This is a genomic window from Pseudomonas sp. B6002, assembly GCF_013385985.1.
GTDB lineage: Bacteria > Pseudomonadota > Gammaproteobacteria > Pseudomonadales > Pseudomonadaceae > Aquipseudomonas.
This window is the reverse complement of the sequence record NZ_JACAOY010000019.1, coordinates 1-111054: the sequence shown is the minus strand read 5'-3', so window position 1 is coordinate 111054 and position 111054 is coordinate 1. Positions and strand designations below refer to the sequence as shown.

The window sequence follows — 111054 nt, the reverse complement described above, 5'->3', positions numbered from 1 at the left end:
GCAATCGCCCTTGAGCCTGCGCCGAGGCCTGGGACGCATCGCTGCGAGCCTGTTGCTCGAGCTGCACGGCGTACAGCACCAACAGCAACGTGGTGATGAAGGCGACCGCGTTCACGGCCCAGAATTTGTATTTCAGCGAGATATTGCTAAGCCAGGCACCCATGGAAGGTTTTCTCTGATAGCGGAAACAGCATTGGCAAGGTGCCATTATTGTGCCGCTACTCAGTAAACCGGTTTTGACATGGGTCAATGCGCCGCATCAATCCACGTTGGGCAACCCAAAAAAGGCGCGGGCACTGGCGGTGCTGTGCCGGGCCAGGTCTTCCACGCTTTCGTTGCGATGCAACGCTACTTCGCGCAGCACTTCGGGCAAATAAGCCGGTTCATTGCGGCCATTTTTCGGCTTGGGACGCAGGGTGCGCGGCAGCAGGTAAGGGGCATCGCTTTCCAGCATCAGGCGGCCCCGGGGAATTTCCCTGACTAATGGGTGCAGATGCGTCCCACGGCGCTCGTCGCAGATCCAGCCAGTGATGCCGATGTGCAAGTCGAGGTCGAGGTAGCTGAACAGCGCCTGTTGTTCGCCCGTGAAGCAATGCACCACGGCGGCGGTGAGGTGGTCGCGATAGTCCTTGAGGATCTCAAGCAGGCGCTGATTGGCATCGCGCTCATGGAGAAACACCGGCAGCTTCAGCTCGACGGCCAGGGCCAGGTGTTCTTCGAGGACTTTTTCCTGTTGCGGGCGTGGGGAAAAATCACGGTTGAAATCCAGCCCGCATTCGCCCACTGCCCGCACGCGAGGCTCGTTGAGCAAACCGCGCAAACGTTGAGCGCTGTCACCGTTCCAATCGCTGGCGGAATGAGGGTGGATACCGGCGGTACTGAAGAGGCGTTGGCCGCTTTCGTCGAGTTTTACGCACAGTTCCAGGGCCTGTTCGCTGCCGTCGACGCTGGTGCCAGTGAGCACCAATTGTTGCACGCCTGCGGCGTAGGCTCGCTCGAGAACAGCCTGGTGCCTCTCGTCGAAACTGGGGTTGGTCAGGTTGACGCCGATATCAATGAGTTGCATGGTGCTACCTCCGCCTGCGGTCGGAAAGCATATCAGAGCTGTAGATTTATAAGAAAATCGAAGAACTACAACGAGTTATAGCTGTCTTTGAACGTCGCAAGTGACATTGCGGTTGGCCAAGTGCCTTACCCTGTGCCACCGTTGCGCGCCTTGCCAGCGCATAAAGCGCTCTGTTTCTGACACCCAGCGTCTCGTTTTTCGCGAGGGCGTTGGCCAGTATTCTTTCCGGAGAGCGGATGATCCGACCCTCGGCGTTGCTTATGTTGTGCCTGACGTTATCGCTGCCCATGGCAGCGGTCGCGCGTCTGGACGGGCCGCTGGAAGTGACCAAGCCCGGCAAGGTGCGGGACCTGGCGCAAATCCGCTCCAGCCGCACGTTGCGTGTGCTGGTCAACCAGAGCCGCAACAGCTCCGGTGAAATCCAGGGCCAGGCCATTGGTATCGAATACCACCGGCTGCGTGCGTTCGAGCAATACCTGAACGGCCACGCCCGTGATGGCGAAGAAATTTCCCTCAAGATCATTCCCAAGGCCAAGGATCAACTGCTCGGTGCGTTGGCCCGTGGTGAAGGCGACTTGGTAGCCCCCGGTGAATTGCTGGATGTGAAGGCGGCCCACAAGATCAGCACCAGCGACCCGATCGCCAGTGATGTGCCCTTGTGGCTGGTGGGCGTCAAGGGTGAGCGCCGCTTCACCAAGCTCGAGCAACTTTCCGGGCGCACGCTGGCGCTGACCACTGGCAGTGCGGCTGCGGATGCCATCAGCCAGGTCAACCAGAAGCTCGCCCTGCACAAACAACCGCCGGTGAAGGTGGAATGGGTCGACCCAACGCTGGCCGTCGAAGATGTGCTGGAGATGGTGCAAGCCGGGATCTTCCACCTGACTATCGTTGAAAAACCGATTGCCGAGCGCTGGTCGAAGATCCTGCCCAAGCTGCGCTTTGACCGGCAGGTGGCGATCAGCGAGCCGGGCGACGAGTATTGGTTTGTCCGTCAGGACGCTTCGATGCTGCGGGCCAGCATCGACCGCTTCCTCAAGACGTATCGAACGCCGTCCGACCAGGATGTGGCCTTTCAACGCATCTACCGTCGTCTCTATCAGGTCCGCAACCCACTGGCCCGTGCCGACCGCCAGCGTCTGGAAAAACTGCGCCCGGTGCTGCAGAAGCATGCCCGCGAGCAGGGGATGGACTGGCTGAACCTGGCGGCGCTGGCCTTCAAGGAGTCGGCGTTTGACCCGGGGGCGCGCAACAGTGGCGGGCCGACCGGCCTGATGCAGATCACGCCGTCCGCAGCGCAGCGGGTGGGCGTCAATAATATCGAGAGTCTTGACAGCAATGTGCAGGCCGGTGCGCGCTACCTGGCGATGATCCGGCGCAAGTTCTTTGCCAGCCCCAAGTTGAACGAGCGTGAGCGCATGGCGTTTGTGCTCGCTGCCTACAACATGGGGCCGGAGCGCGTGCAGGGCATGCGCGCGGAGGCCCGGCGTCGGGGGCTGAACCCCAATCAGTGGTTCTTCCAGGTCGAGCGTATTGCCATGGAGCAAGTGGGGATGGGCGGCGTCAGCTATGTTAATAGCGTGAACAAGTACTACTTGGCGTTTGATCGGGAGCGGGAGTCCCTGGAGCCGCCAGCGCCGAAAATTGCCTCACGCAAGTGATCGTATTTGTCGATATGAATTAGGCATTTTTTCGGCTTTTATCATTGTTTAATCTGATTAATATAGCGGCCAACCCACCCCTACTTTGAAAAGGATTATCCCCATGAGCCCACTGATCAAAAGCATCCTGTCCACCCGCGCTGGCTATGGCCTGACGATTATGCGCATTTTTGTCGGCATCATCTTCGCCGCCCACGGTTCGCAAAAGCTCTTCGGCTGGTTCGGTGGCTACGGCCTCGCAGGGACTGCGCAGTGGATGGAAAGCATCGGCCTGGCGCCAGGTACCCTGATGGCAGTGTTGTCCGGTGGTACGGAGTTCTTTGCTGGCCTGGCGTTGATCATTGGTCTGCTGGTTCGCCCTGCGGCGTTGGGTCTGACCATCCTGTCGCTGGTGGCGATCTTCTCTGTGCATATTCATAACGGTCTGTTCATGGCCAACAACGGTTACGAATTCGCCCTGGCCTTGCTCGGTGGCTCGCTGGCGGTATTGCTGGAAGGGGCAGGCAAGCTGTCTGCCGACCGGGCCATCGCCGGCTGACACCTGCCAAAAAACCTCAAAAGGCCCGCCATGAGCGGGCCTTTTCGTCTCTCGGGATTCTTGACACTGGCCTATTGGCTTCTCTAGGATGCTGCTCATGCGCCGATTTAAACAGCTAATTGCGGGGCGCCAGCGGGACTCGATGCAGTCCTGACAGAAGCATGCACTCACCCAGAGGCAGGCTTCGAAATACCGCTAAAGCGCTGGTTCGGTGTTGCCTCTCACCTGCCCGCAGACTTTTGAGGCAGAGACACGACACGATGAATGCACTACGCCCCCTGATACGCCTGGCCCCGATCACCGCGGACCTGACTCAACGCAATCCTAAAATTCTCCTGGGTGGCAAGCACCAGCCAACGCTATTGCGTTACCTGGACGGCTGGCCGCGTCGTACTGGGCGCCCCTCAGCCTTCCTGATCCAATTTGTCGAGGACGGCGACTCCCTTGCCCGCTTTGCCAACAACAGCTTTGACCTTGCTGTGATCCAGGCACCCAGCGCACGTGAGGCGGATGAGGTGATTGGCCAGCTGGTTCGCATCGCGCGTCAAGGCTTGATCGCCCGTCGCTGAGTGGTCAATCAAAGGCTTCACGCGGTAAGGTTCGACGACGGTTCTGGTACAAAAACAGTACCCAGGCAATCAGGCACAGCACCAGCGGCACGGCCGCGATCAATGTCAGTTTTATGATGAGCACCAGGCGCTGTACCTGGGCGTAGGCTTCGACTTTCAGGCTGTGCAACTCCATGGGCAGGCGCAGTCGCTCCTTGTTGAGTGCCTGCAGCTGGATACCGGTATCGATCGACTGCGGGTCGAGCAGCATGGCTTGCGGATGCAACAACTGCCATTCTCGCTCCGTCCGCTCAAGGCGCCGTTCCAGCTCGCCAGCCTTATCCTGATAGGCTTTTGCTGCGTCTGCGCGCATGGCTTCGAGCACGTGCAGTGAATGATCCGCCAATCTGCGGGGACGAATGTCGGCAAGTGCCGCAGGTGTGGCTAGGTTGTCCAGGATGTTGAGGACAAATTGCGTGTTGTCGTTAGTGCTTGGGTTATTCAGCGCGTCACTGAGCATGTCGACATCAGCAACGACCACCGCATGAATCTGCGAAGCTTTCTGTAGGCCGGTAGGCTGTCTCTCAACGCCGTCCAAAAACGCCGAGTAAGCGGGCCCCTCGATACGCGCTGCGATCACAGCGCGTTGCACTCGGGCAGGTGCTTCCTCAATAGGCGTATTGCCGCCGACTTTCACCACCGTTGAATACGCTGAACTGTGTAGCAGCGGGGTGAAGAGGGTTCGGCTTTTCTCTGCCCGTGATAAAGCGCCGTTGCTCGACACTGTGAGTGTGTTGATATTCTCACTGCTGATGTCGTTTACGTTTGTCATTTTGCGAGACAAGGTCAGGTGGGTTGGACTAGCCAAGGTTTTATCTGGGACTGTCCCTCCGATCTGCATGTGCACACCCCAGCCGGTCAGCATTGAACTGACTCTCGATGCCATGGCATTGGAAGGTGTGTTGCCCATGGGGTCGGTAAACATCAACAGCTTGCCGCCGCCCAATACAAACTGGTCGATTGCATACAGCGCTTTTTCTGGCAGGTTTTCCGGGTGGGCAACCATCAGTGTCTTGAGGGTTTGGGGCACGCGCTCAAGGCGTGGCGCCAACTCCTTCAGGTCGAAATGCCGCGTTAGTTGCGCGAGCAGGCGTCCGGAGGATCTATCGATGGGGGATCCGGACAATAGGCCGACGGACCTGCGCTCAGGGTTTGACAGCTTATGCAGCAAGTCGCCGATTTCGTATTCAAGCAGCGCTTCGTTATCGCTGTTGAAGGCTTCTATGCGTTGTGCGGCGTGGCCCGCACGGGTGCCGATAAGGCCGAAGAATCCGTGTCGCTCGTCTAAGCCAAATAACGCGGCCTTGTAGGCATCTTCGGAATAAGGGGCGGGGTGAATGATGTGCAGGTTGATCCTGCCTGACGACGCTTTCTCGTATTCCTTGAGCAGGTCTTCCACGCGCAGGCGGTAGCGTTTCTCATCGTTGTTTGTTTTTTCATGGCGTTGAGCGTTGAAATAGTACAAATCCACCGGGTCTTCGAGTGTCGTGACCAAATGGCGTGCAGCAGGCGAAAGGGTGTGGATTTTTTGCTGTGAAAAGTCCCAACGGATGTTGGGAATCTTACCGATCCACACCAGGTTGAATGCCAGGAACAGTAACAGGATGACGATCAGTGTGGCGCCTGAGCGAAGAGTGGAATGCATAGCGTACTTGCCTTGTCAGCTGTTTTTAGCGTTAAGCGTGACAGTCGCCGCGGACAGAAAGGCCAGGATCATACTGATGAAATACAGGCCGTCATGCAGAGTAAGCTTGCCGTTGTCGACAGCACCGAAGCGTATTAACACATCAAGGGTGGTCAGGCTGTCTATCAACCAGATGGGGGTTTGATGCTCAAGTGCATCGAGGACACAAGAAAGTCCTGTGGCGGCAAGTAATAGGCTGATGGTTAATATAGGAGTAAGGGTTCGTCGATGTGTCAGTGTGCAAACGAAACACCCGACGGATAAGTAGCTTCCGGCAAGCAGCCAACTGCTTATATATTGTGAAAAGACAACGCTGCTGTCCACGGAGCCCAATAAGTTGGCAGCGATAATGACAGGGAATGTCAGGATTAAAGCAATACCGCTGAGGGTCCAGCCCGCCAGGAACTTCCCAACGATCTGATCTGCTGCAGTCATCGGCAGCGTTTGTATGAGTTCGGAAAAGCCTCGGTTGTATTCATCAGCCCACAACTGCATCGACAGTGCCGGTATTAGCCATAAGTAGAGCCAGGGGTGGAATTCAAAGAACACTTGCAGGTTACTGCTTTCCTTGTCCAGCCAAAGGTTTGTCAGCAATCCCAGCGCAGCGGAGAGTGCCAGGAAAACCGAGATATGCAGGTAGATGCTTGGCGTGTAGGCGCAACGGGTGAGGTGGTGTTTGAAAATGAGGGTGGTCAGTTTCATAGTGGGCTCCCCTGGCTCAGATGATCAACCACATCACCCACGCGCCCGGGCTCCAGGTTCACGGCTGTTATGTTCCACCCTCTGTTTGCGATAAGGGCATTTATGGGGAGATAGATAGCGTGCCCTGGCAGCGCAAGAACAGTCACGGTTCCGGGGGCGTCATGATTCACTTCGATTCCGGCGACGCCTGGTAAGACGGCCAATGCCAGCAGGTCCAGAGGGATATCGCAGGCCAGCGTGATGGCTTGGGAGTGGCGAGAAGTGCGTTGCAACTGAGTAAACGGAGCATCGGCAACCAGGTGTCCACCTGCAAGGACTAGCGCGCGGGTGCACACGGTGGCCAACTCATCACCTTGGCGGGAGGTGACGATGACGGCCATCTCTTCGGCCAGGGATCGGATAAGCGCGATGAGCTTGTTTTGTTGATCGGGCGCGAGCCCTGCGGTTGGATCGTCAAGCAGTAGCACGTCGGGATCATGAAGGATGGCCTGGGCTATGGCCACCTTGCGTTTCAGTCCCATCGGAAGGGTATCGATGGGGTAATCCAGCACGGGCCAAAGTGCCAGGCGTGAAGCCGCAAGGTCAATGCGACGGCGTTTTTCAGCGCCCCTGAGCCCGTGCAGGGAGGCAATGAAGTTGAGAAAGCTGTTGACTGACATTGTGGGGTGGCAAAGTGCCGTTTCACGTTGATAGCCAATGCGCTTTTTTACTTGAAGTGGATGAAGCCTGGTATTGAATTCCTGAATCTTTATATCGCCCGCTGTCGGTTTCATCACACCAGCTATTAAATTGAGAAGTGTGGTTTTACCCGCACCACTGCCACCCAGCAGACCCACGCATTCCTGATGCTTAACACGAAGTGACAACTCACTGATGATGCGTTTTTTACCCAGGGTTTTTGTCAGGTTGCTTATTTCGATCATTATTTTACCGAACAAGTGTGGTAGAGCATTTGAGTGGTGCCATAAGCGTGCGTGCAGTAGTGCGCGATTTAAAAGAGGGTACGTTCGTTTATTTTGATTGGGAATGCGCGCCTGGATTTATAAGGCAAATCCTACGCTTGGCTTGATTGTTCGCTGAAACAATTGTTTTGTTCTGATGCTTATTACTGGTTGGCTGTTTATCGAATGTTTATGTGATGTTGTTCTTTTTATAGTGAGGCCTGTCTATCATGATGCTTCTACGTACCCTTGTTCTTGAACGTGGCGGTCAGGATGCGCCCGTCAACGGTGCATTGCTCTGTGGGTTCGCTGTTGCTCAAGCCGCGTCCAATTTTCTTGTCTACAGCCTGGATGAGGAAATGGAGCCAGGGAGTTCCAGGGTCTACATTGCTGCGTTGCGCAAAAAACACGATCGGTATTTCTTGAGTGGTGTGGACGCCAAGGAAGACCTGCAGGCGGCCATGCATGTGTTTAAACAAATCCTGATGGTGGCGGCAGGATCAGGTGCTAAAGCGGGAGGTGTGGAGGCATCGGTCCCGTATCACTTCATTGATTTGAAGGGCTGCAAGTTGCCACCTGCCAGGCCTGAAGACCATCACTCGGTGATCATCAAGAAAGCCCTGGTGATGAAAGTGATTACCTTGGGCATGTCTGCCCCTGTGCTGCCGGCTATCGAAAGTGCTTCATTGATCGTGCCGTCCATTCGTTTCTCGTCGCAAATGACCTCGCCCCCCAAAGATGTCGATCCGCCGCAGCCTGTGGAGCAGCCACTTCCAGATCCGCCTGTTGAAGTCATCCCGCAGTGCGCCGTAGTGGCACCGCCCGTGCAGCCGGTCGTTCACGCGCAGATGGACCATGCCTCGTTGGTCGAGGTGGACAGTACGCTGACCAATCTTGCCCGGGTTGCCCAGGAGCTGACACACCAGAAGCTTGCGATAACAGAGCGTGAGTCGATGCTCGAGCAGTGGCACGCGAGGCTGCGACAGGAGCAAGGCACGATGGATGAGCGCAGCCGTGAGCTGGACCAACGTGCTGCCACATTGGATACGCGAGCGTTGGAGGTCAGCCAGAAAACCCAGGAACAGGCGCGGATGACGGCCCACCTGTCGCAGCTGCAATCGAGCCTGCGAGGTGTACTCGCAGAGTTGGATCAGTCCCTGGAAGGTTGAGGGGGGGCGGCGAATGGCTCACTGAACTGGCTACTTTGCGTGGTTCATTTATCATCGACTCAACCAGCCGACGCCAGGGCATGAAGCCTTGGCGGATCGGCACCGTTGGACTTTGCCTGGGGATGCAAGCGTTTGAGTACCAAGCTGATTACCAAAGAAGGTCATGAAGCGCTGAAAAAAGAGCTGGATTACCTGTGGCGGGAAAAGCGCCCGGACACTACCCGCAAGGTGACTTGGGCGGCGTCCCTGGGGGATCGCAGTGAAAACGCCGATTACCAGTACAACAAGAAACTGCTGCGCGAGATTGATCGGCGGGTGCGCTACCTGCGCAAGCGCCTGGAAGACATGCGGGTTGTGGAGTACATGCCCGAGCAGGAGGGCAAGGTGTTCTTCGGTGCGTGGGTCGATATTGAAAACGAGGCGGGCGAGACCAAGCGCTTTCGCATCGTCGGGTATGACGAGATTTACGACCGGATGGATTACATCTCCATCGATTCGCCCATGGCCAGGGCCTTGCTGCGCAAGGAGGTAGACGATGAGGCCATTGTGCAGACCCCAGGCGGGGAAGTGTGCTGGTGGATCACCGGTATCGAGTATGTGAAGTAACCATTGATGGCCCGCGCACCGGACAGTGCGCGGGCCATCGTCGTTTCAGCCTTCGCGCAGCACCGTCAACGGGCTGGCGTTCAGCGCTCGGCGTGTACCGAATACACCGGCTCCGCCGATCAGCACCGCTCCGATCACAGGCAGCAGCAACAGCCATGGGTGAGGTTGCCAGGCCAGGTCAAAGGCGTAGCGGTACAACACCAGTGTTACCAGCTCCGTGCCCAATGCTGCCAGCAAGCCGCTGACCGCCCCCAGCAAGCCGAACTCGATGCGCCGCGCCTTGACCAGCAGCTTGCGTTCGGCACCCAGCGCCCGTAACAGCGCGCCCTGGCGAATCCGTTCGTCCAGGGTGGCTTGCAAGCCCGAGAACAGCACGGCCATCCCGGCGGCCAGCACAAACAGCAGCACATACTCTACTGCCAGGGTCACCTGGGCGAGGATGCTGCGCAGCTGTTCGAGCAATGCCTCGACCTGCAGGATAGTCACCGCCGGGAAGGCCCGGGAGAGGTCGACGATCTGTTGGTCATGGCCTGGCGCCAGGTAGAAGCTGGTGAGGTAAGTGGCCGGCAGGTCCTTCAGGGTACCCGGCTGGAAGATCATGAAGAAGTTGGGCTGGAAGTTGTCCCAGTTGATGGTGCGCAGGCTGGTTACCCGCGCTTCGCGGTTTTCCCCGCCAACGGTAAAGACCAGGTGATCGTCGAGCTTGAGCTTCAGGCTCTCGGCAACCTTGGCTTCTACCGACACGCCTGGTACTCCATCGCCCGGTTGCTGCGACCACCAGGAACCAGCAGTCAGGACGTTGCCTGGCGGCAAGTCCGCAGCCCACGTCAGGCTCAAGTCACGCTGGACGGCGCGGTCGCCGCTGGAGTCCTTGCTGACGATTTCCTGCACCGGCGCGCCGTTGATGCTGATCAACCGGCCCGGCACCACCGGATACAGTGGCGCTGATTGCGCTTGCACTTCCAGCAAGCGGGCACCAAAGGCGTCCTTGTCGGCCGGCAGTATATTCAGGGCGAAATAGTTGGGCGCATCCTTCGGCAACTGGTTCTGCCAGGTGTCGAGCAGTTCGCCGCGCAACAAGGCAATCAAACCCATGGATAACAAGATCAGCCCAAACGCCAGGGATTGACCGGCTGCTGCCAGTGGGTGGCGCAACAACTGGCCAAGGCCCAGGCGCCACGGCAGGGACGCACGCGCCAGCAGCCGCCGCAAGCTTTGCAACAGCAGCAGGAGCAAGCCACCCAGTATCAGCGCAGCGATGACACCGCCGCCCAGAAGCGCGAAGGTCAGCACCAGGTCGAGGCTCAGGCGCCACATGATCAGGCCCAGGGCGAACAATGCCGCACCGTAGACCATCCAGGTGCTGGACGGGATCGGCAGCAGGTCGCGACGCAACACGCGCAACGGTGGCACGCGGCCCAGCGCAGCCAGTGGCGGCAGGGCAAAGCCGGCGAGGGCGACCAGCCCGGTGCCGATGCCCGCGACGGCGGGCAGCAGCCCACCTGGTGGCACATCAGCGGGCAGCAAATCATGCAGGAAGTAGAACAGGCCAAATTGCGCCAGCCAGCCCAGCAGCGCGCCGGCGAGACTCGCCAGCAGGCCCAGTACGGCCAGTTGCAGGCTGAACAGCAGCATAGCTTCGCGTCGTGACAGCCCGAGGCAGCGCAACAAGGCACTGGCATCGAAGCGACGGCTGGCAAAGCGGTTGGCGGACAATGCCACCGCCACACCGGCCAGCAGCACCGCAACCAGGCTGGCCATGTTCAGGTAGCGCTCGGCCTTGCCCAGAGCGCCGCCGATTTGCTGGTTGCCATCGCGCGAATCCTGCAGGCGCTGGTTGGCAGCAAGCCCCGGCTTGACCAGGTCGCGGTAGGTTTGCAGCGCCGTGCTGCCCTGGGGGGCGCGCCACAGTTCGCGGTAGCTCACGCGACTGCCTGGCTGGACCACGCCGGTGGCGTCCAGGTCCGACAGGTTGATCATCACCCGTGGCGTGAGGCTGTAGAAGTTGCCGGCTCGGTCGGGCTCATAGGTGAGGATGCGCGCAAGGCGTAGGGTTTTCATGCCGACATCGATGCTGTCGCCGACCTTCAGGTTCAGCGCAGTCAGCAGCCGTGCTTCCACCCAGGCTTCGCCGGGCTTGGGGCCGCCGCCGGGCGTTTCGGCCCCATAGGGTTCGGCGGCGCTTTTCAGTTCTCCACGCAGCGGGTACTGCTCGTTGACGGCCTTGATGCTCGACAGCTGAATGCCGCTGTCGGCAGCGATCACACTGGAGAACTCGACGATGCGTGCGTGATCCAGGCCCAGCTCGGTCCCGGATTTGATTTGCTCGGGGCGTGCGGGCGAACTGCCCTCCAGCACCAGGTCGGCCCCAAGGAACTCGGTGGCGCGCAACAGCATGGCGCCGTTGAGACGCGCCCCGAAATAACCGATGGCCGTGCTGGCGGCCACAGCCACCAGCAAGGCGAAAAACAGCACGCGCAATTCACCGGCGCGGGCGTCGCGCAGCAATTGGCGCATGGCAAGGCTGAACAGGCGCAACAGCGGCAAACGTGCCATCAAGGCTCCAGGGGTGCGACCATCAGGCCGGCTTCAAGGCGGATCAGGCGTCGGCAACGGTGGGCCAGGCGCTCGTCGTGGGTGACCAGCACCAGGGTCGTGCCGCTCTCTTTATTGAGTTCGAACAGCAGGTCGCTGATGCGCTCGCCGGTGTGGCTGTCGAGGTTGCCGGTGGGTTCATCGGCAAACAGCACGTCCGGTTCGGCGGCAAAGGCACGGGCAATTGCCACCCGTTGTTGTTCGCCACCGGAAAGTTGGCGCGGCGAGTGGGTCAGGCGTTGGCCCAGGCCTACACGCTCAAGCAGGTGTCTGGCGCGCTCGCGGGCGTCTTTGCGACCGTCCAGCTCCAGCGGCAGCATGACGTTTTCCAGGGCGTTGAGGCTGTCGAGCAATTGGAAGGATTGAAAGACGAAGCCGACGTGCTCGGCACGGATGCGTGCGCGCTGGTCTTCATCGAGGGTACTCAAGGCTTGGCCGGCGAGGGTGACTTCACCGCTGCTGGGCAGGTCGAGGCCGGCCAGAAGGCCGAGGAGGGTGGATTTGCCGGAACCGGAACTGCCGACGATGGCCAGGCTGTCGCCCTTGTTCAGTTCCAGGCTCAGTTCGTGCAGGATAGTCAGTTCACCTTCCGCGCTGGGAACCACTTTGCTAAGGTTCCGCGCGGTGAGAATGCTTGCGCCCATGGAGAATCCGATGCGAATGTGGTTTTTGAGTGCTGGCCTGGCCTTGATGTGCATGGCCCAGAACGCAGCGGCGGGTACAGTCCTGATCGTTGGCGATAGTATCAGTGCCGGTTTCGGCCTGGATACCCGCAAAGGGTGGGTCGCACTGCTCGAGCAACGGCTCAAGCAGGAAGGTTTCGACGATAAAGTGGTCAACGCGTCCATCAGCGGTGACACCAGTGCCGGAGGCCTGGCGCGGCTGCCGGCGGCACTTGCAGAGCATAAACCCGAAGTCGTGATCATCGAGTTGGGCGGCAACGATGGCCTGCGGGGTCAGCCACCGGCGCAATTGCAACAAAATCTTGCTTCGATGATCGACCGCTCCAAAGCCATCGGTGCCAAGGTGCTGTTGCTGGGGATGCAGCTGCCACCCAATTATGGCCCGCGCTACACCAACGCCTTTGCCGAAGTCTATGGCACCCTGGCCAAGGAGAAAGACGTGCCGCTGGTGCCGTTTTTCCTGGACGGCATCGGTGGTCATCCGGAGTTGATGCAGGCTGATGGATTGCACCCGGCCGTCGGCGCCCAGGGCAAGTTGCTGGAAAATGTCTGGCCGACGCTAAAACCGCTGCTATGACGCTTTTCTACCGGCAGGCTTTCGGCTAAGGTGGCGCCCCCCCGATCTGGAGCCCCCGATGTCGCGTCCTGCCTGGTCCCTGTTCAACTACCAACTGATCGAGCCTGACGAGCAGTTGGATCTGTTCGCCTGCCAGGAAGTCCGGGTGCATCTGGTCGCGCGTCAATTGGAGCTGGGTGGCTCGATTGACCGCACGCTCTGCGGGACGTTGCTGCCGGCCCAGCCGCGCTGGTCATCGGTGGATCGCTCGATCTTCCAGGACCAACGCCTGTGCCCGCTGTGCAGGGCGATTCTCGAGTCTCAGAAACGCGGTACGCCGCCGATCTGGCCGGAGCTGCGCTTCGAGCTGTAACGCCGCCCGCGTGGTGCTTGAAGTTCGCTTCGCGTATACAATCAATTTTTCCCTACCCGTCGTTCTGCGAAGGATTTTCCGGATGTTGTCGCGCCTTTCCGTCGTTACCTGCTGCCTGTCTCTTGCTGCCCTTTGCGCCGCAGGTTCGGCAGCAGCCTTGCAGTTGCCTTTGCCGCCGCCAGGTGAAGATATCGTCGGTCAGGTCCAGGTGATCAAGGCCAAGTACGAAGACACCTTTGCCGACCTTGGCACCACCTATGACCTGGGCTATTCGGAGATGGTCGCGGCCAACCCCGGCGTGGACGCCTGGTTGCCCGGCGCCGGTACCGAAATTGTATTGCCGACCCGCTTCATCCTGCCGCCCGGCCCGCGTGAAGGCATTGTGATCAACCTGGCGGAGTACCGGCTCTACTACTTCCCGAAAGGGCAGAACGTGGTCTACACCTTCCCGCTGGGTATTGGCCGTGAGGGTTGGGGCTCGCCGATCGCCCACACCAGCATCATCGCCAAGACCCCCAACCCGACCTGGACGCCACCCGCCTCGATCAAGGCCGAGCACGCCGCCAATGGCGACCCGTTGCCCAACGTGGTGCCTGCCGGTCCGGACAACCCGTTGGGGCCGTTCAAGTTCACCCTGGGCACGCCGGGTTACCTGATCCACGGTTCCAACATGAAATTTGGTATCGGCACGCGTACAAGCCACGGCTGCTTCCGCATGTTCAACAACAATGTGCTGGAAATGGCGGGCATGGTGCCGGTCGGTACGTCGGTGCGCATCATCAACGACGCGTACAAGTTCGGCAGCAGTGGTGGCAAGGTGTATCTGGAAGCGCATACGCCGCTGAACGACGATGGCACACCGTCGGTGGTCGACAAGCACACGGCCGTCATCAACGCGCTGCTCAAGCGTGAAGACCTGGCCAATAACCTGCGGGTCAACTGGGACCAGGTGCGTGATGTGGTCGCGGCGGAAGACGGGTTGCCCACGGAAATCGGTGTGCCGGGTGCAGCTTCGGTCGCAGCCAGCGCGCCGATCGACCTGCAGCAGTAACGCTGTTCGATTAACAGCCCGCTACGGCGGGCTTTTTATTGCCCGCGGTTCAGGTACAAAACCTTGGGCAATAAAAAAGCCGATCCATAAATGGATCGGCTTGATAACAACCCCGAGGGATTATTACTTGCGGCTAGCTTTTTCAAGCATGCGCAGAGCGCGCTCGTTAGCTTCGTCAGCAGTCTGTTGTGCTTTTTGAGCAGCAGCCAGAGCTTCATCAGCTTTACGGTAGGCTTCGTCTGCACGAGCCTGGGAGCGAGCTGCTGCGTCTTCAGTTGCAGTCAGACGAGCTTCGGTTTCTTTGGAGACGCTGCTGCAACCGGTAGCCAGAACTGCGGCCAGAGCCAGAGCAGAGAATTTCAGAACGTTGTTCATCGTGTTCCCCTTCAAGGACTTTCTATTAAATGGCTACTTTCTCAGAGTGAGCTGATAGCCGGCGTACATACTACTCATTACTTGTAGTAAGTAAACTGACGTAGCGCAAGAAGCAAAAAAAATTCTTGCGCCGAATCTATTTTGGCTAATCTTTTGGAGGTTTGTATAAAAACCGTCCAATTTTTTTCATTTTTCCGGGAACTGGATCCAGCCTGAAAGGTCCGGCCAGCATGTGTTAGGCCGGCTAAACAGGTGAAGAATTATATATCGGCGTTGACACTTAGCTTCGGCTTGGCTTTACCTCAGCTGGCATCTTTTGCGCATGTAGAGGTGACTTTAAGAGCGGCAGTTCGTCTCAAGCTTCAACTGCCGGCAATGTTCAGGCTATCGGTCATCGGTTGATCGAAGCCCTTTCTGTAACCTCCAGCGGCAGGGGATGACAAGCGCGCCTTGAGCTATTGCAGTAATGGTGCCTACTATTCCCTACGTGCTGGTTGTGAGCGCTATAGGTTTTCTCGTTGTCGGAACCGGCACGGGGTGGCGTAGATGTTCCTTCGCCGGAAAAACATCGGTAAGGTAGGGGTCGCAATACAAGACCCGCGAGGAGTAGTGATGAGCGAGGCGTTGTCCATCCACCATGACCAGGCTGGTCATCAGTTCGAGACCAATGTGGACGGTCATCGTGCCTATCTGACCTATATGGACCTCGGTAAACAGACCCTGGATATCTATCGGACCTTCGTGCCCAACGCACTGCGAGGCCGTGGCATTGCAGCGGCATTGACCGAGGAAGCCCTGAAGTTCGCCGAAGAGGCCGGCTACACGGTGATCCCTTCGTGCTCTTATGTCGAACGCTACATGGAGCGCCACCAGCGCCATGCCGCGAAGCTGTAAGGCTTAAGACAGCACCCTGAAAAACGCCGGGCTTTGCCCGGCGTTTTTGTGTGCGCAGTGTGTACTCAGGTGCGTTTGCGCTTGGGCAAAACGTCCTTGAGCTTGGCGTGCATGCTGCGCAGGGTGTTTTCGGTGGCGGACCAGTCGATGCAGGCATCGGTGATCGACACGCCGTACTGCAAGTCGGCCAGGTCTTTTGGAATCGCCTGGCAACCCCAGTTCAGGTGGCTCTCGACCATCAGGCCGATGATCGACTGGTTGCCTTCCAGAATCTGGTTGGCGACGTTCTCCATCACCAGCGGTTGCAGGGCCGGGTCCTTGTTGGAGTTGGCGTGGCTGCAGTCGACCATGATGTTCGGTTTGATCTTGGCCTTGTTCAACGCCTGCTCGCACAGCGCAACGCTGACTGAGTCATAGTTGGGCTTGCCGTTGCCGCCGCGCAATACCACGTGACCGTAGGCGTTGCCCTTGGTGGTGACGATGGACACGCCACCTTCCTGGTTGATCCCCAGGAAGCGGTGCGGGCTAGAGACCGATTGCAGGGCGTTGATCGCCACGGTCAGGCCGCCGTCGGTGCCATTCTTGAAGCCAACGGCCGACGACAGGCCGGAGGCCATTTCGCGGTGGGTCTGGGATTCGGTGGTGCGCGCACCAATGGCCGACCAGCTGATCAGGTCCTGCAGGTATTGCGGGGAGATCGGGTCAAGCGCTTCGGTGGCGGTCGGCAGGCCCATTTCAGCCAGATCCAGCAACAGCTGGCGACCGATGTGCAAGCCATCCTGGATCTTGAACGAGTCGTCCAGGTACGGGTCGTTGATCAAGCCTTTCCAGCCGACGGTGGTGCGCGGTTTTTCGAAGTAGACGCGCATCACCAGGTACAAGGTATCGGACACTTCAGCCGCCAGTACCTTGAGGCGCTCGGCGTATTCGTGGGCGGCCTTGAGGTCGTGGATCGAGCAAGGCCCGATGACGACGAAGAGGCGGTGGTCGGTGCCGTCGAGAATGTCACGGATGACTTCGCGGCCCTTGGTGACGGTCTGCAGGGCAGCGTCGCTCAGGGGGATTTCGCGCTTGAGCTGATCGGGTGTGATCAGGGTCTCGTTGGATTCGACGTTAAGGTCATTGATCGGTAAATCAGCCATCGTGTTACTCGTCAGGGTCACGGGTGCCGGCCGCCAGCCATCCCCGTGCGGCGGAGCACAGCATGATTTGAATGCAGGGGGGAGGAACCTTAGCGCGTAACACGGGCCCGCGACAATGGGCAAAACCCGCTTTAATCCAGTGCTGGCGCCACAAAGGCCTCATGGGAGAACTCGCCGGCATGGCGCGAGACCCACTCGCGGGCCAGGGCTTCGAGTTGCTCGGGGGTCGGCTCGGCGTCTTCATGCTGGCGGCAATAGCGCTCCATCCGGCATGCTTGCTCACCCATTCGCGCGCCGAACAGGGCATGTTCATCGGTAAACGACACACCGACGCGGTAGCCGTTTTCCACCTTGCGGCACCACGCCACATAGCCCGGATAGCGCGCACTGGCGCCCAATGACGGGATGAGCAGATCAACCGCCGTGCCTTCGCGCCAGGCGCGCGGCCATTGGCAGGCTATACCGCCCAGGCCGATAGTGTGCAGGCGTTGGCGGGGGATGGCAGGTGAGGGACGTTGGATTAACTCGACAGCGACATCATCAGGGTGAGGTAAAAAACGACCCATGTACACGGACTCCGAGCACCGTCCAATTGACGGCGGTGGCAGCAGTATAGTGAAGGAACTGGAATTGACCGACCTGGATATTGACCAGCAATTGCTGGGATTGCCAGGTATTTCGCTCGTGGTGTTCACCAGTGTAGGGTGTTCCAGTTGCCGTTGGGCACGCCAGCAATTGCCTGGCTGGCAGTTGCCGGTGGACCGGGTGTGCTGGGTGGACGCCGGGCACAACGGCGGTGCGGTCGAACGCTACCAGATCTTTCATTTGCCCGCGTTGTTCCTCGTGTGCGAGGGTCAGTTCCTGGGGCAATTACAGACGCGTCTTACACACTCCGACCTTGTTGAGGTCCTGAACCAGGCACTCACCCGTACACCAGAGGATTTGCCATGACCGCAGTTGCACTCAAGTCACCCCGCATTGGCATCATCGGCACCGGCGCCATCGGTGGGTTCTATGGCTTGATGCTGGCGCGTGCCGGGTTCGACGTGCACTTTCTGTTGCGCAGCGAATATGCGGCGGTCAGCGAACACGGTTTGCATCTCAACAGCACCGTGCACGGGGCACTGCATTTGCACCCGGTGCAAGCCTACGCCCGCGCTGCCGACATGCCGCCGTGCGACTGGCTATTGGTAGGCACCAAGTCCACCGGCAATGTCGACCTGGCCCCGACCATCGCCCAGGTCGCGGCACCGGATGCCAAGGTGGTGCTGTTGCAGAACGGCCTGGATGTGGAAGACAGCCTGCGTGAGCACCTGCCGCCCTCGCTGCACCTGCTGGGCGGGCTGTGTTATATCGGCGTGCACCGCTCCGGCCCTGGCGTCGTTGAACATCAGGCACTGGGCCGGGTCAATCTCGGTTATCACAGCGGCACGGCGGCCAACGATGAGTCCCGGCAGAAAGCGATTGTCGAAGAGGGCGCCGCGCTGTTTCACACGGCAGGTATCGAGTCCCAGGCCATGGCCAACGTGCACCAGGCGCGCTGGCACAAGCTGGTGTGGAACGTGCCTTATAACGGTCTCTCTGTCTTACTGGGCACGGGCACGACCGCAATGATGGCGGACGAGTCCAGCCGTGAACTGATCCAGGCGTTGATGGCTGAAGTGGTACGGGGCGCTCACGCCTGCGGCCATGAAATTCCTGCGAGCTACGCTGAGCAGATGTTCGCCATGACCGAGACCATGGATGACTACCTGCCAAGCATGTACCACGACCACGTGCACAAACGTCCCCTGGAGCTGGCCGCCATCTATGCTCGACCATTGGCCGCCGCCAAGGCTGCCGGTTGCGAGCTGCCGCGCATGCAGGCGCTTTACCAGGCCTTGAGTTTTATTGATCGGCATAACCGCTGAGTCGGAGGGAAGCGCGATGGCGAAGGGATTGGGCGACAAGCTGGTGCTGGCGATTTCGTCACGGGCGCTGTTCGACCTCAGTGACAGCCACAAGGTCTACCTCGCGCAAGGCGTCGAGGCTTACCGCAAGTACCAGATCGATCACGAGGAGGAAACCCTCGAACCCGGTGACGCCTTCCCGCTGGTCAAAAAGCTGCTCAGCCTCAACGCCAGCCTGGGCCGTGCGCGGGTCGAAGTGGTGCTGGTGTCGCGCAACAGCGCCGACACCGGGCTGCGCGTGTTCAATTCGATCCAGCATTACGGCCTGGATATTTCCCGCGCTGCGTTCGTTGGCGGCCGTAGTCCCTATCCTTATCTCGCCGCCTTTGGTTGTCACCTGTTTCTATCCACCCACGCTGAAGATGTGCGCAGTGCACTGGACGCCGGTTTCGCTGCGGCGACGATCCTGTCAGGCGGCGCACGCCGGGCATCGAGTGAGGAACTGCGGATTGCGTTCGATGGCGATGCGGTGCTGTTTTCCGACGAGTCTGAGCGTGTCTACCAAGAGGGTGGATTGGCCGCATTCCAGGCAAGCGAGCGAGAATCGGCGCGCCAGCCTTTGCACGGTGGTCCGTTCAAGGGATTCCTGGCAGCGCTCAACCTGTTGCAGCGTGAGTTCCCCGACGAGGCCTGCCCGATCCGCACCGCACTGGTGACGGCACGCTCGGCGCCGTCCCATGAGCGGGTGATTCGCACGTTGCGCGAATGGGACATCCGCCTGGACGAATCTCTGTTTCTTGGAGGGCTGGAAAAATCGGCCTTCCTGGAGGCATTCGCCGCCGACGTGTTTTTCGATGACCAGGCCGGTCATTGCGAGAAAGCCAGGGAGGTGGTCGCCACCGGGCATGTGCCCCATGGCATCAGCAACGAGTTGAAGATCCAGTCGTAGCGCTAAGTCAGTCGAACTCGGCGAGGCGCTGCTAAGCTCATTTCATCTCCGCCGTCCTGGCCTTCCAGGGGGTTCTATGATCCGTTCGATGCTGTACGCGACAGACTTGGGTCTGTATGCGCCTTATGTAATGCAACATGCCCTGGCGCTGGCGCGAACGTTCAAGGCGGATCTGTACGTGATTCATGTGGTCGAGCCGATCGGGCTGTTCGCCGAATCGGTGTTGCAGAGCTACCTTGATGAGAAGGCTTTGAGCGAATGGCAGACTCAGGGGCTGACCACCGTCATGGCGACGATCGAGCAGCGGGTGCTGGACAGTTTTCGCGAGGAGTTGGGGGAGGGGGAGCAAGACTTGAAGCTGATCCGTTCGGTGCGGGTGATTCAGGGGGACCCGTGCGAAGTGATTCTCGACCAACTGCGCAAACTTTCCGTCGACCTGCTGATCGTAGGTAGTCATAGCCACGCGACGGCGGCCGCCACACCGCTGGGGCGCACGGCCGCGCGGGTGCTGCAGTTGTCTACGGTGCCGGTGTACCTGGTGCCTTCGCTGCAGCGCCGGCGCAGCGACGATATATGAATGGTAATAAACGATAAAAAGTTCTAGATTTATCCGTCTAACCTTTAATATAGTTATATACCGTCGCTGATACCCGTGGCGTCTATCTGCTTTGAGGGATACATATGAAGCTTCAACAACTGCGCTACATCTGGGAAGTGGCGCACCACGACCTCAACGTTTCCGCTACCGCTCAAAGCCTCTACACCTCGCAACCCGGTATCAGCAAGCAGATCCGCCTGCTCGAAGACGAGCTGGGTGTTGAAGTGTTCGCGCGCAGCGGCAAGCACTTGACCCGCGTCACCCCGGCCGGTGAGCGCATCATCACCACCGCTGGTGAGATCCTGCGCAAAGTCGAAAGCATCAAGCAGATCGCCCAGGAATTCTCCAACGAGAAGAAAGGCACCCTGTCCATCGCCACTACCCACACCCAGGCGCGTTATGCGTTACCGCCGGTGATCCGTGATTTCATCAAGCAGTACCCGGATGTTGCGCTGCACATGCACCAGGGTTCGCCGATGCAGATCGCCGAGATGGCCGCTGACGGCACCGTGGATTTCGCCATTGCCACCGAAGCGCTGGAGCTGTTCGGCGACTTGGTGATGATGCCGTGCTACCGCTGGAACCGTTGCGTGGTCGTGCCGCAAGGCCACCCATTGGCCAAGCTGCCGAAGCTGACCCTGGAAGCCCTGGCTGAATACCCGATCGTGACCTACGTGTTCGGTTTCACCGGCCGCTCCAAGCTCGACGAAGCCTTCAGCCATCGCGGCCTGACGCCCAAAGTGGTGTTCACCGCTGCCGACGCTGACGTGATCAAGACCTATGTACGCCTGGGGCTGGGCGTGGGTATCGTCGCCAAGATGGCGGTCGACACCAACCTCGACAAAGACCTGGTGGTGCTTGATGCCAGCGAACTGTTCGAATCCAGCGTGACCAAGATCGGTTTCCGCCGTGGCACGTTCTTGCGTGGCTTTATGTGCGATTTCATCGAGAAGTTTGCGCCGCACCTGACCCGTGAAGTCATGGCTAAGGCGATCCAGTGCCACAACAAGCAAGAGCTGGAAGAGCTGTTCGACGGCGTTGAACTGCCTGTCCACTGATAACACCTTGCAGGCGCCGGCTTGCTGGCGATGACGATGGCATGGCTGGCAAATAAATTGCCTGTCACACCGCCATCGCCGGCAAGCCGGCTCCTACAGGGGATCATTATTTGGCCTCGGTAATCGCAAAAAACTGCCGGGCGCCCGCCACCAGAATCTCGACCTCATCCCCTTCGAACTTGCCCAGCAGGCCTTTGCCCAGGGGCGAGCGTGGGGTGATGACGGTCACCGGTTGCCCCACCACGTCCACCTTCAAGCCCGCTGCATCAGGCGCCAGGAACAGCCATTGCTGGCGGCCATTCTCGTCTTCCAGCCCCACGAGTGCGCCCATTTCGATTCCCCGCTGATCATCGTAGGCCCGCAGTTGCAGGTTCTGGCACAGCGTCAGTGCCTGCTTGATCTCCTCGACGCGCTTGGCCTGCCCGGCGGCGAGATAGGAAGCTTCCAACCCCAGCGTGTCGTACTTGTTTTCCGCGATGTTTTCTTCGTGGGTCGCGGTTTCGTAGGCGGTCTGCGCGGCGCGTTGGGCGATATCGAGGTCGACGCTTAGCTGTTCCAGGATCAACTGGAGGACGGCGTGTTTATTCATGGTCATCAATCGCAGAATTGCAGGACATTGGCTCGGGTCTTTTCGTTGGGGGCGTTCTGGTCCTGTTGCAGCCAGAACTGGCATTTGGGGTTGGACAGGTTACGCGCATTGCTGCGGGCCTGGTCCAGGGCTTGCTGTTGTTCCTGCTTTTGCAGGTTCTGCTGATACTGCTCGAACATCCGGTTCGGCGGCTCGGCTGGCGCAACCGCGGGCTTGCCCAATTGCTGCACCGCCTGGGCCACCGGTGCCAGGCTTTGCGGGAACAGGTAGCGAGACGCCAGCCAGGTGCTCAGCACGATGGCGACAAACCCCAGCCAGACGCCAAACGCGATAGCGACACTGAGCTTGAACAGCGACAACGGACGATCAGACATGACGGCCTCCTGGCAGGCATTTGCGGCGTGGCGGCGATTGTCGCACAGCCACCGTGCAGAATAATCGCGATCAAGCCTTCTGCATCGGTGCATTTATGCGGACAATCGAGCCTTTGATCGTTGGAGCCCGGAATGAAAGCCCGCTGGGATATTTTTTGCAGCGTCGTCGACAACTACGGCGACATCGGCGTGACCTGGCGCCTGGCCCGGCAATTGGTGATGGAGCACGGTTGTGACGTGCGCTTGTGGGTTGATGACCTGCGGGCCTTCGAGCGCATGTGTCCGGAAATTGATGTGCAGCGGGATGCACAATGGCAGGAGGGCGTTGAAGTGCGGCACTGGCCGGCCGAATGGCCCGGGACCGCGTCCGCCGATGTGGTCATTGCGGCATTCGCCTGCCAACTGCCTCCGGACTATATGGAAGCCATGGCCGCGCGCGAACGTACGCCGTTGTGGATGAACCTGGATTATCTCAGCGCCGAAGACTGGGTGGTGGGGTGTCATCGCCTGCCATCGGTGAAGTTCAAGGGCGTGCAGAAGTACTTCTTCTTTCCTGGTTTTCGTGTGGGAACCGGCGGCTTGTTGCGTGAGGCGGGCCTGTTGGAGCAGCGTCAGGCGTTTCAGCAAGATAGCGCTGCGCAGCAGCAATTCTTGCAATCCTTGGGCGTGTTTCCTGCGCCTGGCGCGCGTTTGATGTCGCTGTTCGCCTATGAAAATGCAGGGCTAGCCAGTTGGCTGGACGTGTTGGCGACGGACGGGCGCGCCACTCATCTGTTGGTTCCGGAAGGGCGAATTCTGGGTGATGTGCAGCACTGGTTGGGCATTGAGGGACTGGTAGCGGGCGATATCCACGTGCGCGAGGGACTGACGGTGCAGGTGCTGCCGTTCGTGCGCCAGGAACAATATGACCGTCTGCTGTGGAGTTGCGAGTTCAACGCGGTGCGCGGTGAAGACTCGTTCGTGCGCGCCCAGTGGGCCGGGCGTCCGCTGTTGTGGCACATCTATCGGCAGGACGAAGACATCCACCTGGACAAGCTCGATGCATTCCTGGCGCTCTATACCGAGGCGTTATCCCCGGCCGCCAAGGCTGCACTGATCGCGCTCTGGCAAGCCTGGAACACGGATGGCGATATGGCACAGCCGTGGAAAATGCTGCTGGAACACTGGCCGGAGGTGAGCCAGCACGCGCAATCGTGGTGTCTGGAACAAGGCTTGCAGGCTGATCTTGCGACGGCGCTGGTACAGTTTTATGAAAGTTGGATATGATACGCCACCTTGAATTTTGTAAATCCCATCCAAATTTCGGATATATGCAATGAAAACTGGTAAAGAACTGAAACCCGGTACAGTGATCCGTCTCGAAAACGACCCTTGGCTGGTTCAGAAAGCTGAGTTCACCAAGTCTGGTCGTAACAGCGCAATCATGAAGACCAAGCTGAAGAACCTGCTGACCGGTTACAAGACCGAGATCGTTTACAGCGCCGACGACAAACTGGACGACGTGATCCTCGACCGCAAAGAAGCGACCCTGTCCTTCATCAGCGGCGACACCTACACGTTCATGGACACCACTGACTACACCATGTACGAGCTGAACGCTGAAGATATCGAAGCCGTTCTGCCGTTCATCGAAGAAGGCATGGAAGACGTCTGCGAAGCGATTTTCTTCGAAGAGCGCCTGGTTTCCGTAGAGCTGCCGACCACCATCGTGCGTAAAGTGGCCTACACCGAAGGTTCCGCTCGCGGCGACACTTCGGGCAAGGTCATGAAGCCAGCCAAGCTGAGCAACGGTACCGAGCTGCAAGTTGCCGACTTCATCGAAATCGACGACCTGATCGAAATCGACACCCGTGAAGGTGGTTCGTACAAAGGTCGCGCCAAGAAGTAATTCTGGCCCTGCCGATACGAAAAAACCCGACGCTAGCGTCGGGTTTTTTTATGGGCGTCTGTTTTTCAGACAGTGACGTGCAGGCGCACATCCACATTGCCACGGGTGGCGTTGGAGTACGGGCACACCTGGTGGGCAGCATCGACCAGGCTTTGCGCGTCTTCCTGGGCCAGGCCCGGGAGGTTGATGTTCAGGTCGATGTCCAGGCCGAAACCACCGGGGATCTGGCCGATGCCAACGTGGGCGGTGATCGATGCGTCATCGGGGATTTTGCGTTTGGTCTGGCTGGCGACGAACTTCAGCGCGCCGATAAAGCAAGCCGAGTAGCCAGCGGCGAACAGCTGCTCTGGGTTGGTCGCCTGGCCGCCAGCACCGCCCAGTTCCTTGGGAGTGGAGAGTTTGACGTCGAGGATGTTGTCGTTGGAAACAGCACGACCATCACGGCCGCCGGTGGCGGTGGCTACTGCGGTGTAGAGAGTTTGCATGGTGTCGTCCTCTTGGTTTTTAGCGCTAAATGTTTGCGCGCTAAGTAGTTGGTGAAATGAATGTATAGCGCAAATGTTTTGCGCGCAAGATAAATTTACAAATTATTTCGCAATGAGCGATTTTCTGACCCGTCACAAAACAAATGTGGGAGCTGGCTTGCCTGCGATAGCGGAGGGTCAGTCAATACTGCAGTGACTGGTAGGACGCTATCGCAGGCAAGCCAGCTCCCACATTTCAGAGTTTCTGCTTCTGGCCTAACGCGTCAAACGTTGGTTTGCAGATTGGTGCGCAACGCGATCAGGTCAGCTTGCAGCTTTTGCAGTTGTTCGAGTTCCAAACCGCTGGCGCCGAGAATGCACTGCGGAATGCCCATGGCCTTGTCCTGCAAGGCGCGGCCGGCGTCGGTCAACTCCACCACGACAACCCGTTCATCTTCTCGACTGCGGGTACGGCTGAGTACGCCTTCAGCCTCCAGGCGCTTGAGCAGCGGGGTCAGTGAGCCCGGGTCGGTCAGCAGTCGGCTGCTGATTTCGCCGACGGTCAAACCGTCTTCTTCCCACAACACCATCATGGCCAGGTATTGCGGGTAGGTCAGGCCAAGGGCCTGCAGCAGCGGTTTGTAGACCTTGGTCATCAACAGCGACGTGGAGTGAAGGGCAAAGCACAGCTGGTTGTCCAGCATCAGTGATTCGCACGGGTCAGGGTTCTTGCTCATGGCGGTGCCTCGAAAAAGCGTGTCTGGGCTGGAATCTAGCGGCCAAATCTTTAATGCGCCAGATAATTCTGTCTGCCCGGTCAGACCAAGCCGCTTTGCAGGGCCAGATCCCAAGGCGGCACGGGGCTGAAACGTGACTTGAGGTATTCCAGCAGCAAGCGGCTGCGGGCGTTGGCCTGTTGTTCCAGGCGCAACGCGTAGATCCCGGTGGTTTCCGGGCTGGGCAGGCCGTTTTCGCAGAACAGTGGCAGCAATTCACCGCGCACCAGGTATTCACTCGCCAGCCAGGTGGGAAGGTGCGCGATCCCCAACCCCGCCAAAGCGCCCGACAGCAGCGCCTCGGCATTGTTGGCGCTCATGCGGATACGTTTGGGGCGATAGGTGGCGCGGCGCCCATCCAGTTCGAAGCGCCAGGCGAACATCGGCGCCAGCCCATCCCAGTCCAGGCCGTCGTGGTCGCTGAGCTCGCGCGGATGAGTGGGTGTACCGCGGTTTTTCAGGTAGGCCGGGCTGGCGCAAGCGACCCGCACGATACTGGCCAGGGGCGTGGCAATCAGCCGGGTATCGACGATATGCCCCGCGCGCAGCACCAAGTCGACCTTGCCCAAATGCGCGCCCTGCATGTCCACAAAACTGTCGATCAGGTGCAGGTGTACATCCAGCCCCGGGTACACATTCAGGAAGTCGGCAATCACCGGGGCCAAGTGCCGCCGACCGAACGCCGCCGGCGCATCCACACGAATCAGGCCTTCCGGCGCGTGGCTCAAGGACACCGCCTCGGCGCGCGCCAACTGCAGTTCGCTGACGATCCGCCGCGCGCGCTCGGCAAAGGCCAGGCCTGCCGGGGTAGGCACCACCGCATGGGTGCTGCGCTGGAACAGCTGGCTGCCCACCGAACTTTCCAGGCTGTCGATACGCCGTGCTACGGCGGAGGGCGTCAGTGGATGGCGGCGTGCAGCGGCAGAAAAACTGCCGGTTTCCAGCACATCGAGGAACAGACCCAGTTGATCGGTCAGGGCATTAGGGTTCATTGAACATACGCTTATGCGAGATTGGCACAGCCATTGTGCGTTGCTGTGCGTTTCCGCGCCAGAGCCGACTGCGTAGCATGCAAGGCCTGGGCTTCTGGAGTAATGAGCGGTGTTGGATTTGGCGATGTACCTCCTATTGGGCGCAGCCCTTGGCACGGTCGGCGGGTTGTTTGGCATTGGTGGCGGGCTGATTGCAATCCCCGTGCTGGGCGTGTTGTTTGGCCTGGATCAGCAGCTTGCCCAAGGCACGGCACTGGTCATGGTGGTGCCCAACGTGATGCTGGCCCTGTGGCGTTATCACCAGCGCAACCGCATCGAACTGCGCCACGCGCTGCCATTGGGCGTGATGGGCTTCAGCTTTGCCTGGCTCGGTTCGATCTGGGCCGTGGGCCTGGATGCGGGCGCCATGCGTGTTGGCTTTATTGCGTTTCTGCTGACGCTGGCGGCCTACAACCTGCTGCGCATGTTCACGCGCAATGCACCGCCCACGGCGCAGATGCGTTATTCCTGGCCATGGCTCGGCGTGTTGGGCGCCGCCTCCGGTTCGATGGGTGGCCTGTTCGGCGTGGGCGGTGCGGTGGTTGCCACGCCCGTGCTGACCAGCGTGTTTGGTACTACCCAGGTGGTGGCGCAGGGCCTGTCCCTGGCGCTGGCCTTACCCAGTACCGGTGTGACCCTGGTGACTTACGCCTGGCACCAGGAAGTGGACTGGATGATCGGCGTGCCGTTGGCCGTCGGCGGGTTGCTCAGTATCAGCTGGGGCGTGAAGGTTGCCCACGCATTGCCGGAGCGTGTATTGCGCGGCTTGTTCTGCGGCTTCCTGGCGGTGTGTGCGGTGATGCTGACGTTTAAAGTCTGAAGCCTTCGAGAATGTAATCCGCCAGGCAATCGGTGATGGGGGAGTTCAGGGTCGGGTTACGCAGCAGACGCAAACTCATCGACGGCAGTGGCGGGAAACCTTCGTCGCTGCCCAGCACTCGCAGTTCGTCAGTCACCAGGCTTTCCATACTGATCATCACCGCCAGACCGGCATTCACCACCGCTTGAATCGCCGCTACGTTGGAGCTGTGGTAGGCCAGGCGGTAGTCACGTCCGGCCGCATCCAGGGCCGAGCGCGCCCAATCGGTGTACAAGCAGTCGGCACCGGAAATCGCCAGTGGCAACGCAGCGTGCTCGTCCACGCAGAAACATGACGACGCTACCCAAACCATGCGATCCGTGCGCAACAGTTCACCGACCTCACTGCCGGGCTCGCGACTGATCACCGTCAACGCCAAGTCGCGGCGCTGCATCAATACCTGGGACGACTCGCAGTGCATTTCGAGCTGAATCAGCGGATACGCCTTGGAAAACCGCTTGAGGATGCCCGGGAGGAAACGCATCACGTAATCATCCGGCGTGCCGATGCGCACCAGCCCGACCATGTGCGGCTCGCGCAATGTGTTGAACACTTCGCTGTGCAGCTTCAGGATGCGCCGCGCATAACCCAGCAGCACCTGGCCCTCTGGCGTGAGCCTTACCTGGCGACCGTCGCGCTCGAACAGCTTGCGCTGCAACACGTCTTCTTCCAGGCGCTTCATTTGCATGCTTACCGCCGATTGGGTGCGGTTGACCATCTCACCGGCGCGGGTAAAGCCGCCCTGATCGGCGATGGCGACAAAGGTGCGCAGCACTTCGGTGTCGATGCTCGGGTAGGCGCTCAATTGATCAATCTCCGAGATGTATTGCATAAGAAACATTCGTTGGATTGATCATAGGGCAAGGCACACACTTGCGTCATCCCCACTGGAGGGCGAGAAGATGAAAGGTCAAACTGGTTTTGTGTTGATGGCGAAACGTCCGTTCGCCGGGCTGTTTCACACGGTTGCGCGCTGGCAGTCGTTGCACCATGAGCGTCAGATGCTGGCACATTTGAGCGACGAAGCGCTCAAGGACATCGGCCTCAATCGCGCCGATGTAGAGCAAGAGCGTCACCTGCATTTCTGGGAAGACCCGCTGCGAAAATGATCGCGGATGCAGTAGGGTAGGCGGCGAGCCCACACGGAGAACCCCATGCCTGCCGACCTGTCTTTTTCACTCAAGCAAGCTCGACGCATGGCGCTGGCGGCCCAGGGGTTTTCCGGGCGCCAGGCGCCTGCACTGATCAAGGCTGCGCACTTGAACCGGATGATCGATCGGTTGGGGGTGCTGCAGATCGACTCGGTGAACGCCGTTGTGCGTTCCCATTACCTGCCGTTGTTTTCCCGCCTGGGCAGTTACGCCCCCTTGATGCTTGAACAGGCCGCCTGGAGCCAGGGTCGGCGACGTTCGCTGTTCGAATATTGGGGCCATGAGGCCTCATTGCTGCCTATGGCGCTGTACCCGCTGATGCGCTGGCGCATGGAGCGGGCCAAGCAAGGGCAGGGCATCTATTCGCAGATGGCGCGTTTCGGTCGTGAACAACAGGCCACTATCCAGCGCGTGCTGCGCAGCGTTGAGCAACAAGGCGCCTTGGGCGCGGGCAGCCTGTCTACCCGTGAGGAGCGGGCGGGCCCGTGGTGGGACTGGAGCGATGAGAAACATGCGTTGGAATGGCTGTTCGCTGCCGGTTTGGTCACCGTTGCAGGGCGGCGCGGTTTTGAGCGGCTCTATGACTTGCCGGAGCGCGTCATCCCCGGCGACATCCTTCAACACCCCGCGTTGAGCGAAGCCGAGGCCCAGCGCGGCTTGCTGCTGCACAGTGCCACTGCGCTGGGCGTGGGCACCGAAAAAGACTTGCGTGATTATTTCCGCCTGGATCCGGCCGACAGCCGCAGCGCTTTGGCGGAGCTGGTTGAGGATGGCCTATTGGTGACGTGCCAGGTGCAGGGTTGGAAGCAACCCGCGTACTGTCTTCCGGACCCCAGAGTACCCCGCAAAGTGTCGGCCAGCGCGTTGTTGTCGCCCTTCGATTCGCTGATCTGGGAGCGCAGCCGCACCGAGCGCCTGTTTGATTTCCGTTACCGGCTGGAGATCTACACGCCGCAGGACAAGCGGGTGTTCGGCTATTACGTATTGCCGTTTTTGCACAATGAGCGGATTGCCGCACGCGTCGACCTGCGCGCCGAACGGGCCAATGGACGCTTGGCCGTGCATGCGGTGCACGAAGAAGAACAGGGTTTGGACGAAGAGGGCATGCAGGCGCTGGCTGCGAACCTGTTGCAAATGGCCAGCTGGTTGGGGCTGGAGCAGGTGCAGCTCAATTGCCAACGGCCGAGTGCTGATAGGTTGCGGGTGGCAATGATCAATAGGGGCAGTGTTCTTTAGGGCGCCATCGCGGGCAAGCCCGGCTCCCACAGTTGAATGCATTCCACAGTTGAAATGCACTCTTCTGTGGGAGCCGGGCTTGCCCGCGATGGCGTCAGAGCAGTCGACGCAAGGTCAGCGCTTAACTTGCTTTAACGTCTCCGCAATCAAAAACGCCAACTCCAACGACTGATCGGCATTCATCCGTGGGTCGCAATGCGTGTGGTAGCGGTCCGACAAACCATCCTCAGTGATCGGCCGCGCGCCCCCGATGCATTCGGTGACGTTCTGCCCGGTCATTTCGATATGGATGCCGCCGGCATACGTGCCCTCGGCCTGGTGCACCTGGAAGAACGCCTTCACTTCGCTGAGGATCTGCGCAAAGTCACGGGTCTTGTAGCCGCTGCTGGCCTTGATGGTGTTGCCGTGCATCGGGTCGGAGCTCCACAGCACCTGCTTGCCCTCGCGCTGGACGGCGCGGATCAGGTTGGGCAGGTGGTCGCCGACCTTGCCGGCGCCCATGCGCGCGATCAGGTTGAGACGGCCGGGATCGTTGTCCGGGTTGAGGATGTCGATCAGGCGGATCAAGTCGTCGGGGTTCATGCTTGGGCCGACCTTGACCCCGATCGGGTTGTTCACGCCACGCAGGAACTCGACGTGGGCACCGTCCAGCTGGCGAGTGCGATCACCGATCCAGAGCATGTGGGCCGAGCAGTCGTAGTAGTCGTTGGTCAGGCTGTCGCGGCGCACGAACGCTTGTTCGTAGTTGAGCAGCAAGGCTTCGTGGGCGGTGAAAAAGCTGGTTTCGCGCAGTTGCGGCGAATCGTCCATGCCGCAGGCACGCATGAAGGCCAGGGTTTCATCGATGCGGTCGGCCAGCTGGCTGTACTTTTCGGCCAGGGCGGAGTTGGCGATGAAGTCCAGGTTCCACTTGTGCACCTGGTGCAGGTCGGCAAAGCCGCCCTGGGCAAAGGCGCGCAGCAGGTTCAGGGTGGCGGTGGACTGGTGGTACGACTGCAGCAGGCGGTCCGGGTCCGGCACGCGGCTTTTTTCGTCGAAACCGATGCCGTTGACGATGTCGCCACGGTAGGCGGGCAGGGTGATGCCGTCGATGGTTTCATCGTTGGCCGAACGCGGCTTGGCGAACTGGCCGGCCATGCGCCCGACTTTCACCACCGGGCAACCGGCGGCGAAGGTCATCACGATGGCCATCTGCAGCAGCACCTTGAACGTGTCGCGGATCTTGGCTGCGGAGAACTCGGCAAAGCTCTCGGCGCAGTCACCGCCCTGCAACAGGAATGCGCGACCCTGGGTCACCTCGGCAAACTGACGGCGCAACTCGCGGGCTTCCCCGGCAAACACCAGCGGCGGGTAGCTGGCCAGGCTCTGCTCCACGTGCAGCAAATGTGCAGCGTCCGGGTACTGGGGTTGTTGCTGGATCGGCAGGGCGCGCCAGCTGTCGGGGCTCCAGGGTTGGCTCATCATGAACTCGATTGGGTGGTTGACGGTCGGGCGCCAATGTTATCAGCAATTAGTGCGTGACCTGTTGCCGCCGGTTGGCCGACAATCGCGCCTTTGCAGTGCCCAACCCGTTAGGAGTAGTGATGACCGAGGAGCGTGTCGAGCGCCTGCTGGCCGAAGTCCATGATGATTTCGGCATGATCCGTGTGCTCGAAGTGGCCGATTACCGTTTTCTCGAGTTTGGCGATGCCATCGAGCAAAGCTGCGTGTTTACCGCTGATCCGAGCTGGCTGGAATACGACTACACCCGCGCGATGCTGATTGGTGCGCTGTGCCATGAATTGCCGGAGAGTGCGCTGTTCCTGGGGCTCGGCGCCGGGACGCTGACCCAGGCGTGCCTCAAGTTCCTGCCGCTGGAAGATGTCGAGGCCATCGAGCTGCGCCCCGATGTGCCGCGCCTGGCCATCGAGTACCTGGGGCTGGATGACGATCCGCGGTTGTACATTCGCATCGGCGACGCCCTGCAATTGCTGGAGACGGCCGAATCGGCCGACCTGATTTTTGTCGACCTGTACACCGATGTAGGCCCCGGCGTCGGGCACCTGGCCTGGACCTTCCTGGAAAACTGCCAGAAAAAACTCAACCCGGGTGGCTGGCTGGTGATCAACCAGTGGGCCACGGATGATGGCAAACCGTTGGGGGCCGCCTTGCTGCGTGGGTTGTACCACCGGCATTACTGGGAACTGCCAGTGAAGGAGGGCAATGTGATTCTGCTGGTGCCGTCAGACCTGGATCAGCCGTTGGATATGCAGGCGCTGTCGGCCCGCGCTGAAGCCTTGGCGCCGCGGTTGGGGTATTCGTTGCAGTCGTTGATCAGGGCGATCCGACCGGCGACCTAGTTGTCTGTCCCGACGCCTTCGCGAGCAAGCCCGCTCCCACATTCGACCGCGTTTCCCTGTTGAAATGCATTCCCCTGTGGGAGCGGCGGTGCGACGATTCGACTTGCCCGCGAAGAGGCCATCACTGCCGACAACTAAATTCCCTTGAACACCCCCGGCCGCTTCTCAATCATCGCCCGCACACCCTCCTTGGCGTCCTCACTGTTCAGCAGCTTATCCACCATCGGCGGCAACGCCGCAGCCGCCACCGCTTCACCTTCCATGCGCGCCAATCGCGCCGACATCAACGTGGCCTGTACCCCCAGCGGCGCCTGGCGTGCAATGCGGTTGGCCAGCTCAAGGGCGCGTGGCAGCAGGTCTTCGCTGGCCATCACTTCCTGTACCAAGCCCAGGCGTAGCGCTTCATGGGCATCGAATTCGTCACCGGTGAGCAGCCAGCGCATCGCGTTGCCCCAGCCGGCGATCTGATGAAAGCGTAATGTCGCACCGCCAAACGGAAAGATCCCACGCTGTACTTCCATTTGCGCAAAGCGGGTGTTACTGGCGCACAGGTTGATATCGGCCGCCAGCATCAACTCGATACCGATAGTCAGGCAGTAGCCCTGGGCCGCGACAATCACCGGTTTACTCACCCGTGGACCGGCGAACACGCCCCAAGGGTCACATCCGCCCAGCGGCGGCTGCCAGCCTCCGGCCATCACGCCGCTGACATTGGCCAGGTCCAACCCGGCGGTGAAGTGATCGCCGTGGGCAAACACCACGGCCACCCGGGCCTCTTCGTTTCGATCAAATTCGCCATACGCCAAACTCAATTCATTGAGCAGGTCCAGATCGAAGGCATTGCGCTTGGCCACTCGGTCCAGGCCCAACAGCAGGACATGGCCCTGTAACTCACGGCTGACGCGACTGCTGGTGGCTTGATTCATCGGGTGTGCCCTCGGGCGCGGGGAAGGTTTCAGACCAAAGGGTCCAAAAGGTTAGGTGAACCGTTTAAGCGTTGTGACCAACAGGGCCGGGCCTTTGAAAAATAGACCCTGGCGCGCTTATCTGCAAAGACTGTGACACAGCGCGGTTTATCGGTGCTTTCCGATAAAAAAAGCTCCCTTTTTCAGGTATTTCCGGTATAGTGCGCGCCGGCCTTTAACCGGGCCGCGTTTAGGTAGCGCAATTCCCCGAAGTCAGCTTCGGCTGCACGTCCGCACAGCGGACTCTTCCTTGACGAATCTTTTTCATTCATTCGTTTTCGCAAATCCCCGCCGACAAAGCAGCCAGGGCGACTCTTGAGTCTCAACACGGCATGCGCAGCTTTGGAGCATGGGTCTTTGCGGATGCACTTAGAGGCAGACCCATGACCCAGGAAACCGGCGGCTTCGCCGCTTTTAATCTGAACCCGAATATTCTTGCAGCCGTCGCAGCGACTGGCTACGAAGAGCCTTCGGCGATTCAGCAGCAATCGATCCCGATCATCATGGCCGGCAAGGACATGATTGGCCAGGCGCAAACCGGTACCGGCAAAACTGCCGCGTTCGCTTTGCCTATCCTGCAGTGCATCGACCCTGCCAAGCGCGAACCGCAAGCCCTGATCCTGGCGCCAACCCGTGAGTTGGCGCTGCAAGTAGCAACCGCTTTTGAAACCTACGCCAAGCAAATGCCAGGCGTAACCGTTGTGGCCGTTTACGGCGGCGCGCCGATGGGCCCACAACTCAAAGCAATCCGTAATGGCGCACAGATCGTTGTCGCCACCCCGGGCCGTCTGTGCGACCACCTGCGTCGTGACGAGAAAGTGCTGTCGACCGTGAACCACCTGGTTCTGGACGAAGCTGACGAAATGTTGAAGCTGGGCTTCATGGATGACCTGGAAGTCATCTTCAAGGCACTGCCACCGACCCGTCAGACCGTACTGTTCTCGGCCACTCTGCCACAGTCGATCCGTGCCATTGCCGAGCGTCACCTGCGTGACCCAGAGCACGTCAAGATCCAGACCAAGACCCAGACCGTTACCGCGATCGAACAGGCTCACCTGTTGGTTCACGCTGACCAGAAGACCTCGGCTGTATTGAGCCTGCTGGAAGTCGAAGACTTTGACGCCCTGATCATGTTCGTACGCACCAAGCAAGCGACCCTGGACCTGGCCAGTGCCCTGGAAGCCAAAGGCTACAAAGCCGCTGCGCTGAACGGTGACATCGCCCAGAACCAGCGTGAGCGCGTGATCGACTCCCTCAAGGATGGCCGCCTGGACATCGTTGTAGCGACCGACGTTGCTGCTCGTGGTCTCGACGTTCCACGTATCACCCACGTGTTCAACGTTGACATGCCGTACGATCCAGAGTCCTACGTTCACCGTATCGGCCGTACTGGCCGTGCCGGTCGCGAAGGTCGTGCACTGCTGCTGGTGACTCCACGTGAGCGTCGCATGCTGCAAGTGATCGAGCGTGTGACTGGCCAGAAAGTTGCCGAAGTCCGCCTGCCGGACGCCCAGGCTGTCCTGGATGCGCGCATCAAGAAACTGACCAACAGCCTGTCGCCGCTGGTGGCTGATGCTGAATCGACCCACGGCGACCTGCTGGACCGCCTGACTGCCGATATCGGTTGCACCCCGCGTGCCCTGGCTGCAGCCCTGCTGCGCAAAGCAACTAACGGTCAAGCCCTGACCCTGGCTGCCATCGAGAAAGAACGCCCACTGGTTCCGAACAGCGCGCCACGCGGTGATCGTCCAGAGCGTTCCGGCGACCGTCCAGACCGTGGTGATCGTGAGCGTCGTGCTCCGGTTCCATTGGCTGAAGGCCGTGCTCGTTGCCGTACCGCGCTGGGCGCGCGTGATGGTATCGCTGCCAAGAACCTGCTGGGCGCTATCCTCAACGAGGGTGGCCTGGCCCGTGAAGCCATCGGTCGTATCCAGGTCCGTGACAGCTTCTCCCTGGTGGAGCTGCCGGAAGACGGTCTGGAAAAACTGCTGGCCAAGCTGAAAGACACTCGCGTTGCCGGTAAGCAGCTGAAGCTGCGTCGCTACCGCGAAGATTGATCCGCCCTTGGGCTGATTGATCGCACATAAAAAATCCCCGACTGGTTCGGGGATTTTTTTTGCCTGGTATTTTCGGATCAGCACTCGGTCAACTGTGGGAGCTGGTTTATGTGGGAGCTGGCTTGCCTGCGATAGGATCACCCAGGTCAGCCTGACAGACCGAGGTGTTTGCATCGCAGGCAAGCCAGCTCCCACACAAGTCCGTTTCCACCATTGGATCTGCGTTAGCCGAAGCGATAGATGTCCATGCCCAGTGCGCCCAGGGTGAAGCCTTGGTGAGCGACACTGAAATCACCGCCGGCACCCCGCGCAAAGTACAGCGGCAACAGGTGTTCGTCGCTGGGATGGCTGCGCACGGCATGGGGCGCCTGGCGACGGTAGTCGTGCAGCGCGGTTTCATCGTTGGCGGCCAGCTTGTCCACTACCCAGTCACGGAAATCCCGCGCCCAGGGTTCGATGGTTTCCGGCCCGGCACGCCAGTTCAGCTCGCCCAGGTTGTGGGTGATGCTGCCGGAGCCAATCAGCAATACGCCTTGCTCGCGCAGGCTGGCGAGGGCATGCCCCACGCGCGTCTGCAGGGCAGGGCCCATGCGACTTGGCAGCGACACTTGGACCACTGGAATATCGGCTGCCGGGTACATCAGCGACAGCGGTACCCAGGTGCCGTGGTCAAAGGGGCGGCGCTCATCGATGCGTGCATTCAAACCGTCGGCGTGCAGCAATTCCACAATCTCTGCGGCCAACTGCGGATCGCCGGGTGCGGGATATTGCACGGCAAACAATTCGCGGGGGAACCCCCCGAAATCATGCCAGGTTTCCGGGGCCTGGCTGCCGCTGACGAGTAATTCCTGGCTTTCCCAGTGTGCCGATACCACCACGATCGCTTTAGGACGGGGCAATTCGGCGGCCAGGCGCTGCAGGGCCGGGCCACTGGCGCCGGGTTGCAGGGCCAGCATGGGCGAGCCGTGGGAGATAAACAGGCTGGGGAACATAAGTAGGGTCCTGAGCGTTAACATGGGACCATCTTCAATCAGATCATTGATCTAAATCTAATATAAGTTTTAGCGCCTTTTTATCGAATTTTCAGGGTGATTTATGGAGCCTAAGTTTTGGCAAGAGCGCTGGGCGCGCAATCAGATTGGCTTTCACTTGCCTGAGGTTAACCCTTACTTGCAGCGGTACTGGCCGCGGCTTGCGCTGGCTGAAGGTGCCAAGGTGCTGGTGCCGCTGTGTGGCAAAAGCCTGGATTTGATGTGGCTGGCCAGCCACGGGCACCAAGTGATGGGCGTGGAGCTGTCAGAGCAGGCGGTGGAGGCGTTCTTCATAGAGCAAGGGCTCACGCCCCGGATCAGCCGGCAAGGCGCCTTCACGGTGTACCAGGCTGATCAGGTGGAGCTGTGGTGCGGTGATTTCTTTGCGCTGGACGCTGAAGCAGTGGCCGATTGCACTGCGCTCTACGACCGTGCTGCGCTGATTGCCTTGCCGCCACTGATGCGGGCGCGTTACTGCGAGCATCTCAACGACCTGCTAGCGCCTGGGTGCCAAGGCGTTTTGATCACGCTCGATTATGACCAGGCCCAGAAAGCCGGCCCACCGTTTGCGGTCACCGATGACGAAGTGAAGGTGTTGCTCGGGACACACTGGGCGTTGGAGGTGCTGGAAGAGCAAGATATTTTGGGTGAGAGCTGGAAGTTCGTGCAGGACGGTGTTGATCGCCTTGAGGAGCGTGTCTACCAGTTGGCGAAGCGTTGATCGTGCTGCCGCCATCGCTGGCAAGCCAGCTCCTACAGGGGAGTGCATTCCACATGTAGGAGCTGGCTTGCCAGCGATGACGGCAGCAGCCTCGGCACAGAACCCAAGGGCAATAAAAAAGGGGCGATCAAATCGCCCCTTTCTTGTGTGTCACCTACTGCCTGTCAGCCGCGACGACGCAACGCGTCGATACGCTCTTCCAGCGGCGGGTGGCTCATGAACAGGCGAGCCATGCCCTGCTTGATACCGCCGTTGATACCAAACGCCGTCAGGCTGTCCGGCATATGCACCGGCAGGCCCTGTTCGGAGCGCAGGTGTTGCAGCGCTGCGATCATCGCCCCGGTACCGGCCAGGCGGGCACCGGCTTCGTCTGCACGGAATTCCCGTTTGCGCGAGAACCACATAGTGATCGCGCTGGCCAGGAAGCCCAGTACCAACTCAGCGAAGATGGTCGCCACGTAGTAGGCAATACCGCGACCTTCCTCGTTCTTGAAGATCACCTTGTCGACAAAGTTGCCGATGATCCGCGCAAAGAACATCACGAAGGTGTTGACCACACCCTGCACCAGCGCCAGGGTGACCATGTCACCGTTGGCGACGTGGCCGATCTCGTGGGCCAGTACTGCCTTCACTTCATCGTAGGAGAAGCGTTCCAGCATGCCCTGGCTGACGGCAACGAGTGCGTCGTTCTTGTTCCAGCCGGTGGCAAAGGCGTTCGCCTCGTAGGCCGGGAAGATCCCGACTTCGGGCATCTTGATCCCGGCTTCGCGGGACAGTTGCTCGACGGTCTGCAGCAACCATTGCTCATGCCGGGTACGGGGTTGGGTGATCACCTGGGTGCTGGTGCTCATCTTCGCCATCCACTTGGAGATGAACAGCGAGAACAGCGAACCGGCAAAACCAAAGACCGCACAGAAGACCAGCAGCTGATTGAGGTTCAGATCGACCCCGTTGGCCGCCATGAACCCGTTGAAGCCGAAAAGGCTCAGGGTGATGCTGGCAATCAGCACGACCGCCAGGTTAGTGGCCAAGAACAGCAGGATGCGCATCATGGTTGTAGAGTTCTCCTCATGCTTAATATGTCGCGTACTGCGGGGTATATAAGGTGCGGCCTGAGGCTATTCAACCGGGCGACTATTTCAAACTGTGTCCTACAGCCTGAACGTAGAGCCTTGAAGGGTTTTTCCGATCTGGAAAGCAGGCCATGATCACCGTATTCGTGCCTTGTCGTCCCGTAATTATAGGGGGCTGACCGATCCGTGGTGTGCCGCGATAAGGAGGAGGCTAGGCAGGGCAGAGAAGTGTTGCCAGATAATCGCTGTGCGACCGACTGACGATCGCACAGCGCCATAGTCGTTACTGGCGATAGGACTTGAGGAAGTTGCCGATGCGACCAATGGCCATGTCCAGGTCATCCACGCGCGGCAAGGTCACCACACGGAAGTGATCCGGCCACGGCCAGTTGAACGCAGTCCCTTGCACCACCAGCAGTTTTTCCGACAGCAGCAGGTCGAGCACGAACTTCTCGTCGTTGAGGATCGGGCAAACCTTCGGGTCGATACGTGGGAAGGCATACAGCGCGCCCATGGGCTTCACGCAGCTCACGCCCGGGATGGCGTTGAGCAGTTCCCAGGTGCGGTTGCGCTGCTCCAGCAAACGGCCTTGAGGCAATACCAGGTCATTGATGCTCTGGTAGCCGCCGAGGGCGGTCTGGATGGCGTGCTGGCTCGGCACGTTGGCGCACAGGCGCATGTTGGCCAGCATGTCGATGCCTTCGATATAGCTCTGGGCGTTGTGCTTGGGGCCGGAGATGGCGATCCAGCCGGAGCGGAAACCCGCCACGCGGTACGACTTGGACAGGCCGTTGAAGGTCAGGCACAGCAGGTCAGGCGCCAGTGAGGCGGTGCACACGTGCACGGCGTCATCGTAGAGGATCTTGTCGTAGATCTCGTCGGAGAACACCACCAGGTTGTGCTGGCGGGCCAGTTCGAGCATGCCCAGCAACACTTCCTTGGAATACACCGCGCCAGTCGGGTTGTTCGGGTTGATGATCACCAGGGCCTTGGTGTTCGGAGTGATCTTGGCCTTGATGTCGGCCAGGTCCGGGAACCAGTCGGCGCCTTCGTCACACAGGTAGTGCACCGGGTGGCCACCGGCCAGGGTCACGGCAGCGGTCCACAGCGGGTAGTCGGGGGCCGGCACCAGCACTTCGTCGCCATTGTTGAGCAGGGCCTGCATGGACATCACGATCAGCTCGGACACGCCGTTGCCGAGGTAGATGTCCTCGATGCCAACGCCTTCCACCTGCTTTTGCTGGTAGTACTGCATCACCGCCTTGCGCGCGCTGAACAGGCCCTTGGAGTCACTGTAGCCCTGGGCGGTCGGCAGGTTGCGGATCACGTCCTGGAGGATTTCGTCCGGCGCTTCGAAACCAAAAGGCGCCGGGTTGCCAATGTTCAGCTTGAGGATGCGATGGCCTTCCTCTTCCAGGCGTTTGGCGTGCTTGAGCACTGGGCCGCGAATGTCGTAGCAGACGTTGGCGAGCTTGTTCGATTTGCTGACCTGCATGGCGATGTGATCCTGAAAATGAACGATCCAGACGGTGTGGACACGACCGTACTGCGAATCCTGCGAGGCCCGCACCCATAAATACGTTTGAATGCCGGTAGCGCGGGTGCCAGACTGGCGTTTTGAAGAGGCGCAATCATACGTGCCGCCTGATCCATGGAAAAGACACAGATCAGGGTTTTTCAGTTGCCGAGGTGTACCGATGGAAAAGTTGGATAAAACGCTGGAGGAATGGCGGGAAATGCTCGACCCCGCTCAATATCAGGTCTGCCGGCTCAAAGGCACCGAGCGCCCGTTTTCCGGCAAGTACAACGCCACCACCACAGACGGCGTGTACCACTGCATTTGCTGCAACGAGCCGTTGTTCGACTCCAAGACCAAATTCGATGCCGGTTGCGGCTGGCCGAGCTTCTACGAGCCGATTGCCCAGAGTGCGATGATCGAGATCCGTGACGTCAGTCACGGCATGATCCGCACCGAAGTCACCTGCGCCAAGTGCGATGCGCACCTGGGGCATGTGTTCCCGGACGGCCCGCCGCCGACCGGTCTGCGTTACTGCATCAACTCGGTGTGCCTGGACCTGGTCCCGCGCTGATTGATTATCCCCGTAGGAGCCCGGCTTGCCGGCGATGGCGATCTCACGGACGCCATCGCCGGCAAGCCGGGCTCCTACAGGGGATGATGATGGGGTATCAATGCAGTCAATTAAATTGCACACAATTGAATTGCTTGCTATGGTTACCCCACTTCTCTCTATCGAGGCATTGCCATGAGCAACAACCTGCTGAGCATCCCGTGCACCACCATCAAGGGTGAGCAAAAGACCTTGGCCGATTTCGCCGGCAAGGCCATCCTGGTGGTCAACACCGCCAGCAAGTGTGGCTTCACCCCGCAATACAAGGGCCTTGAGCAACTGTGGCAGCAATACAAGGATCAGGGCCTGGTGGTGCTGGGCTTTCCCTGCAACCAGTTCGGCAAGCAGGAGCCGGGTAACGAAGGGGCCATTTCCGAATTCTGCGAGCTGAACTTCGGCGTCAGCTTCCCGCTGTTCAAGAAGATCGACGTGAATGGCAGCGAGGCCCATCCGCTGTTCGTGCAACTCAAGAAGCAGGCGCCGGGGTTGCTGGGTTCCAAGGGCATCAAGTGGAACTTCACCAAGTTCCTGATCGGTCGCGACGGGCAGGTGGTCAAGCGCTTTGCCCCGACCACCAAGCCCCAGGACCTGACCCAAGAGATCGAAGCCCTACTCAAATGACCTCCGCCCCGACTGTGTCCCTCGCCCTGGACGACCAGCTGTGCTTCAAGCTCTATGCCGCTTCACGGGCGGTGACCCGCGCCTACAAGCCGATGCTGGATGAGCTGGGCCTGACCTACCCGCAATACGTGGCAATGCTGGTGTTGTGGGAATGGCATGCCAAAAAGCCCGCGCAGCCTACGGTCAAGGCGCTGGGTGAGCGGCTGATGCTCGACTCCGGCACCCTGACGCCTTTGCTCAAGCGTCTTGAGCAGTTGGGCTGGGTCAAGCGTCAGCGCAGTGCGTTAGATGAGCGCGAAGTGCACTTGGGGTTGAGCGAGGCGGGCGTCAGGTTGCACGACCAAGCCCATAGTCTGAAAACCCGCTTGCTCTGTGACAGTGGCGTCGACCTGAACCAGGCCGATGCCCTGCGCAATGGCCTGGATCAATTGCTGGCGCAGATCAAAGGCTTGTCGTCCTAGGCACCCAAAGGTCCAGCAACGCATTGAGTTCCTCACGGCGAAATGGCTTGGCCAGGTAATCATCCATCCCGGCCGCCCGGCAACGTTCGCGCTCTTCCGACAGCGCGTTGGCGGTCAGGGCGACAATGGGCAGGTCCGGCCAGCGTCCGCTGCGGCGGATCTGCCGGCTCGCCTCGTAGCCGTCCATCACCGGCATGTTGCAGTCCATCAACACCATGTCGAAGCGCTGCTCTTCCAGGCGCTTGAGCGCCTCGCCGCCGTGCGCCGCCACGATCACTTCGCAGCCCAGCTTACCGAGCATGCCCTTGGCCACCAGTTGATTGACCGCGTTGTCCTCCACCAGCAGGATGCGCGCCCGGTGCGCCAATGGCGGGGATTCCATCTGGATGGGGTCGAGGATCAATTGCGTATCGCTGCGCAGGTTGCGCTGCAGGATCTGGTACAGCGCATTGCGGCTCAAGGGGCGCGCCTGCTGCTGTAACGGCGCCAAGGCAGCGACTTCTTCACTCGGCATGAAGTTGCCGTAAGCGGTGACCAGCAGGATCGGGGCACTGCTGGTCGGGCGCAGGCGGAACAGGCACTCGGGGCAATCCGTGATCAGCAGGTCGGGGGGCGGGCCGCTCACATCTTCTTGGCGCGAATAGCAGCGCGGTGTCAGCCCCCAGTGGGGCAGAAGGGTGGTGAGCAGTTCCGTGAGGCCACTGTCGGCGCTGGTAATAGCGATCACCTCACCGGCCAGGGGCGCGTACCGAGCCGCCGGCAGATGGGTGGGCAGCGGCAGGTCTGCACAGAACTGGCTGCCAAAGCCCACTTCCGAGCTGATACTCAGCCGTCCCTTCATCGCCTCACACAGGTTATGCGTCAGCGCCAGGCCCAGGCCCGTACCGCCAAATTGGCGCGTGATGCCCGCACCGGCCTGGGTGAAAGGCTGGAAAATCTTGACCTGCGCTTCCTGGGCAATGCCGATGCCGGTGTCACACACTTCAATTTTCACCTGGCCGTCATGGGCGCTCAGGCGCACGTCGACGCGGCCGAAGCGGGTGAACTTCAAGGCGTTGGAAAGCAGGTTGCTGACGATCTGCCGTACGCGTGTCGGGTCACCGATAACCTGGGCGGGAAATTGCGGGTCGATCAGGCAGGTCAGCTCGACGCTCGGCGCCGCGTTCTGCGACAGCAGGTTGGCGGTGTCTTCCACCAGGGCGCCGAGGTCGAACGGAATGCGCTCGAGCTCCAGCTGGCCGGCGTCGAACTTGGACAGGTCGAGGATATCGTTGAGCAACTCCACCAGCACCTTCCCAGAATCGTGGGCGATGGACAGTTGCTGGCGCTGCTCGGCATTCAGCGGGCTGTCCAGCGACAGCGCGATCATGCCCAGCAAGCCGTTGAGGGGCGTACGGATCTCATGGCTCATGTTGGCCAGGAACGCGGCCCGCGCCTGGGCCATGCCCAAGGCGGTCATCTTGGCCGCTTCCAGCTCGTCGTTGGATTGGCTCAAGCGTTGGTTGCTGGCCTTGAGTTCCAGGGTGCGCGCCGAGACGATGTCTTCCAGTTGCCCCAGGTATTCGGTAAGGCGGTCCTCGGCGTGGCGGCGTTGCTGGATTTCGGTCTCCATGTTTTCGAATTGCTGGTTGGCGACGTTCACCAATACGCCAATCTCATCGTTTTCGTGCCCGGGCGGGCAATCCAGGTGAGCCTGTTTGCTGGTGCTCAGGGCACGGATAATGCGCACCAACGGTTGGGTCAGCATTACATAGAACAGGCCCAGCAGGATCCCGGTCAGCAGCAGGCTACGGGCAAAACCGTTGAGCAGGGTGATTTCCGCACGATGCAGGAAGCGGCTGCCAAAGGCATAGGTGTCCACATCCAGGCGCAATACGCCGAGGGAGTCGTTGGGCATATGGCTGAGGAACAGCCGGTCTTCAAAGTGACGGCTGGCGCCAAACAGGAAGTCGCTGATGGGGCGGTAGGAGCTTTCCTTGCGTGGCCGGTCAACGTCGGCGAGTACCACGCCATTGTTATCGATCAGTTGGGCGTGGGTGATCGCAGGCGAGTGCAGCAAGCCCAAGGTGAGTTCCTGGGCCAGCTCGGCGTCAATGTTGTAGGCAATACGTGAGGCGGGATTGTGGCTGATTTCGATCAGCGAACGAATTTCACGGTTGATGGATGCGTCTTCGCTGGCATAATCGATACCGATTTGGATCAGGCTGAGCAAGGTTCCCAAGACGAAACCGACCAGCACAGTCAATCTGGCTTGTTTATAAGACAAGCGGTGGGCGAACTTGATATCCATCGAGTGTTGAACCACTTCACGTTTCCCTTCGCCCGGCAAGCATAGCTGAACATCCACAGGCTCTGGCTTGGCCGGCATGAATCGTTTTTTTACGCAGCCTCATGCGGTCTGCCGCAGGGTTGCCAATACGCCATCTTTTGCAAGAACTTGCCAGAGGAATAATCGTGGATTCTCGATTGAATGCCTTTCTTGAGCGGGCCGACGCGGTACTTGCTCGCCTGGAACCCTTGTTGCCTGCGCCGCGCCAAGCCATCGACTGGAACCAGTGCCTCGCCGCCCGTTGGCAGCGCGAAGGCCGCACCGGCTTCCTGCTGCCGCTGGAAGTGAGCCTGGACATGCGTCTATCCGACCTGATCGGCGTGGACAAGCAGCGCGAGCAACTGGCCCGCAATACCCAACAATTCATCGACGGCCTGCCCGCCAACCACGCGCTGCTGTGGGGCTCGCGTGGCACCGGCAAATCATCGATGGTGCGCGCCTTGCTGGCCCAGCACGCCAAGGCCGGTCTGCGCCTGATCGAAATCGAACGCGACCACCTGGCCGACCTGCCGCGAGTGGTGGAACAGCTGATCAAGCTGCCGCAGCGTTTTATCCTGTTCTGCGACGACCTGTCATTCGAAGCGGGCGAAGGCGACTACCGCGTGCTCAAGAGCGTGCTGGACGGCTCCCTCGAGCAGGCACCGGAAAACGTATTGCTGTACGCCACCTCCAACCGTCGTCACCTGGTGCCGGAAAACCAGAGCGACAATGACAACTGGAAGCGCGTGGATGGCGAGCTGCACCCAAGCGAAGCGGTGGAAGACAAGATCGCTTTGTCTGACCGTTTTGGCCTGTGGCTGTCGTTCTACCCGTTCACCCAGGAACACTTCCTGGACGTGGTCGAGCACTGGATCGGCGAGCTGGCGAGCAAGGCCGGCCTGCAATGGCAGCGTGACGAGGCACTCGACATCCTTGCTGTGCGCTGGGCCACCGGGCGCGGCAATCGCAACGGCCGGTGTGCCTACCAATTCGCCCGTTACTGGGTGGGCCTCAAATTGCTGGAGCGTCAACCATGATCGATCTACAACGCGCCGGCACGGGCCTGGATGGCTATGCCATGTTGTGCGCGCAGTTGGAATCACTGCTGGCGGATGAGCGGGATTTCATTGCCAACAGCGCACAGTTTTCCGCGTTCCTCTTCAATCAACTGGACGACCTGAACTGGGCCGGCTTTTACCTCAATCGCAATGAAGAGTTGGTGCTCGGGCCGTTCCAGGGCCAGATCGCCTGTGTGCGTATTCCGTTCGGTCGTGGCGTGTGCGGCGCGGCGGCGGCATCGCGGCAAACCCAGCGGGTAGAGGACGTGCATGCGTTCCCTGGGCATATCGCCTGCGACAGCGCCTCTAACAGCGAGCTGGTGGTGCCGTTGGTCAAGGACGGCAAGTTGATTGGCGTCCTTGACCTGGACAGTCCGTCGTTGGCGCGCTTTACCCCTCAGGATCAAGCCGGTATCGAACAGTTGGCGGCCATTTTCCTGAAACTGACCGACTGCTGATCGATGAGGCAGGGGCTGGCCCCTGCCTTTTATTGGCTGTTGAGTTCCTGAAGCTGCAGATAGAGCATGCGTTCCAGTTCCTGCATAAGCGTTTCCAGGGACTTCACCGCGGCATCGATCATTGAACGGTCATCGCCGTTGGCACAGGCTTGCTCCAGCGCTTCGCACTGTGCGGCCAGTGTGGTCGCCTGGACGATGCGCGCGGCGCCCTTGATCTTGTGGGCCTGTTCGATGATGTCCTGTGGTGGCGCCTGTCGGGCCCGCAGGGTCACCAGCTCCTGACGATCCTGGCGACTGCTGGTCAGCAGTTCCTCCAGCAAACGCCTGCTCAAGTGCGGATCACCATCGGTCAGTGCATCCAGGCAGCCAAGGTCCAGCCGCTGGTTGGCGGGTTGCGGAACAATATGTGCCAGTTGCCGCTCCAGCGCCGTGAGGCTGATGGGTTTGAACAGGCAGTCGTTCATGCCCGCCTCAATGCAGCGCAGTTTTTCTTCCGGCTGCGCATTGGCCGTAAACCCCACTATCACGCAGGGCGTCAGCTGTTCGCGTTGCTCGTATTCACGAATCGAGCGGCTGAGTTCGTAGCCGTTCATGATGGGCATGTTGCAGTCGGCGATCACCAGGTCGAAACGGTCCTGACGCCAGGCCTGGAAGCCGGCAGCGCCGTTCTGGGCGGCTGTGAACTGATGGCCCAGGTACCCCAACTGTTGACACATGAGCAAGCGGTTGGCGGGATGGTCGTCCACCACCAACACATTGAGCACCGGGGCTTTTGTGCAGGGTTCGGGCTTGAGCTCATCGACGGCCGGTACCGGCTGCAAGCAGGTCATTTTCAAGCCAACATGCACTTGGGTGCCGACCATTGGCACGCTGTTGAGACTCAACTGCCCCCCCATCATCGAGCACAGGCTGCGGCAGATCACCAACCCCAGGCCGGCGCCGCTTCTTGCCAGATGCCCTGAGTTATCGGCTTGGGCGAAGGGCGCGAACAACCGTTGCTGGTCTTCACGGCTGATGCCTATGCCGGTGTCCTCGACCACCAGCTTCATTTCGATCTGCTGTGGCAGGTCGGTCGCGTGCACCGCGACCTTGACGCTTACCTGGCCACGTTCAGTGAACTTGATGGCGTTGCTGATCAGGTTTGAAAGCACTTGCTTGAAGCGCAAGGGGTCGATCAGCACGGCGATGTCGTCAAGCTGCGGGTTGAACTCCAGCGACAGGCTGAGGGTTTTCTGCCGGGCCAGGCCGTCGAAGACCCGCACTACGGACTCGATCACTTCTCGCAGGTTGACCCGTTCTGGCGTGAGGCTCAGTCGCCCGGATTCGATACGGGCAATGTCGAGGATATCGCCGATCAACTCCAGCAGATCCTTGGCCGAATTGTACGCCACTTCGATGGCAGGACGATCGAGATGACCCTGGTCGGCTCGCTTGAGGGTCAGTTCGAGCATGCCGATCACTGCGTTCATCGGGGTGCGGATTTCGTGGCTCATCGTCGCGAGGAAGGTGCTTTTGGCGCGGTTGGCCTCATCTGCTCGCTCCTTGGCGGCACGCAACTCATCAAACAGTTGACGCCGCTCGCTGATGTCGATCCAGCCACCAATGATACCCTGTACCTCGCCGACGGAGTCGCGATAGGGAAGGATCCAATGATAGATCGTCAGTTTTTTCCCGTGGATGTGCAGCACGCGATCAAGAATCAGCGGGTTGCCTTCGGCCACGACCCGCTGGTAATCAGCATGGTATTGCGCAGCTTCCGTTTCCAGGGCCATGTTCATCTGGATCACGCTTTTGCCGATCACGTCTTCGCGCTTGACCCCGAACACTTGCAGGTAACTGTCATTGCAGGTCTGCAGCAAGCCCTTGCGGTCGCGTACGTAGATCGGGTGCGGCGTTTCATTGACCAGCGCGCGCATGAACTCGAACTGATCGTTGAGGGCCCGCTCGGCCATTTGTCGATGCTTGATCTGGCGGCGCATATACGCGTTCCAGGTCAGGGAGATCAATAGCAGCAGCCCGGTGCCGATGACGATCTGGGCTATCAGGTGATGGTAGTTGCGCCAGTAGCTGTCGGAGGCGGCGGTATAGCCACGCCAACGGCTGTTGATCACCCCCAATTCATCCGGGGCGATGCTCAGCAGCGCCTTGTCCAGGATTGAACTCAATTCGACGGCGTGACGTGAGGTCGCCAGCGCGAAGGTGGCAGGCAGCGTGCCGATGCTGCTACTGATCTGCAGTTTGTCCTGGAACACTTGGGAGGACAGAAAGTAGTTGGCGATCACCAGCGAGTTCACGGCACCGTCGACGTGCCCTTGTGCGAGCAGCTCCGATGCCTTGAAGGTGTCGCTGGCCTCCACCTGTTGTATCTGCGGGAAGTCCCGTTGCAGGGTGTGTTCCAGTGGGTTGCCTGGGGTAATTGCCAGGCGCTTGCCTGCCATCTGCTCCAGGTTCGAGGGGGCGTTGGGCTCTTTGCGCGTCAGCAGCACGTAGGAGTTTTCGAGGTAGGGGCGACTGAAATTCAGTTGAGCCTCTCTTTCAATGCTCGGGACGATTGCGCCGATGATGTCGGCTTTGCCCGTGTTGACCTGATCGATCATCGAGTTGATTTCACGGCCGCGCTTGATCTCGAAACGCAACCCGGTGCGCAGGCGAATCAACTCCAGCAGGTCGGCGGTAATGCCACGGAAGTTGTCGTCGGCGTCGAAGAAGGTCAGTGGCGCAAAGGTCTCGTTCACGATGACGCTGACCACCGGGTGTTCCTTCAGCCAACGCTCTTCGCGGGGTGTCAGCTGCAGTTTCTTGTCGGTCAACAGGATGTCGCTGCCGGCACTCCAGCGTTTGGCGATGGTGTCCCGCTCGTTGACGGGCACGGCAGCCAGCACCGCGTCGACAATGCCCAGAAGGATGTGCTGGTCCTGGCGCATCGCAAAGCTGAAGCCGTAGGCCTCATGTTTGCCGAAGTTGGCCATGCGGATGTTCTTCAGGTAACCCTTGTTGATCATGTAATGAGTGGAAATGGTATCGCCGAGGAAAACATCCGCCTGGTCAAACGCTACTGCATTCAGGGCGTTCTGGTAGGAGGGGTAGGCACGGATGTTGGCCTGCGGGTACAGCTTTTTGACTTCGCTGATAGGCAGGTAGTGATAGACCAGACTCAAGCGAAGCCCGTCCAGCCCGTTGCTCAAGCTGCGTGTTTCCCCTTCCCGGGTCACCAGTACCGGTTGATCCACCGCGTACGGCTGCGACAGGGTGAGGTTCGGATTGGCGGCTTCAAAGCCATTCGAGGAGCCCAGCAAATCGATTTCGCCCGTTTCAAGGGCACGGATCGACGCCTCCCGGTTGGGGTAGCGCAAGACTTTTACGGGCAAGGCCAGGGCCTTGGACAGCAGCCCAGCGTAGTCGGCCGTGAGGCCTTCATAGTCTTGGCCGCTGGAGGTCAGGTCGAAGGGAGGGTAGTCCGGTGCAGCGGTGCCGAGCACCAGCTCGCGTTTGTTCTGTAACCACTGGCGCTGAGTCTTGTCCAGTTGGGTGTCCAGTTGAACGGCACCCGCGCGGCTCAATAGAGTGAAGTGTTCCGGGCCTGATTGATGGCTCGCGGGTACGGCGGTGCTGAAGCACAAGCCGACACTCAATATAATCAGATAGTCCTTTATACGGCTGGGCATCCACTTTCTCACACTAGCGCGTTTCGTTTTGCCATCTCGATAAGTTCTACCAAGGACTTGGCTTTTAGTTTTTGCATGAGTCTCTTTTTGTAAGTGCTGACAGTCTTGTTACTTAAGAACATACCTTTGGCAATTTCCTTGTTGGTTCTGCCTTGTGCAAAGAGTTGCAATACCATGAGTTCTCGGTCGTTCACTGTTTTGAAGAGTTCAAGTTCATAGCCGTCTGTACCCTCCGCACCGTTACCGCTCAATGCTTGGCTGGGGAAGTAGTTGTAACCTGATAACACGGCGCGGATGGCACTCAGCAGTTCGCTCAAGTCACCTTCCTTGCAGACGTAGCCGTCAGCGCCAGAGCGCATGCAGCGCGTTGCGAACAGCGTAGGGCATTGGGCGGTCAGGATCAGGGTCTTCATGGGCGTGTTCATTGCGTTGAATCGGCAGAGCACTTCGAGGCCGTCAAGCTTTGGAATACTGATATCCAGGATAATAAGGTCCGGCAGGCATTCCCGAACCATTTGTATCGCATCACACCCGTTGTCCGTTTCCCCGACGACTTTATAACCCTCATGTTCCAATAGCATTCGGATAGCAAGTCGAATGACGGGGTGGTCATCAATAATAAAAACTGAGTTCATGGTCATATTCCAGGCAAGTGCAAATAAAGTCGGCACATTAGCTCAGAAGCTTAAGGGGGAGCATGAGCCAGAAGGGGAGCGGATATAAAACAGGAAAAATCCTACGCCAAAAAAGGTATTGGCCTACTGGCTGATAAGGCATAGTGAAGCGAGATGTAAATATTTGAGAAATGTTAGGCGCGTTAAGTACGCTAGAAAGGTGGTGCCGCTCGTAAGGGAATTCTTCGTGGAGCGACGGTGTTTAATTTCCTACATTTTGGCTGTGGGCAATCGGCTGACCAACGCTATAAGTTCATCTTTGTTCAATGGCTTCGATAAGTAACCGAGCAGCGGCAAGTTCCGTTTCTGAGCTTGATTGTCAAGGTTTGAAAGCTCTGTTGCGGGCAGCCCGCTGAGGAGGATGGCGGCATGGATGAATTGGCGGCGGCCGGCGATTTCGATCAGCTCAAGACCTGGCAGGTCGGGCAGGCATTGATCGCACAACATGAGGTCGAAAGGCGTGTCTGCCTGGGTCATCAGGCGTATCGCTTGCTCGGCATTTTCCGCAAGCGTCAGGTTGTCGAAGCCGAAGCTGTTGAGCAGGCATCGGGTGGCGAGAAGCTGAAAGGGATGATCCTCCACCAGCAGGATACTCAGAAGGTGTCTTGGCATAAGGAGCACACGTAGGGGTCAAGCTTTGATAGCGTGACGTAGGAATAATCGTCATGTCCGCTAAAAGCGTGCGTGATTATTCTTCGGGTACTTGTACGAATTCGATCAGGCTGCTCTGTTCCCTTCGTAGGCCAATTCCTTTCAGGCAACAGGCAGCTCGATCGAAGCGGTTATTGAGGGCTGGAGCGCCCGGTCATCTCCCGCGCCATTTCGGTGGCGTAGCTGTCGGTCATGCCGGCGATGAAGTCGATCATACGCAGGAATGACGCATGCAACGGCCACGCCGGATTTGGCGCGCTATTGCCCAGCAGATCGAGGATACGGCGGTTCTTGAAGGAAGGCGTGCGCCCGCCATGCTGCTCCAGTGCTGCCCCGCAAAAAGCGTTCAGCAGGATCTCCAGGGTGGTGTAGGCGCCGATCTCATGCAGCGTCTTGCGTTTGTCCTGGAAGATCTTCTTGCGGGCCATGTCCTTGGCGTCCAGCACGCAGCGTTTGGCAGGACCATGCATGTGCTCCACCAGGTCGCCCGGCAGCGTGCCGGCCAACAGCGCGTCCTGCTGTTCGACAAACGCCCTGGCCGCCGCGTTGGTCAGGTGCTCGATGGCCTTGCCGCGCAAGATCGCCAGCTTGCGTCGACGAGAGTCTTGCGCGCCCAGTTGTCGATAGGTCTGGGGCAGGTCATCGCCGACCAGGTCGAGCAGCAACGACTCGACCTCGGCGTAGTCCAGCAACTCCATTTCCAGGCCGTCTTCTAGATCGATCAGGGCGTAGCAGATGTCGTCGGCCGCTTCCATCAGGTACACCAGCGGGTGCCGGGCCCAGCGCTGTTCTTCCAGCTGTGGCAGGCCGAGTTTATGTGCGATCTGCTCAAGGATCGGCAACTCGCTCTGGTAGCAGCCGAACTTATGCTTCTTGTAGCCCAGGGAGTCGGCGTGGCGAGCGGTCCAGGGATACTTCAGGTAGGTACCCAGCGTGGCGTAGGTCAGCCGCGTACCCCCGTCGAACTGGTGATATTCAAGCTGGGTCAGCACGCGAAAACCCTGGGCATTGCCTTCGAAATTGAGGAAGTCATTGCGCTCGGCGCTGCTCATGTCATCCAGCCAGCCGCGCCCGGCCGCCTGCTGGAACCAGTGGCGGATGGCATCTTCGCCGGAATGCCCGAACGGCGGGTTGCCGATGTCGTGGGCCAGGCAGGCCGACTGCACCACCATGCCCAGGTCGCTCGGGTCACACCAGTCGGGCAGGGCACTGCGCAGGGTTTCGCCGACGCGCATGCCCAAGGAACGCCCCACGCAACTGACTTCCAGGGAGTGGGTCAGCCGCGTGTGGATATGGTCATTGCTGGACACCGGGTGCACTTGGGTCTTGCGGCCCAGGCGGCGGAACGCACCCGAGAAAATGATGCGGTCATGGTCCTTGTGAAACGGGCTGCGGCCCAGTTCTTCCGGACTGTGCAGGGTTTTACCTAGGCGTTCGCGGGTAAGCAGGGTGGGCCAATCCAAGGCGGGTACTCTCCGTGCGGTGAATGACACCGCCCAGCTTCCCGGTTCCGCCCTGGCGGGGCAAGCGAAAATCTACAGCCCGGCCGCGTCGATATCGATTAACAGCAAACGCTGACCGTTATCGAAGAATTGTCCTGCGGTCAGGCAGTAGCTGTTAGTGGTGGCGTCTCGATAGGTCGACGACAGGGTCAGGCGCCGTTCCTCCCAGCCTTCCGCGAGCAGGTGATAGAAGTACGGGCGCCACGACCAGTTGTGGCCCAGGTAGCGGCTGTCGGCCTGCCAGGCATCCTGGCGCCATTCGAAGTTGGGCGTCAGTTGGGTGCCATGCCGGTCGCATTGGTAAAAGCGCAGCAGCCAGGGAAAGTTCGGCAATTGGGGCAGCTGAGCCAGAGGGGCCTGGCCCTGTGCCCAGGCCTGCAGGATTTTCATCAGCTCGGCCAACTGCAGGCGCAACTGCATCACGCGCCCCCGCTCTGCAAGCTTCTGCTGGACGTAGGCGGTACGCAGTTGCGCGAAGCGCGGCACAAAGGCGTCGGCATCGAACCAGTCCAGCTGTGCCTGGGCGAACAGGTAACCCTGCACATAGCGCGAGCCGCATTCCAGGGCGAAACTCAACTGCGCCTCGGTTTCTACGCCTTCGGCGATGATCCAGCAGCCGGTTTTCTCGGCCATCTGCGCCAGGGCCCGCACCACTTCACTGCTCGGCCCACCTCGGGCCGCTTCCTGGAACAGGCGCATGTCCAGCTTGAGAATGTCTGGCTGCAACGCCAGCACGCGGTCGAGTTGCGAATAACCTGCGCCAAAGTCATCGATGGCGATGCGCGCGCCGGCCTCGCGATAGCGTGCCACCACGTCGGCCAGGCGCTGGATGTCGCCGCCCAGCTCGGTGATCTCGAACACGATGCGCTGCGGGTCGACCCCGTGTGCCTGCACCTGCTTCAAGCTGGGCAGGGCTTGGCCAGGGCGCAGCCGGTTGATCCAGCGCGGCGAGATGTTCAGGCTCAGGAACCAGTCTTGCGGAGCCTCATGCAGGCGGCTCAAGGCATTGTCGCGGATCTGCCGGTCAAGGCGTCGCAAGGTGGCGCCTGGCGTGCGCGGGTCGGCGAACAAGGGGCCCACAGACTGCAAGCGGCCATCGGCCTGGCGCAGGCGGCCGAGCGCCTCAACACCGGCAATGCGCCCGGTGGCGGTATCGATGAACGGCTGGAAGCAGGCGAGCGGTTGCCCGTCAATCACGGGGCCTCCTTAAAAGAGTCGGCGAAAAAAGGCTCGGCCCTCAATGACGAGGGCCGAGCCGATTCTGTTTGCAAGAATGCAGCCAGCAGGGCTCAACCTTTGCGTGAACTGCCCTGCATGGCCAGTTTGATCAGCGGGATCAGACCTGCTCCGAGCCTCACCAGGCGTGTCAGGCTGCTGATACTGCCGCCCTTGGCGCCTTTGCCGGTGAAGAAACCCAGCAGGGTGACCGCAGCCACGCCCCACAGCGGCGCGTGCTTGATGCCCAGGCTGTCCTGCCAGTTCTGACCCATGCTGCGCACCTTGGTCAGGGGCGCCACCAGTTGTTGGGACTCGTGGCGGATTTCCTGACGGTGCATTTCCATGCGCAGACGGATCAACGCCTTGCGCATTTCCCGTCGTGAAGTGTTCTGTGGCATTTCAGTCAGGCTCATGGCAGCAGGCGCTCCCGATCATTGGCCAGCTCTTCGAGAGTGGCGTGGAACGGCGTGGACTCATCGAACACCGCCGCCTTCAAGCGCACCCCGCAGAACGCGGCCGCCAGGCTATAGAACACGCAGAGGCAGATGATCCCCGTGAGCCGGTAGCCGGTGTCCCACACCAAAATCATCACCAGTGTCGACAAACCCACCAGCAACAGCAGCGCGAACACCAACGCCAGGCCGGCAAACAGCAGCAGGCTGACCGTACGTGCCTTCTGTTCCTGCAACTCGATGCCAAACAGTTCGACATGGCTGTGCAGCAAGCCCAGCACGGCCGCGCCCAGACGTCTTGAAGTAGTGCCCGTAGACGAGCCGGTTTCGCCGATAGACATGGTTAGCGCCTTGTAGCCAGCAGGCCGATCAGAAAGCCCACGCCGGCGGCAATACCCACCGACTGCCAAGGGTTGGCTTGCACGTAATCTTCGGTGGCGGTGAGGGCTGCCTGGCCGCGTTCGCGCAGGGAATCTTCGGTCTGCTGCAGGGTTTCACGGGCCTTGAGCAGGCTGTCGTGGATCTTGGTGCGCAATTCGTCGGCTTGGTCGCCGGCCAGCACTTTGGTGTCGTCCAGCAGTTTTTCGGTGTCACTGACCAGGGTTTGAAAATCCGCCAGCAGTATTTCTTGAGCAGTTTTTGCAGTTTTTCTGGCCATGGTTATCTCCGTGATTGGCTGATCTGTGTGTCTGGGTCTGTGCGACTGTTTGCTACGTGTGTTTTCGAGTCACCGGTATCGGTGAAGGTTCAGTGCAATTGTCTGGTACAGCTTTTGCTTTGCCTTGGTGCGCACGCCTCGGGGCCTGCGCTGAATCTGGGCGGAATGAGGCAATGCCTTCAAAAACCTTACCCTAAATAACTGAAACTCGCGGAAAAACCCTGTCGGCAACGGCCTATTGAGTTGATCGCTGCGCTAAAGCGGTTCACGCCCTCTGAAGAGGGGTGGGGCCGCAGGTGCCAATTTAGTGCGTGCAACCCTGGCTTGAACCGCTTTGGTGCTTTTTGCCTTTAATGCAGGCCTGCCAACCTCCATGGAAAATTTGCAAAGTGCGGTGGACACCCTCGTCCACAGCTCCAATACCCTGTTCATCCTGATTGGCGCGGTCATGGTCCTGGCCATGCACGCCGGCTTCGCGTTTCTGGAAGTGGGCACGGTTCGCCAGAAAAACCAGGTCAACGCCTTGTCGAAGATCCTCAGTGACTTTGCCATCTCCACCCTGGCTTATTTCTTTATAGGCTATTGGATCTCTTACGGCGTGAGCTTCATGCAACCGGCTGCGGTGATCAGTGCCGACCACGGCTATGGCCTGGTGAAGTTCTTCTTCCTGTTGACCTTTGCGGCGGCGATACCGGCGATCATTTCCGGGGGTATTGCCGAGCGTGCACGTTTTGTTCCGCAACTGTGCGCCACCGCGTTGATCGTGGCTTTTATCTACCCGTTTTTTGAAGGCATGGTGTGGAACGGCAACTTCGGCCTGCAAGCCTGGCTGCTGGCGACGTTCGGCGCCAGCTTCCATGACTTCGCCGGTTCCGTGGTGGTGCACGCCATGGGCGGCTGGCTGGCGCTGGCGGCGGTGTTGCTGCTGGGCCCGCGTAACGGGCGTTATCGCGAGGGCCGACTGGTGGCGTTCGCGCCGTCGAGTATTCCATTCCTGGCCTTGGGCTCGTGGATTTTGATTGTCGGCTGGTTCGGCTTCAACGTGATGAGCGCGCAAACCCTCAACGGCGTGAGTGGCCTGGTGGCGGTCAACTCGTTGATGGCGATGGTGGGCGGCACCGTCGCGGCGCTGATCATTGGGCGCAACGATCCCGGCTTCCTGCACAACGGTCCGTTGGCCGGGCTGGTGGCGATCTGTGCCGGCTCCGACCTGATGCACCCGGTGGGCGCGCTGGTCACTGGCGCAGTCGCGGGCGGGCTGTTCGTGTGGTGCTTCATTGCGGCCCAGGATCGTTGGAAGATCGACGACGTGCTGGGTGTGTGGCCGCTGCACGGCCTGTGCGGCGTGTGGGGTGGCATCGCCTGCGGCATCTTCGGCCAGACCGCGCTGGGCGGACTGGGCGGCGTCAGCCTGACCAGCCAGTTGATCGGCACCGCCCTGGGTGTGGTGGTGGCGCTGGGTGGTGGCCTGTTGGTGTACGGTGTGATCAAACGCCTGCACGGGCTGCGCCTGAGCCAGGAAGAGGAGTACTACGGTGCGGACCTGTCGATCCATAAAATCGGTGCGGTCAGTCAGGATTGATCGGCGGTTCGGCCGATGGATTAAAACCGTGTAGCAGGCGGTAGCGGTTATGCCGCACTTCGTCCACCCGCGCCTGCACCTGTTGGTCCGGCAGGCCCAGCAGGATCAAGGCGTGGGAGGCGAGCATCAGGCTCGACTCCAACAGCTCGGGCACCACTTCGCTGGCGCCCGCCGCTTTCAGTTCAGCCAACTGGCTGTCATCGCGGGTGCGCACCAGGATCGGCACGTCAGGGTTGATGCGTCGCGCTTCCTTGAGCACCACCAACGCCACATCGCTGTTGTCCACCGCGATCACCACCAACCGCGCGCGCTCCAGGCCCACCGCGCTGAGCAGAGCGCCGCGACGGCAATCCCCGTAATGCACGCTGCTGTCTTCAGTGGCAGCTTCCTGCACCCGCTCAGGGTCGTCGTCCAGTGCGATAAAGGCTTGCTGTTCGCGCCGCAGAAAGCGCCCGATGGATTGCCCGACGCGGCCATAGCCACAGATCACCGCATGCCCGCGCAGCTCGGCGTTGAGCGCGGTGATTTCGTCCAGTTGGACTTGCTGATTGGGCGTGCGGTGCAGGCGCAGGGCCAGGCTCGGTGCGGCGCGCAGTAACAGCGGCGTGAGCAGCATCGAGCAGAAGGTCGCGGCGAGCAGCAGGCCGTTGAATTCGTCGGGGATCAAGCGGCTTTGCTGCATCTGCGCCATCAAGGCAAAACAGAATTCACCGCCCTGGGCCAGGGCCAGGCCGCTGCGCCAGGCGGTTTCACTGTCGCTGCCGCGCAGCTTGACCAGCGCGGCCACCACGCAGCCCTTGACCAGCATCAAGGTGAGGGTCAGTCCAAGGATCAGCAGGCTGTGGCTGACAAACAGTTGCAGGTCGATGAGCATGCCGATGCTGACGAAAAACAGCCCCAGCAGAATGTCGCGAAACGGCCGGATATCCGCCTCGATCTGATGGCGATAATGACTTTCCCCCAGCAGCATGCCAGCCAGGAAGGCACCGAGGGCAGGGGACAAGCCCAGCAAATGCGTGAGCCACGCCGTGAGCAACACAATCACCAAGGCCAACAGCACAAACAGTTCGGCCGAGTGGGACGCCGCCACTTCATGGAACAACCGTGGCAACAACCAGCGGCTGGCTAACAGCAGGCCCACAAACAGCACCACGGTCTTGCCCAGGGTCAACGGCAATGCCCAATACCAGGCCTGCTCACCGGTGCCGGCAAACACCGGCACCAGGGTCAACAGCAACACGGCTACTACGTCCTGAAACAACAACACACCAATAGCGTTCTGCCCATGGCTGCTGAATATCTCGCCAAGACTGGTCAGCTCTTTGCTGACAATGGCCGTGGACGACAACGCCAGCCCCGCCCCCAACAGCAAGGCGATGCTCGGCGCCACGCCCAGGATCATCAACAGCACGCCCAGCAATACCCCGCAGCCCACCACTTGCAGGCTGCCCAAGCCAAACACCACACGGCGCAGGGCGAGCATCTTGGTCAGGGAAAACTCCAGCCCCAGGGAGAACAGCAGGAACACTACGCCGAGTTCGGCGAGGTCGGGCAGCTCTTCGCTGTCGTTCACCCAATCCAGGGCGGTGGGCCCCACGGCCAAGCCCACGCACAGGTAGCCCAGCACGGGGGGCAATTGCAGTCGGCGAAACAGCGCAATCACTACCAGGGACGAGGCCAGGATGATCAACAGGTTGGCAAACACAGGCATCTCCATTGCAAGGGGGCAGGCAAAAAAGCCGTGAGAATCGCTGAATCAGTTATAGGCCATGGTGATCTGGGTCAGGGTTTATGGGGTGGGCGTGAGGCTGCAACCGGGCTTAGAATGTGTGCCTGTTTTCTGATCAGGTCCATTCATCATGCTTCCTGAATGCCAGTTGTTCGGCACCCTGGGTTGCCATCTTTGTGAGATCGCCGAAGCCGAAATCATGCCGCTCGTCGAACACGGGTTGCTGGTGGAGTTGGTGGATATCACCGACCCCGACGATCTGACTGAAGCCTACGGCCTGCGTATTCCGGTGCTTCGCCGGGCAGACACCGGTGCGGAACTGGATTGGCCATTCGACACACAACAGGTCGTTGCCTTCCTTCGTTGAGTGTTATGCGATGGCAGGTTTCCAAATATTAAGTTACTGTATGTTTGTACAGCGATTGAATAGAGGGAACGCCCGTGGTGAATGTTGAACAACTGAAAAGCAGCGTCAATCGCATGTCCGCCGATGTCGTACGCGATGCGGTGAACGAGCTGCGCCTCGATGGCCTGGTCACGGAAGGCAAGACGCCCTTCAACAAAGTGCATTTCAACACCTGCTTCGCCGAGATCGAGGCACTGTTCCAGCGCGCCGGTTACCACAAGCAACTGGATGTAGTGGGTTACCAGGGCCTGTTATACGCGCTCTATGATCCCGGCCGCTGGGAAGCGGTGGACGTGCTGCGTTGGCTCAAGGAGTTCACCGAGGCTGCCAGTGCTTCGCCGGTGCTGCGCGCGCAATTGGCCAAGGCCTGAACCCTGCGGGATAATGCCCGCCGGTTTTCCCTAGGCTTCGAGCATCTGCATGTCCACTTCCACGTTTATCGCCTCCGAGCACCAAGCCAGCACCTTGTACCTGCCGCCGGGCCCTTGGGCGCTGGTGCTCGACTGCCTGTCTGAACACTTCCCGGCCATCAGCCGAGAACACTGGCTGGACCGCATCGCCCGTGGTCGGGTGCTGGACATCAACGGCTGCCCGATAGGTGCGGACCTGGCCTACAAGGAAGGCCTGTGCATCTATTACTTTCGTGAAGTACCGAATGAAAAAGTGATCCCGGTGCAGGAGACCATTCTGTATGCAGACGAGCACCTGGTCGTCGCCGACAAGCCACACTTCCTGCCCGTGACGCCCGCCGGGGAATACGTCGAGCAAACCCTGTTGCGCCGCTTGATCCGCCGTTTGGACAACCCTTCGCTGGTGCCGCTGCACCGGATCGACCGGCATACCGCAGGGCTGGTGCTGTTCTCGGCCAACCCGGCCAGCCGCGCGGCGTACCAGCAACTGTTTCCCACGCGAAAGATCGACAAGTTCTACGAAGCCATTGCCCCGGCCTTGCCAGACCTGACCTTCCCGCTGGTGCACAAGAGCCGCCTGGTGGACGGCGAGCCGTTCTTTCGCATGCAGGAAGGCGCTGGCGCCAGCAACACTGAAACGGCGGTAGAGGTGCGCGAGAAAAATGGCGAGCTGTGGCGCTACGGCCTGTTCCCCGTGACCGGCAAGAAGCACCAGCTGCGCGTGCACATGACCGCGCTGGGGGCGAGTATCTGCAATGACCCGTTCTACCCTGATGTGATCAAGGACGCCGTGGACGACTACGCCAACCCGCTCAAGCTGCTGGCCCAGGGTGTGCGTTTTATCGACCCGGTGACCGGGCACGAGCGCAGCTTTCGCAGCCAAATCACCCTCGACTGGTAACCGCCAGAAACGACAAGGCCCGCGCGAGGCGGGCCTTGGTAGTAAACGCTGAGGTTTACAAGTCTTTAACGGTGCGAACCTGATCCTTGTTGATGCGGGTCTGCTTGCCGTCCAATTGTTCGAACTCGTAGAAACCCGAGTCCTTGTCGAATTTAGGAGTGTCGACGGCCTGGATTTCGCGACCGTCATTCAGGGTGATCACTGTTGGCGAGGCGCAACCGGCAAGGGTAGCGAGGCCCAGTGCAAGCATGAGAGCGGCGATGGTCCGTTGAGTCATGAGTTTGTCTCCGAGAGAATACTTTTTTGAGTGCTGACCTTGTGACGTATACAACGTCAGCAAAGTTCCTTGTCCGACGCTCATTCTGACACGCCAAACCCTGGGTGCAACAGCTCGGGTGTATTCAGGTTGGCCAGGCGTGGGTCATCGGCCGGGCATTCAAGGCCGATGCCGCCCAGTTGCAGGAGAATCTTGCGCGGGCTGCGCTCACCCGCATCCCAGGCGCTTTCCACGGCGTCGCGCAGGTGGGTGGGGATGATGCAGATCAGCGGCTCCCAGAACTCGCCATGGCGCACCATCAGCGGCAGCAGCGGGTTGCGCTGCACTGTCTCACGCATCTGGGTCAGCAGGTGCACATCAATATTGGGCACATCGCACGGCAATACCAGCAGGTGCCCATGATGCGCGGCGGCCAGTCCTGCACGGATGCCGGCCAACGGCCCGGGAAAATCCGGGCTGTCGTCGCTCACCAACTGGTCGGCGTACGGCGCGTAAAGCGCATGGTTGCGATTGCACGAGATAATCAGGTCATCGGTCAGCGGCCGCGCCAGGCGCTGCAGATGGGCAATCAGCGGCAGGCCGCGCCAGTGCAACAAGCCTTTGTCCTGGCCGCCCATACGCTGGCCACGCCCGCCGGCCAGCAGCAGGATCGAACAGTGCAGGGCTGAAGAATCTGAAGACATGGCGGTTCCGCTGCGGCAGGCAAATAGGGCCCTGTGATATAACATCGTGCTGTTCCTTCGACAACCGGACCGAGCCATGAAAGCCAAGGCTGATGCGCCCTTCGTACCCCTGAACATCGCTGTACTGACCGTCAGCGACACCCGCACCCTCGACACCGATACCTCGGGCCAGGTCTTCGTCGACCGCCTGACCGCTGCCGGCCACACCCTGGCCGAGCGTGTATTGCTCAAGGACGACCTCTACAAAATCCGCGCCCAAGTGGCCCACTGGATCGCCGAAGACGTCGTGCAAGTGGTGCTGATCACCGGCGGCACCGGCTTCACCGGGCGCGACAGCACCCCCGAAGCCGTGAGCTGCCTGCTGGACAAACAGGTCGACGGTTTTGGCGAGCTGTTCCGCCAGATCTCCGTGGCCGATATCGGCACCTCCACCGTGCAGTCCCGGTCCCTGGCCGGCCTGGCCAACGGCACGCTGGTGTGCTGCCTGCCGGGCTCCACCAATGCCGTGCGCACCGGCTGGGATGGCATCCTCGCTGAACAGTTGGACAACCGCCATCGCCCGTGCAACTTCGTGCCGCACCTCAAGCAGGCCGAACCTTGTGAATCCCGTGGGTAAGCCCGGCAAGACCGGCGCCCTGATGCCGGTGGAACAGGCGCTGCAGCAACTGCTGGACATGGCCGACGCCGCGCCTATCCGCGAACAGCAGCGCCTGCCTCTGGCCGATTGCGATGGGCGGGTACTGGCCCAGGATCTGGTGTCCACCCTCGACCTGCCGCCCTGGCCCAATAGCGCCATGGACGGCTACGCCCTGCGCCTGGCCGACTGGAACGGCGAGCCACTGGTGGTCAGCCAGCGCATCTTCGCTGGCCAGGCACCACAGCCCCTGGCCACTGGCACCTGTGCGCGGATCTTCACCGGCGCCCCGGTGCCCGAAGGCGCAGACTGCGTCGAAATGCAGGAAAACGCCGTGGTCCACGCCGACGAACGCGTGAGCTTTACCGAACCGTTGCAGCTGGACCAGAACATCCGCCCGCAAGGGCAGGAGACCACCGTCGGCGAGTTGGTCCTCACGGCCGGCACGCGCCTGGGCCCGGTCGAACTCGGCCTTGCCGCCTCCCTTGGGCATGACCGCCTTGACGTGGTGCGCCGCCCACGCGTGGCCGTGCTGTCCACCGGGGATGAGCTGATCGAACCTGGCTTGCCGCTCGGCCCAGGCCAGATCTACAACAGCAATCGCCGCGTGTTGTGCTCGTGGCTGACGCGCATGGGCTGCGAAGTGATCGACGCAGGCATCCTGCCCGACGACCTCGAAAAGACCCGCACACGCCTCGCCGGTTTGGCTGACGTTGACCTGATCCTGTCCACGGGCGGTGTGTCGGTGGGCGAGGCGGATTTCCTTGGCATCGCCCTGCGCGAAGAGGGGGAGCTGGCGCTGTGGAAACTGGCGATCAAACCCGGCAAGCCGCTGACCTTCGGCCACTTTCGCGGCGTGCCGGTGATCGGCCTGCCGGGCAACCCGGCGTCGACCCTGGTGACCTTTGCCTTGCTGGCGCGGCCTTACCTGCTGCGCCGCCAAGGTGTGCAGGACGTGGCGCCGCTGCGTTTTGAAGTGCCGGTGGGCTTCGAGTGGCCCAAGCCAGGCAACCGCCGCGAATACCTGCGCGGTCGCATCGAGCAGGGCAAAGCGATCATCTACCGCAACCAGAGCTCCGGCGTGCTGCGCAGCGCGGCGTGGGCAGAAGGATTTGTGGAAGTGTTGGAAGGCACGACGCTGACGGTGGGGGACCGGGTCAATTTCATCCCCCTGAGCGAAGTCCTCAACTGACAACAGAGATCTACTGTGGGAGCTGGCTTGCCTGCGATGGCGGTGCTTCAGTCATACATAAGGTGACTGACCCACCGCCATCGCAGGCAAGCCAGCTCCCACAGTTGGAATTGTGTATGCCTGTGAGAGGTCAGTAATCGTCCCCACGCGCCGTCACATCCCGCTCCACCGGCCCTGCGTCCGGGTCATACCCCACCGGGAACTTGCCTTTCAACGTCCAGGCAAACGCGATGATCTCCGCCACCGTGCGGTACAACTCTTCCGGAATACTGTCACCCAATTCCATGCGCGCCAGCAGCTTCACCAGCTCGGCGTTCTCATAGATCGGCACTTCATTTTCCCGCGCCAGTTTCAGGATCGCCTCGGCCAAGGCGTCGTCGCCCTTGGCCGTGAGAGTGGGGGCTTGCTGGCCGTCATACTTGAGGGCGATCGCCTGGCGGGGTGGGGTGGCGTTCTTCATGCGGTTTCATCCACCCAGCGTTGCTCCAAGCCAGTTCGCGGCCCACGTGGCGGCGTGCCGAGGTGGCAGTCCAGGTCGCCGACATTGATGCCCGAGGTCACCAGGCGTTCGCGCAGGCTGCCCAAATGGCTTTCGATCAGGCTGGCGGTAAACGGGCGGGACGCCCACAACTGGCTGGACAGCTTGCCCTGGGTCAGTTGTGCCTGAACCTGCAAAGGCCCCAGCGGTTCCATGTCGAAGGCCAGCTCCACGCGCCAGAGCATCTGCTTGGGGTCCTTTTTGTCTTTGCGTTCGGGCTGGTCCTTGTCCGGCGCCGGCTCTTCGCGCTGGAACTTGACCTGCAACGGCACGATGTCCTGCAAGGTGCGCATGGGGATTTCCAGTTGCCAGGTGGTCTGCAGGCGGCCGTCGGCGGTGGTGCCGGTTTGTTCCAGGCTCGACAGTTGGTGGCTCTGCAGGCGCGAGATGGCCCCGGCGGCCAGGCGCAGCAGGTTTTCCAGGTCGCCTTCGCCTTCCAGCTTGGCCATCAGCCGCTCCGGCAACGGAAAGCCGGCCGGTGTCTGGCGGGCGCTGACCTGGCCCAGGGTGTTCAGCGGGTTGCGCACAAAGTTGGGCAGCACCTGGGCCAGGGTGTTGGCGGCGAGGATCGCATTCAGGTTAGTGCCGGTAGGCAGCGCGGGCAGCAGATCGGCGACCAGGCGCAGCAACGCGCCCTTCATGTCCAGCGGCGGGATTTGCGGGTTTTGCCCGGCCAGCAATTTGACTTCGAGAAACGCGCCGCTGTTCTGGATCACTTGTGCCAGCACCTTCGGGTTGCTCACCTGCGACAGGTCGGGCAGCGCGGCGAGCAAGCGCGCGGCGGCCGCGCGCAGGTCGCTGGAGGTAGTGTCATCAGCGGGCAGGTTCTGCAAGGCGGTGAACACCACGTCCAGCGAACCCTGGCGGCTTTGCTGGGTGGCGAGTTGCTGCGCCACGGCCAGTTGGTCCTTGAGCCCGCTCAATGGCACGAAATTCAACGTTTGGGTGTCTTGCACCACAGCACTGAGCAAACTGCCCACCCGCAGCGGCTGCGGGCTTTCCACGGTCAGGGTCGCACCGGCCAAGGCGTTGCTGAGTACGGTCACCAGCGAACGGTAGATCGCCGGTTGCGTGGTGCCCTGGGGCAGCATCTGGGTGGTCAGCACCTTGGCCTGCAAAAGCGTGCCCACCGGCATTTGGGTGGTGTCGATGCGGGTGAGGGCGGCCACGTTGGCGCTCAAGGCTTGCTGCAAGGTGATGGTCAGGTTGCCCGTCGGCGTCTGGCTCACGGCCACGTTGCTGCCCAGCGGCAATGGCTGTGCGCTGCTGGCTTGCACCAGGGTCTGGCGGCCGCCTTCGAGGGTCAACTTGAGCAGCAGCTGAAACGCATCACCGCCCTGTTTGAGCGCGAGTACCTCGGCGTTCACGGTTTTTCCGGGGTCGATCAAGCCGATCTGCGGTTCCAGCAGTTTCAGCAGCTCGCCGGTCGGCGGCAGCGGGGCAGGCCCGGCCACGGGTGCTGGCGGCAGCGTAGGAAGGTTGATCTCACCGGTCATCGTGCGCGTCGTCTCGAAGGAAATTGCCCTCTTTAGAGTAGGGCATCGCATGTATAATGCCGCCCGTCTGCAAAGAGAGCGGTAAAAACCTCACAACTATTTGATCCAGCTCTCTAAAATCGGTCGCCAAAGCCGTTATTGTGCATTTCTCTTTAACGGCCACTGCACCGCCGACTTGAACCGTAAAGGCCCGCGATCTTTTGACCAGCCCTCTTCTTGAAGCCGTAGCGCTTTCCTGTGAACGCGACCTGCGCCTGTTGTTCGAGCACCTCGAACTGCGGCTGACGGGCGGTGACATGGTGCAGGTCAGCGGCCCCAACGGCAGCGGCAAGACCAGTTTATTGCGCCTGCTGGCGGGGTTGATGCAGCCGACGGCCGGCGAAGTGCGGCTCAACGGCAAGCCCCTCAACGAACAACGCACGGAGTTGGCGCGCAACCTCGTCTGGATCGGTCACGCCGCCGGCATCAAGGACGTGCTCACCGCCGAAGAAAACCTCAGCTGGCTCAGCGCCCTGCATCATCCCGCGTCCCGCGAGGCCATCTGGCTAGCCCTGGCGGCTGTCGGCCTCAAGGGCTTCGAGGATGTTCCCTGTCACACGTTGTCCGCCGGCCAACAGCGACGCGTGGCCCTGGCGCGTTTGTACCTGCCGGGCCCGCCGCTGTGGATTCTCGACGAGCCTTTCACCGCCCTGGATAAGCAAGGCGTCGCCCAGCTCGAAGAACACCTGGCCCAGCATTGCGAAAGGGGCGGACTGGTACTGCTCACCACCCATCACACTCTCAATCGCACGCCAGCCGGTTACCGTGACCTGGACCTGGGAAGGTGGTCGGCATGAGCGTATTCGCCCTGTTGGTCGCCCGCGAAGCGCGGCTGCTGTGTCGCCGCCCGGCCGAACTGGCCAACCCATTGGTGTTCTTCGCGATTGTCATCGCGCTGTTCCCGCTGGCGGTCGGCCCCGAGACTAAACTGTTGCAAACCTTGTCCCCGGGGCTGGTGTGGGTGGCGGCGCTTTTATCGGTTCTGCTCTCGCTGGACGGGCTGTTTCGGAGTGATTTCGAAGACGGCTCCCTCGAACAGTGGGTCCTTTCGTCGCACCCCTTGCCACTTCTGGTGCTGGCCAAGGTGCTGGCACACTGGGTTTTTTCCGGCTTGGCGCTAGTCTTGCTTTCGCCGCTGTTGGCGATGATGCTGGGCTTGCCCGTCGAATGCTTGCCGGTGTTGCTTCTATCCTTGTTGCTCGGTACGCCGGTGCTCAGCCTGTTGGGGGCGGTGGGCGCAGCGTTGACCGTCGGTTTGAAGCGGGGCGGCCTCTTACTGGCCCTGCTGATTCTGCCTTTGTATATCCCGGTGTTGATCCTGGGCAGCGGCGCCTTGCAAGCCGCGCTCATGGGCATGCCGGCGACCGGTTACCTCTTGTGGCTTGGTAGCCTGACCGCCCTGGCGGTAACCCTGACACCCTTTGCTATAGCGGCCGGCCTGAAGATCAGCGTCGGCGAATAATGAGGTCTGGTTAAGCGTTATACCCTTGACCAGTAAAGACCCTGAGCCTCCCGCAATGACGGGAAGCCACCGTGATGGAAACAGCAATGAACTGGACCTGGTTTCACAAGCTCGGCTCGCCCAAATGGTTTTATGGCATCAGCGGCAAGCTGCTGCCGTGGCTGAGCATCGCTGCCGCCGTGTTGATTGGCATCGGCCTGGTCTGGGGCCTGGCCTTCGCGCCACCGGACTACCAGCAAGGCAATAGTTTTCGCATCATCTATATCCACGTTCCCGCCGCGATGCTGGCCCAGTCCTGCTACGTGATGCTGGCCGTGTGCGGCATCGTCGGCCTGGTGTGGAAGATGAAGCTCGCCGACGTGGCCCTGCAATGCGCCGCGCCCATCGGTGCGTGGATGACCGCCGTGGCGCTGGTCACCGGCGCGATCTGGGGCAAACCCACCTGGGGTTCGTGGTGGGTGTGGGATGCGCGGCTCACGTCCATGCTGATCCTGCTGTTCCTGTACTTCGGCCTGATTGCACTGGGCAACGCCATCAGCAATCGCGACAGCGCCGCCAAGGCTTGCGCCGTGCTGGCCATCGTCGGCGTGATCAACATCCCGATCATCAAATACTCGGTGGAGTGGTGGAACACCCTGCACCAGGGCGCCACCTTCACCCTCACCGAAAAACCGGCGATGCCCGTGGAAATGTGGGCGCCGTTGCTGCTGATGGTGCTGGGGTTCTACTGTTTCTTCGGCGCCGTGCTGCTGATGCGCATGCGCCTCGAAGTGCTCAAGCGTGAAGCCCGCGCCAGTTGGGTCAAGGCCGAAGTGCAAACCTGCCTGGGAGCCCGTGGATGAGCTTTGCGTCTTTCAGTGATTTTCTCGCCATGGGCCATCACGGCCTGTACGTCTGGACGGCCTATGGCATCTGCCTGACGGTGCTGGCCCTCAACGTGGCCGCGCCGATCCTGGCCCGCAAGCGTTACCTGCAACAAGAGGCGCGTCGTCTGCGCCGGGAGACCGAAAAGTGAATCCGCTGCGTAGAAAGCGTCTGTTGATCATCCTTGCCATCCTGGCCGGCGTCGGCATTGCCGTGACCCTGGCCTTGAGCGCCCTGCAGCAGAACATCAACCTGTTCTACACCCCGACCCAGATCGCCAATGGCGAAGCGCCGGTGGACACCCGCATCCGCGCCGGCGGCATGGTGGAGAAGGGCTCGCTCAAACGCTCCAGCGACTCCCTCGACGTGACCTTCGTGGTCACCGACTTCAACAAGGCCGTGACCATCACCTACCGCGGCATCCTCCCGGACCTGTTCCGCGAAGGCCAGGGCATCGTCGCCCTGGGCAAGCTCAACGCCGATGGCGTGGTGGTGGCCGACGAAGTGCTGGCCAAGCACGATGAGAAATACATGCCGCCTGAAGTGACCAAGGCCCTCAAAGACAGCGGCCAATCCGCGCCAACGCCTGCCAAGGAGGGCTAAGCCATGACGTCCGCATTGTTTATTCCAGAACTCGGCCAGTTGGCGATGATTCTCGCCCTGTGCTTTGCCATTGTGCAGGCCGTGGTGCCGTTGCTCGGCGCCTGGCGCGGTGACCGCCTGTGGATGAGCCTGGCGCAACCGGCTGCCTGGGGCCAGTTTGCGTTCCTGTTGTTCGCCTTCGGCTGCCTCACCTACGCCTTCATGACCGACGACTTTTCCGTCGCCTATGTGGCCAACAACTCCAACAGCGCCTTGCCCTGGTACTACAAGTTCAGCGCCGTGTGGGGGGCCCACGAAGGTTCGTTGCTGCTGTGGGCGTTGATCCTCGGCGGCTGGACCTTCGCCGTGTCGGTGTTCTCGCGCCAATTGCCACAAGTGATGCTGGCGCGCGTGCTGGCAGTGATGGGCATGATCAGCATCGGCTTCCTGCTGTTCCTGATCATGACCTCCAACCCGTTCAGCCGCATCCTGCCGCAGATCCCGGCAGACGGGCACGACCTCAACCCGCTGCTGCAAGACATCGGCCTGATCGTGCACCCGCCGATGCTCTACATGGGCTACGTCGGTTTCTCCGTGGCCTTTGCCTTCGCCATCGCCGCCTTGCTCGGCGGGCGTCTTGACGCCGCCTGGGCGCGCTGGTCGCGACCGTGGACCATCGTCGCCTGGGCGTTCCTCGGCATTGGTATCACCTTGGGCTCGTGGTGGGCCTACTACGAACTCGGTTGGGGCGGCTGGTGGTTCTGGGACCCGGTGGAAAACGCCTCCTTCATGCCCTGGCTGGTGGGCACGGCGCTGATTCACTCGCTGGCCGTCACCGAAAAACGCGGCGTGTTCAAGAGCTGGACCGTGTTGCTGGCCATCGCGGCGTTTTCCCTCAGCCTGCTCGGTACCTTCCTCGTGCGTTCGGGCGTACTGACGTCGGTGCACGCGTTCGCGTCCGACCCGGAGCGCGGCATCTTCATCCTGATCTTCCTGCTGTTTGTGGTCGGCGGCTCGCTCACGCTGTTCGCCCTGCGCGCGCCAGTGGTCAAGAGCCAGGTCGGCTTCAACCTGTGGTCGCGGGAAACGCTGCTGCTGGGCAATAACCTGGTGCTGGTGGTGGCCGCGTCGATGATTCTGCTCGGTACCCTGTACCCGTTGGTGCTGGATGCCTTGAGCGGCGCCAAGCTGTCCGTCGGCCCGCCGTACTTCAATGCGTTGTTTATCCCGCTGATGGGCCTGTTGATGGTGGTGATGGCCGTCGGCGTGCTGGTGCGCTGGAAAGACACGCCGGTGAAATGGCTGGCGGGCATGCTCATGCCGGTGCTGCTGGGCAGCGTGGCCCTGGCGGTGATCGCCGGTGTGGCTTACGGCGACTTCAACTGGGCGGTGCTGGCCACCTTCCTGTTGGCGGCGTGGGTGTTGCTGGCCGGCGTGCGCGATATCGTCGACAAGACCCGGCACAAAGGCCTGATCAAAGGCCTGCCAGGCCTGACCCGCAGCTATTGGGGCATGCAGGTCGCCCACATCGGCATCGCCGTGTGCGCCCTGGGCGTGGTGCTTTCCAGCCAGAACAGCGCCGAGCGCGACCTGCGCCTGGCGCCGGGCGAATCCATGGACCTGGCCGGTTACCACTTCATCTTCGAAGGCGCCAAGCACTTCGAAGGCCCGAACTTCACCTCCGACAAAGGCACCGTGCGCGTCGTGCGCAACGGCAAGGAAGTGGCGGTGCTGCACCCGGAAAAACGCCTGTACACCGTGCAGAGTTCGATGATGACCGAGGCCGGTATCGACGCCGGTTTCACCCGTGACCTCTATGTGGCACTGGGCGAACCGCTGGGCGACGGTGCCTGGGCCGTGCGGGTGCACGTGAAGCCGTTTGTGCGCTGGATCTGGTTCGGTGGTTTGCTCACCGGTTTTGGCGGTTTGCTCGCCGCGCTGGACCGGCGTTATCGGGTCAAGGTCAAGAGCCGGGTGCGTGAAGCCCTCGGCCTGCAGGGAGCGGCGGTATGAAGCGTTGGTTGATGGTTGTGCCACTGGCGATGTTTCTGGTGGTGGCGGTGTTTCTGTATCGCGGGCTGTACCTGGACCCGGCCGAGTTGCCCTCGGCAATGATCGGCAAACCCTTCCCGGCCTTCAGCCTCCCAACGGTGCAGGGTGACAAGACCCTGACCCAGGCCGACTTGCTGGGCAAACCGGCGCTGGTCAACGTGTGGGGCACCTGGTGCATCTCCTGCCGCGTCGAACACCCGGTGCTGAACAAGCTGGCCGAGAAGGGCGTGGTGATCTACGGCATCAACTACAAGGACGACAACGCTGCCGCGTTGAAGTGGCTGGCCGAATTCCACAACCCGTACCAGCTGGATATTCGCGATGAAGACGGCAACCTCGGTCTGAACCTCGGCGTGTACGGCGCCCCGGAAACCTTCTTCATCGACGCCAAGGGCGTGATCCGCGACAAGTACGTGGGTGTGATCGACGAAGTGGTGTGGCGCGAGCAACTGGCGGCCAAGTACCAGGCCCTGGTCGATGAGGCCAAGCCATGAAGCGTCTGTTAGCCGCTGCCGTGCTGGCGCTGGGTTTGGCGGGCGTGGCCCACGCCGCCATCGACACTTACGAATTCGCCAACGATGCCGAGCGCGAGCGTTTCCGCGACCTGACCAAGGAACTGCGCTGCCCCAAGTGCCAGAACCAGGACATCGCCGACTCCAACGCGCCGATCGCCGCCGACTTGCGCAAAGAGATCTTCCGCATGCTGGGGGAGGGCAAAGACAACCAGCAGATTATCGACTTCATGGTCGACCGCTACGGTGATTTCGTGCGCTACAAACCGGCCCTCACCGGCAAGACCGCGTTGCTCTGGTTCGGCCCGGCCGGGTTGTTGCTGGCCGGTGTGGGGGTGATGGCCGTGATCGTGCGCCGCCGCCGCGCCGCGCCGACTGATGGTTCCGACGCGCTCTCCCTCGATGAACGCAAACGCCTCGACCAATTGCTGGACACCAAGACTGATGATTGATTTTTGGCTCGCAGCAGGGTTGCTGCTCCTGATTGCCCTGAGTTTCCTGTTGATCCCTGTGCTGCGCGACCGCCGCGCCCAACGTGAAGAGGACCGCACCGCGCTGAACGTGGCGCTGTACCAGGAACGTGTGGCCGAGTTGCAAGTGCAGCAGGACGAAGGTGTGCTCAACGCCGCGCAACTCGACACCGGCCGCGCCGAAGCCGCCCGCGAACTGTTGGCCGACACCGAAGGCGTGGAAAAACCCCGCGAGTCGCGCCTGGGCAAACCCTTGCCACTGTTGGCGGCGTTTCTGGTGCCGGTGCTTGGCGTTGCGCTGTACCTGCATTACGGGGCGAGCGACAAGGTCGAGCTGACCCGCGAATTCTCCCAGCCGCCGGTGTCCATGCAAGACATGACCCAGCGCCTGGAGCGCGCCGCCGCGGCCCAGCCGGACTCGGCCGAGGGCTTGTACTTCCTCGGTCGCGCCTACATGGCCCAGGACCGTTCCGCCGATGCCGCCAAAGTCTTCGAGCGCACCGTGGCCCTGGCCGGTCGCCAGCCGGAACTGCTCGGCCAGTGGGCCCAGGCCCAGTACTTTGCCGACAACAAACAGTGGTCGCCCAAGGTTCAGGCGTTGACCGACGAAGCGTTGAAGCTGGACCCGAAAGAAGTCACCAGCCTGGGCCTGTTGGGCATCGCGGCCTTTGAGGGGCAGCGTTACCAGGAAGCCATCGACTACTGGAACCGCCTGCTGGCTCAACTGCCACCGGAGGACAATTCCCGCGCAGCGTTGCAAGGCGGTATCGACCGGGCTGCCGAAAAGCTCAAGGAAAGCGGCGGCACTGTCGCTCAAAAAGCGCTGATGAAAGTGCGTGTGGATTTATCCGCCGACGTGAAGGCCAAGGCCCTGCCCACCGACAGCGTGTTCATCTTCGCCCGCGCCGTCAGTGGCCCGCCTGCGCCGTTGGCGGCCAAACGCGTCACCGTCGCCGAACTGCCGATCACCGTCGAACTGGGCGATGCCGACGCGATGATGCCGCAGTTGAAACTGTCGAACTTCCCCGAAGTCCAACTGGTTGCACGCCTATCCCGGGCTGGTCTTCCGACCGCTGGCGAGTGGATCGGCCGCAGCCAACCCTTGGCCAGCAGCACCACTGCCTTGCAGCAGCTGACCATCGACAGTCCGGATCAGTAATTTCGAGGAAACGCCTATGACCGCACTTGCACGCCTTACCCTGCTCAGCCTGATCGTGGGCCTGAGCGCTTGTGCGGTTCACCGGCCTCCGTCGCCCACCGGCCCGGCGATCCCGCCGTCGGGGCCGTCGACCCAACCGGGCACCAAGCCTTCCGGCCCGGTCACGCCAGCACCGAAGCCGGTGCCCACTTCGTCACCGACCTTCGCGCCGCCTCCGGGCGCCGCCAGCCACTGGGACGGCAAGATGCAGGTGTATGTGCTGGAAGAGCAGCCCGACACCTTTTACCGCCAACGCACCTACTACCGCTGGAGCAACGGCTGGAGCCGCTCCATCAGCCCCAATGGCCCGTGGGAAGAAACCAACGTACAGGGCGTACCCCCCGGGTTGAGCAAGCAATACGCGCAATAAAAAAAGGCGACCTATTACAGGTCGCCTTTTTTGCGCTTTGAAATCCAATCTCTCAAACACTGGAGATCAAATGTGGGAGCGGGCTTGCCCGCGAAGGCAGAGTGTCAGGCACTGAATAGGTTGACTGATACACCGCATTCGCGAGCAAGCCCGCTCCCACAGTTTTGATCTCCATTTGATCCGGGATTTATGCCAGCTCTTGAGCCCTGCGCGGCGCACCCAGCCAATGGATACATCCCGCAAGCACCCCCAGCACAACCCCCAACTCCACCACCCCCACCCAGCCAAACTGCGCCATCAGCCCGCCACTCACCGTCGCGCCAAACGCCCCACCCACAAAGGTGGCCGTCATGTACAAACTGTTGATCCGCCCCTGGGCCTTCGGGTCCACCGCAAACGCCCGGGTCTGGTTCGCCACCAACCCCGCCTGCACGCCGATATCCAACACAATCACCCCCAGTACCAGCAAGATCAGCGACGCTTGCGCCCCCGCCAGCAACAAAAAGGCCAATGTCACAATGCCGACGCTGGCACCAATCACCGTGCGGCAACCGAGCTTGTCCGCCGCCCGGCCGCCGTAGGAAGCTGCAAACGCCCCCACCGCGCCGATAATCCCGAACGCCCCGGCCCACGCACTGCCCAGGTGCCACGGCCCGTTGGCCAGCAACCCCGCCAGGTTCACCCAGAACGCGTTGAAGCATGCCCACAACAGCGCCTGCACCATCATCGATTGGCGGATAGGGCGGTTGTCGCGCATCAATGGCCACAACGAAGCCAGCAGGCGAGGGTAGGACAGGTTGCTGCTTGGCACGCCCGGCGGCAGCAACCTGGCTGCGATACACCACACCGGGATCATGAACGCCGCTTCCATCGCATACACCGCGCGCCAGCCGTAGGCCTCGCCCACCACGCCGCTGATCGTACGACCCAGCAGAATCCCGAGCATGATCCCGCTGACCACCGTGCCCACGTTGCGTCCGCGTTCGTGGGGCTGGGACATCACCGCCGCGAACGGCACCAGGTGTTGTGGCACGCAGCACACCACGCCCAGGCCGAACGACGCGCCGATCAACGCCCAGATACTCGGCGCAAACGCCGCCGCGAGGGCAAAACAGAACGCCAGCGCAATTTGCCCCAGCACCAGCTTGCGTCGGTCGAAGCGGTCGCCCATCGGCAGTAACAGGGCCAGCCCGGTGGCAAAGCCCAGCAAGGCCGCACCCGCCACCAGATTGACCGTCGACACCGCCACGCCCATGTCCGAAGCAATCAGCGGCAACACCGGTTGAGTGCAATAAATGTTGGTGACCACCGCGCCGGCGATCACCGCCATCATGATGATCTTGCCTCGCGGCGGGTGACTCTCGGCTGTGCTCATGGCGCGCTCCATAGGGTTGCAGGGAAAGAGTGGCCAACCTTACGCAGTCGCGTTTATGTCGATAATCCCCTAGGATCGGGAATCATCCTCCCAGAATTTGATAGGGCGCCATGAACCGTCTTGAGTCGATGTCCGTGTTTGTCGCCGTGGTGGAAGCGGGCAGCTTGTCGGCCGCCGCTCGCCAGCTCGACATGCCCCTGGCCACCGTCAGCCGCAAGGTGGCGGAGCTGGAGGCTCATCTGAAATCACGACTGCTGCACCGCACCACGCGGCAACTGTCGTTGACCGACGTAGGGGCTTCCTACCTGACGGCCTGCCGGCGCATTCTCGAAGAGATCGGCGAAGCCGAACGCGCGGCCGCCGGCGAATACGCGCAGCCCAAAGGCGAGTTGGTGGTGACCGCGCCCATCGTCTTCGGGCGCCTGCACATCGTGCCGGTGGTGGCGGAATTTCTGGCGCAGTACCCCGAGATCAGCGTCAACCTGATGCTCACCGACCGCGTGGTGCATTTGATGGAAGAGCAGTGCGACGTGGCCGTGCGCATCGGTGAGCTGCCCGACAGCTCGCTCAAGGCGGTGCCCGTGGGCACGGTGCGGCGCGTGGTGTGTGCCAGCCCCCACTATCTGCACGCTCACGGTGAACCGGCCAAGCCACAGGATCTGGCGGATTACAGTTGCATCACCTTCGACGTGCTCGCCTCGGTGGGCGCCTGGGTATTTGGAAGCGGCAAATCAGAACAGACTGTGCCCGTGCATTCTCGGCTGTCGGTGAACACGGCGGAAGCGGCGATTGCAGCGGCGACGCTGGGCGTCGGCATGATTCGGGTGTTGTCGTATCAAGTGGCGGATGCGCTGCAAAAGGGTGATTTGCAGGTGGTGCTGCAGCCCTTCGAATCAACAGCATTGCCCATCAGCCTGGTGCACAAAGGCCAGGCCCCGTTGCCATTAAAAGTGCGCGCATTCCTGGACTTCGTCACCCCGAAACTGCGCGCTCGCGAAGCCAACGCAAAACCCCTGTAGGAGCCGGCTTGCCGGCGATGACGGCAGACCTGCTGGCAACCGCGTGGCTGACCCACCGCTATCGCTGGCAAGCCAGCTCCTACAGCGGGCTGCGGTGACCTTTCAACCTTTCATAAAAGCTTCATCGAACCGACCCCCTGCAGTCATGTGCAAGTCATAGGGCTGACACAGCCCGCGCCTACTGTCGTTTGAACTCAACCGCAGCCACCTTTGGCTGTTCAAACAAGACAGAGAAGCCCATGACTCACGCTATCCATGTCGATCACTTGAACAAGACCTTTGCGAAGAAATCCGCACTGGTCGACCTCGAACTCACCATTGATGCCGGTGAGATGGTCGCGCTGATCGGCGCTTCCGGTTCCGGCAAGTCCACGCTGCTGCGCCACTTGGCGGGCCTGGCGTGCTGCGACAAGAGCAATGGTGGCAGCGTCAAGGTGCTGGGCCGGGAGGTGCAGGCCAGCGGACGGTTGAACGGCAAGGTACGGCGGTTGCGCGCGGACATCGGCTACATCTTCCAGCAGTTCAACCTGGTCAACCGCTTGAGCGTGCTCGACAACGTGCTGCTCGGCTGTCTGGGGCGCATGCCGCGCTGGCGTGGCAACCTCGGCCTGTTCAATGCCGAAGAGAAGGCGTTTGCCCTCGAATCCCTGGCCCGCGTGGGCCTCGCCGACCTGGCCGAGCAGCGTGCCTCCACCTTGTCCGGCGGCCAGCAGCAGCGCGTGGCGATTGCCCGTGCATTGACCCAGCGCGCCGAAGTGATCCTCGCCGATGAGCCGATCGCCTCGCTGGACCCGGAGTCGGCGCGCAAGGTCATGGAGATCCTCGCCGACATCAACCGCCGCGACGGCAAGACCGTGGTAGTGACCCTGCATCAAGTCGATTACGCCGTGCGTTATTGCCCGCGTGCCGTGGCGCTCAAGGGCGGGCGCATTCATTTCGACGGGCAGGGCAGCGCCATGAGCAGCCACTTCCTCAATGATTTGTACGGTGCCGATGTCGACACCAGCCTGATGTTTTCCGACCAGTCCCGCGCCACCGCCGCCACGCCTCGGCTGGCCCTGGCACGCGCTTGAAACCCTACTCACGACCCACAGGAATGCCTTCCATGTTCAACCGTATCGGCCAAGTGTTTTTGTCTGCCGCCTTATTGGCCAGTGTCGCGATGGGCAATGCCTATGCGGCGGACAAGGCCATCAACTTCGGCATCATGTCCACCGAGTCTTCGCAGAACCTCAAGAGTATCTGGCAGCCGTTTTTGGATGACATGCACAAGAAGACCGGCCTGACCATCAACGCCACCTTCGCCTCCGACTACGCCGGCCTGATCCAGGGCATGCGCTTCAACAAGGTCGACGTGGCCTGGCTGGGCAACAAGGCGGCGATGGAAGCGGTGGACCGCTCCAACGGCGAGATCTTCGCCCAGACCGCCGCCGCCAACGGCGCTGCCGGCTACTGGAGCGTGCTGATCGTGCGCAAGGACAGCCCGATCAACAACGTCGACGACATGCTCAAGAACGCCAAGAACCTGACCTTCGGCAACGGTGACCCGAACTCCACGTCGGGCTACCTGGTACCGGGTTACTACGTGTTCGCCAAGAACAACGTCGACGCCGCCACCGCCTTCAAGCGCACCCTCAACTCCAGCCATGAAGTCAACGCCTTGAGCGTGGCCAAGGGGCAGTTGGATGTGGCCACCTTCAACACCGAAAGCTGGGACCGCCTGGAAGTCACCCAGCCAGACAAGGCCGCCATGCTCAAAGTGATCTGGAAATCACCACTGATTCCGGCTGACCCGATGGTGTGGAGCAAGGCCCTGAGCGACAGCGAGAAGACCAAGATCCGCGACTTCTTCGCCCACTACGGCGACACCGATGAAGAGAAGGCGGTGCTCAAGAACATGCAGTTGGGCAAATTCCTGCCGTCGAGCGACGACCAGTTGTTGCCGATCCGTCAGCTGGAGTTGTTCAAGCAGCGCACGATCATCAGCGCCGATGACCACCTCGAAGCTGCCGACAAAGCCAAGAAGCTCGCCGACATCGATGCTGACCTGGCCAAGCTGCAACAGCGCATCTCTGAGCTCGACAAGAAAACTGCAGCAAACGGCTAACCCCTGTGGGAGCGGGCTTGCCCGCGAATGCGGTGTGTCGGCAACACATTTGTACCTGACAGACCGCTATCGCAGGCAAGCCAGCTCCCACATTTAGATCGAGGACAACCATGACAACTTTGCATGCAGAAGCAGTGGGCAAACGCACCTGGCCCCAATACCTCGGCTGGGGCCTGTTCCTGGTCCTGCTGGCCTGGGCCTGGCACGGCGCGGAAATGAACCCGCTGGCGCTGTACCGCGATTCCGGAAACATGGCGACCTTCGCCGCCGACTTCTTCCCACCGGACTTCCACGAATGGCGCTCCTACCTCAAGGAGATGATCGTCACCGTGCAGATCGCCCTCTGGGGCACGGTGCTGGCGATTGTCTGCTCGGTGCCGCTGGGCATTCTCTGCGCCGACAACATCACCCCCTGGTGGGTCCACCAACCGCTGCGCCGGGTGATGGATGCCTTCCGTTCCATCAACGAAATGGTGTTCGCCATGTTGTTCGTGGTCGCCGTGGGCCTTGGTCCTTTTGCCGGTGTTCTGGCCTTGTGGATCAGCACCACCGGCGTGCTCGCCAAGCTGTTTGCCGAAGCCGTCGAAGCCATCGACCCAGGCCCGGTTGAAGGGGTGCGGGCGACTGGCGCCAGTGCCTTGCAGGAAGTGATCTACGGCGTGATCCCCCAAGTGATGCCGCTGTGGGTGAGCTACGCGCTGTACCGCTTCGAGGCCAACGTGCGTTCGGCCACGGTGGTGGGCATGGTCGGGGCGGGCGGGATCGGCGTGATCCTCTGGGAAAACATCCGCGCCTTCCAGTTCGTACAAACCTGCGCGGTGCTGCTGGTGATCATCGTGGTGGTGAGCTGTATCGACGTGCTGTCCCAACGCCTGCGCAAGCAGTTCATCTGACGCCGGAGGGGTGCCCGCAGGGCGCTTTTTTTAAGCATGCAGTTGTCTAGACAAGAAGAGCCGGTGTACCGCGAACTCGCGGATATCCTGCGCCGTGAACTGAGCAGCTACAGCGCCGGTGACTTCCTGCCCGGCGAGGTGCACATGGCCGAGCGGTTTGGCGTCAATCGCCACACCCTGCGCCGTGCCATCGACGAGCTGGTGTTTGAAGGCAGCCTGTTGCGCCGCCAGGGCAAGGGCACCCAGGTGCTCGACCGCCCGCTGATCTACCCGATGGGTGCCGAGACGTCCTACAGCCAGTCGCTGTCGGCCCAGGGCGTGGGTGTGCAGGCGGTGTTGCTCAAGCGCCGCTACTGCTACGCCAGCCGTGATGAGGCGCTGCAACTGGGCATCGCCGAAATGGCGCCGATGATCGAACTGCAGACCTTGCGCAAGCTCGACCACCAGCCCGTCAGCCTGATCCGCCATCGCTACTGCGCCAGCCGTGCGCCGTTGCTGGCTGACTACAACGGCGGCTCCCTGCGCCAATACCTGCGTGAACGTGACCTGCCGCTGACCCGCACCCAAAGCCTGATTGGTGCGCGTTTGCCCAACCGTGATGAAGCCGCGCTGCTGATGATGCCTCGGCACTTGCCGGCCCTCACCGTGTTTACCCTTTCCCGCGATCGCGACGGCCGCCCGGTGGAGCTGGCGCAGTCCACCAGCCGCTCGGATCGCTTCCAGTACCAAGTGGTGACCTGAATGGAGACCGTGATGAGTTTGTCCCCGCGTCAGCATTGGATCGGCGTGTTAGCCCGCGCCCGGCTCAGTGAACTGCAACCCCATGAAGCGGCGTTGAAAGACGTCGAGTACCACCTGATCCGCGCCCCCGAAGTCGGCATGACCCTGGTGCGCGGCCGCATGGGCGGCGACGGTGCGCCGTTCAACGTCGGCGAGATGAGCGTGACCCGCTGCGTGGTGCGCCTGGCCGATGGCCGTACCGGCTACAGCTACCTGGCCGGGCGCGACAAGGTGCATGCCGAACTGGCGGCCCTGGCCGATGCCCACCTGCAAGGCAGCCAGCCGAGCATCTGGCTCAGCGACCTGATCACCGCGCTGGCCAATGCCCAGGCCAGTCGCCGTACGCAAAAGGAAGCCGATACCGCTGCCACCAAGGTCGAGTTCTTCACCCTCGTGCGAGGAGAAAACTGATGAATGCGCAACTGTTGCAACCGGCCTTCGTCGACCCGGTGCTGGACGCCCAGCGCGGTTTTCGCGCGGCCCTCAAGGCCCTGGCCGAACCCGGCCTGATCCAGCACCTGGCGTCTGCGCCCCACCTCGATGGCCTGGCACCCGCCACCTACGCCCTGTGCCTGGCTTTGCTGGATGTGGACACACCGCTGTGGCTGGCGCCGAGCTTCGACACGCCGCTGATCCGCGCCAACATGGCCTTCCACTGCGGCTGCCCGTTCACCGCCAACCGCGAAGACGCGGTGTTCGCCTTGCTCGGTGAGCCCGACCTGCTCGACCTCGGTGGCTTCGACCACGGCAACGACCGCTACCCCGACCAGTCCTGCACCTTGCTCGTGCAGCTCACTGACCTGGAGTCCGGGCGCGGCCTGTTGTGGCGTGGCCCGGGCATCAAGGCCCAGCGCCAGGTGCACCTGCCGGTGCCCCAGGCGTTCTGGCTGGAACGCCAGCGCCGCGAAGCCTTCCCCCGTGGCCTGGACGTGCTGTTTGCCGCTGGCCACCACTTGATCGGCCTGCCGCGCAGCAGCCGTATCGCAGAGGAGCGCACCTGATGTACGTAGCCGTCAAAGGTGGCGAACAGGCCATCGACAATGCCCACCGCCTGCTTGCTAAAAAACGCCGGGGCGACACCGCGATTCCCGAACTGAGCGTGAGCCAGATCCGCGAGCAACTGCCGTTGGCCGTGGCGCGGGTGATGACCGAAGGCTCGCTGTTCGACGAAGAACTTGCCGCGCTGGCGATCAAGCAAGCGGCGGGGGACCTGGTGGAAGCGATCTTTCTGCTGCGCGCCTACCGCACCACGCTGCCGCGCTTCAGCCCGAGCCTGCCGATCGACACCTCGCAGATGCTGTTGAGCCGGCGGTTGTCGGCGACTTTCAAGGACGTGCCGGGCGGCCAACTGCTCGGCCCCACGTTCGACTACACCCACCGCCTGCTGGATTTTGCGCTGTTGGCCGAAGGTGAATACCCAGGCCCGCAGACCACGCCCGAAGCACGCATCGACGCCTGCCCACGGGTGCTCGGCCTGCTTGCCAAGGAAGGCCTGATCAAGAATGAAACCGACGACAACGCCAGCGTCGCCGACATCACCCGCGACCCGCTGGAATACCCGGCCAGCCGTGCCGAGCGCCTGCAAGCGCTGGCCCGTGGCGACGAAGGGTTCCTGTTGGCGCTGGGGTATTCGACCCAACGTGGCTACGGCCGCAACCACCCGTTTGCCGGCGAGATTCGCATCGGTGACGTGGAAGTGTGGATCGACCCGGAAGAGCTGGGTTTTCCCATTTGCCTGGGCAGCATCGAAGTGACCGAGTGCGAGATGGTCAACCAGTTCGTCGGCTCGGCCACGGAGCTGGCGCAGTTCACGCGCGGCTACGGGTTGGCGTTCGGGCATGCCGAGCGCAAGGCCATGGGCATGGCGCTGGTGGACCGCTCGCTGCGCGCCGGCGAATACAACGAAGAGGTGGTGTCGCCGGCCCAGCGTGAAGAGTTCGTGCTGGCCCACTGCGACAACGTCGAGGCGGCCGGTTTTGTGTCGCACCTCAAATTACCGCACTACGTGGACTTCCAGTCCGAACTGGAACTGATCCGCAAACTGCGCCAACCAGCCGAGGGTTCGAGCCATGAATGACGCCGCCTACAACTTCGCCTACCTCGACGAACAGACCAAGCGAATGATCCGTCGCGCCTTGCTCAAGGCGGTGGCGATCCCCGGTTACCAGGTGCCGTTCGGTGGCCGCGAAATGCCCTTGCCTTACGGCTGGGGCACGGGCGGCATGCAATTGACCGCTGCAATCCTGGGTGAGGATGACGTGCTCAAGGTCATCGACCAAGGCGCCGACGACACCACCAACGCCGTGTCGATCCGCCGCTTTTTTGCGCGCACGGCCGGCATCGCCACCACCGAAGCCACGCCCGAAGCCACGGTGATCCAGACCCGCCACCGCATCCCGGAAACGCCCCTGCAGGCCGGACAGATCATGGTCTACCAGGTGCCGATCCCCGAGCCGCTGCGCTTTATCGAACCGTCGGAAACCGAGACTCGCACCATGCACGCGCTCAACGATTACGGGGTGATGCACGTCAAGCTCTACGAAGACATCGCCACCTTCGGCCATATCGCCACCAGCTATGCCTACCCGGTGATGGTCGACGAGCGCTACGTGATGGACCCGTCGCCGATCCCCAAATTCGACAACCCCAAGCTCGACATGAGCCCGGCGCTGATGCTGTTCGGCGCGGGCCGTGAAAAGCGCTTGTACGCCGTGCCGCCTTACACCGAGGTCACCAGCCTGGACTTTGAAGACCACCCCTTCGACGTGCAGAAGTGGCAACACAACTGCGCCATCTGCGGCAGCCATGAATCGTTCCTCGATGAGCTGATTCTCGACGATGCAGGAACCCAGAGTTTTGTGTGTTCCGACACTTGGTACTGCGCGCAACGTGTGAAGGAGAACAACCAGTGAGCCAGCCGTTATTGCAAGTGCGTGACCTGTCCCTGTTGTACGGCCCGGAGAAGGGTTGCCAGGGCGTGAGTTTCGATCTGTACCCCGGTGAGGTGCTGGGCATCGTCGGCGAGTCCGGCTCGGGCAAGTCCACGTTGCTCTCGCTGCTGAGCGGTCGCCTGCCGCCGCAAGCAGGTTCGATTGGCTACCGCAGCAAGGACGGCGAATGGCTGGACTTGTACAGCGCCAGTGAAGCCGAACGCCGTACGTTGTTGCGCACCGAATGGGGTTTTGTCGAGCAGAACCCTCGTGACGGTTTGCGCATGGGCGTGTCGGCCGGGGCGAACATCGGCGAGCGCCTGATGGCCCAGGGCGTGCGCAATTACGAGCAACTGCGCGGTGCCGGTCTTGATTGGCTGAGCCAGGTGGAAATCGACCCGCAGCGCATCGACGACTTGCCACGCACCTTTTCGGGCGGCATGCAGCAGCGCCTGCAGATCGCCCGCAACCTGGTGTCGAGCCCGCGTCTTGTGTTCATGGACGAACCGACTGGCGGCCTGGACGTGTCGGTGCAGGCGCGTTTGCTCGACCTGCTGCGTGGCCTGGTGCGTGAGCTGGATTTGGCGGTGGTGATCGTCACCCACGACCTGGCCGTCGCGCGTTTGCTGGCCGACCGCTTGATGGTGATGCGTCGCTCCCGCGTGGTGGAAACCGGGCTCACCGACCAGATCCTCGACGATCCACAGCACCCTTACTCTCAACTGCTGGTGTCTTCGGTATTGCAGCCATGACGAATGCTCTGATCGAGGTCCGTGACCTCTCGAAAACCTTCACCCTGCACCAGCAACACGGCGTGGTGCTCAATGTGCTGCGCGGCGTCGAGTTCAGCGTGCAGGGCGGTGAATGCCTGGTGCTGCACGGCCAGTCCGGTGCCGGCAAAAGCACCTTGCTGCGCACGCTGTACGCTAACTACCTGCCGGCCGGTGGCAGCATTCGTGTACGCCATGCCGGCGAGTGGCTGGAGCTGGTCGGCGCCGAGCCGCGTGACATTTTGCAGGTGCGCCAGCAGACCCTGGGTTACGTCAGCCAATTCCTGCGGGTGATCCCACGGGTGGCTTGCCTGGACGTGGTGATGGAGCCGGCCCTGGCGCGCGGCTGGTCCAAAGCCAATGCGCAGTCACGCGCCGAACACCTGCTGACCCGCCTCAACATTCCGCAACGCCTGTGGCAACTGGCGCCCGGCACCTTCTCCGGGGGCGAGCAACAGCGCGTCAACATCGCCCGCGGCTTCATGGTGGCCTGGCCGGTAATGCTGCTCGATGAACCCACCGCGTCCCTGGACGACAACAACCGCCAGGTGGTGCTGGAACTGATGAACGAAGCCAAGGCGGCCGGCGCGGCGCTGATTGGCATCTTCCACGACCGCGCCGCCCGTGAGGCGGTTGCCGACCGCCATTTCGACATGACCCCAACACCTGTTGCCCAAGAGGAATACGCCCATGCCCGCTGAACAGATCCTCAGTAATGCCCAGATCGTCACGGCCGATCGCATGTTCCTGGGCACGGTGGTGTTGCGTGGCGGCAAGATTGTCGATATCGCCGAAGGGCGCAGCCAGTTGCCCCAGGCCCAGAACCTGGAGGGCGATTTCCTGCTGCCGGGGCTGGTGGAATTGCACACCGACAACCTGGAAAAACACATGACCCCGCGCCCCGGTGTGGACTGGCCGTCGATCTCGGCCGTGCTCAGCCATGACGCGCAGATCATCGCGGCGGGGATCACCACGGTGTTCGATGCGGTGTCCATCGGCGATGTGAACCCCAAGGGCAACCGCATGAAAAAACTGCCGGCGATGCTCGACGCCATCGCATCGGCGGAAGACGCTGGCTTGACCCGCGCCGAGCATCATCTGCACCTGCGCTGCGAGCTGTGCCACCCGGATACCCTCAGCGTGTTCCGCGACCTGGTGGAAAACCCGTTGGTGCGCCTGGTCTCGGTGATGGACCACTCGCCGGGCCAGCGCCAGTTCGTGCTGGAATCCAAGTACCGTGAGTACTACATGGGCAAGTACCACCTGAACGACGAAACCATGGACGCGTTCATCGTGTTGCAGATGGCCAACTCCCGGGAGTACAGCGACCGTTATCGTGCGGCGATTGTTGCGCATTGCCTGGAGCGCGGCCTGTCGGTGGCCAGCCATGACGATGCGACGCTGGCCCATGTCGAGGAGTCGGCAGGCTACGGCATGACCATCGCCGAATTCCCCACCACGCTGGAAGCGGCGAAGGGCTGCCAGGCGCTGAACATGAAAGTCTTGATGGGCGCGCCGAACGTGGTGCGCGGTGGGTCGCACTCGGGTAATGTGGCCGCCGCCGGCCTGGCGGCCGAGGGATTGCTGGATATACTTTCCAGCGACTATTACCCGGCCAGCCTGTTGCAGGCGGCGTTTGTGCTGGCCGACCAGCAGGACGGCGGCGACCTGTCGCGAGCAGTCAAGATGATCAGCCTGGCACCAGCGCAAGCGGCGGGCCTGGCGGATCGTGGTGAAATTGCCATCGGCCTGCGCGCCGACCTGGTCCAGGCCCGTAGCCGTGAAGGGCTGCCGGTGGTGCAACAAGTGTGGCGGCAAGCGAAGAGGGTGTTTTGATGGCAGGCAGGTTGATCTATCTCATCGGGCCATCCGGTTCGGGCAAGGACAGCCTGCTGGATGCCGCCCGCCCGCGTTTGGCCGAGCGCGGTTGCCGCATCGTGCGCCGCGTCATCACCCGCTCGGCGGAAGCGGTAGGTGAGGCGGCACAGGGTGTGAGCCCGGAGCAGTTTGCCGCGATGCAGGCCGAGGGCGCGTTTGCCCTCAGCTGGCACGCCAATGGGTTGTCCTATGGCATACCGCGTGAGATCGACGATTGGCTGGCGGCGGGGGAGGACGTGCTGGTCAACGGTTCGCGGGCGCACCTGGGTCAGACCCGCGCGCGCTACCCGACGTCGCTGGTGCTGCTGCTGACGGTTGACCAGGCAGTGTTGCGCCAGCGTTTGATCGCACGGGGGCGTGAGTCGCTGGCGGATATCGAAGCGCGCCTGGCGCGCAATGCCCGTTTCACTGCCGAGCTGATCGCCGGCCATGGCGCGGGTTTGTTCGTGCTGGACAACTCCGGGCCGCTGGAGCACAGCGTCGAGCGCCTGCTGTGCTGCCTGAACCACGGGCATTCGGCATGCGCCTGACCTTGCTGGGCACCGGCGATGCGCGGCAAGTCCCGGTGTATGGCTGCGAGTGCGTGGCCTGCACCCTGGCCCGCCAGGATGCCAGCCTGCGCCGTCGACCGTGCAGCGCGTTGATTGAATGTGGCGACCAGCGCTGGTTGATCGACAGCGGCTTGCCCGACCTCACCGAACGTTTCCCGCCGCGCAGTTTCAACGGGATTTTCCAGACCCACTACCATGCTGATCACGCCCAGGGCCTGCTGCATTTGCGCTGGGGGCAAGGGCTGGTGATTCCGGTGCATGGCCCGGCGGACCCGGAGGGGTTATCCGACCTCTACAAACACCCGGGCATTTTGGACTTCAGCCAACCCTTTGCCGCGTTCGAAACGCGGCAGTTTGCTGAGCTGACGGTGACGGCGTTGCCGCTGGAGCATTCCAAGTTGACCCTGGGTTACCTGCTGGAGGGGCAAGGGCGGCGCATCGCCTACCTCACCGACACGGTCGGCCTGCCGCCAGACACACTGGCCTGGTTGCAACGCGAACCGCTGGACGTGCTGGTGCTGGACTGCTCCATGCCGCCCCAGCCGCAGGCGCCGCGTAACCACAATGACCTGACGCTGGCGTTGCAGAGCATCGAGCAGACCGGTGCGAAACTCGGCGTGCTGACCCATGTGGGGCACACGCTGGATGCGTGGTTGGTGCAGCACCGCTCAACGCTGCCGCGCCACGTCACCGTCGGTTGGGACGGCCGTATCCTCTAACCCGCGATCCCCTGTGGGAGCTGGCTTGCCAGCGATAGCGGTAGACCAGGCAACACATTTCGCACAGACCACCGGGGGATTCATTTGGGCGACGCCAGCAAGCCTTCTACATAATCCACAAACGCCCGCGCCTTGGCACTCGCCAACCGGCCGGTAGGCAGCACCGCCCATAAATCCCGGGGTGGCAATTCCCAGTCCGTCAGCACGGCCCTGACTTCGCCGCTGGCAATCTCCGGGGTGAACATCCATTCCGCTGTCATCGCCAGGCCGTGGTGGGCGAGCACGCCGGCGCGTATGCCTTCGGAGGAGGTCACGCGCAGGCGGCCGTGCGCGACGATGGGGTGTTCGTGCTCGCCCTGTTTGAACGGCCAGCACGCACTCTGCCCCAGGCTATAGATCACGGCTTGGTGGTTGAGAAGATCGGCGGGGCTTTGGGGCTCGCCGTAACGCGCGAAATACGCCGGCGTACCGAAGATTCTTGCGGGGCTCTGGCTGATGCGTCGCGCCGTGAGGCTGGAGTCGCTCAGGTTGCCGATGCGCAGGGCGACGTCGATGCCTTCTTCCACAAGATTGAGCAGGCGGTCGTCGAGCATCACGTCGATGTTCAGGCCGGGGTGCTGCTCCAGGAACGGCGCCAGGTGGGGAATGATGTGCAGGCGTGAGAGCGTCACGCCGGCACTCACACGCAGGTTGCCCGACAGCCCGGCACCCACGCTGCGGGCAATGTCCTCGGTGTGGTTGATCTCATCGATCGCGTGCTTGGCGCGCTCGAAGTAGGCCAGCCCGGCTTCGGTGGGCGTCAGGCCCCGGGTGGAGCGCAACAGCAACCGCACCGCCAGGCGCGCCTCCAACTGCGCAATGCTTTTGGAGACGGCCGGTTGACCGATGCTCAGGCGTTTGGCGGCCGCCGAGAACGAGCCGGTTTCGACCACGTGGACAAAGGTTTCCATGGCGGTGAGGCGGTCCATCGGATGTCCTCTGGTTACCGTTTGATGGCGTCGAGCATGTCCGACGGTTCTGGGCGTTGAGTGTAATCCGGGTTGACCTCGGCGTAACGGATCACACCGTCCTGACCGATCACATAGCGCGCGGGCATGGGCAGGGTCCACGAGGGATCGTCATTGATCAGCGGCAGGTTGTTGCCGAAACCTTTATAGAGCTCGATCAGGTAGTCCGGCAGTTCAAAGCGCAGGCCGAAGGCCGCGGCGACGTCATTGTGGGGATCGCTGAGGATCGGAAATTCCAGCTCGGTAATGCGCGTGGACTTGCGGCTGTTGGCCGCCGTCTGCGGCGACACCGCCACCAGTTGCGCCCCGGTCGCTTTGAGCGTCGGCAAGAAGGCCTGGAGCGCCTCCAATTCCATGTTGCAGTAAGGGCACCACACGCCCCGGTAGAACGTCAGCACCAGCGGCCCTTTTGCCAGCAGTTGTGCTGAAGACACCAGCTCGCCATCGGCGTTTTTGAGGCTGAACAGCGGCGCCTTGTCGCCCACTTTCAGCGCCCGTTGTGCAGCGCCGGAAGCGATCAGCTCGGCGGTGGCACGTTCCATGATCGGGTGAATATGCGCAGGCGCGTTGAACGGTGGCTTGCCGGCTTTGAAGTCGGCGCGGAAGGCATCCAGTGTGGCTTGAAGTGTCATAGAGATATTCCCTCGGGAGATGAGCCGGTTGGCTGGAGAGAATGATGAGCGCCGCAGGAGAGGCGCGGAAGCGGGGTGGGGGGCATAGGCTCTATGCCAGGTTGGAATAACCGTTGGGGTAGGGTGAGCATTCGGCAAAACAATCGCGAGCACAACGTCAAAAGCCGCTCGTCATTCCTGGCGGACGCGGCCCTGGAAAAATTGGTGCGCTCCTAATGTAGCCAGGCCATGGCTGGGCAGTAATGTGAACGGCTGAAGAGATGGCTGTCGGATGAGAGCGGTATTTTTGTCTGATTTTGTTCAGGTCTGTTTGGTTGGTTTCCTGATGTTTTAAATTAAGATTCTGATTGAAATAAGTATGTTGTTTGCAGGGTTTTTCTTTAGGGAAATCAAGTATCTATCAACTTTAATGTGTCGAGCGGGCAAGCTTGCTAATAGATGTTATGTGTTTTTTTTACGGGTGTGTTTATTAAGCGCTATCGCAAAACAATAGGGGTGGCGAAGAGATGCTTAATTTGGGAGTTTTGTTGACCTGACAACGGATTAGTCAGCGTTTATATTTCACCCACAGGGACGGATTACTCTTCACTGCCCAGAGTATTAATCGTCATGCATATTCCTGTCAGGCAATCTTCCCAGCAACCTCCTGCGCCCTCGTCGGACGCTCAGTTGTCAATGTTTGATAACGGTGCTTTCCGATGGCCAGGCAATAAGAAGTCATTTAACACCGATCAGGCGGCTAAACATATAACGCGAGGTGGTTTCAAGTTTCATGATCGAAATCAAGACAGTAAAGTTGTGGTGGGCTTTAGTTTTTCTGGCAGTTTTACTGCGGATCAGAAAGCGCGTGCCCGGCAGGCATTGAAGTCTTATGCCGACGTCGCCAATATTTCTTTTATCGAAAACGGTGGCCATGTGGATGGGGCCATTGTTATCAGAGGCGTGCCGGGCTTCTGGTCGGGCTATGCAGACTTTCCCAACCGATACCGATCGAACGTAACGGCAAATGTAGGCACAGGAGGCGCGGGCCCCAATCCTGAAGTGGGCAGCCAATTCCTGTCCTTGATGGCCCATGAGTTAGGGCACACCCTGGGCATGGAACATCCGGGCCGTTATAACGGCAGTGGAAGTTACGAGTTCCATGCTGATTATGCACAGGACACCAAGGCCCGAAGTGTCATGAGCTATTGGTCGGAACGTAAACAACCGGGGCATGACTTCAACCAGCAGCATCCGGCTGCTCCCATGATTGACGATATTGCGGCCCTCCAGCGCCTGTACGGGGCAAATAAGGGCACTCGTAGTACCAACACAGTTTATGGGTTCAACTCCAACACCGGGCGTGATCACTACAGCCTCAAGAGCGCCCGCGACAAACCCGTGTTCAGTGTCTGGGATGGCGGTGGCGAGGACACCCTGGATTTTTCCGGCTTTGCCAATAAACAAAACATCAACCTCAAGCCTGAAGTGTTTTCGGATGTCGGGGGGCTGCGGGGGAATGTGTCGATCGCCAAAGGCGTGATTGTGGAGAACGCCGTTGGGGGTTCAGGTAACGATTCGTTGACGGGTAATCACGCCAATAACCGTTTGAAGGGTGGAGGCGGCCGGGACACGTTGCACGGCGGAGCAGGCGCCGACACGTTCGTGTACGACCGAGTCAGCGATTCAACACCGCAGGCACCTGATTTTATCCAGGACTTCACCAGCGGTAGCGACAGAATCGATGTGGCCGGCGTACTTCGAGAGGCGGGTCTTACGTCGTTGAATTTCTCTAATGCCCTCAGTGGGCGCGCGGGCGACGCTGTGCTCGGCCATGACGCGGCAACCGGACGCTTCACACTGTCTGTGGATACCAAGGGCAACGGTACGGCTGACCTGTTGATCACAAGCCAGGGTCAAATCAAACAGGCGGATGTGATCTGGAGTGGGGAAGGCGTGCCTGTGGTGGCCGTTCCCACGCTCAAACCGACGGTTGAGCCCACTCCAGAACCTGAACCGGAGCCCGCGCCTGACTCCACGACTGAACCGGATCCCCTCCCGGTTCCAGGGCCCCGCCCCGGGCTGCTGGAGCGGGTGGGCAGACAGATTATGTCTGGGGTCTCGCGCTTCGCGAACTGGCTTTTCGGGTGGTTCCGGTGAGGACACCCCGATCGGTAACCAGGTCGGCAAGCGCCTCCAGGGCGGGGCTGAAGCGGGCGAGCTTGAAGGTAGGGGCGGGGCGGATATTTTTATCTAGAACGCCGCAAATTCTGCGCCAAAGCCGCCTGAGCTGGTTTCGGACTTTGTCAGTGGCACTGACAAAACTGGCCTGTACGCAGGTGGCTACTTCACCGGCCGTCCTGGCGATGCGAGCTGCACTCAATTGAGCTAAGGTCCGGAGCGCCGCCCGTCATGTTTGGCGGGCGGCTTTGGCACGGGACGCCAATTACCTCAGGCCGTTGCTACTGAAGGGGCACGAGAAGCACTCAAAAAGCGCAACAACGCCACCAGCGGGAACGCACTGCCCACCAGCATCACCCCCAGCCAGCCACCGTGTTCATACACGCTGCTGGCAATCGCCGAGCCGAAGGCGCCGCCGATGAAGATGCTGGTCATGTACAGCGCGTTCAGGCGGCTGCGGCTGTTGGCGTCGAGGGCGTAGATGGCACGCTGGCCGAGCACCATGTTCATCTGCACGCAGAAGTCCAGCACCACGCCGGTGACGGCCAGGCCAATCACGCTGTACAGCGGGTGAACGAACGCCGGCAGGAAGCTCAACGCGGCAAACAGCATCGCCAGCAATGAGGCGCGGTGAGTGTGGCCGGCGTCGGCCAGGCGGCCGGCGATGGGCGCGGCAATGGCACCCAGGGCACCGACCAGGGCGAACAACGCGATTTCGCTTTGGCTCAGGCCGTGGTTACGTGCCAATTCCAAGGGGGCGGCGGTCCAGAACAGGCTAAACGTAGCGAACATGCAGCCCTGGTAGAACGCCCGTTGACGCAGCAGCGGTTGGCGCACCAGCAGGGTGCCCAGCGAACGCAAGAGTTGCGCGTAGCTGGCGCTGTGGTCGGGCTGGCGCTTGGGGATGGTCAGCAGCAAGACAACACTGATAAACGCCATCAGGGCGGCGGCTGCCATGAACATCGCGCGCCAGCCAAAGTGGTCCGCCACCACGCTGGACACCGGCCGTGCCAGCAGGATGCCCAGCAACAGGCCGCCCATGATGCTGCCAACCACCCGGCCACGGGATTCGGCGGGCGCCAGGTGCGCGGCCAACGGAATCAGGATCTGCACCGACACCGAACTGAAGCCGATCAGCAACGACACCAGCAGGAACAGGTTCGGCTGCTCGGTGAACGCGGCGCTCAACAGGCTGGCGATGGCCACCACGGTGGTGGTGATCATCAGCTTGCGGTTTTCCAGCAGGTCACCCAACGGCACCAGGAAAAACAGGCCCAGGGCGTAGCCGATCTGGGTCAGCGACACAATCAGGCTGGCCATCGCCGGGGTCAGGCCGATGTCCGGCGCGATCAGCTCGATAATCGGTTGCGCGTAGTAGATGTTGGCAACGATGGCGCCGCAGCAGAACGCAAACAGCATGACCATCCCGCGGGTCATGGTGGTTGTAGCGTGTGAGGTAGCGTTCATGGTGTTCTCATAAAAGCGAAGGAAGAGGGCGTGGAAGAGTAAAGACATCGCCCTGTGGGCAGTAGGCCGCTGGCAGTGATAACACTCATGCCGCAAATTAATGACTGAATCGTTAACTTTCGGGTCGAACGGCAATGATACATTCAGCCACAACTGCCGAAACAGGAAATCCACCTTCATGAAAATCACACTGAACAAGATGATCCTGGCCTCAACCCTTGCCGCCGCCATGGCGATTGGCCTGGCCAACGCCGCCGAAGCCCCGCGTGTGGGCGTGCGCGGCGCCATCACGGCGGTCGACGGCGACGCGATCCACGTCAAGGTCAACAGTGGCGAAGACGTCACCGTGCACCTCACCAAAGACACCCAGGTACGCGCCGTTACGCTGGCCAAGATCGATGAAATCAAGCCCGGCAGCTACATCGGCTCCGCTGCCATGCCCAATGCCGACGGCACCCTGACGGCGTTGGAAGTGCACGTGTTCCCACCGGCCATGGCCGGCACTGGCGACGGGCATCGTGCGTTCGATTTGAAAGAAGGCAGCAGCATGACCAACGGCACCGTCGGTGACCTGGTGGTGAGCAACGGCCGCACGTTGACCGTGAAGTACAAGGGCGGTGAGCAGAAGATCGTGGTGCCGGAGGACGTGCCGATCGTGAACCTGGAGCCGGGGGATCGCAGCTTGCTCAAGGTGGGGGTGAAGGTGGTGTTGTTTGCCGCGAAAGGGCCGGACGGCACGGTGACGGCCCAGGCCATCTCGGCGGGCAAGGACGGCGTAACCCCACCGATGTAACTGCCAAATACAAAACCAAATGTGGGAGCTGGCTTGCCTGCGATGCGGACACCTCGGTTTATCAGCAGTACCGAGGTGATGCTATCGCAGGCAAGCCAGCTCCCACATGGGATTGCATTTTTCAGCTAGAGCGGTTTACTGACCGTTATAGATCTGGTCAAACACCCCACCGTCATTGAAGTGGGTTTTCTGCACGGTGCGCCAGTCGCCAAAGGTCTTCTCGACCGACAAGAACTCGACTTTCGGGAAGCGGTCGGTGTACTTGGCCAGCACTTTCGCGTCACGTGGGCGCAGGTAATTGTTGGCGGCGATTTCCTGGCCTTCTGGCGACCACAGGTACTTCAGGTAGTCCTCGGCGGCAGCGCGGGTGCCTTTCTTCTCGACCACTTTGTCGACCACCGACACCGGCGGCTCCGCTTCGGCAGACACGCTTGGGTAGATCACTTCGAACTGATCACGGCCGAATTCACGGGCGATCATTTCGGCTTCGTTCTCGAAGGTCACCAGCACGTCGCCGATCTGGTTGGTCATGAACGTGGTGGTGGCGGCACGGCCACCGGTGTCCAGCACAGGCGCTTGCTTGAACAGCTTGCCGACGAAGGCCTTGGCCTTGTTTTCGTCGCCGCCGTTCTTGAGCACGTAGCCCCACGCCGACAGATAGGTGTATCGGCCGTTACCCGAGGTCTTCGGGTTAGGCACGATCACCTGCACGCCATCTTTCAACAAATCCGGCCAGTCTTTCAGGGCCTTCGGGTTGCCTTTGCGCACGATGAACACGGTGGCGGAGGTGAACGGCGCGCTGTTGTTCGGCAGGCGGGTGACCCAGTTGTCCGGCACCAGCTTGCCGTTGTCGGCCAGGGCGTTGATGTCGGTGGCCATGTTCATGGTGATCACGTCAGCCGGCAGGCCGTCTATCACCGAGCGCGCTTGTTTGCTGGAGCCGCCAAAGGACATCTGCAGGGTCAGCTTGTCGTCCGGGTGCTCGGCTTCCCAGTGTTTCTGGAAGGCGGCGTTGTAGTCCTTGTAGAAGTCGCGCATCACGTCGTAGGAGACGTTGAGCAGTGTGACGGGGGCAGCCTGGACGGCGCCCGCCAGGGCAAGGCCGGCGGCCAGGAGAGAGGCGCTAACGAGTTTTTTCACTGCTCATTCCTTGTTGTTCGAGAAGGTTGTGTCTTGAGTGGGGGCAATTTGCCATCGACTATAACGGGCACCGCATAGACGTTTAAAGATTAAAACGCTCTTTGCTTATTCCAGTTTCTTGAAAAGATTATTCCCACAGCGGGAGCAGAACGCGGCGTTGGGTTCATGGCTGTCCTTCTTGCACACTGGGCAGTCGTGTTGCAGCTGTTCGCCGCGCATGGCACTCGCCAGTTCAGCGGAAAAAATCCCGGTGGGCACAGCAATGATCGAGTAACCGGTGATCATCACCAGCGACGAAATCACCTGGCCCAGCGGCGTCTTCGGCACGATGTCGCCAAAGCCCACGGTGGTCAGGGTCACGATGGCCCAGTAGATGCCCTTGGGAATGCTGGTAAACCCGTGCTCCGGGCCTTCGATCACATACATCAGAGTGCCGAACACGGTTACCAGGGTGCACACGCTCAGCAGGAACACCACGATCTTCTGCTTGCTGCCCCGCAGCGCCGCCATCAGGTAGTTGGCCTGCTTGAGGTACGGGCTGAGCTTGAGCACGCGGAAGATGCGCAGCATGCGGATGATGCGGATGATCAACAGGTACTGCGCGTCGCTGTAATACAACGCGAGGATGCCGGGCACGATGGCGAGCAAGTCCACCAAGCCATAAAAACTGAAGGCGTAGCGCAATGGCTTGGGCGAGCAGTACAGCCGCAGCCCGTATTCGATCAGGAAGACGAGGGTGAAGCCCCACTCGATGTAGGCCAGCACATCGGCGTAGTTCTGGTGGATCTGGTCGATGCTGTCGAGCATCACGATCACCAGGCTGGCGAGGATGATCAGCAACAGAATGCCGTCAAAGCGCCGCCCGGCAGTGGTGTCACTCTGGAAAATCATGACGTAGAGCCGCTGGCGCCAGTCGTTGTTGCTGTCCATAAATCCCGCCTGAATCGAATATCGAGCAAGCCTAGGGGGATTCGAAGGGGCTGTCCATGCGGGGTTTGCGCAGCATCCGGGCGCCAGCGCGCACCAGCCAGCAGGCGAGAATGAACGGCGCGGTCAGCGCGGGCAGGTGCAGCGCGGTAAAGCCAGGTGTGAGCAGGATCGCCAGGGCAATGCCGAGCAGTGGCAGCCAGGGCTGCCGGCGTGTCTGACTCAGGGCCAGCGCAGCCAGTGCGGGGTTGTAGCTGTGCAGGCCGAGAAGGGCGCTGGCAGGTTCGTCCAGCCACAGGGCGACCAGCACGCCGATGCTGGCACCGGCCAAGGCCCACAAGGCGGCTCGACGATTGGCAAGCAACAGGCCGAGTGCAATCAGGGCGCCGGCCAAGGGTTGGTCCAGCAACATGACTTGCGCAAGCCCGGTGAAGGGCGCGGCAACCACCGCCAGGGTGTCGGGTTCGGTGAGGGCGAATGCGCTGGGCGCGCCGGGCCCCAGCAACAGCCAGCCCAGCCCGACAAAGGGCGCGGTGTAGGCAGGCAGGTCATCCGGCTGGGCCGCATGCTTCAACCATTGTCGCGTCAGCATCGCCGAAAGCCCGCCGCACGCCAGGATCAGCGGGGGCAACAGCGCCGACCAGGCGAAGTGCTGGCTGATCAACAAGCCCAGCAGCACACCGTTATAGCTATACAGCCCGGCCTGGCGCTCGGCCTTGGGGTAACCCCGGCGCTGGGCCGTGAGCAAACCGGCCACACCGCCCAGCAGCGCGCCGCCAAGCAAGGCCGGGGCGCCGATCAGGATCGCCAGCAGGCACAGCAGGCCGCACAGCGGCTGGCGCTGCAGGAATATCTGGCTGAAGCCATTGAGCAGGGCTTCGGCCCAGTCGGGGCAGGTGTGGTTGTGCATGTGAGGAAGTCAGTTAGACCGAGTTGCCCTTATCGCAGGCAAGCCAGCTCCCACCTTTTGATCTGTGAATACAGTCAAATGTGGGAGCGGGCTTGCCCGCGATGAGGCCCGAACAGGCGCTAGATCAATGTCTCGATACGCAGCGAGTTGGTCGACCCCGGCTGCCCAAACGGCACCCCCGCCGTGATCACCAACGTATCCCCGCGCTGCGCCATCCCTTGGGCCTGGGCGATCTCCAGCGCCGTGGAACACACCTCATCCACCTGGCGCAACCGGTCGTTGACCACCGAATGCACGCCCCACGCCACGCTCAAACGCCGCGCCGTCGACAGGTTCGGTGTGAGGTTGAGGATCGGCGCCACCGGCCGTTCCCGTGCGGCACGCAGGCTGGAGCTGCCCGACTCGCTGTAGTTCACCAGCACCGCCACCGGCAGGATGCTGCTGATGCGCCGGATCGCGCAGCTGATGGCGTCCGACACCGTGGCCTCGGCCTTGGGCCGGCTCACGTCCAGTTGGGTCTGGTAGTCCGGGCCGTTTTCCACTTGGCGGATGATCTTGCTCATCATCTGCACGGCTTCCAGCGGGTACTCCCCCGAGGCGGTTTCCGCTGACAACATCACCGCATCGGCGCCTTCGGCCACGGCGTTGGCCACATCAGTGACCTCGGCCCGGGTCGGGGCCGGGGAGAAGCGCATGGACTCGAGCATCTGCGTCGCCACCACCACCGGTTTGCCCAGTTGGCGGCAGGTGCTGATGATGTCTTTCTGGATCTGCGGCACGCTCTCGGCGGGCACTTCCACGCCCAGGTCGCCTCTGGCCACCATGATCGCATCGCTCAGCTCAGCAATTTCCTGCAGGCGTTGCACGGCCGAAGGCTTCTCGATCTTGGCCATCAGGAAGGCCTTGTCGCCGATCAGCTCGCGGGCCTCGCGGATGTCTTCCGGGCGTTGCACAAACGACAGCGCCACCCAGTCCACGCCCAGTTCCAGGCCGAAGCTCAGGTCGCGCCGGTCCTTGGCGGTCAGTGGGCTGAGTTCCAGCAGCGCTTGCGGCACATTCACGCCTTTGCGGTCCGACAGCTCGCCGCCATTGAGCACCGTGGTGTCGATGGCGTCGGCATGTTTGGTGATGACCCGCAGGCGCAGCTTGCCGTCATCCAGCAGCAGGTCCATGCCGGGTTCCAGCGCCGCGATGATTTCCGGGTGAGGCAGGTTGACCCGGCACTGGTCGCCCGGCGTTGGGTCCAGGTCCAGGCGCAGTGCCTGGCCGCGCACCAGTTGCACCTTGCCTTCGGCAAAACGCCCGACGCGCAGCTTCGGCCCTTGCAGGTCCATCAGGATACCCAGCGGGTAATTGAGCTGGCGCTCCACCTGGCGGATCCACTGGTAGCGCTGCGCGTGGTCGGCATGGTCGCCGTGGCTGAAGTTGAGGCGGAAGATGTTCACCCCGGCTTCCACCAGCTCGCGGATGTCATCGATGCCGTCGGTGGCCGGGCCGAGGGTGGCGAGGATCTTGACCTTCTTGTCAGGCGTCATGTGTCGGGTTCCCAAGGATCAGAATGGCGCGGAAGTCGTTGACGTTGGTGCGCGTCGGCTCGGTGACGATCAGCCCGTCGAGGGCCGCGAAATAGCCGTAGCCGTTGTTGTTATCCAGCTCATCACTGGCCGACAGGCCGAGGGTTTCGGCGCGCGAATAGCTGCACGGCGTCATGATCGCGCCGGCGTTGTCTTCGGAGCCGTCGATGCCGTCGGTGTCACCGGCCAGGGCGTACACGCCCGGCAAGCCCTTGAGGCTGTCGGTGAGGCTCAACAGGAACTCGGCGTTGCGCCCGCCACGGCCATTGCCACGCACCGTAACGGTGGTTTCACCGCCCGACAGAATCACGCACGGCGCCGCCAGCGGCTGGCCGTGCTGCACGATCTGCCGCGCAATGCCGGCATGCACCTTGGCCACGTCGCGGGCTTCGCCTTCCAGGTCGCCGAGGATCAGCGGACTGAAGCCGGCCTGGCGGACTTTGACCGCCACCGCTTCCAGCGATTGCTGCGGGCGGGCGATCAACTGGAAGTGGCTGCGCGCGAGCACCGGGTCGCCGGGTTTGACGGTTTCCGAGGCCGGGTTCTGCAGCCAGCTGCGCACCGAGGCGGGGGCGTCGATGCTGTAGCGTTTGAGGATCGCCAAGGCTTGTGCCGAGGTGCTCGGGTCGCCAACGGTGGGGCCGGAGGCAATCACCGTGGCCTGGTCGCCCGGCACATCGGAAATCGCGTAGGTGTACACCGTGGCCGGCCACGCGGCCTTGGCCAGCCGGCCACCCTTGATCGCCGAGAGGTGCTTGCGCACGCAATTCATCTCGCCAATGGTCGCGCCGGATTTGAGCAGGGCTTTGTTGATGGCTTGCTTGTCGGCCAGGGTGATGCCTTCGGCGGGCAGGGCAAGCAGCGCCGAGCCGCCACCGGAGAGCAGGAAGATCACCCGATCGTCTTCGGTGAGGTTGCTGATCAGTTCCAGCACGCGCTTGGCCACGGCCAGGCCGGCCGCATCGGGCACCGGGTGCGCGGCTTCGACCACTTCGATTTTTTTGCACGGGGCGCCGTGGCCGTAGCGGGTGACGACAAGGCCGCTGACTTCGCCCTGCCAGCAGTTTTCCACGACGAGGGCCATGGCCGCGGCAGCCTTGCCGGCGCCGATCACGATCACACGGCCGCTGCGGTCGGCAGGCAGATAAGGTTCAAGGACTTGCCGGGGGTGGGCGGCGTCGATGGCTGTGGCAAACAGCTCGCGAAGCAGGTGTTGCGGATCGACCGACATAAGCGGGCTCCCGGGGGTTCTTATTATTGGACATACGATGAAACCCTGTAGGAGCCCGGCTTGCCGGCGATGGCGGCCTCAAGCCTTGTGCAACATGCAGCGGGCCCCATCGCCGGCAAGCCGGCTCCTACAGGTGGGGGTGTGACGGGGTTATTTATCGCGAATCGAGAAATTCGCCATATGCTCCAGCCCCTTGATCAGCGCCGAGTGGTCCCAGTTGCCGCCGCCAATCGCGGTGCAGGTGCTGAACACTTGCTGGGTGCCGGCGGTGTTGGGCAGGTTGATCCCCAGCTCCTTGGCGCCGGCCAGGGCCAGGTTCAAATCCTTCTGGTGCAGGTTGATGCGGAAGCCCGGGTCGAAGGTGCCCTTGATCATGCGCTCGCCGTGCACTTCGAGGATCTTCGACGAAGCAAAACCGCCCATCAGCGCTTCACGCACCTTGGCCGGGTCGGCGCCGTTCTTGGAGGCGAACAGCAGCGCTTCGGCCACCGCCTGGATGTTCAGCGCAACGATGATCTGGTTGGCGACCTTGGCGGTCTGGCCGTCACCGTTGCCGCCCACCAGGGTGATGTTCTTGCCCATGGCCTGGAACAGCGGCAGGGCGCGTTCGAAGGTCTGCGGCTCGCCGCCGATCATGATGCTCAGGGTGCCGGCCTTGGCGCCCACTTCACCACCGGACACGGGCGCGTCCAGGTACTGCGCGCCGGTCTCATTGATCTTGGCAGCAAACGCCTTGGTGGCGGTGGGCGAGATCGAACTCATGTCGATCACGACCTTGTTTGGCGACAGGCCTGCGGCCACGCCGTCTTTGCGGAACAGCACGTCGTCGACCTGTGGGGTGTCCGGCACCATCACGATGATGAACTCGGCTTCCTGGGCGACCTGTTGCGGGTTGGCCAGGGCCACGGCACCGGCGTCGATCAAGGCTTGCGGCGCCTTGCCGTGGTGTTCGGAGAGAAACAGTTGGTGACCTGCTTTCTGCAGGTTGGCGGCCATGGGTTGGCCCATGATGCCGGTGCCGATGAATCCGATTTTAGCCATGATCAAAATCCTCTTGTTATTCGGTATGTCGCGACCTGCCAAACGCCTCAGGCCCAATGTGGGAGCTGGCTTGCCTGCGATGGCATCAACTGGCTATGCCTGAAACACCGCGGTGCCTGCATCGCAGGCAAGCCAGCTCCCACATTTTGTTTTGTGTTTGTTCTTCTAGATCGCGTTGTGGGTTTTGAGCCAGCCCAGGCCTGCTTCGGTGGTGGTCAGCGGCTTGTATTCACAGCCGACCCAACCGGTGTAGCCGATGCGGTCCAGGTGTTCGAACAGGAAGCGGTAGTTGATCTCACCGGTGCCCGGCTCGTTGCGCCCTGGGTTGTCCGCCAGCTGGATGTGGTTGATGTCATCCAGGTGGGTGGCCATGGTGCGGGCCAGGTCGCCTTCCATGATTTGCATGTGGTAGATGTCGTATTGCAGGAACAGGTTGGCGCTGCCCACCTGCTCGCGAATCGACAGGGCCTGCGCCGTGTTGTTCAGGTAGAAGCCTGGGATATCGCGGGTGTTGATCATCTCCATCACCAGCTTGATCCCCGCCGCCTGCAGCTTCTCGGCGGCGTACTTGAGGTTGGCGACGAAGGTCTTTTCGACGGTTTCATCGTCAACGCCCTGTGGCCGGATACCTGCCAGGCAGTTGACCTGGGTGTTGCCCAGTACCTGGGCGTAGGCGATGGCCAGCTTGACCCCGGCACGGAACTCTTCGACCCGGTCTGGGTGGCAGGCCAGGCCGCGTTCGCCCTTGGCCCAGTCACCGGCCGGCAGGTTGAAGAGCACTTGGGTCAGGCCATTGGCGTCCAGCTGTGCCTTGATCTCGGCAGAGCTGAACTCGTAGGGGAACAGGTATTCCACACCCTGGAAGCCCGCATCGGCGGCCGCTTTGAAACGGGCGAGAAAGTCCTGCTCGGTAAACAGCATGGACAGGTTGGCAGCAAAGCGCGGCATAGGGTTCTCCTTAATCGAGCAGGGAAATGGCAGTCGGCGCATCGTTGCCGACCAGTGCCAGATCTTCGAATTCGTTGACGGCGTTGATCTCGGTGCCCATGGAAATGTTGGTCACGCGTTCCAGAATAATCTCAACGATCACCGGAACCTTGAATTCTTCGATCATTTCCTCAGCCTTGCGCAACGCAGGTGCAATCTGCCCCGGCTCGAATACGCGCAGGGCCTTGCAACCCAGGCCTTCGGCGACGGCCACGTGGTCCACGCCATAGCCATTGAGTTCCGGCGCGTTGAGGTTGTCGAAGGACAGCTGCACGCAGTAGTCCATCTCGAAACCGCGCTGCGCCTGGCGGATCAAGCCCAGGTAGGAGTTGTTCACCACCACGTGGATGTACGGCAGCTTGAACTGCGCGCCCACGGCCAGTTCTTCGATCATGAACTGGAAGTCGTAGTCGCCGGACAACGCCACGACTTTACGGGTTGGATCCGCCTTGACCACGCCCAGCGCGGCCGGAATGGTCCAGCCCAATGGGCCCGCCTGGCCGCAGTTGATCCAGTGACGCGGCTTGTACACGTGCAGGAATTGCGCGCCGGCAATCTGCGACAGGCCGATGGTGCTGACGTAGCAGGTGTCTTTGCCGAACACCTGGTTCATCTCTTCGTACACGCGCTGCGGCTTGACTGGCACGTTGTCGAAGTGGGTCTTGCGGTGCAGCGTGGCTTTGCGCTGCTGGCAGTCGTTCAACCAGGCGCTGCGGTCTTTGAGCTTGCCGGCGGCTTTCCACTCGCGGGCCACTTCAATGAACATCGTCAGGGCGGAACCGGCGTCGGAGACGATGCCCAGGTCCGGGGTGAACACGCGGCCAATCTGCGTCGGCTCGATGTCGACGTGGATGAACTTGCGACCTTCGGTGTACACCTCGACCGAACCGGTGTGGCGGTTGGCCCAGCGGTTGCCGATGCCCAGCACCACGTCCGACTTGAGCATCGTCGCATTGCCGTAACGGTGGGAGGTTTGCAGGCCGACCATGCCCACCATTTGTGGGTGATCGTCCGGGATGGTGCCCCAGCCCATCAGAGTCGGAATGACCGGGATGCCCGTGAGTTCAGCAAATTCCACCAGCAGTTCGCTGGCGTCGGCGTTGATCACGCCGCCACCGCTGACCAGCAATGGGCGTTCAGCCTGGTCCAGCAGCGCCAGGGCTTTCTCCACCTGCACGCGAGTCGCCAATGGTTTGGCCAGGGGCAGCGGCTGGTAGGCGTCGATATCGAATTCGATCTCGGCCATTTGCACGTCGAACGGCAGGTCGATCAGCACCGGGCCTGGACGGCCGGAGCGCATTTCATAAAAGGCTTTCTGGAACGCGTAAGGCACTTGGCCCGGTTCCAGCACAGTGGTGGCCCACTTGGTCACCGGCTTGACGATGCTGGTGATGTCCACGGCCTGGAAGTCTTCCTTGTGCATGCGGGCACGTGGCGCTTGGCCGGTGATGCACAGAATAGGGATCGAGTCGGCCGAGGCGCTGTACAAGCCGGTGACCATGTCGGTGCCCGCCGGGCCCGAGGTGCCGATGCACACGCCGATATTGCCGGCCTTGGTGCGGGTGTAGCCCTCGGCCATGTGGGAGGCGCCTTCAACGTGGCGAGCAAGGACGTGATCGATGCCACCCACTTTCTGCAAGGCCGAGTACAGCGGGTTGATTGCGGCGCCTGGGATACCGAAGGCGGTGTCCACACCTTCACGGCGCATCACCAGAACGGCGGCTTCGATTGCTCTCATTTTGCTCATGGTTTTGGTGCCTCTTGCGTTTTGTAATTGTATACAAGTTGTGTCTGTTCAAAGTGTATTCACGGCGAGCGGCGCAGGTCAATCCATTTTATTCGGTGGCCTTTGCGTTCGTCGGAAGGCATTTTTTCGACGTATGGAAGCTTTGTGCGAAAATATTGTATACAAAAACAAATGTCATTGTGTTCTATTTGTTTGATCGAGCATCTGATCAAACAGACCTCCACCGCTTTCCCAATAACAAAAGAAGGACGGCACCATGAGCGCTTTAACCTTGAAAATTGCCACCCAACTGGCCAGCCAGGCCTTGAATGCCGGCCGCACCATTTCCGCGGCGCCGCTGACTATTGCGGTGCTCGACAGCGGCGGCCACCTGATCACCCTGCAACGCGAAGACGGCGCCAGCCTGCTGCGCCCGCAGATCGCCATCGGCAAGGCCTGGGGCGCGATCGCCCTGGGTAAAGGCTCACGCCTGCTGGCGCTGGACGCCCAACAGCGGCCGGCGTTTATCGCTGCGCTGAACAGCCTGGGACAGGGCAGTGTGGTGCCGGCCCCGGGGGGGGTGTTGATTCGCAATGGAGAAGGGGTGGTGTTGGGGGCGATCGGGATCAGCGGGGATACGTCGGAAATTGATGAGCAGTGCGCGATCACGGCGATTGAGGGGGTGGGGTTGTTGGCGGATGCGGGGGTGTCGGCTTGATTGTAAGGTGACTGGAAGGGCCTCATCGCGGGCAAGCCCGCTCCCACAGGGTTTGATGGTGTTCACACCGGCCAATGTGGGAGCGGGCTTGCCCGCGATGCAGACGACGCGGTCTCAAGTCAAAGCCAAATGGCATCCCACAGCGGGTAGTCGCCAAATTTCTTTACCAGCCCGGCTCTCAATGGATTGGCCACAATGTATCGAGCGATGCCTTCAAGACTTTCTTCACGGCGCACCGCATGGTCGTGAAAGCCGGGTTGCCAGAGTCGACCTTGGCGCCCGGCGACTGCATTCACCACGCGAGTACTTTTGGGCTTCACTTGACGCATCAAATCAGCAAGTGAGCCTTTCTCCAGCGAGATGAGCCAGTGGAAATGATCCGGCATGACGACCCACGCCAAGGAGGTCGCCAGGCCCTGGTACTGGGCAATCCTGAATTGTTGAACCACCAGGCGACCGAGTTTGAAGTCCTGGAAAATGGGTTCGCGATCCAGGGTGTTGGTCGTCAATAAATAGATGCGGTTGGGTTCGTCATAGCGGCCGATGCGCAGGCGCTTTGAAGCGGGGAGATCAGGCATTCCTTGGCCTCTCTTCAGTGGGGGTTCTGAGAGGCTAGATCTCGGTGTGTGGTGCTGATTGGCGGGCTTTTGGCAGGATGTGTCTGAACTGGCGCTATCGCGGGCAAGCCCGCTCCCACAGGGGGCTCGCAGTGTTCATACAATGTGTGTCTGGCGCGGATCAAGTGTGGGAGCTGGCTTGCCTGCGATAGCCATACCCCGATCTATCAGTCCGGCTCACACCCCTTCAACACCAACCGAATGATCGTCAACGCCGCCGCTTCATAATCCGCCTCATCCAGCTTGGCCTTCCCGGTCACCGCCGAAATCTGCCAGTCGAAATCCGCATAGGTCTGCGTGGCCGCCCAGATGCTGAACATCAGGTGGTTGGGGTCGATGGCGGCGATCAGGCCGCGGTCGACCCAGTTCTGGATGCAGTCGATGTTGTGCTTGGCCTGGGCGTTGAGCTGCTCGACTTGATCGGCGCTCAGGTGCGGCGCGCCGTGCATGATTTCGCTGGCGAAGACCTTGGAGGCAAACGGCAAATCGCGGGAGATGCGGATCTTCGAGCGGATGTAGTTGCTCAGCACGACCGATGGCTCGCCCTCGGGGTTGAAGGGCGTGGACGCAGCCAGGATCGGCTCGATGATGCTTTCGAGCACCTCGCGGTAGAGGTTGTCCTTGGACTTGAAGTAGTAATAGACGTTGGGCTTGGGCAGCCCGGCCTTGGCGGCGATGTCGCTGGTTTTGGTCGCGGCGAAGCCTTTGTCGGCAAACTCCTCGCTGGCCGCCCGCAGGATTTTTTCTTTGTTGCGCTCGCGAATGCTGCTCATAAACCTGGAGTTTCCTTGCCAAGACTGGCGGTTGCGCATGGTAGCACCGGCTTTGCGCAGCGCTCAAGAATCCCGCCGCAGCCCACGTATCACGGGCGTTACACTGACATTGTCTGTCTTGAGGCTGAACGCATTCAAGGTAGTACAGGCAGGCGAAGGGCGGGCTGCTAGAGTTCAGGGCAACGACGCGACCTTTGCCGGTTGCCGTTCTGTCCTGTATTCGGCGTTCGAGTGAGAAACCGTGGAGAAAAGCAGACGACGTACGTTCGCCTGGGGTGTTGGCGCGTTGTTGGTCATCGCGCTGGTGGTCGGCCTGGGCATGCACCTGATGGGAGGCGCCCATAAAGGCAAGCCACCGTCTCCCGGCGAGCCCGTCGCGGTGGTGCCGGTGGTGTTGCAGGATGTGCCGGTGTACATCGACGCGCTGGGCACCGTGACACCGACGCGCAGCGTCACCGTGGTCAGCCAGGTCGACGGGATTCTTAGCAGCGTGGAGTTCAAGGAAGGCCAGCACGTGAGCAAGGGCCAGGTCATCGCCCGCATTGACGACCGCGCGCTCAAGGCGCAACTGGCCGTGGCCAAGGGCACCCTGGCCCATGACCAGGCGGTGTTGAGCAATGCCCAGCGTGACCTCGCCCGTTACCGCGACCTGGTCAAGGCCGGTTCCACCAGCCAGCAAACCCTCGACACTCAAGCCTCCCTGGTCCAGCAGCAACAAGGCACCGTGGCCGCCGACCAAGGCAATGTGCAAAACCTGGAAGTGCAACTGAGCTACTGCACCATCACCTCACCGGTGGATGGCGTGGTCGGTTTGCGGCTGGTCGACCCCGGCAACTATGTCACCACCGCCAGCACCACCGGCATTGTGGTGATCACCCAGATGAACCCGGCCACCGTGGTGTTTGCCGTGCCCGAGGATGACTTGGGAGCAATCGACCAGGCCCTGGCCCGTGGCGCCGTGCCCGTGCTGGCCTACGACCGCAACAAGAAGTCCTTGCTGGCCACCGGCAGCCTGTTGGCCCTGGATAACCAGGTGGACACCAGCACCGGCACGATCAAGGTCAAGGCGCAGTTCGACGATTCGGGCAATGCCTTGTTCCCCAATCAGTTCGTCAACGCACGGCTCAAAGCCGACACCTTGAGCCAGATCGCCGTGGTGCCGACCCGCGCGATCCAGCACGGCAGCAAAGGCGACTTTGTGTTTGTGGTCAATGGCAACAAGGCCAGCCTGCGCACGATCCAGACCGGCCCTTCCACCGGCGACGTGTCGGCGGTGCTCGATAGCGGCGTCAAGGCCGGCGAGCAGGTGGTCACCGAGGGCGCCGACAAACTGGACGATGGCTCTGTGGTGAAGGTCGTCGCCCAGTGAGGAGCTGCCGAGCATGAACATTTCGCGGCCCTTTATCGAACGCCCAGTCGCCACCACCCTGATGATGGTGGCGGTGCTGCTGCTCGGCCTGTTGGGGTATCACTTGCTGTCGGTGTCGGCGCTGCCCGAGGTGGATTACCCGACCATCCAGGTCTTCACCCAATACCCCGGCGCCAGCCCGGATGTGGTCAGTTCCTCGATCACCGCGCCGCTGGAGCGCCAGCTCGGTGAAATGCCGGGGCTCAAGTCGATGAACTCCACCAGCTCGGACGGCGCCTCGGTGGTGACCCTGCAGTTCGACCTGTCGCTGTCCCTGGACGTGGCCGAACAAGAAGTGCAGGCAGCGATCAACGCGGCGGGCACGTTCCTGCCGGCGAACCTGCCGTACCCGCCGGTGTACAGCAAGGTCAACCCGGCCGATGCGCCGGTACTGACGCTGTCGCTGACCTCCGACGTGCTGCCGCTGACCAAGGTCGAAGACCTGGCCGACACGCGCCTGGCGCAGAAGATCTCGCAGATCACCGGCGTCGGCCTGGTGACCATCAGCGGCGGCCAGCGCCCGGCCGTGCGGGTGGAGGCCAACACCTCGGCGCTGAACAGCCTCGGGCTGTCTCTGGATGACCTGCGCACCTCACTGGGCACGGCCAACGTCAACCAGGCGAAGGGCAATATCGATGGCAAGTTCCAGGCGTATTCCATCGGGGCCAACGACCAACTGCAATCGGCCGAGGAATACCGCGACCTGGTGATCGCCTACAAGAATGGCGCGCCGATCCGCCTGTCGCAGATCGCCAGTTCCACCCAGGGGCCGGAGAACCCGCGCCAGGCGGCCTGGACCAATGACACGCCGTCCATCGTGCTGAATATCCAGCGCCAGCCGGGGGCCAACGTGATCGAGGTGGTCGACCGCGTGCAGCAACTGCTGCCCAAGTTGCGCGCCAGCCTGCCGGGCACCTTGAAGGTGGCGGTGCTGACCGACCGCACCCAGACCATCCGCGCCTCGGTCACCGATGTGCAATACGAGCTGGGGCTGGCGATATTGCTGGTGGTGATCGTGATCTTCCTGTTCCTGCGCAATATCCCGGCGACGATCATCCCTGCGGTCACCATCCCGCTGACGCTGATCGGCACCCTGGCAGTGGCCTACGCCCTGGGGTTTTCGCTGAACAACCTGACGCTGATGGCGCTGACCATCGCCATCGGGTTTGTGGTGGATGACGCCATCGTCATGATCGAAAACATCACCCGTTACCTGGAGGCGGGCGACACGCCCTTGCAGGCCGCACTCAAGGGCGCCGAGCAGATCGGCTTCACCATCATTTCGCTGTCCATCGCGCTGATTGCGGTGATGATCCCGCTGCTGTTTATGGGCGATGTGGTGGGGCGGTTGTTCCGTGAATTCGCCATGACCGTGGCGGTGACCATCGTGATTTCGGCGGTGATTTCCCTGACGCTCACGCCGATGATGTGCGCGCGCATGCTCAAGTCCAAACACGAGGAGCGCCGGCCGGATTTCTTCGACCGGATCAACCGTCATTACGTACGCGGCCTGGACTGGGTACTGGCACACCGCACCCTCACGCTGATCTCGGTGGTGCTCACGGCGGCACTCACCTTGTTCACGTTGGTGATCATGCCCAAGGGGTTTTTCCCGGACCAGGACACCGGCCTGATCCAGGGTATTTCCCAGGCGTCGCCGACCGTTTCGTTCCAGCAGATGCAGGTTGAGCAGCAACGTTTGGCCGCGCGCATTCTCAAGGACCCGGCCGTGCAGAGCCTGTCTTCGTTCGTGGGTATCGACCAGACCAACCCCACGATCAACCAGGGCAACCTGCTGATCAACCTCAAGCCCCGTGGCGAGCGTGACAGCAGCACCGCCGTGATCCGCCGCCTCGCGGACGCCAATGCCGATGACGCCGGCATCCGCCTGTACCTGCACTCGGTGCAAGACCTGACCCTGGATGCCACGGTGTCCACCACCAGCTATCGCCTGGGCCTGCAAGCCACCGACCCGGATGAGCTGGAGCAGTGGACCACCAAACTGCTCACCGCGATCAAGAAAGACCCGATGTTCACCGATGTGCAAAGCCAGGCCATGCAGTTCGGCAACCAGATCAAGCTGACCTTCGACCGCGCCACCGCCTCGCGCCTGGGCATCACCCCGCAAGCCATCGACGACGTGCTGTACGACGCCTTTGGCCAGCGCCAGGTGTCGACTATCTACACCCAGCTCAACCAGTACCACGTGGTGATCGCCACCGACCATCCGCCGCGCAACCTGCCGGACTTGCTCACCGGTTTGTACGTGGACATTCCTGGAGGTGGCGTGGCGCCGCTGTCGAGCATGGCGACCCTGGAAGTGGTGCGCACGCCGGTGACCATCAACCGCCTGGGGCAGTTTCCCTATGCGGACGTGTCGTTCAACCTTGTCCCGGGCCAAACCCTTGGCGCGGCGGTCACGCGTTTGCAAGACATCGAAGCCCAGGTCGGCCTGCCGCTGTCGGTGCAGGCCAACCTGGAGGGCGCGGCGGCGACGTTCCAGGCGTCGTTGTCGAACCAGGTGTTCCTGGTGTTGGCGGCGATTGTGGTGGTGTACCTGATGCTCGGCATTCTGTACGAGAGCTTCGTACACCCGGTGACCATCCTCTCGACCTTGCTCTCGGCGGCCCTCGGTGCGTTGCTGGCGCTGCTGCTGACCGGCACGCAGTTCGACATCATCGGCTTGATTGGCATCGTATTGCTGATCGGCATTGTGATGAAGAACGGCATCATGATGGTCGACTTCGCCCTGGAGCTGTTGCGTGAAGGCGGTTTGAGCCCGGTGGCTGCGATTCGCCAGGCGGCGGAGCTGCGGTTCCGGCCGATCCTGATGACCAGCATGGCCTCGCTGTTCGGTGCGGTGCCGTTGGCGCTGGGCACGGGGATTGGTTCGGAACTGCGTCACCCGCTGGGCATCGCAATCATCGGCGGCCTGCTGCTGAGCCAGTTGCTCACGCTGTTTTCCACCCCGGTGATCTTCCTCGCCATGCACAGCCTGGGCGAGCGTTTCAGCCGGCGTGCGGCGGTCGAGCCATGATGCGATGAACCTCAGCGCGCCGTTTATCCATCGCCCCATAGCCACCACCTTGCTGGCGGCCGGGCTCGCGCTGTTTGGCGTGCTGGCGTTCAACCTGCTGCCGGTGGCGCCGCTGCCGGAAGTCGACTTCCCGACCATCAGCGTCAGCGCCTCGTTGCCCGGCGCCGACCCGACCACCGTCGCCAGCTCCGTGGCCACGCCGCTGGAGCGTCAGTTCGGCCAGATCGCCGGGGTCACGCAAATGACCTCCGCCAGCAGCCTGGGCTCGACGCGCATCACCATGCAGTTTGACTTGAACCGCGATATCGACGGCGCGGCGCGGGACGTGCAGGCGGCCATCAACGCCGCACGCAGCAACCTGCCCAGCGACCTGTCGGGCAACCCGACCTACCGCAAGGTCAACCCGGCTGACTCGCCGATCCTGATCATCAGCCTGACCTCCGACAGCGCCACGCCGGGGCAGATGTACGACGCCGCTTCGACGGTGTTGGAGCAGCGCCTGTTGCAGACCACTGGCGTGGGCGATGTGACGGTGGGTGGCGGTGCGTTGCCGGCGGTGCGCATTGAGCTGAATCCGGATCGCCTGAATCAGTACGGGGTGAGTCTTGAGCAGGTGCGCCAAGTGATCGGCGCGTCCAACGCCAACTTGCCCAAGGGCAATGTGGCGGTGGGCGACCGCTCCTACGGCATCGGCGCCAATGACCAGTTGCTTGACCCCAACGATTACGGGCCGCTGGTGGTCAAGACCCATAACGGCGAGCTGATCCATATCTCGGACCTGGGCTATGTGCGTGAAGACGTGCAGGACCTGCGCAACTTCGGTCTGTCCAACGGCAAGCCGGCCGTGCTGCTGGTGGTGTTCAAGCAGCCGGGCGCGAACGTGATCGATACCGTGGACGCGGTGAAGGCGTCGCTGCCGTTTTTGCAAAGCTCGATCCCGGCCTCGATCAAACTCAACCTGCTGATGGACCGCACCACCACCATTCGGGCGTCGCTGCATGACGTGGAAGTGACCTTGCTGGCGTCGATCCTGCTGGTGACGCTGGTGACCTTTGGTTTCTTCCGCGACTGGCGCAGTACTTTGGTGCCGGCCGTGGTGGTGCCGCTGTCGTTGCTCGGCACGTTTGGCGCCATGTACTTTCTGGGCTACAGCCTGAACAACCTGTCGCTGATGGCGCTGACCATTTCCACCGGCTTTGTGGTGGACGATGCCATCGTCGTGGTGGAAAACATCATGCGCCACCTGGAGCGCGGCAAGACCCGGGTGGAAGCGGCCCTGGCCGGGGCGCGGGAAGTGGGGTTCACGGTGCTGACCATCAGCGTGTCGCTGGTGGCAGTGTTTATTCCGCTGCTGTTGATGGGCGGGATTGTCGGGCGGCTGTTTCGCGAGTTCTCGGTGTCGTTGTCGGTGGCCATCGTGATCTCGATGCTGATCTCGCTGACGGTCACGCCGATGCTCGCCAGCGTGTTGCTGCGCGCGCCTAAAGAGGTGCATGAGGGCAACGAGCACCCGGACTCACGCTTCCATCGCTTTTATGACCGCACCCTCGGTTGGGTGATCGACCATTCGATCCTGATGGGCCTGGTGACGGTGCTGGTGATCGTACTCGCGGGAGTGTTGTACGTGCTGGTGCCCAAGGGCTTTTTCCCCCAGGAGGACACCGGGCGCCTGCAGGGCAGCATCATTGCGGCGCAGAGCATTTCGTATGGGGCGATGCAAAAGGACTTCACCGCGATCAACCACAAGGTCATGCAGAACCCCAATGTGGAAACCGCCGCCGGGTTTGTGGGCGGCGGTGGCGGGGGCGGGGGAGCGGTCAACAGCGCGCAGTTGTTTGTGCTGCTCAAGCCCATCGATCAGCGCAAGGACAGCGCCACCGATGTGATCGGCCAGATCCGCCACACCCTGGGCGATATGCCGGGCACCAAGCTGTTCTTGCAGGCCGCCCAGGACATCACCGTGGGCGGCCGGCAGAGTGGCGCGCAGTATCAGTACACCCTGACCGCCGATGACCAGCAATCCCTGGATGAATGGGTGCCCAAGGTGGTGGCGGTGCTGCACACGCTGCCGCAATTGACCGACCTCAACACCGACCAGCAAGACAACAGCCTGCTGGCCAATGTGCAGATCAACCGCGACACGGCGGCGCGGCTTGGGGTGGGCATGTCGGCGGTGGACCAGACGCTGTACGACGCGTTTGGCCAGCGCCAGGTCTCGACCCTTTACCGCGCCGCCAACCAGTACCATGTGGTGATGGAAATTGCCCCCGAGTACTGGAGCGATCCGACGGCGCTCAAAGGCATTTATGTGCCCACCGGCAGCGCGGCGGTGGCGGCCAAGGGCACCACGGCCACGCCGAACCTGGCCAGCCCGGCAACGTTGGTGCCGCTGTCGGCCCTGGCGGATAACACGGTTTCGCGCACGGCCATTTCCATCAGCCACCAGGGCACGTTCCCGGCGGTGACGGTCTCGTTCAACCTCGCCCCGGGCACGTCGATCGGCCAGGCCACGGCACTGGTGGATGATGCGGTGAAGCAACTGCGCATGCCGGCCAGCGTCACCGGCCAGTTTGCCGGCACGGCCCAGGTGTTCCAGTCGTCGGTGGCCAGCGAGCCGCTGCTGATCGTCGCGGCGCTGCTGTCGGTGTACATCGTGCTGGGCATTCTGTACGAAAACCTGATGCACCCACTGACCATCCTGTCCACGTTGCCGTCGGCGGGTGTCGGTGCGTTGATTGCGTTGCTGCTGACCGGCACCGAGCTGTCGATCATTGCGCTGGTGGGGGTGATTTTGTTGATCGGTATCGTGAAGAAGAACGCGATCATGATGATCGATTTCGCGATCACCGAGCGGCGCGAGTTCGGGCTCACGGCCAAGGAAGCGATTCGCCGCGCGTGCCTGATCCGCTTTCGGCCGATCATGATGACCACCCTGGCGGCCATCCTCGGGGCGTTACCGCTGGTGCTGGGGCATGGCTACGGCTCCGAGCTGCGCCGGCCTTTGGGGATTTCGATTATTGGTGGCCTGTTGCTCAGCCAGGTGCTGACGCTCTACACCACCCCGGTGATTTACCTCTGGCTCGACCGGGCGTCGCAACGCCTGGGGCGGCACAAGGAAGCAAGGTCATGAAACTTCGATACAGTGTGCTGTTCCTCAGCCTGGTGCTTGGCGGTTGCATGGTGGGGCCTGACTACCAGAAACCCGCGATGCAACTGCCACAGACGTTCAAGGAAGGCGCGCAGTGGCAGCGTGCGGTGTCCAACCCCCAGGGCGCTTTGGACAGCCAGTGGTGGCTGGCCTATCAGGACCCGGTGCTGAACGACCTGGTGGCACGCTCGGCCAAGGCCAACCAGTCGATCATCGCGGCGGAGGCGGCGTACCGGTTGGCCCAGGCGCAGGTGGCGTCGAGCCGTGCCGGGTTGTGGCCGACAGTGGGCGTGGGGCTGTCGGGATCGCGGGGGGAGGGCGGTGACGGCACCACCTCCAGCGCCGCGACGTCCACCGGGGTGAAAAACAGCGTGAGTGCCACCCTCACCGCCAGTTGGGAGCCGGACCTGTGGGGCCAGGTGCGCCGAGGCATTGAGTCGAGCCAGGCCACGGCGCAGCAATCCGACGCGTTGCTGGCCGGGGTGCGGTTGTCCATCAGTTCCAGCGTGGCGAGCAACTACCTGGCGTTGCGGCAGATGGACATCGATGTGCGCCTGCTGCAGCAACAACAAGCCATCAATCAGCAATTGCTGGACATGATCCAGGCCCAGTTCACCCAAGGCGTGGCGACCAACGATCAGTTGCTGGTGGCCCAGGACCAACTGACCACCTCGATTGCCGACCTGCAAACCTCGTTGCGCGACCGTGAGCAGTATGAGCATGCCCTGGCGGTGCTGGTGGGCATGGCACCCAGTGAGTTCAGCGTGGCACCGCGCACTGACTTCAGCTTCGTGGTGCCCCGGCCGCCGTTGACCTTGCCGTCGACCTTGCTGCAACGCCGGCCCGATGTGGTGGCGGCCGAGCGTTCGGTGGCGGCGGCGAATGCCAAGATCGGCGTGGCCGAAGCGGCGTTTTTCCCGACCCTGGACCTCACCGCGTCATTGGGCTATCGCGGCAGTGCGCTGGGCGGTTTGTTCTCGCTGCCTAACCGTATCTGGACCTTGGGGCCGGCCTTGGCGGAGACAATCTTTGATGGCGGCGCCCGAGAAGCGGCGGTCAAGCAGGCTGAGGCGAGTTATGACCAGATTGCGGCCAACTACCGTGGCACGGTGCTCAGTGCGTTGCAGAACGTCGAGGACAACCTGTCGGCGATCAATCATCTGCAGACGCAGGCGGATGCGTTCCAGCAGGTGTTTGCGCGTAATCAGCAATTGTTTGGCAGCCAGGAGGCGCAATTGCGTGCGGGTACTGTGAGCCGTGAGGCGGTGTTGACCCAACAATTGGTGTTGCTGCAGGCCGAGCAGAATTTGCGGGATACGCAGGGGCAGTTGAGTCAGGGGAGTGTGGCGTTGATCCAGAGTTTGGGGGGCGGTTGGCAGCCCTGATGGCTCGCTATTTTGCTGATGGACCCACGGATCAAATGAACTGACCCCAAAATGTGGGAGCTGGCTTGCCTGCGATAGCGGCCTATTGATTGTCCACTGTCTTACTGATGCCACTCGATCCAACTGTGGGAGGGCAGTGTGGCGTTGATCCAGAGCTTGGGAGGTGGCTGGCAGTCCTGATGGCCTCAAAGGCGAACACTATTTTGCTGATGGCCCACGGTCAAAATGTGGGAGCTGGCTTGCCTGCGATAGCGGTCTATTGATTGTTCACTGACTTACTGATGTCACTCGATCCAACTGTGGGAGCGGGCTTGCTCGCGAAGGCTATGTGGTGGTCGCCGGGGATTTTTGGTCGGAGTACATATCCATTGCTGCGGTAACGGCGCCTTATGGTTCCGCTCTTACAGCGG

113 protein-coding genes and 1 pseudogene (1 of these 114 only partly in view) are annotated in these 111054 nt (G+C 61.4%); 65 read left to right on the top strand and 49 right to left on the bottom strand.

Features of this window, described 5'->3' with window-relative positions; genetic code table 11:
- On the bottom strand, window positions 1-163 hold the 5' end (the start) of the coding sequence (locus tag HX792_RS23185) for a methyl-accepting chemotaxis protein (protein WP_176998274.1). It extends 1319 nt beyond the left edge of the window; only the first 163 of its 1482 coding nucleotides appear in the window; it begins with the start codon at window positions 161-163; its stop codon lies off the left edge, out of view.
- Window positions 164-259: 96 nt separating this feature from the next.
- The gene (locus tag HX792_RS23180; protein WP_176998273.1) at window positions 260-1066 is read right to left on the bottom strand and encodes a TatD family hydrolase; all 807 of its coding nucleotides are present in this window, start codon (window positions 1064-1066) and stop codon (window positions 260-262) included.
- Window positions 1067-1302: 236 nt separating this feature from the next.
- Between HX792_RS23180 and HX792_RS23175 the strand changes: the two genes are divergently transcribed.
- The 3 genes from HX792_RS23175 to HX792_RS23165 all read left to right on the top strand — a co-directional run bounded on the left by HX792_RS23175 (window position 1303) and on the right by HX792_RS23165 (window position 3831).
- The gene (locus tag HX792_RS23175; RefSeq protein WP_176998272.1) at window positions 1303-2724 is read left to right on the top strand and encodes a transglycosylase SLT domain-containing protein; all 1422 of its coding nucleotides are present in this window, start codon (window positions 1303-1305) and stop codon (window positions 2722-2724) included.
- A gap of 103 nt (window positions 2725-2827) precedes the next feature.
- Window positions 2828-3262 (top strand): DoxX family protein, encoded by a 435-nt coding sequence (locus tag HX792_RS23170; RefSeq protein WP_176998271.1) that lies wholly within the window; start codon window positions 2828-2830, stop codon window positions 3260-3262.
- A 260-nt stretch (window positions 3263-3522) separates the two neighbouring features.
- Window positions 3523-3831: a class I SAM-dependent methyltransferase gene (locus tag HX792_RS23165; protein ID WP_176998270.1), complete on the top strand. Its 309-nt coding sequence runs from the start codon at window positions 3523-3525 to the stop codon at window positions 3829-3831.
- Between the two features lie 4 nt (window positions 3832-3835).
- Here the strand turns inward: HX792_RS23165 and HX792_RS23160 are convergent, their stop codons facing one another.
- The 3 genes from HX792_RS23160 to HX792_RS23150 are packed head-to-tail and all read right to left on the bottom strand — an operon-like array spanning window position 3836 to window position 7179.
- Window positions 3836-5515, bottom strand: coding sequence for a Gldg family protein (locus HX792_RS23160; RefSeq protein WP_176998269.1), 1680 nt, complete (start codon window positions 5513-5515; stop codon window positions 3836-3838).
- Window positions 5516-5530: 15 nt separating this feature from the next.
- Entirely contained in the window at window positions 5531-6256 is a 726-nt protein-coding gene (locus HX792_RS23155) for an ABC transporter permease (protein ID WP_176998268.1), read from the bottom strand.
- Window positions 6253-7179 (bottom strand): ABC transporter ATP-binding protein, encoded by a 927-nt coding sequence (locus tag HX792_RS23150; RefSeq protein ID WP_176998267.1) that lies wholly within the window; start codon window positions 7177-7179, stop codon window positions 6253-6255. The genes HX792_RS23155 and HX792_RS23150 overlap by 4 nt, the downstream gene beginning before the upstream one ends.
- A 248-nt stretch (window positions 7180-7427) precedes the next feature.
- Here HX792_RS23150 and HX792_RS23145 point away from each other — a divergent pair, with 248 nt between their 5' ends.
- Both HX792_RS23145 and greB read left to right on the top strand, forming a co-directional pair.
- The gene (locus HX792_RS23145; RefSeq protein ID WP_176998266.1) at window positions 7428-8366 is read left to right on the top strand and encodes a hypothetical protein; all 939 of its coding nucleotides are present in this window, start codon (window positions 7428-7430) and stop codon (window positions 8364-8366) included.
- 132 nt (window positions 8367-8498) lie between these two features.
- Window positions 8499-8972, top strand: a complete 474-nt coding sequence (gene greB / locus HX792_RS23140; protein WP_176998265.1) for a transcription elongation factor GreB — start codon at window positions 8499-8501, stop codon at window positions 8970-8972.
- Between the two features lie 45 nt (window positions 8973-9017).
- On the opposite strand, the gene HX792_RS23135 is transcribed toward greB, so the two are convergent.
- Together HX792_RS23135 and HX792_RS23130 are read right to left on the bottom strand one after the other, a co-directional pair.
- Window positions 9018-11528 (bottom strand): ABC transporter permease, encoded by a 2511-nt coding sequence (locus HX792_RS23135; protein ID WP_176998264.1) that lies wholly within the window; start codon window positions 11526-11528, stop codon window positions 9018-9020.
- The gene (locus HX792_RS23130) at window positions 11528-12211 is read right to left on the bottom strand and encodes an ABC transporter ATP-binding protein (protein ID WP_005786391.1); all 684 of its coding nucleotides are present in this window, start codon (window positions 12209-12211) and stop codon (window positions 11528-11530) included. Before HX792_RS23130 ends, HX792_RS23135 begins: the two co-directional genes overlap by 1 nt.
- Before the next feature lie 10 nt (window positions 12212-12221).
- Here HX792_RS23130 and HX792_RS23125 point away from each other — a divergent pair, with 10 nt between their 5' ends.
- The 3 genes from HX792_RS23125 to HX792_RS23115 all read left to right on the top strand — a co-directional run bounded on the left by HX792_RS23125 (window position 12222) and on the right by HX792_RS23115 (window position 14230).
- Entirely contained in the window at window positions 12222-12827 is a 606-nt protein-coding gene (locus tag HX792_RS23125) for an arylesterase (protein WP_176998263.1), read from the top strand.
- A gap of 58 nt (window positions 12828-12885) precedes the next feature.
- The gene (locus tag HX792_RS23120) at window positions 12886-13179 is read left to right on the top strand and encodes a hypothetical protein (protein ID WP_016972348.1); all 294 of its coding nucleotides are present in this window, start codon (window positions 12886-12888) and stop codon (window positions 13177-13179) included.
- Between the two features lie 82 nt (window positions 13180-13261).
- A complete protein-coding gene (locus HX792_RS23115) occupies window positions 13262-14230 on the top strand; it encodes a L,D-transpeptidase family protein (protein ID WP_176998262.1) in 969 nt (322 codons plus the stop codon).
- Window positions 14231-14353: 123 nt separating this feature from the next.
- On the opposite strand, the gene oprI is transcribed toward HX792_RS23115, so the two are convergent.
- A complete protein-coding gene (gene oprI, locus HX792_RS23110; RefSeq protein ID WP_003172710.1) occupies window positions 14354-14605 on the bottom strand; it encodes an outer membrane lipoprotei OprI in 252 nt (83 codons plus the stop codon).
- Window positions 14606-15217: 612 nt separating this feature from the next.
- On the opposite strand from oprI, the gene HX792_RS23105 reads away from it, so the two are divergent.
- Window positions 15218-15499 carry a GNAT family N-acetyltransferase gene (locus tag HX792_RS23105; protein WP_003189869.1) on the top strand — a complete coding sequence of 94 codons (282 nt, stop codon included), beginning with the start codon at window positions 15218-15220 and terminating at the stop codon, window positions 15497-15499.
- A gap of 65 nt (window positions 15500-15564) precedes the next feature.
- Here the strand turns inward: HX792_RS23105 and HX792_RS23100 are convergent, their stop codons facing one another.
- Together HX792_RS23100 and HX792_RS23095 are read right to left on the bottom strand one after the other, a co-directional pair.
- Window positions 15565-16641 (bottom strand): 3-deoxy-7-phosphoheptulonate synthase, encoded by a 1077-nt coding sequence (locus HX792_RS23100; RefSeq protein WP_010211874.1) that lies wholly within the window; start codon window positions 16639-16641, stop codon window positions 15565-15567.
- A gap of 131 nt (window positions 16642-16772) precedes the next feature.
- Window positions 16773-17207 carry a PilZ domain-containing protein gene (locus HX792_RS23095; RefSeq protein WP_176998261.1) on the bottom strand — a complete coding sequence of 145 codons (435 nt, stop codon included), beginning with the start codon at window positions 17205-17207 and terminating at the stop codon, window positions 16773-16775.
- Here HX792_RS23095 and HX792_RS23090 point away from each other — a divergent pair.
- The 5 genes from HX792_RS23090 (at window position 17206) to cysB (ending at window position 21135) form a co-directional block, all read left to right on the top strand.
- The gene (locus HX792_RS23090; protein ID WP_176998260.1) at window positions 17206-17592 is read left to right on the top strand and encodes a thioredoxin; all 387 of its coding nucleotides are present in this window, start codon (window positions 17206-17208) and stop codon (window positions 17590-17592) included. The genes HX792_RS23095 and HX792_RS23090 overlap by 2 nt on opposite strands.
- Window positions 17589-18551, top strand: coding sequence for a putative 2-dehydropantoate 2-reductase (locus HX792_RS23085; RefSeq protein ID WP_176998259.1), 963 nt, complete (start codon window positions 17589-17591; stop codon window positions 18549-18551). The genes HX792_RS23090 and HX792_RS23085 overlap by 4 nt, the downstream gene beginning before the upstream one ends.
- A gap of 16 nt (window positions 18552-18567) precedes the next feature.
- On the top strand, window positions 18568-19479 hold the full coding sequence (locus HX792_RS23080; protein WP_176998258.1) for a 5'-nucleotidase: 912 nt from the start codon (window positions 18568-18570) through the stop codon (window positions 19477-19479).
- Window positions 19480-19555: 76 nt separating this feature from the next.
- Window positions 19556-20056: a universal stress protein gene (locus HX792_RS23075; RefSeq protein ID WP_176998257.1), complete on the top strand. Its 501-nt coding sequence runs from the start codon at window positions 19556-19558 to the stop codon at window positions 20054-20056.
- Window positions 20057-20160: 104 nt separating this feature from the next.
- Window positions 20161-21135, top strand: a complete 975-nt coding sequence (gene cysB, locus HX792_RS23070) for an HTH-type transcriptional regulator CysB (protein WP_003189876.1) — start codon at window positions 20161-20163, stop codon at window positions 21133-21135.
- Between the two features lie 106 nt (window positions 21136-21241).
- Here cysB and HX792_RS23065 read toward each other — a convergent pair whose 3' ends face one another.
- Together HX792_RS23065 and HX792_RS23060 are read right to left on the bottom strand one after the other, a co-directional pair.
- Window positions 21242-21724, bottom strand: coding sequence for a GreA/GreB family elongation factor (locus HX792_RS23065; RefSeq protein WP_176998256.1), 483 nt, complete (start codon window positions 21722-21724; stop codon window positions 21242-21244).
- A gap of 5 nt (window positions 21725-21729) precedes the next feature.
- The gene (locus HX792_RS23060) at window positions 21730-22098 is read right to left on the bottom strand and encodes a hypothetical protein (protein ID WP_176998255.1); all 369 of its coding nucleotides are present in this window, start codon (window positions 22096-22098) and stop codon (window positions 21730-21732) included.
- Between the two features lie 132 nt (window positions 22099-22230).
- Between HX792_RS23060 and earP the strand changes: the two genes are divergently transcribed.
- Window positions 22231-23364 (top strand): elongation factor P maturation arginine rhamnosyltransferase EarP, encoded by a 1134-nt coding sequence (gene earP, locus HX792_RS23055; RefSeq protein ID WP_176998254.1) that lies wholly within the window; start codon window positions 22231-22233, stop codon window positions 23362-23364.
- 49 nt (window positions 23365-23413) lie between these two features.
- The gene (locus tag HX792_RS23050; RefSeq protein WP_003172723.1) at window positions 23414-23986 is read left to right on the top strand and encodes an elongation factor P; all 573 of its coding nucleotides are present in this window, start codon (window positions 23414-23416) and stop codon (window positions 23984-23986) included.
- 65 nt (window positions 23987-24051) lie between these two features.
- On the opposite strand, the gene HX792_RS23045 is transcribed toward HX792_RS23050, so the two are convergent.
- The 3 genes from HX792_RS23045 to HX792_RS23035 all read right to left on the bottom strand — a co-directional run bounded on the left by HX792_RS23045 (window position 24052) and on the right by HX792_RS23035 (window position 26218).
- The gene (locus tag HX792_RS23045; RefSeq protein WP_176998253.1) at window positions 24052-24471 is read right to left on the bottom strand and encodes an organic hydroperoxide resistance protein; all 420 of its coding nucleotides are present in this window, start codon (window positions 24469-24471) and stop codon (window positions 24052-24054) included.
- 263 nt (window positions 24472-24734) lie between these two features.
- Window positions 24735-25187, bottom strand: a complete 453-nt coding sequence (locus HX792_RS23040; RefSeq protein WP_176998252.1) for a MarR family winged helix-turn-helix transcriptional regulator — start codon at window positions 25185-25187, stop codon at window positions 24735-24737.
- Between the two features lie 80 nt (window positions 25188-25267).
- The gene (locus tag HX792_RS23035) at window positions 25268-26218 is read right to left on the bottom strand and encodes a LysR family transcriptional regulator (protein WP_176998251.1); all 951 of its coding nucleotides are present in this window, start codon (window positions 26216-26218) and stop codon (window positions 25268-25270) included.
- Between the two features lie 109 nt (window positions 26219-26327).
- On the opposite strand from HX792_RS23035, the gene HX792_RS23030 reads away from it, so the two are divergent.
- Window positions 26328-27077, top strand: a complete 750-nt coding sequence (locus tag HX792_RS23030) for a sulfite exporter TauE/SafE family protein (RefSeq protein ID WP_176998250.1) — start codon at window positions 26328-26330, stop codon at window positions 27075-27077.
- Here the strand turns inward: HX792_RS23030 and HX792_RS23025 are convergent.
- Entirely contained in the window at window positions 27067-27948 is an 882-nt protein-coding gene (locus HX792_RS23025; protein ID WP_176998249.1) for a LysR family transcriptional regulator, read from the bottom strand. The two genes, HX792_RS23030 and HX792_RS23025, sit on opposite strands and share 11 nt — an antisense overlap.
- Window positions 27949-28018: 70 nt before the next feature.
- Here HX792_RS23025 and HX792_RS23020 point away from each other — a divergent pair, with 70 nt between their 5' ends.
- Both HX792_RS23020 and HX792_RS23015 read left to right on the top strand, forming a co-directional pair.
- Entirely contained in the window at window positions 28019-28225 is a 207-nt protein-coding gene (locus HX792_RS23020; protein WP_256349883.1) for a DUF1127 domain-containing protein, read from the top strand.
- A 45-nt stretch (window positions 28226-28270) separates the two neighbouring features.
- Window positions 28271-29503: a winged helix-turn-helix domain-containing protein gene (locus tag HX792_RS23015; protein ID WP_176998247.1), complete on the top strand. Its 1233-nt coding sequence runs from the start codon at window positions 28271-28273 to the stop codon at window positions 29501-29503.
- Window positions 29504-29617: 114 nt separating this feature from the next.
- Here HX792_RS23015 and HX792_RS23010 read toward each other — a convergent pair whose 3' ends face one another.
- A complete protein-coding gene (locus tag HX792_RS23010) occupies window positions 29618-30964 on the bottom strand; it encodes a class II 3-deoxy-7-phosphoheptulonate synthase (protein WP_176998246.1) in 1347 nt (448 codons plus the stop codon).
- Between the two features lie 122 nt (window positions 30965-31086).
- On the opposite strand from HX792_RS23010, the gene HX792_RS23005 reads away from it, so the two are divergent.
- Window positions 31087-31842, top strand: a complete 756-nt coding sequence (locus HX792_RS23005; protein ID WP_176998245.1) for a spermidine synthase — start codon at window positions 31087-31089, stop codon at window positions 31840-31842.
- A gap of 134 nt (window positions 31843-31976) precedes the next feature.
- On the opposite strand, the gene HX792_RS23000 is transcribed toward HX792_RS23005, so the two are convergent.
- Entirely contained in the window at window positions 31977-32768 is a 792-nt protein-coding gene (locus HX792_RS23000; protein WP_176998244.1) for a crotonase/enoyl-CoA hydratase family protein, read from the bottom strand.
- A 422-nt stretch (window positions 32769-33190) separates the two neighbouring features.
- Between HX792_RS23000 and HX792_RS22995 the strand changes: the two genes are divergently transcribed.
- A complete protein-coding gene (locus HX792_RS22995; RefSeq protein WP_016972326.1) occupies window positions 33191-34864 on the top strand; it encodes a DEAD/DEAH box helicase in 1674 nt (557 codons plus the stop codon).
- Between the two features lie 224 nt (window positions 34865-35088).
- Here HX792_RS22995 and HX792_RS22990 read toward each other — a convergent pair whose 3' ends face one another.
- Window positions 35089-35856 carry a class III extradiol ring-cleavage dioxygenase gene (locus HX792_RS22990; protein WP_176998243.1) on the bottom strand — a complete coding sequence of 256 codons (768 nt, stop codon included), beginning with the start codon at window positions 35854-35856 and terminating at the stop codon, window positions 35089-35091.
- A 103-nt stretch (window positions 35857-35959) separates the two neighbouring features.
- Here HX792_RS22990 and HX792_RS22985 point away from each other — a divergent pair, with 103 nt between their 5' ends.
- Entirely contained in the window at window positions 35960-36616 is a 657-nt protein-coding gene (locus tag HX792_RS22985) for a thiopurine S-methyltransferase (protein WP_176998242.1), read from the top strand.
- A 164-nt stretch (window positions 36617-36780) separates the two neighbouring features.
- Here the strand turns inward: HX792_RS22985 and htpX are convergent, their stop codons facing one another.
- Both htpX and HX792_RS22975 read right to left on the bottom strand, forming a co-directional pair.
- The gene (htpX, locus tag HX792_RS22980; RefSeq protein ID WP_176998241.1) at window positions 36781-37668 is read right to left on the bottom strand and encodes a protease HtpX; all 888 of its coding nucleotides are present in this window, start codon (window positions 37666-37668) and stop codon (window positions 36781-36783) included.
- 304 nt (window positions 37669-37972) lie between these two features.
- The gene (locus HX792_RS22975; RefSeq protein WP_016978462.1) at window positions 37973-39184 is read right to left on the bottom strand and encodes a pyridoxal phosphate-dependent aminotransferase; all 1212 of its coding nucleotides are present in this window, start codon (window positions 39182-39184) and stop codon (window positions 37973-37975) included.
- A 202-nt stretch (window positions 39185-39386) separates the two neighbouring features.
- Between HX792_RS22975 and msrB the strand changes: the two genes are divergently transcribed.
- The 3 genes from msrB (at window position 39387) to HX792_RS22960 (ending at window position 40900) form a co-directional block, all read left to right on the top strand.
- Window positions 39387-39779 (top strand): peptide-methionine (R)-S-oxide reductase MsrB, encoded by a 393-nt coding sequence (gene msrB, locus HX792_RS22970; RefSeq protein ID WP_176998240.1) that lies wholly within the window; start codon window positions 39387-39389, stop codon window positions 39777-39779.
- 174 nt (window positions 39780-39953) lie between these two features.
- On the top strand, window positions 39954-40439 hold the full coding sequence (locus HX792_RS22965; RefSeq protein WP_176998239.1) for a glutathione peroxidase: 486 nt from the start codon (window positions 39954-39956) through the stop codon (window positions 40437-40439).
- Window positions 40436-40900: a MarR family winged helix-turn-helix transcriptional regulator gene (locus HX792_RS22960; RefSeq protein ID WP_176998238.1), complete on the top strand. Its 465-nt coding sequence runs from the start codon at window positions 40436-40438 to the stop codon at window positions 40898-40900. Before HX792_RS22965 ends, HX792_RS22960 begins: the two co-directional genes overlap by 4 nt.
- Here HX792_RS22960 and HX792_RS22955 read toward each other — a convergent pair.
- Window positions 40881-43190, bottom strand: coding sequence for a response regulator (locus tag HX792_RS22955; protein ID WP_176998237.1), 2310 nt, complete (start codon window positions 43188-43190; stop codon window positions 40881-40883). The two genes, HX792_RS22960 and HX792_RS22955, sit on opposite strands and share 20 nt — an antisense overlap.
- A gap of 164 nt (window positions 43191-43354) precedes the next feature.
- Between HX792_RS22955 and HX792_RS22950 the strand changes: the two genes are divergently transcribed.
- A complete protein-coding gene (locus tag HX792_RS22950; RefSeq protein ID WP_176998236.1) occupies window positions 43355-44245 on the top strand; it encodes an ATP-binding protein in 891 nt (296 codons plus the stop codon).
- Window positions 44242-44724, top strand: coding sequence for a GAF domain-containing protein (locus HX792_RS22945; RefSeq protein ID WP_176998235.1), 483 nt, complete (start codon window positions 44242-44244; stop codon window positions 44722-44724). Before HX792_RS22950 ends, HX792_RS22945 begins: the two co-directional genes overlap by 4 nt.
- A gap of 29 nt (window positions 44725-44753) precedes the next feature.
- Here the strand turns inward: HX792_RS22945 and HX792_RS22940 are convergent, their stop codons facing one another.
- The 8 genes from HX792_RS22940 to HX792_RS22905 all read right to left on the bottom strand — a co-directional run bounded on the left by HX792_RS22940 (window position 44754) and on the right by HX792_RS22905 (window position 53544).
- Window positions 44754-48389, bottom strand: a complete 3636-nt coding sequence (locus HX792_RS22940; RefSeq protein ID WP_176998234.1) for a transporter substrate-binding domain-containing protein — start codon at window positions 48387-48389, stop codon at window positions 44754-44756.
- Between the two features lie 8 nt (window positions 48390-48397).
- Window positions 48398-49024: a response regulator transcription factor gene (locus HX792_RS22935; RefSeq protein WP_176998233.1), complete on the bottom strand. Its 627-nt coding sequence runs from the start codon at window positions 49022-49024 to the stop codon at window positions 48398-48400.
- Between the two features lie 249 nt (window positions 49025-49273).
- The gene (locus HX792_RS22930) at window positions 49274-49675 is read right to left on the bottom strand and encodes a response regulator (protein ID WP_176998232.1); all 402 of its coding nucleotides are present in this window, start codon (window positions 49673-49675) and stop codon (window positions 49274-49276) included.
- A gap of 170 nt (window positions 49676-49845) precedes the next feature.
- On the bottom strand, window positions 49846-51177 hold the full coding sequence (locus HX792_RS22925; protein WP_176998231.1) for a deoxyguanosinetriphosphate triphosphohydrolase: 1332 nt from the start codon (window positions 51175-51177) through the stop codon (window positions 49846-49848).
- 72 nt (window positions 51178-51249) lie between these two features.
- Window positions 51250-52413, bottom strand: a complete 1164-nt coding sequence (locus HX792_RS22920; RefSeq protein WP_176998230.1) for an EAL domain-containing protein — start codon at window positions 52411-52413, stop codon at window positions 51250-51252.
- Window positions 52414-52505: 92 nt separating this feature from the next.
- Complete coding sequence (locus HX792_RS22915) at window positions 52506-52847, bottom strand: hypothetical protein (protein WP_176998229.1); 342 nt, start codon at window positions 52845-52847, stop codon at window positions 52506-52508.
- The gene (locus HX792_RS22910; RefSeq protein ID WP_012723020.1) at window positions 52844-53227 is read right to left on the bottom strand and encodes a phage holin family protein; all 384 of its coding nucleotides are present in this window, start codon (window positions 53225-53227) and stop codon (window positions 52844-52846) included. The genes HX792_RS22915 and HX792_RS22910 overlap by 4 nt, the downstream gene beginning before the upstream one ends.
- Window positions 53228-53229: 2 nt before the next feature.
- Window positions 53230-53544 (bottom strand): YqjD family protein, encoded by a 315-nt coding sequence (locus HX792_RS22905; RefSeq protein ID WP_176998228.1) that lies wholly within the window; start codon window positions 53542-53544, stop codon window positions 53230-53232.
- A gap of 373 nt (window positions 53545-53917) precedes the next feature.
- On the opposite strand from HX792_RS22905, the gene HX792_RS22900 reads away from it, so the two are divergent.
- Window positions 53918-55126 (top strand): ammonium transporter, encoded by a 1209-nt coding sequence (locus HX792_RS22900; protein WP_176998227.1) that lies wholly within the window; start codon window positions 53918-53920, stop codon window positions 55124-55126.
- Here HX792_RS22900 and HX792_RS22895 read toward each other — a convergent pair.
- Window positions 55113-56837 carry a monovalent cation:proton antiporter-2 (CPA2) family protein gene (locus HX792_RS22895; RefSeq protein WP_218172769.1) on the bottom strand — a complete coding sequence of 575 codons (1725 nt, stop codon included), beginning with the start codon at window positions 56835-56837 and terminating at the stop codon, window positions 55113-55115. The genes HX792_RS22900 and HX792_RS22895 overlap by 14 nt on opposite strands.
- A gap of 148 nt (window positions 56838-56985) precedes the next feature.
- Between HX792_RS22895 and HX792_RS22890 the strand changes: the two genes are divergently transcribed.
- The 3 genes from HX792_RS22890 to HX792_RS22880 all read left to right on the top strand — a co-directional run bounded on the left by HX792_RS22890 (window position 56986) and on the right by HX792_RS22880 (window position 58572).
- A complete protein-coding gene (locus tag HX792_RS22890) occupies window positions 56986-57222 on the top strand; it encodes a glutaredoxin family protein (RefSeq protein ID WP_176998225.1) in 237 nt (78 codons plus the stop codon).
- Between the two features lie 74 nt (window positions 57223-57296).
- Window positions 57297-57632 carry a hypothetical protein gene (locus HX792_RS22885; protein ID WP_003189932.1) on the top strand — a complete coding sequence of 112 codons (336 nt, stop codon included), beginning with the start codon at window positions 57297-57299 and terminating at the stop codon, window positions 57630-57632.
- Window positions 57633-57681: 49 nt separating this feature from the next.
- The gene (locus HX792_RS22880) at window positions 57682-58572 is read left to right on the top strand and encodes a pseudouridine synthase (RefSeq protein WP_176998224.1); all 891 of its coding nucleotides are present in this window, start codon (window positions 57682-57684) and stop codon (window positions 58570-58572) included.
- Window positions 58573-58627: 55 nt separating this feature from the next.
- Here HX792_RS22880 and HX792_RS22875 read toward each other — a convergent pair whose 3' ends face one another.
- Window positions 58628-58849 (bottom strand): YgdI/YgdR family lipoprotein, encoded by a 222-nt coding sequence (locus HX792_RS22875; RefSeq protein WP_016978480.1) that lies wholly within the window; start codon window positions 58847-58849, stop codon window positions 58628-58630.
- Window positions 58850-58929: 80 nt separating this feature from the next.
- Entirely contained in the window at window positions 58930-59532 is a 603-nt protein-coding gene (mobA, locus tag HX792_RS22870; protein WP_176998223.1) for a molybdenum cofactor guanylyltransferase MobA, read from the bottom strand.
- A 76-nt stretch (window positions 59533-59608) separates the two neighbouring features.
- On the opposite strand from mobA, the gene moaB reads away from it, so the two are divergent.
- Both moaB and glp read left to right on the top strand, forming a co-directional pair.
- Window positions 59609-60148, top strand: coding sequence for a molybdenum cofactor biosynthesis protein B (gene moaB, locus HX792_RS22865; RefSeq protein ID WP_176998222.1), 540 nt, complete (start codon window positions 59609-59611; stop codon window positions 60146-60148).
- Window positions 60132-61358, top strand: a complete 1227-nt coding sequence (gene glp, locus HX792_RS22860) for a gephyrin-like molybdotransferase Glp (RefSeq protein WP_176998221.1) — start codon at window positions 60132-60134, stop codon at window positions 61356-61358. Before moaB ends, glp begins: the two co-directional genes overlap by 17 nt.
- Before the next feature lie 130 nt (window positions 61359-61488).
- Here glp and HX792_RS22855 read toward each other — a convergent pair whose 3' ends face one another.
- Both HX792_RS22855 and HX792_RS22850 read right to left on the bottom strand, forming a co-directional pair.
- Window positions 61489-61818 carry an EscU/YscU/HrcU family type III secretion system export apparatus switch protein gene (locus HX792_RS22855; RefSeq protein ID WP_176998220.1) on the bottom strand — a complete coding sequence of 110 codons (330 nt, stop codon included), beginning with the start codon at window positions 61816-61818 and terminating at the stop codon, window positions 61489-61491.
- Window positions 61815-63392, bottom strand: a complete 1578-nt coding sequence (locus HX792_RS22850) for a flagellar hook-length control protein FliK (RefSeq protein ID WP_176998219.1) — start codon at window positions 63390-63392, stop codon at window positions 61815-61817. Before HX792_RS22850 ends, HX792_RS22855 begins: the two co-directional genes overlap by 4 nt.
- A gap of 200 nt (window positions 63393-63592) precedes the next feature.
- On the opposite strand from HX792_RS22850, the gene ccmA reads away from it, so the two are divergent.
- The 10 genes from ccmA (at window position 63593) to HX792_RS22800 (ending at window position 70941) form a co-directional block, all read left to right on the top strand.
- Entirely contained in the window at window positions 63593-64228 is a 636-nt protein-coding gene (ccmA, locus tag HX792_RS22845) for a cytochrome c biogenesis heme-transporting ATPase CcmA (protein ID WP_176998218.1), read from the top strand.
- A complete protein-coding gene (gene ccmB / locus HX792_RS22840) occupies window positions 64225-64893 on the top strand; it encodes a heme exporter protein CcmB (protein WP_014717701.1) in 669 nt (222 codons plus the stop codon). Before ccmA ends, ccmB begins: the two co-directional genes overlap by 4 nt.
- An 86-nt stretch (window positions 64894-64979) precedes the next feature.
- Entirely contained in the window at window positions 64980-65735 is a 756-nt protein-coding gene (locus HX792_RS22835) for a heme ABC transporter permease (protein WP_176998217.1), read from the top strand.
- The gene (ccmD, locus tag HX792_RS22830; RefSeq protein ID WP_176998216.1) at window positions 65732-65908 is read left to right on the top strand and encodes a heme exporter protein CcmD; all 177 of its coding nucleotides are present in this window, start codon (window positions 65732-65734) and stop codon (window positions 65906-65908) included. The genes HX792_RS22835 and ccmD overlap by 4 nt, the downstream gene beginning before the upstream one ends.
- Entirely contained in the window at window positions 65905-66360 is a 456-nt protein-coding gene (gene ccmE / locus HX792_RS22825; protein ID WP_025857897.1) for a cytochrome c maturation protein CcmE, read from the top strand. Before ccmD ends, ccmE begins: the two co-directional genes overlap by 4 nt.
- Window positions 66361-66363: 3 nt before the next feature.
- Entirely contained in the window at window positions 66364-68352 is a 1989-nt protein-coding gene (locus HX792_RS22820; protein WP_176998215.1) for a heme lyase CcmF/NrfE family subunit, read from the top strand.
- Window positions 68349-68885: a DsbE family thiol:disulfide interchange protein gene (locus tag HX792_RS22815; protein WP_016978490.1), complete on the top strand. Its 537-nt coding sequence runs from the start codon at window positions 68349-68351 to the stop codon at window positions 68883-68885. Before HX792_RS22820 ends, HX792_RS22815 begins: the two co-directional genes overlap by 4 nt.
- Window positions 68882-69355: a cytochrome c-type biogenesis protein gene (locus HX792_RS22810; RefSeq protein WP_176998214.1), complete on the top strand. Its 474-nt coding sequence runs from the start codon at window positions 68882-68884 to the stop codon at window positions 69353-69355. The genes HX792_RS22815 and HX792_RS22810 overlap by 4 nt, the downstream gene beginning before the upstream one ends.
- A complete protein-coding gene (ccmI, locus tag HX792_RS22805; RefSeq protein ID WP_176998213.1) occupies window positions 69348-70532 on the top strand; it encodes a c-type cytochrome biogenesis protein CcmI in 1185 nt (394 codons plus the stop codon). Before HX792_RS22810 ends, ccmI begins: the two co-directional genes overlap by 8 nt.
- Before the next feature lie 16 nt (window positions 70533-70548).
- On the top strand, window positions 70549-70941 hold the full coding sequence (locus tag HX792_RS22800; RefSeq protein ID WP_176998212.1) for a hypothetical protein: 393 nt from the start codon (window positions 70549-70551) through the stop codon (window positions 70939-70941).
- A 187-nt stretch (window positions 70942-71128) separates the two neighbouring features.
- On the opposite strand, the gene HX792_RS22795 is transcribed toward HX792_RS22800, so the two are convergent.
- The gene (locus HX792_RS22795; RefSeq protein ID WP_256349882.1) at window positions 71129-72316 is read right to left on the bottom strand and encodes an MFS transporter; all 1188 of its coding nucleotides are present in this window, start codon (window positions 72314-72316) and stop codon (window positions 71129-71131) included.
- A 110-nt stretch (window positions 72317-72426) separates the two neighbouring features.
- Here HX792_RS22795 and HX792_RS22790 point away from each other — a divergent pair, with 110 nt between their 5' ends.
- From HX792_RS22790 to phnP, 14 genes are all read left to right on the top strand, one after another.
- Window positions 72427-73335: a LysR family transcriptional regulator gene (locus HX792_RS22790; protein ID WP_176998210.1), complete on the top strand. Its 909-nt coding sequence runs from the start codon at window positions 72427-72429 to the stop codon at window positions 73333-73335.
- A 239-nt stretch (window positions 73336-73574) separates the two neighbouring features.
- Window positions 73575-74408, top strand: a complete 834-nt coding sequence (gene phnC / locus HX792_RS22785) for a phosphonate ABC transporter ATP-binding protein (protein ID WP_176998209.1) — start codon at window positions 73575-73577, stop codon at window positions 74406-74408.
- Between the two features lie 32 nt (window positions 74409-74440).
- Window positions 74441-75442 (top strand): phosphonate ABC transporter substrate-binding protein, encoded by a 1002-nt coding sequence (phnD, locus tag HX792_RS22780; protein ID WP_176998208.1) that lies wholly within the window; start codon window positions 74441-74443, stop codon window positions 75440-75442.
- A gap of 110 nt (window positions 75443-75552) precedes the next feature.
- Window positions 75553-76335, top strand: coding sequence for a phosphonate ABC transporter, permease protein PhnE (phnE, locus tag HX792_RS22775; RefSeq protein ID WP_017136208.1), 783 nt, complete (start codon window positions 75553-75555; stop codon window positions 76333-76335).
- Window positions 76336-76371: 36 nt separating this feature from the next.
- Window positions 76372-77076 carry a phosphonate metabolism transcriptional regulator PhnF gene (phnF, locus tag HX792_RS22770; protein ID WP_176998207.1) on the top strand — a complete coding sequence of 235 codons (705 nt, stop codon included), beginning with the start codon at window positions 76372-76374 and terminating at the stop codon, window positions 77074-77076.
- Between the two features lie 12 nt (window positions 77077-77088).
- A complete protein-coding gene (gene phnG, locus HX792_RS22765) occupies window positions 77089-77526 on the top strand; it encodes a phosphonate C-P lyase system protein PhnG (protein ID WP_176998206.1) in 438 nt (145 codons plus the stop codon).
- Complete coding sequence (phnH, locus tag HX792_RS22760) at window positions 77526-78116, top strand: phosphonate C-P lyase system protein PhnH (RefSeq protein WP_176998205.1); 591 nt, start codon at window positions 77526-77528, stop codon at window positions 78114-78116. Before phnG ends, phnH begins: the two co-directional genes overlap by 1 nt.
- Complete coding sequence (locus tag HX792_RS22755) at window positions 78116-79192, top strand: carbon-phosphorus lyase complex subunit PhnI (protein WP_176998204.1); 1077 nt, start codon at window positions 78116-78118, stop codon at window positions 79190-79192. Before phnH ends, HX792_RS22755 begins: the two co-directional genes overlap by 1 nt.
- Window positions 79185-80027: an alpha-D-ribose 1-methylphosphonate 5-phosphate C-P-lyase PhnJ gene (locus tag HX792_RS22750; RefSeq protein ID WP_176998203.1), complete on the top strand. Its 843-nt coding sequence runs from the start codon at window positions 79185-79187 to the stop codon at window positions 80025-80027. The genes HX792_RS22755 and HX792_RS22750 overlap by 8 nt, the downstream gene beginning before the upstream one ends.
- Window positions 79988-80797, top strand: a complete 810-nt coding sequence (gene phnK, locus HX792_RS22745; protein ID WP_176998276.1) for a phosphonate C-P lyase system protein PhnK — start codon at window positions 79988-79990, stop codon at window positions 80795-80797. The genes HX792_RS22750 and phnK overlap by 40 nt, the downstream gene beginning before the upstream one ends.
- The gene (gene phnL / locus HX792_RS22740; protein ID WP_176998202.1) at window positions 80794-81516 is read left to right on the top strand and encodes a phosphonate C-P lyase system protein PhnL; all 723 of its coding nucleotides are present in this window, start codon (window positions 80794-80796) and stop codon (window positions 81514-81516) included. Before phnK ends, phnL begins: the two co-directional genes overlap by 4 nt.
- Window positions 81506-82651 (top strand): alpha-D-ribose 1-methylphosphonate 5-triphosphate diphosphatase, encoded by a 1146-nt coding sequence (locus HX792_RS22735; protein WP_176998201.1) that lies wholly within the window; start codon window positions 81506-81508, stop codon window positions 82649-82651. Before phnL ends, HX792_RS22735 begins: the two co-directional genes overlap by 11 nt.
- A complete protein-coding gene (phnN, locus tag HX792_RS22730) occupies window positions 82651-83223 on the top strand; it encodes a phosphonate metabolism protein/1,5-bisphosphokinase (PRPP-forming) PhnN (protein ID WP_176998200.1) in 573 nt (190 codons plus the stop codon). Before HX792_RS22735 ends, phnN begins: the two co-directional genes overlap by 1 nt.
- Window positions 83214-83963, top strand: a complete 750-nt coding sequence (gene phnP / locus HX792_RS22725; RefSeq protein WP_176998199.1) for a phosphonate metabolism protein PhnP — start codon at window positions 83214-83216, stop codon at window positions 83961-83963. Before phnN ends, phnP begins: the two co-directional genes overlap by 10 nt.
- 80 nt (window positions 83964-84043) lie before the next feature.
- Here phnP and HX792_RS22720 read toward each other — a convergent pair whose 3' ends face one another.
- Both HX792_RS22720 and HX792_RS22715 read right to left on the bottom strand, forming a co-directional pair.
- On the bottom strand, window positions 84044-84931 hold the full coding sequence (locus HX792_RS22720) for a LysR family transcriptional regulator (protein WP_176998198.1): 888 nt from the start codon (window positions 84929-84931) through the stop codon (window positions 84044-84046).
- 14 nt (window positions 84932-84945) lie between these two features.
- On the bottom strand, window positions 84946-85602 hold the full coding sequence (locus HX792_RS22715) for a peroxiredoxin-like family protein (RefSeq protein WP_176998197.1): 657 nt from the start codon (window positions 85600-85602) through the stop codon (window positions 84946-84948).
- A 144-nt stretch (window positions 85603-85746) separates the two neighbouring features.
- Here HX792_RS22715 and HX792_RS22710 point away from each other — a divergent pair.
- Both HX792_RS22710 and HX792_RS22705 read left to right on the top strand, forming a co-directional pair.
- A pseudogene (locus HX792_RS22710) lies at window positions 85747-85818 on the top strand (type II toxin-antitoxin system HicB family antitoxin); the annotation flags it as partial.
- A 393-nt stretch (window positions 85819-86211) separates the two neighbouring features.
- Entirely contained in the window at window positions 86212-87741 is a 1530-nt protein-coding gene (locus tag HX792_RS22705) for a M10 family metallopeptidase C-terminal domain-containing protein (protein ID WP_176998196.1), read from the top strand.
- Between the two features lie 291 nt (window positions 87742-88032).
- On the opposite strand, the gene HX792_RS22700 is transcribed toward HX792_RS22705, so the two are convergent.
- On the bottom strand, window positions 88033-89229 hold the full coding sequence (locus HX792_RS22700) for an MFS transporter (RefSeq protein WP_176998195.1): 1197 nt from the start codon (window positions 89227-89229) through the stop codon (window positions 88033-88035).
- 178 nt (window positions 89230-89407) lie between these two features.
- Here HX792_RS22700 and HX792_RS22695 point away from each other — a divergent pair, with 178 nt between their 5' ends.
- Window positions 89408-90022, top strand: a complete 615-nt coding sequence (locus tag HX792_RS22695; RefSeq protein ID WP_176998194.1) for a DUF5666 domain-containing protein — start codon at window positions 89408-89410, stop codon at window positions 90020-90022.
- A 135-nt stretch (window positions 90023-90157) separates the two neighbouring features.
- Here HX792_RS22695 and HX792_RS22690 read toward each other — a convergent pair whose 3' ends face one another.
- From HX792_RS22690 to gcl, 8 genes are all read right to left on the bottom strand, one after another.
- The gene (locus HX792_RS22690; protein ID WP_176998193.1) at window positions 90158-91162 is read right to left on the bottom strand and encodes a sulfate ABC transporter substrate-binding protein; all 1005 of its coding nucleotides are present in this window, start codon (window positions 91160-91162) and stop codon (window positions 90158-90160) included.
- A 105-nt stretch (window positions 91163-91267) separates the two neighbouring features.
- Window positions 91268-92092: an ion transporter gene (locus HX792_RS22685; RefSeq protein ID WP_176998192.1), complete on the bottom strand. Its 825-nt coding sequence runs from the start codon at window positions 92090-92092 to the stop codon at window positions 91268-91270.
- 31 nt (window positions 92093-92123) lie between these two features.
- Window positions 92124-92999, bottom strand: a complete 876-nt coding sequence (locus tag HX792_RS22680) for an urea transporter (RefSeq protein WP_176998191.1) — start codon at window positions 92997-92999, stop codon at window positions 92124-92126.
- A gap of 119 nt (window positions 93000-93118) precedes the next feature.
- Window positions 93119-94534: a pyruvate kinase gene (gene pyk, locus HX792_RS22675; protein WP_176998190.1), complete on the bottom strand. Its 1416-nt coding sequence runs from the start codon at window positions 94532-94534 to the stop codon at window positions 93119-93121.
- The gene (locus HX792_RS22670) at window positions 94524-95804 is read right to left on the bottom strand and encodes a glycerate kinase (RefSeq protein WP_176998189.1); all 1281 of its coding nucleotides are present in this window, start codon (window positions 95802-95804) and stop codon (window positions 94524-94526) included. Before HX792_RS22670 ends, pyk begins: the two co-directional genes overlap by 11 nt.
- Before the next feature lie 150 nt (window positions 95805-95954).
- Window positions 95955-96845 carry a 2-hydroxy-3-oxopropionate reductase gene (locus HX792_RS22665; RefSeq protein ID WP_071496242.1) on the bottom strand — a complete coding sequence of 297 codons (891 nt, stop codon included), beginning with the start codon at window positions 96843-96845 and terminating at the stop codon, window positions 95955-95957.
- 165 nt (window positions 96846-97010) lie between these two features.
- On the bottom strand, window positions 97011-97793 hold the full coding sequence (gene hyi, locus HX792_RS22660) for a hydroxypyruvate isomerase (RefSeq protein WP_176998188.1): 783 nt from the start codon (window positions 97791-97793) through the stop codon (window positions 97011-97013).
- 10 nt (window positions 97794-97803) lie between these two features.
- Entirely contained in the window at window positions 97804-99579 is a 1776-nt protein-coding gene (gcl, locus tag HX792_RS22655; RefSeq protein WP_176998187.1) for a glyoxylate carboligase, read from the bottom strand.
- Between the two features lie 256 nt (window positions 99580-99835).
- On the opposite strand from gcl, the gene HX792_RS22650 reads away from it, so the two are divergent.
- Window positions 99836-100276, top strand: a complete 441-nt coding sequence (locus HX792_RS22650; RefSeq protein WP_176998186.1) for a heme-binding protein — start codon at window positions 99836-99838, stop codon at window positions 100274-100276.
- A gap of 119 nt (window positions 100277-100395) precedes the next feature.
- Here HX792_RS22650 and HX792_RS22645 read toward each other — a convergent pair whose 3' ends face one another.
- Together HX792_RS22645 and HX792_RS22640 are read right to left on the bottom strand one after the other, a co-directional pair.
- Window positions 100396-100854: a transposase gene (locus HX792_RS22645; RefSeq protein WP_176998185.1), complete on the bottom strand. Its 459-nt coding sequence runs from the start codon at window positions 100852-100854 to the stop codon at window positions 100396-100398.
- Between the two features lie 206 nt (window positions 100855-101060).
- Window positions 101061-101666 (bottom strand): TetR/AcrR family transcriptional regulator, encoded by a 606-nt coding sequence (locus HX792_RS22640; protein ID WP_176998184.1) that lies wholly within the window; start codon window positions 101664-101666, stop codon window positions 101061-101063.
- Window positions 101667-101907: 241 nt separating this feature from the next.
- Between HX792_RS22640 and HX792_RS22635 the strand changes: the two genes are divergently transcribed.
- From HX792_RS22635 to HX792_RS22620, 4 genes are read left to right on the top strand one after another with little or no spacing between them, the layout of a single operon-like run.
- Window positions 101908-103035 carry an efflux RND transporter periplasmic adaptor subunit gene (locus tag HX792_RS22635; RefSeq protein WP_176998183.1) on the top strand — a complete coding sequence of 376 codons (1128 nt, stop codon included), beginning with the start codon at window positions 101908-101910 and terminating at the stop codon, window positions 103033-103035.
- Window positions 103036-103048: 13 nt separating this feature from the next.
- A complete protein-coding gene (locus tag HX792_RS22630) occupies window positions 103049-106111 on the top strand; it encodes an efflux RND transporter permease subunit (RefSeq protein ID WP_176998182.1) in 3063 nt (1020 codons plus the stop codon).
- Between the two features lie 4 nt (window positions 106112-106115).
- Window positions 106116-109241 carry an efflux RND transporter permease subunit gene (locus HX792_RS22625; protein WP_176998181.1) on the top strand — a complete coding sequence of 1042 codons (3126 nt, stop codon included), beginning with the start codon at window positions 106116-106118 and terminating at the stop codon, window positions 109239-109241.
- On the top strand, window positions 109238-110644 hold the full coding sequence (locus tag HX792_RS22620) for an efflux transporter outer membrane subunit (protein ID WP_176998180.1): 1407 nt from the start codon (window positions 109238-109240) through the stop codon (window positions 110642-110644). Before HX792_RS22625 ends, HX792_RS22620 begins: the two co-directional genes overlap by 4 nt.
- Window positions 110645-111054 lie beyond the last annotated feature (410 nt).

What these genes read in the sequence shown, in the direction of transcription:
- HX792_RS23180 (WP_176998273.1), bottom strand. Translation starts at nt 1,066, where the DNA reads ATGCAACTCATTGATATCGGCGTCAACCTGACCAACCCCAGTTTCGAC.
- HX792_RS23175 (WP_176998272.1), top strand. Translation starts at nt 1,303, where the DNA reads ATGATCCGACCCTCGGCGTTGCTTATGTTGTGCCTGACGTTATCGCTG.
- HX792_RS23170 (WP_176998271.1), top strand. Translation starts at nt 2,828, where the DNA reads ATGAGCCCACTGATCAAAAGCATCCTGTCCACCCGCGCTGGCTATGGC.
- HX792_RS23165 (WP_176998270.1), top strand. Translation starts at nt 3,523, where the DNA reads ATGAATGCACTACGCCCCCTGATACGCCTGGCCCCGATCACCGCGGAC.
- HX792_RS23160 (WP_176998269.1), bottom strand. Translation starts at nt 5,515, where the DNA reads ATGCATTCCACTCTTCGCTCAGGCGCCACACTGATCGTCATCCTGTTA.
- HX792_RS23155 (WP_176998268.1), bottom strand. Translation starts at nt 6,256, where the DNA reads ATGAAACTGACCACCCTCATTTTCAAACACCACCTCACCCGTTGCGCC.
- HX792_RS23150 (WP_176998267.1), bottom strand. Translation starts at nt 7,179, where the DNA reads ATGATCGAAATAAGCAACCTGACAAAAACCCTGGGTAAAAAACGCATC.
- HX792_RS23145 (WP_176998266.1), top strand. Translation starts at nt 7,428, where the DNA reads ATGATGCTTCTACGTACCCTTGTTCTTGAACGTGGCGGTCAGGATGCG.
- HX792_RS23135 (WP_176998264.1), bottom strand. Translation starts at nt 11,528, where the DNA reads ATGGCACGTTTGCCGCTGTTGCGCCTGTTCAGCCTTGCCATGCGCCAA.
- HX792_RS23130 (WP_005786391.1), bottom strand. Translation starts at nt 12,211, where the DNA reads ATGGGCGCAAGCATTCTCACCGCGCGGAACCTTAGCAAAGTGGTTCCC.
- HX792_RS23125 (WP_176998263.1), top strand. Translation starts at nt 12,222, where the DNA reads ATGCGAATGTGGTTTTTGAGTGCTGGCCTGGCCTTGATGTGCATGGCC.
- HX792_RS23120 (WP_016972348.1), top strand. Translation starts at nt 12,886, where the DNA reads ATGTCGCGTCCTGCCTGGTCCCTGTTCAACTACCAACTGATCGAGCCT.
- HX792_RS23115 (WP_176998262.1), top strand. Translation starts at nt 13,262, where the DNA reads ATGTTGTCGCGCCTTTCCGTCGTTACCTGCTGCCTGTCTCTTGCTGCC.
- oprI (WP_003172710.1), bottom strand. Translation starts at nt 14,605, where the DNA reads ATGAACAACGTTCTGAAATTCTCTGCTCTGGCTCTGGCCGCAGTTCTG.
- HX792_RS23105 (WP_003189869.1), top strand. Translation starts at nt 15,218, where the DNA reads ATGAGCGAGGCGTTGTCCATCCACCATGACCAGGCTGGTCATCAGTTC.
- HX792_RS23100 (WP_010211874.1), bottom strand. Translation starts at nt 16,641, where the DNA reads ATGGCTGATTTACCGATCAATGACCTTAACGTCGAATCCAACGAGACC.
- HX792_RS23090 (WP_176998260.1), top strand. Translation starts at nt 17,206, where the DNA reads ATGTACACGGACTCCGAGCACCGTCCAATTGACGGCGGTGGCAGCAGT.
- HX792_RS23095 (WP_176998261.1), bottom strand. Translation starts at nt 17,207, where the DNA reads ATGGGTCGTTTTTTACCTCACCCTGATGATGTCGCTGTCGAGTTAATC.
- HX792_RS23085 (WP_176998259.1), top strand. Translation starts at nt 17,589, where the DNA reads ATGACCGCAGTTGCACTCAAGTCACCCCGCATTGGCATCATCGGCACC.
- HX792_RS23080 (WP_176998258.1), top strand. Translation starts at nt 18,568, where the DNA reads ATGGCGAAGGGATTGGGCGACAAGCTGGTGCTGGCGATTTCGTCACGG.
- HX792_RS23075 (WP_176998257.1), top strand. Translation starts at nt 19,556, where the DNA reads ATGATCCGTTCGATGCTGTACGCGACAGACTTGGGTCTGTATGCGCCT.
- cysB (WP_003189876.1), top strand. Translation starts at nt 20,161, where the DNA reads ATGAAGCTTCAACAACTGCGCTACATCTGGGAAGTGGCGCACCACGAC.
- HX792_RS23065 (WP_176998256.1), bottom strand. Translation starts at nt 21,724, where the DNA reads ATGAATAAACACGCCGTCCTCCAGTTGATCCTGGAACAGCTAAGCGTC.
- HX792_RS23060 (WP_176998255.1), bottom strand. Translation starts at nt 22,098, where the DNA reads ATGTCTGATCGTCCGTTGTCGCTGTTCAAGCTCAGTGTCGCTATCGCG.
- earP (WP_176998254.1), top strand. Translation starts at nt 22,231, where the DNA reads ATGAAAGCCCGCTGGGATATTTTTTGCAGCGTCGTCGACAACTACGGC.
- HX792_RS23050 (WP_003172723.1), top strand. Translation starts at nt 23,414, where the DNA reads ATGAAAACTGGTAAAGAACTGAAACCCGGTACAGTGATCCGTCTCGAA.
- HX792_RS23045 (WP_176998253.1), bottom strand. Translation starts at nt 24,471, where the DNA reads ATGCAAACTCTCTACACCGCAGTAGCCACCGCCACCGGCGGCCGTGAT.
- HX792_RS23040 (WP_176998252.1), bottom strand. Translation starts at nt 25,187, where the DNA reads ATGAGCAAGAACCCTGACCCGTGCGAATCACTGATGCTGGACAACCAG.
- HX792_RS23035 (WP_176998251.1), bottom strand. Translation starts at nt 26,218, where the DNA reads ATGAACCCTAATGCCCTGACCGATCAACTGGGTCTGTTCCTCGATGTG.
- HX792_RS23025 (WP_176998249.1), bottom strand. Translation starts at nt 27,948, where the DNA reads ATGCAATACATCTCGGAGATTGATCAATTGAGCGCCTACCCGAGCATC.
- HX792_RS23020 (WP_256349883.1), top strand. Translation starts at nt 28,019, where the DNA reads ATGAAAGGTCAAACTGGTTTTGTGTTGATGGCGAAACGTCCGTTCGCC.
- HX792_RS23015 (WP_176998247.1), top strand. Translation starts at nt 28,271, where the DNA reads ATGCCTGCCGACCTGTCTTTTTCACTCAAGCAAGCTCGACGCATGGCG.
- HX792_RS23010 (WP_176998246.1), bottom strand. Translation starts at nt 30,964, where the DNA reads ATGAGCCAACCCTGGAGCCCCGACAGCTGGCGCGCCCTGCCGATCCAG.
- HX792_RS23005 (WP_176998245.1), top strand. Translation starts at nt 31,087, where the DNA reads ATGACCGAGGAGCGTGTCGAGCGCCTGCTGGCCGAAGTCCATGATGAT.
- HX792_RS23000 (WP_176998244.1), bottom strand. Translation starts at nt 32,768, where the DNA reads ATGAATCAAGCCACCAGCAGTCGCGTCAGCCGTGAGTTACAGGGCCAT.
- HX792_RS22995 (WP_016972326.1), top strand. Translation starts at nt 33,191, where the DNA reads ATGACCCAGGAAACCGGCGGCTTCGCCGCTTTTAATCTGAACCCGAAT.
- HX792_RS22990 (WP_176998243.1), bottom strand. Translation starts at nt 35,856, where the DNA reads ATGTTCCCCAGCCTGTTTATCTCCCACGGCTCGCCCATGCTGGCCCTG.
- HX792_RS22985 (WP_176998242.1), top strand. Translation starts at nt 35,960, where the DNA reads ATGGAGCCTAAGTTTTGGCAAGAGCGCTGGGCGCGCAATCAGATTGGC.
- htpX (WP_176998241.1), bottom strand. Translation starts at nt 37,668, where the DNA reads ATGATGCGCATCCTGCTGTTCTTGGCCACTAACCTGGCGGTCGTGCTG.
- HX792_RS22975 (WP_016978462.1), bottom strand. Translation starts at nt 39,184, where the DNA reads ATGCAGGTCAGCAAATCGAACAAGCTCGCCAACGTCTGCTACGACATT.
- msrB (WP_176998240.1), top strand. Translation starts at nt 39,387, where the DNA reads ATGGAAAAGTTGGATAAAACGCTGGAGGAATGGCGGGAAATGCTCGAC.
- HX792_RS22965 (WP_176998239.1), top strand. Translation starts at nt 39,954, where the DNA reads ATGAGCAACAACCTGCTGAGCATCCCGTGCACCACCATCAAGGGTGAG.
- HX792_RS22960 (WP_176998238.1), top strand. Translation starts at nt 40,436, where the DNA reads ATGACCTCCGCCCCGACTGTGTCCCTCGCCCTGGACGACCAGCTGTGC.
- HX792_RS22955 (WP_176998237.1), bottom strand. Translation starts at nt 43,190, where the DNA reads ATGGATATCAAGTTCGCCCACCGCTTGTCTTATAAACAAGCCAGATTG.
- HX792_RS22945 (WP_176998235.1), top strand. Translation starts at nt 44,242, where the DNA reads ATGATCGATCTACAACGCGCCGGCACGGGCCTGGATGGCTATGCCATG.
- HX792_RS22940 (WP_176998234.1), bottom strand. Translation starts at nt 48,389, where the DNA reads ATGCCCAGCCGTATAAAGGACTATCTGATTATATTGAGTGTCGGCTTG.
- HX792_RS22935 (WP_176998233.1), bottom strand. Translation starts at nt 49,024, where the DNA reads ATGAACTCAGTTTTTATTATTGATGACCACCCCGTCATTCGACTTGCT.
- HX792_RS22930 (WP_176998232.1), bottom strand. Translation starts at nt 49,675, where the DNA reads ATGCCAAGACACCTTCTGAGTATCCTGCTGGTGGAGGATCATCCCTTT.
- HX792_RS22915 (WP_176998229.1), bottom strand. Translation starts at nt 52,847, where the DNA reads ATGAGCCTGACTGAAATGCCACAGAACACTTCACGACGGGAAATGCGC.
- HX792_RS22910 (WP_012723020.1), bottom strand. Translation starts at nt 53,227, where the DNA reads ATGTCTATCGGCGAAACCGGCTCGTCTACGGGCACTACTTCAAGACGT.
- HX792_RS22905 (WP_176998228.1), bottom strand. Translation starts at nt 53,544, where the DNA reads ATGGCCAGAAAAACTGCAAAAACTGCTCAAGAAATACTGCTGGCGGAT.
- HX792_RS22900 (WP_176998227.1), top strand. Translation starts at nt 53,918, where the DNA reads ATGGAAAATTTGCAAAGTGCGGTGGACACCCTCGTCCACAGCTCCAAT.
- HX792_RS22895 (WP_218172769.1), bottom strand. Translation starts at nt 56,837, where the DNA reads ATGCCTGTGTTTGCCAACCTGTTGATCATCCTGGCCTCGTCCCTGGTA.
- HX792_RS22890 (WP_176998225.1), top strand. Translation starts at nt 56,986, where the DNA reads ATGCTTCCTGAATGCCAGTTGTTCGGCACCCTGGGTTGCCATCTTTGT.
- HX792_RS22880 (WP_176998224.1), top strand. Translation starts at nt 57,682, where the DNA reads ATGTCCACTTCCACGTTTATCGCCTCCGAGCACCAAGCCAGCACCTTG.
- HX792_RS22875 (WP_016978480.1), bottom strand. Translation starts at nt 58,849, where the DNA reads ATGACTCAACGGACCATCGCCGCTCTCATGCTTGCACTGGGCCTCGCT.
- mobA (WP_176998223.1), bottom strand. Translation starts at nt 59,532, where the DNA reads ATGTCTTCAGATTCTTCAGCCCTGCACTGTTCGATCCTGCTGCTGGCC.
- moaB (WP_176998222.1), top strand. Translation starts at nt 59,609, where the DNA reads ATGAAAGCCAAGGCTGATGCGCCCTTCGTACCCCTGAACATCGCTGTA.
- HX792_RS22855 (WP_176998220.1), bottom strand. Translation starts at nt 61,818, where the DNA reads ATGAAGAACGCCACCCCACCCCGCCAGGCGATCGCCCTCAAGTATGAC.
- HX792_RS22850 (WP_176998219.1), bottom strand. Translation starts at nt 63,392, where the DNA reads ATGACCGGTGAGATCAACCTTCCTACGCTGCCGCCAGCACCCGTGGCC.
- ccmB (WP_014717701.1), top strand. Translation starts at nt 64,225, where the DNA reads ATGAGCGTATTCGCCCTGTTGGTCGCCCGCGAAGCGCGGCTGCTGTGT.
- HX792_RS22835 (WP_176998217.1), top strand. Translation starts at nt 64,980, where the DNA reads ATGAACTGGACCTGGTTTCACAAGCTCGGCTCGCCCAAATGGTTTTAT.
- ccmD (WP_176998216.1), top strand. Translation starts at nt 65,732, where the DNA reads ATGAGCTTTGCGTCTTTCAGTGATTTTCTCGCCATGGGCCATCACGGC.
- HX792_RS22820 (WP_176998215.1), top strand. Translation starts at nt 66,364, where the DNA reads ATGACGTCCGCATTGTTTATTCCAGAACTCGGCCAGTTGGCGATGATT.
- HX792_RS22815 (WP_016978490.1), top strand. Translation starts at nt 68,349, where the DNA reads ATGAAGCGTTGGTTGATGGTTGTGCCACTGGCGATGTTTCTGGTGGTG.
- HX792_RS22810 (WP_176998214.1), top strand. Translation starts at nt 68,882, where the DNA reads ATGAAGCGTCTGTTAGCCGCTGCCGTGCTGGCGCTGGGTTTGGCGGGC.
- ccmI (WP_176998213.1), top strand. Translation starts at nt 69,348, where the DNA reads ATGATTGATTTTTGGCTCGCAGCAGGGTTGCTGCTCCTGATTGCCCTG.
- HX792_RS22800 (WP_176998212.1), top strand. Translation starts at nt 70,549, where the DNA reads ATGACCGCACTTGCACGCCTTACCCTGCTCAGCCTGATCGTGGGCCTG.
- HX792_RS22795 (WP_256349882.1), bottom strand. Translation starts at nt 72,316, where the DNA reads ATGAGCACAGCCGAGAGTCACCCGCCGCGAGGCAAGATCATCATGATG.
- HX792_RS22790 (WP_176998210.1), top strand. Translation starts at nt 72,427, where the DNA reads ATGAACCGTCTTGAGTCGATGTCCGTGTTTGTCGCCGTGGTGGAAGCG.
- phnC (WP_176998209.1), top strand. Translation starts at nt 73,575, where the DNA reads ATGACTCACGCTATCCATGTCGATCACTTGAACAAGACCTTTGCGAAG.
- phnD (WP_176998208.1), top strand. Translation starts at nt 74,441, where the DNA reads ATGTTCAACCGTATCGGCCAAGTGTTTTTGTCTGCCGCCTTATTGGCC.
- phnE (WP_017136208.1), top strand. Translation starts at nt 75,553, where the DNA reads ATGACAACTTTGCATGCAGAAGCAGTGGGCAAACGCACCTGGCCCCAA.
- phnF (WP_176998207.1), top strand. Translation starts at nt 76,372, where the DNA reads ATGCAGTTGTCTAGACAAGAAGAGCCGGTGTACCGCGAACTCGCGGAT.
- phnG (WP_176998206.1), top strand. Translation starts at nt 77,089, where the DNA reads ATGAGTTTGTCCCCGCGTCAGCATTGGATCGGCGTGTTAGCCCGCGCC.
- phnH (WP_176998205.1), top strand. Translation starts at nt 77,526, where the DNA reads ATGAATGCGCAACTGTTGCAACCGGCCTTCGTCGACCCGGTGCTGGAC.
- HX792_RS22755 (WP_176998204.1), top strand. Translation starts at nt 78,116, where the DNA reads ATGTACGTAGCCGTCAAAGGTGGCGAACAGGCCATCGACAATGCCCAC.
- HX792_RS22750 (WP_176998203.1), top strand. Translation starts at nt 79,185, where the DNA reads ATGAATGACGCCGCCTACAACTTCGCCTACCTCGACGAACAGACCAAG.
- phnL (WP_176998202.1), top strand. Translation starts at nt 80,794, where the DNA reads ATGACGAATGCTCTGATCGAGGTCCGTGACCTCTCGAAAACCTTCACC.
- HX792_RS22735 (WP_176998201.1), top strand. Translation starts at nt 81,506, where the DNA reads ATGCCCGCTGAACAGATCCTCAGTAATGCCCAGATCGTCACGGCCGAT.
- phnN (WP_176998200.1), top strand. Translation starts at nt 82,651, where the DNA reads ATGGCAGGCAGGTTGATCTATCTCATCGGGCCATCCGGTTCGGGCAAG.
- phnP (WP_176998199.1), top strand. Translation starts at nt 83,214, where the DNA reads ATGCGCCTGACCTTGCTGGGCACCGGCGATGCGCGGCAAGTCCCGGTG.
- HX792_RS22720 (WP_176998198.1), bottom strand. Translation starts at nt 84,931, where the DNA reads ATGGACCGCCTCACCGCCATGGAAACCTTTGTCCACGTGGTCGAAACC.
- HX792_RS22715 (WP_176998197.1), bottom strand. Translation starts at nt 85,602, where the DNA reads ATGACACTTCAAGCCACACTGGATGCCTTCCGCGCCGACTTCAAAGCC.
- HX792_RS22705 (WP_176998196.1), top strand. Translation starts at nt 86,212, where the DNA reads ATGCATATTCCTGTCAGGCAATCTTCCCAGCAACCTCCTGCGCCCTCG.
- HX792_RS22700 (WP_176998195.1), bottom strand. Translation starts at nt 89,229, where the DNA reads ATGAACGCTACCTCACACGCTACAACCACCATGACCCGCGGGATGGTC.
- HX792_RS22695 (WP_176998194.1), top strand. Translation starts at nt 89,408, where the DNA reads ATGAAAATCACACTGAACAAGATGATCCTGGCCTCAACCCTTGCCGCC.
- HX792_RS22685 (WP_176998192.1), bottom strand. Translation starts at nt 92,092, where the DNA reads ATGGACAGCAACAACGACTGGCGCCAGCGGCTCTACGTCATGATTTTC.
- HX792_RS22680 (WP_176998191.1), bottom strand. Translation starts at nt 92,999, where the DNA reads ATGCACAACCACACCTGCCCCGACTGGGCCGAAGCCCTGCTCAATGGC.
- pyk (WP_176998190.1), bottom strand. Translation starts at nt 94,534, where the DNA reads ATGACGCCTGACAAGAAGGTCAAGATCCTCGCCACCCTCGGCCCGGCC.
- HX792_RS22670 (WP_176998189.1), bottom strand. Translation starts at nt 95,804, where the DNA reads ATGTCGGTCGATCCGCAACACCTGCTTCGCGAGCTGTTTGCCACAGCC.
- HX792_RS22665 (WP_071496242.1), bottom strand. Translation starts at nt 96,845, where the DNA reads ATGGCTAAAATCGGATTCATCGGCACCGGCATCATGGGCCAACCCATG.
- hyi (WP_176998188.1), bottom strand. Translation starts at nt 97,793, where the DNA reads ATGCCGCGCTTTGCTGCCAACCTGTCCATGCTGTTTACCGAGCAGGAC.
- gcl (WP_176998187.1), bottom strand. Translation starts at nt 99,579, where the DNA reads ATGAGCAAAATGAGAGCAATCGAAGCCGCCGTTCTGGTGATGCGCCGT.
- HX792_RS22650 (WP_176998186.1), top strand. Translation starts at nt 99,836, where the DNA reads ATGAGCGCTTTAACCTTGAAAATTGCCACCCAACTGGCCAGCCAGGCC.
- HX792_RS22645 (WP_176998185.1), bottom strand. Translation starts at nt 100,854, where the DNA reads ATGCCTGATCTCCCCGCTTCAAAGCGCCTGCGCATCGGCCGCTATGAC.
- HX792_RS22640 (WP_176998184.1), bottom strand. Translation starts at nt 101,666, where the DNA reads ATGAGCAGCATTCGCGAGCGCAACAAAGAAAAAATCCTGCGGGCGGCC.
- HX792_RS22630 (WP_176998182.1), top strand. Translation starts at nt 103,049, where the DNA reads ATGAACATTTCGCGGCCCTTTATCGAACGCCCAGTCGCCACCACCCTG.
- HX792_RS22625 (WP_176998181.1), top strand. Translation starts at nt 106,116, where the DNA reads ATGAACCTCAGCGCGCCGTTTATCCATCGCCCCATAGCCACCACCTTG.
- HX792_RS22620 (WP_176998180.1), top strand. Translation starts at nt 109,238, where the DNA reads ATGAAACTTCGATACAGTGTGCTGTTCCTCAGCCTGGTGCTTGGCGGT.